We start from the raw sequence: 113487 nt of genomic DNA on the forward strand, positions 1-113487 counted from the left end.
TAGCGGCAACCTGACCAATGGAAACGGGGCTGAGTAGCACAGTGGCCAGCTTGGCACCCGTGAAGTTGCGGCCGGTACCGAAGCTGAGCGACGTGCAGCAGCGCATCCAGGCGGCCCGGCTCGGGCAGGCGGTGCCGAGTCTGGCCGCGGCGTACTCGCAGGCGTTGGCACGGTGGATGGGTGACCCGGTGCTGCGGCTAGCCGGGGTGCCGATTCTGACGGATTGCTACCGGTCGCCGGAGCGGCAGAACGAGCTGTTTGCGCAGGGCCGGAGCAAACCGGGGCCGGTGGTGACGTACAAGCGCGGGGGCAAGTCGAAACATAACCTGTTGCCGGCGCGGGCCTTGGACGTGGCGTTTCTGCTGGCCGATGGCGAGGTATCGTGGTCGGGACTGCTGCTGAGCAAGTTTGCGCGACTAATGAAGGCGGCCGATGCGCGGGTGCATTGGGGCGGCGACTTCCCCGGTGACTTCAAGGACCGGCCACATTTTGAGGTGTAGTGCGGAAACGAGCGGGCCAGATGGTCCGCTCGTTTTGGTTTGGGGCATATCCTAATGGTACTGCGGGGACTACAAACTAAATTTTAGTATTCATTCCACCAATGTGTTAAACAATTTTACGACAACTTTATTAGCATTATCAAAACTAATTTCGTTAGCATTGTCGTATAATTGCGACTGCTAAGCAACTAAAATACATTAGCAGTCTACAATATTAACAGTCATAACCCACTCCCATATGGACCACGTCATTCTTTTAGGGAAAGCATATCCCCTACTATCCCCTCACCCGCTGCCCATGATGAATCTGTTGCTGTCGTGTGGGTTTCCCTCGCCAGCCGCCGACTACGAATCGGAGCTGGTGGATTTGAACCGGTTGATGCTGCGGCACCCGGACGCTTCGTTTCTGGCGCGGGCCCACGGCGAAAGCATGCGGGGCGCGGGCATCCACGATGGCGACGTGCTGGCGGTGGACCGCAGCATGCTAGCGCAGGACGGCGATATTGTGGTGGCCTGCGTCGAGGGGGAGTACACGGTGAAACGGTTGTCGAAGCGAGTCGACTCTGTAGCGCTGGTGGCGGAGAATCCGGCTTATCCGCCGATTGTGGTGCGGAATGCGGACAACTTGAGAATTTTCGGGGTGGTGGTGTTGGTGTTGCATCCTCTCGTGACGGAGGGAAGACGGGGGTTGAGCTACGTGCGGCCCCAATAGTTTCTTAGGCTCTACAGAGCTCCTGGCTTCAAGGCAAAGAGCAACTCAACTTTTGGGATTTACCCTGGCCCCTTCCGAATGAAGCGAGCCCACTACCCTACTGCCTTATGTTTGGCCTGGTCGATTGCAACAATTTTTACGCTTCGTGTGAGCGGGTATTCCGGCCAGAGCTGGAAGGTAGGCCGGTGGTGGTGCTCTCAAATAATGATGGTTGCGTCGTGGCCCGGTCGCAGGAAGCGAAGGCGTTGGGGCTGAAAATGGGCGTGCCGTATTTTCAGGTTAAGGCAGAGTTTGAGCAGCGCGGCGGGGTGGCTTGCTCCTCGAATTACGAGCTGTACGGGGACATGAGTCGGCGCGTGATGTGGTACCTGCAGCAGCGGGCGCCAGCGGTGGAAATATACTCGGTGGACGAAGCCTTTCTGGATTTGCACGGCATGCAGCAGCATTTTGACCTGGCAGGCTGGGCCGGTGACGTGCGCGGGGCAGTGCGGCAGCGCACGGGCATTCCAGTATGCGTGGGCGTGGCCCCAACCAAGACGCTGGCGAAGGTGGCCAACCGGCTGGCCAAGAAAGACGCCCTGGCGGGTATGGGTGCTGGGGTGCTGGTGCTCGACGACGAGGCGCAGCGGCGCGAAGCCTTAAGCCGCGTGCCAGTGCAAGACGTGTGGGGCGTGGGGCACAAAAACGCTGGCAAGCTCTACGCGGTGGGGGTGCGCACGGCGGCGCAGCTGGCGGGCGTGGGCGATGCCTGGGCCCGGAAGAACCTAGGCGGTGTGGTGGGCGCACGGCTGTTGCACGAGCTGCGGGGGTTTTCGTGCTCGGGCGTGGTGGTGGAACCGGATGTGCGCAAGTCGGTGTGCAAGTCGCGCTCGTTTGGGCAGGTGCTCTCGGAGATGGAGCAGGTGGCCGGAGCGGTGGCCACGCACGCGGCGCGGGCCGGGGAAATCCTGCGCCACGACGGCCTGGCGGCGCGGCTGCTGACGGTGACCGTAGAAACCAGCCGCTTCGCCAACATGCCCCCGCCCTACTCCAGCTCGGCGCAGCTAACCTTGCCGGTGGCCACCGACGACACTCTGACGTTAACAAAGTGGGCGCAGCGGGGATTGGAGCGCATCTGGCGACCGGGCCTGCGCTACGTGAAGGCGGGGGTGGTCCTAGATGGTTTGGAGCGGGCCGGGGTCAACCAACAGGCCTCGCTGTTCGGGGACGTGGCCACGTCGCCGGCGCGGGCCAAGCTGATGAGGGCGCTGGATGCGCTGAACGGGCGTTTCGGGACCGGCGCGGTGAAGGTGGCCGCCGCGGTGCCGGCACCCGGTACGCGCGAGCCCTGGGGCATGCGGCGAAACGCGAAAAGCCCGGCGTTTACGACGAAGTGGGGCGAGCTGTGGCAGGTAAAGTGCTAGGGTGCTGTGCTGCGCGCTAGCCATCAATTACTTTATCCGATAACGAGAATAGACAATGGGTAATTTGATAATTTTGATTGAGGCCCGGGTAGAAAGCCTGCCGGGGCAAGCGCGGGAGTTCATTATTGCCCGGCCGGGGGTGCCGAGCCAGTGGCGGGCGGTACTGCCGGTGCTGCTGGACCAGCGGCCGGCTACCTCTATTCTGGTGGAATATGTAGTGCGGCTGTTTCAGCGGCAGCGCCCGAGTTTGGCAGCGACGGTGGGGCTACTGGGTTTGACGGTACTGGTGCGTATGACCTTGGCGCGGGCGAATAGGCCCGATGAAGCAGCTGAGGATTGGGAATGGGCACAGGAAGTGGCGTGAATTGATAAACCCGTTTCCGAAAGCTGTTATTTTCCACAACTTTTGGAAATGAGTTGCAACGTGTATTTGGCCGCGGTTTGGCCGCAGTTTGGCCGTGCTTTGGCCGCGACGGAGCGGACTGCATTATGGCTACTGTTGGCTATCATAAAAACACTGCGTAATTGCAGTGAAAACTGTCTCTAAACTGTCATGCGAGGCCCCTACCCGGTTTGTGATGTATTGGTGGTGCTGGCAAAAGAGCCAAGTGACTTCTATATCGCGCAGACGCAGCAGTGGTACCGGATTCCGACCAGCAGCCGGATACCGGCCGCGCTGCGTCAGGGAACGGTGCGGTTTCTGGCGTTTTACTTTCCGCAGGTCTTCAAAGAGCAGCGGTATAGCGTGCGGTACTATGCGGCCATAACGAAAGTGGAAGTAGTGACACGGGCGGAGCTATTTCCGGAAGAAACCAACAGCAGCCGCTCCGGCCAGACGTATCACAAAATATCGTTTGGGCCGTTGCGAGAGCTGGCTCAGCCGATAGTGAGCTATCGGGGCCGGCGGCTGTTATTTGTGCCGACGACCTGGGCAAAGTTTTCGCAGGCAACGGAGGTTAACGACCTGTTCCACGAAAGCCCGCTGGAGGACGTGTTCTGGCAGGAGCTGCGACGGCAGAACCTGCCAGCAGAACGGCAAGTGCTGCTGCGCACCAATGGAAAGAGTTGGGTCTGCGACTTTGTGTTTTACTGCGCCAAGGGCAACGTGGACGTGGAATGCGACGGAGACACGTACCACATGAGTCCCGAGGCAGTGATTTATGATAAAGCGCGCAATAACGAAATTGCGGCCGCGGCCGATTGGGATGTACTGCGCTTCACCACCAAGCATATTGAGCAGGAAATGCCATGGGCCATTGGGCTGGTGAAGCAGAAGATTGACCGGCTAGGGGGGCTACACTATGCAAAGGAAAACGTGGTGCGGTACGTAAGTAACCGAAATAATCAACTAGACTTATTTGGGGCAGGGAGTTAAATCGAATTACCCATTGGTTTCATAAATGGGTTCTTCGGCCATAATAGGCCTGATGTGCTGGCTATGCAAGGTGGTGCATGAAGCGAAAAAACCACCGCACATATCCTTAACTGAACATTGTTCGCAGGTTGGCAGGTAGACGTTTTTCCAGTCTGAGATGGAACGGCGAGCGAAGGACCACAACGTTTCAGGCAGTAGGCACAGCTGATGATTGTAAATGGACACATTCATGCGGTTCATAGCTAGAAACTCGACTGCTTCCGTTAGGTGCGGAATATAATCGGCAGGGTCAATCCAGAGCTTGTTAATGTTGTGCGGAGTGTAGCCGGTGTTTTCCAAGCCCATGAGCACCACGTGCTCGACAAAAGGGAAATTGCGGTAAATAAATTTAACCAGTTTAACCAATCGTGGAATAGACAGTTGATGTAGCACTATTCTGATTTCAATCCGCTGATTGAACAGAGCCAAGTTGTGCAAGCCCTGCACCGTTTGGTTGAAAGCGCCCGGGGCCTGCACGATGTAATCGTGTAGGGAATAGTGGTCGGCGTACAGCGGAATTCCCAACATAAGCTGCGGTAGCTCCAGTTGGCCTAAGCGCTCAGCAAAGCTGCGCCAGGCAAATGTGCGGCCGTTGGTGAGGCAATGGAGCTCTGTAGTTGGCAAGTGGGTTTTGCACAGCTGCAATAGCTCGAAGAAAGCATCGCCCAAGAGCGTCGGCTCGCCGCCAGTGATACCAAGCTCGGGACATGACACTGGGATGAGCGGAATCACCTGACGATACAACTCCATGAGGTAGGGCACGTCATCCCGGTCTTTGGGCGGCTGGGAACACATCAGGCAATTGCTGTTGCAACGCTCGGTAGCTAACAGGAAGTTCTGATATGAGTCGGCTCGGTACTGACGATTAATGAGTCCGTTGGGGTCAATAGATAGCACGTCGCCATCAGCCAACTGTTCAAGGGCCAACACATTAGTTACCCAAGGGCCACCGTCGCTGGACATTTCAAGTACTGCATCGGTCACGACGGCCGCGAAGCCCTGGGGCACACTACCTTCCAACTGTGCGGCCGGTATCACTAATATCCGCTGCGCACTTGCTGCGGTGGGGTCATACGTAACCGTACCGACTAGCGGTGCTAGCAGGTGGTGCGCGGTTCCTCTAATTCTAAGCATAGCTAACTAAAATTGGATACCCAGCCTCGAAAGATGCGCTCGATGCGTGCGTCGCGGTCCATCAGTTCGAACAAATAGCGAATGATTTCCATGTTTTTCTGACAGAACACGCTGGTGGGGCGGTGGCCATACATATCACCCTGCGTGGCGTGGTGTAGCACCGGGTCGGCTCCACAGTAGGACTGAAAGGCACATTCGGAACAACCCGCCAAGGCCTCATTGGCCCATACAGCCGCTATTTGCTGTGCCTTAGCGCCATAAAACAGTTCTTGATAGGTGTGCGTATCGAGGTGGCCCAGGCGGAATTCTAGGTCATTCATTTCGGCCAACATGCGGGCTTCATCTGAGGCATACACGGCTCCATCATAGTTGAATACTACAACGCTATTGATGAGGCCAGCGGGCGACTGCAAATCGACGTACCCGATAGGAAAAGGCGTCAGCATCTTGCGCAGGATGATAGTGGTATAATCCTCGCGGAATTGAATGCCGCTAAAATTTAAGTCCAGAATGTGTGCGAGGGCCGTTTTGTAAAAAGCCAAAAAGGCATCGGTGGCGTACTTGTTCTTTTTATCGCTGCGCAGGGCAAAGCCATAAGGCGAGATGGGGCGCAGGAAAATGCTATTAAAACCCTGTGCCACGTATTCGTCGACAATGGCCAGCGGGTGCTCTAGCGACAAGTTGGAGGTGGTCATTAGGGCAGATACCCGGTCCGGGCCGACGGCGGCCCTTGCCAGCCCGATGCCGTTAATTGTCAGCTCGTAGCTGTTGCGCTTGGGGCGATGCCGGTTGGCATTGTGAATGAACTCGGGGCCATCGAGAGAAGTCGAAATCAGGATGGAATGCTCATGGCAGTAGGCCAGCATTTCGGGCGTAACGATGGCCAGATTGGTGCAGGCCACGAATGTGATGTGCTTGCCGTGTTGCGCCGCTAGCCGCTCGGCACGTTCAACTGCATACTGCAGGGTATCGAAAGCCAGAAAAGCTTCGCCGCCCTGAAACTCCATGGTGACGTGTGGATTGGGTGACTGCATCATTAGGTCGATACCCTTGTCGAGGTGGGCATACGACATGTTGAAAGCATTCTTGTCGGCCGTGACGCGGGAAACTTGGCAGTAGTGACAAGTATGCTCGCAGCGTAGCGTAAGCACGAAGATGTGCAGCGCAGTGAAGTTGTCGAGAAAGGCCTTTTTGGTGCGGTAGCGGGTGGCCAGCACATCGAGTAAGGGTAAGGTAGGCTCGTCCGAAATGAAAAAGCCTGCCAGCAGGTCGGCGTATAACTCGGACTCGGCTTCCCGGTCGATTTCGCGGTGCACCAGTCGGTCGACGGTACCGCGGTCAACCAGCAGGAAGTCGCCCACTTCATTTACCAGCACTTCCCGCTCGTCGTTGATGACGTGAAATCGGAATGGCAACAGCTGGTATTCTGAGGTGAGGGAGTACTCGGAAGGGTCGCGAAACTTACGGGTTTTGCGGTCGGGGGCAGCAGCTATCACGGCAGAATACGGTGCTCGGGGTGGAAGCCAACCGGGTCGGATATGTCTGATTCTAATACGTCCTGCGTGTCGTAGTTGGCAAAGGCTTTGGCCACAAGCAATTCGCGGATGGTCCGGGTTTCTTCGGCTACTATCTCGCGGAGAGAAAAGTCAAGCAGGTCGTTGTTGATACGGGCTGGCAGTTGTTCCCATGGCTGCTTGGCCTCCAGCTCTTTGGCCGTGAGCATGATGCGCCATTGTGCTGATGCAGTATAAGTGATTTCGACATTGAAATCGCGGGTGTACCAGTAAAAGCACTTATGAATAACAGTACGACTGTACTGTGCTGCATCAATTAGGACTTCTGCTGCTGGCGGGGTAATGGTTATGTACATAAATGGTAGAAGCCGCTGGGAAGCAGTAAGAAAAGTTTTATGTTGATGGGGGCCATTGGCTATTCAAAGCCAAGTTGCAACATGCGACACCCAGTAGCTGGGATTTAATAGCCGCGCAATGCGGCTATCGTTTGGGCGCCCACTATCCCATCGGCGGTAAGGCCCTGTCCCCTTTGAAAGGCCTTTACAGCCGCATTAGTACCCAAGCCGAAGGTACCATCAGCGTCAATGTTGTACCCTTTGCCTAGTAGCAACATTTGCAATTCCTGCACATCACTGCCCCGGTCACCAAGCTGAAGCACCCGGTCGCCCAGCGTGAGCACGGAATAATAGGAATTGCTGTAGGTCGGGGTACTCGAGTAGGAACGAGAACGAGAGCTACGCCGACGAGTAGACGAGCGTGGGGTGTAGCTGGGTGAATAACTAGGCGTATAGCTCGGAGATATGCTAGGTGTGTAGCTTGGAGATATACTGGGTGTGTAGGAGTTGGAAGAGGAACTTCCACTCCCACCGCTGTAGCTGGATGACGAGTAGTGAGAGCTATGTGACATGTGCGAGCTGTGTCCGCCACTGCTGGACGAATAGTGCGAGCTGTGCGAACTATGCGACCGGTGGGAAGTATGCATCATGGCTTTGCTTGCGGCCAAGTTGGCCAAGTTCAGCTTTAAAACAAGTTGCGGACGACGCTTCAGATTGGCGAAGCGAGCGGCAAAATCTTCATCTGGCATGTTGCTTACCGCTACCGCATGAGCTTCGGCACGTGTGCTGGTGAGGGCCAGCAGACTGGCATAAAGCACTAGGAGCGTCTTCGTGAATAGGGAAGCTGTCCCGTCTTCCGGAGTGTTGAGTTCTTCTTTCATAACCAGGGTAGTGGTGAACTGATGACCGATTTACAACATTATTTTTGATAAAGCCAAACTTTTTATCTGGCAATGCTTGCTTTCGACGCATACAAGGAATGCAGTTGTCAATAATGCTATTCGGAAACCTACCTAGCTGTTTAGATAGCTCAACGAATCCATAGATGTTTTGGCAAGCTTGCTCATCGGATTGGGTAAATCATTAAGGAGCACAAGCATCATAAAAACCTGAATTATAGCACAAAAAGCGTATAGAAATCAGCCAGTGTGGTGGCTGCGAAGCATCCAATTGACCAATTTGCCGTGTTCCACTACTTTTGAAGGGTTACTCGCCTGGCCTTGCTACCAATTCATGAACAACCTTGATTATTACTTGGCCCGACTCAACAAGCTACGAGTAGACGGTGAGAGGGTAGACGGAGTAAGAATTGAGTCGCCGTACAAGCCGGCGCTGCTGCTTGCCGTGATTGAAGGCATTGAAGAGCAATTAATTCAGGATAACCGCATCGAGATTACACCAGAGTTGATTGCAGGCTTCAAGGCCTACTGTCAGTTGCTTAGTCCAGGGCCGGAATACAGAGCGTGTCCTTTTCAATTACCGTTCTTCCATTTGCGCAGCAGTGGCTTCTGGCACCTGCACGCACGCCCCGGGCTGGAATTGCTCGTGACTGCATCAAAGTCGGTTCGCAGCTTCGGACACTTGCGCGACGTTATTGCCTACGTTTCGTTGGATGTGCCGCTGTGGGAATTGCTGTTGCAACCGCTGGCGCGTGAAGAAATAAGGCAGGCGCTGCTGGTACGCTACTTCCCGTTGACGCGGCACTATTTCCGGCCGCGGGCTGGGGAGGAAAAATTGGATGAGTTGGGCCGGCAGATGCTAGAAGAGCCCGCCGCGGTATATAACCGTGTAGTAGATGTGGCCGACGAAACAGAGTTACTGGTGCGAAGCGCTGTATTTAGTCGGGAAGTTCTGCGGGCCTACGAGTCGACCTGTGCGGTTTCGGGCCTGCAGCTAGTTAGCACCACTGGGGCAGCTCCCCTCCTCGATGCCTGCCATATTGTGCCTTGGTCGGTGACGCATGACAATAGCATTGGCAATGGGCTAGCGCTATGTCCCAACCTACACCGGGCTTTTGACCGTCATTTATTCTGGGTGGATGAAGATTATCGGGTGCGCGTGGCCGAAGGGTTTGGTGAGTTGAGCGGGCACGACTACGGTGTGCAGCGTTTCAATGGGCAGCAGCTGCGGCTGCCCAAGGTGCAGGCCTGGTGGCCTAAAGTGGAGAACTTGGCGGCGCAGAGGAGGTGACTAAGCAGTCAGCGCTGTCAGAAATTGTAGAGGGTAGCACTAGCAGCTAAGCTTATCAAGCTGACGACTTAGATACTAACCTCAATCTGGAACCACTCAGAAACGCACTCATTAGAACTCCTGCTGTTTTGCAAATCAAAAGCCTGTCAAATAGCCAATAGACTGATAACAAGGCTTCGAACAGTGTGACAGTGGAATCAACTCATCCATCTGTCAAATGCGTGTCAAGACCCTATCCATAGATGAAATAAGCTCTGCTAGCTAGAATAGGTCTTTTAGAACGGCTGAGAAGACAGTCAATCAAATGCCCGTCAAGAGGGTCTTGGCAAAGGAGGAGCGGCCCACCAGGGCACGTACTTCATGAGTGAGAAGGGCGCAGTAGAATCGAAGGGAGCAATGGCACCGGCATCAAGGGCAGTGCGGATGAGGCGGGAGGCCGTAGCACTATTGCGAGGCTCAATACCGAATCGTTCGCGCAGAGAGGTATTGGTCATGAACTCCCGGTTGACATACTTCAGGCAGGCATGCAGGTAGCAGGCACGGATGCGGTCAGCCTGGTCCATGTCGCGCAGTGAGCGGTGAGCAAAGAGGGCGACACGGGTTGCTTCTGGCGGGGCTTCAAACAGAGGAGCGGGAAGCTGGTAGATTTCCGTCTGGGCCACAACTTTGTCAACGCCGCTACCGCGCTCCTCGCAAATGCCGAGGCGACGCATGAGCGAAGCCAACCCTTCGTTGCGGGACTTGGGTGGGGTATCGAGGAATCGTTGGGTGTCGACGAGCGGTGGGCCAGGATTGGTAATTTCAATGCGGTCGATAAAAATCTCAACCATGGGGCCGGCACCGGAGACAAAAAGGTCTTGATGAATGAGGGCATTGGCCACCAACTCACGCACTGCCAACTCGGGATACATGGGCACGGTTTCGCGCAATGCCTGTCGAATCACCTCATTAGTAGGCAGCAGGTTATTTATGAACTCAATCAGGCCCTCGAAGCCATTGGCGTAGCCGCGGCCTCCCTCCTGCTCACGGATGGTATATAAGCGGCTGTTGTCGCGGTACTGGATAACGCGAATAGCTTTGCGGCGCAGCTTAGCGAAGTCCTTGAGGCGTTTAGCAAAAAGAATAGCGCCAAGATTAGTGATGTGCCACGAGCCCGTAGCAGAAAGCATTATCAGGTCATCCTCCTGCAAGCTGCTTAGGATGCCATTCTTATCAGAGGGCAGCGGCAGCTTTAGTAAATCGAAGTAGGCCGGATAATCGAGCAAACGCAGCACCTCATCCGGTGAAAGGTCTTCGGCAGCTAGACCCTCCTCGAAAGGTGTCTGGTCGAAAATGCGCCACAGTTCCCGCTCCTTCTGAGGAAAGTCTTTAAGCTTTTTCTTGTAAGAGCCCACCCGAATGAATTCTTCGCTCTGGAAGCGCACCGGATGACGAAAGGCCCGTTCGATTTCGAGGACAACCACCGCATGCCCCTCCAACTGCACCTCGTAAAAGGTGAAATGAATTTTGGGCGTGAGCATACGCAGAAGCCAGCTCTCCAACTCCTCGCCACCGATTTTACGCTGGTGGGGTTGGAATGAGGTACCTACTATACCGTGGGTTACATCGTCAATGCCCCAAATCAAATAGCCGGTGGCTTTACCAGCCAAAGCAGCTGAATTTGAGAGTGCTGATAGGTACTCGCCAATTTCCGCCGGCTCGGAATTGTTCGTCTTAAACTCCAACCACTCCGTTTCACGGGGCTGCTTGCATAACTCGGTGACGAGACTAGCCAGATATTCAGGGGAGCGGTCGGCGGGCATTAAGAGAGTTTAGTGTACTTCACAACCTGATATTCAACGCTATTTCCACATAGCTCTTTGCGTTGTCATCATCGTCAACGAGCGTTTGTAGAACATTAGCAAAGTTCGCCAACTCTCGCGACTTCAGGTACTGCTTATTGTCGTCTTTACCGATAAACGATGAATCAAGGCAGAGGTCGATGGATTTGACGATGGTGGTGAGGGTAGTTGGCACATCGAAAAGCTGCACTTCGACCTTAGCAGAAAGGTCCTGTTCAGGCGGGTCGATGCGAAAGTGGAAGGGGTACCCGCGCTTTTGAGAGTTGGCCATTTCGGTGGCAGCAGCCTGAAGGTTGTGGTGGCGATTGTAGCGGGCCACAAAGTCATTCACGCCATTGCTGCTCAGGTCCGCAGGCAGGAGTACATTCAGTTTAAAGCTGCGGACGTGTATGGGCTGGCTTTGATTTTGGAGGTATACTCGCCCATCTTGATGGAGGTATTTGCAAAGGGGCCGCACGAAGTTATGATAGTACCCCACTGCCAAGGCGGTAGAAGGCAAAAAGCCTAACTCGCTCTGACTCGACAGCTTTTTGATAAGCTGGCTAATTTGTTTGCAGACAGTGGGCAGTGAGTTGTGCTTGCCCAACTCCAATGTGTAAAAGCTCACATTGATGCCATTAAGGTCAGAGGGCAAGGCCGTGCCGGTTTCGGCCAGTAGAAAGACGCGGTTAGGGCTAACTGCTCCGAGAAACAGGCCAAACTCAAAAATAACGTTGTCGCGTGGGGTACGCTGAGTGGTACCCCGGCTTTCGCGCAGGTCATCTTGGGTAGCAATGAGAATACCAAAATCGCACACCCTGGCCTCCTTCAACAAGGACGCCAGGCCGCTCTTATTCTGTTCGAAAATGCCGGGCCAAGCCCGGCAACTGGCCACATCAGCCAATTCCCCCGCAACCAAATCAAGTGTGGTGAGTGCCTCAGACGACGAGCCTATGAACAACCGGGGCTTCGTGGGTTGGCTATCCATAGATGACACTGGCTTTACTGAGGGCTAAAAATGCTTCGCTGGGGTTACTGAAGGTCTTTTGATAGTAGGAAGTGCTTTCTACTTCTTCCGCCAAGTCCATTAGAATATCGTCCAGTTCTTGGCGCAGCTTACGAAGCTCCGTTACCAATGTCGCGTCGTTTTCATCAAACAGCTTCTCTGAGTTGTCAGGGCTGCTCAGGCCCCGGCGGTAGGCCTGATTGGTTACAACCTTATCTAAGTGGTTGCGGGTGTTAACCAGCATGCTCATGCGGCGGGCAGCTGCAACTGAGTAGTTGGTTTGGGAATATTCTGCATCAGCCATATGGTACATCACGCTGGTGATGAGAAAGCTGGACAGCTTAATCTGAGGGGCCGCATCCGAACGCAGGGTTTTGAGCAGACGGATAATGCGCTTGTAGCCGCCCCCTACCCGTGTATCCTTCAGGTTAACCTGGTGCATATGGCTGAAAGGGTTGTCGAATTCACCGAATTTGCACTTGTTATGGAGCCAGATTTCCCGGTGCTGCTTTAGACCTGACTGCTGATAGGCATAGTTATCGTACCAACTGCACATGATGATGTCGAAGCTACGACTGAGGGAGCCGCCGCTAATGTTGAGGCATTTGCAGCCTGAAGCGTCAACGGTTGCGGTTGGGTATGCGCTTCGCAACTTAGCTTCAATATTGGTCCGGGCGTCCTTGAGTAGGTTGATAGTGGATGTTAACTGGTCGGCAGTGAACCCGCTCTTTAGATTAGCAATTGTGCGGACTACCAGAATATCAAGGTCGCTGTGCAGCTTGATATGGGTGTTGAGGGGAACTGAACCCTGATAGTCAAACTGGAACGCTATCGGCAATGTGTCAATCTGCGCCTGTACGCGCTTGGCCTCATCGTATGACTTGTTGGTATAGCTCGCGCCAATAGGCTCCATGGCCTCGTAGACGTACTTAACGCTGGCGCGAGCCTCCTTACTGAACGACTCAGTGACAACTGCCCGGCTAAGCGCTACATCGTATCGTCGGCTGCGAAGGTTCTGGAGACGGACTTGGTAATCTTTGCGCTTAGCCATACTAACAGTGGGTTTAAGTGTCCTCAAACTTACCATTAATATTAGCAAATAGCAAAGAATTTTTGCTAAAAAAATGCACAAGGCAACTTGACACCCTTCTTAATCTGCAAGAAAGAAGGGCACCTGTACTTGCATGATAAAGACCAGTAGCAAGCTTCTAGCGTGAGCACCAAAATCACAAAACAGCGGCTCACCTACTCGTTTCCTTGTATGTCAATAACAACAGCTTTCTTAATGACTAGGATGGCGTGCTGTAAGTCTGAAATAGCCCATTGCTGACTTTCACAGAGCCCTTCTAAAATAGATGGACTAATCTATTTTAGAAGGGCCCTACCTTGTCTAAATGCCTTCTATAGACTCTACAAACTTCATTAGAGCAGAAATATTTCTAAAAATCAAAAAGCTTTCCTCCCGATTAAGAGTTTTATTGTCATGAGCTAAGCTTTGATTATTTCTCACATAATTGAATTTTGACAAAAGGCTAATTGAAGATTTCAAAATAAGTTCGGACATATCTGATTTGATTAAGGAAGCTGCCTGCAAAGCTTTGACATACTTACCAAATACGCTATTCAATGGCTCATCCCTGTCAGCAGCAATGCCACGCTTTTCGCACAGGTGGCGAAAGTATTTCATCAGATAGGTATGCAGTCGGTCAAGTCCCGCTTCTGGCTGGCCATTTTCAATGTTGTCCTTGATTTGGCTGGCTAGCAACTGGAAGTTCTCGTCTTTGGCAATTACTTGAGCAGTTTCAATGTGTTCTACATCCGTCCTGCCTTTTAGACGCTCACTTATTTGACAAGCCTCTTCGTAAGCTTTTTGCTCGACTTCTGATATTTCAGCCCCAGCATCATCCTTACGATACTTCCAATAGCCGAGCATGTCGTGAGTAAGCTTGCCTACTACCTGGTCAGATTCCTTGGCCCAGAACGAACGAAGTCTATTTGCTTTGGAACCGGAGTTTAGATTATATTTTTCGTCTTGAATATCAAGCTTAACGCTATCCAATGCGAAGGCTTGAAAGGATTTATCCGAGAAGTCTAATACAAAGCCATTAGCCATGTTAAAGGCTTTTTCCAGCTTGTGTTTATCCAGAGGAGTTAATGACGACATTGTTAAAGGCCTTGTGTTTAATGCATAAGACTAAGCATCGCGAATCACTAAATCGGTCTAAGCCAATGCAGCATCGAGAGTGACATTGCTTAGGCTGAAGTCTTTCCGGCGCAGGGCTTTGATTTTTTCCTGTTGGTGCAAGAGCAGCTGCTGGAAGTTGGGGTTGCCGTCGCTTAAGGAGATGGAGCGGGCGGCACCGGCTTTCCAGTCGGCTCGGAACAGGTCTTCGGGAAGTACTTGCTCGCCGCTGGGCAGGGCGACAAATGCGCAGACGGGGTACTGCTCCGTGCGCTCTTGGGAGCCAGTGGCCAGAATAGTGGATACTTGGGCGGTGACGAGGGCAAGGACCTGCGCATTCTTTCCAGCGAGAGTCATGGGCAGCGGAGCGGCAAAACCCGTTTGGCCGCCGAACTGAGCCTTGCGGCAGAGCTCCACCAACTCATTGAAGAATGTATTGCCGAAGCCGAAGTATTCGAACTTCTCACCGAGTTTAGCATCGGCGACCCTGCCCTGTTCGAACGTAAAGGCGCGGTCTTGGTAGAGGCTGGCGCTTATTCCGAAGTCACGGCTAACGGATTCAGGCAGTGTGAAGGTGTGAACGTTCTGGTTATGGTCGTGGTGCATGCTGCCTCCTAATGCTTCGGCCATGGTGATAGCAAAAAGCTGCAGATACTGCACCTCGGGTGAGGCGTAGAACCCGGCCATGTCTTTTACCAGGTCGCGCACTTCGGTGCCCACGCTGCGTGCCAAGTAGTCGTTTTCGGCGGTGACCATCTTGATGGCCTCGTTGATGCGGCCCAGGGCCTGCTCTACCCGCTTTTCTCTCAGGCTGTCGTTCAGCTCGCTGATGATGTTTTCGAACTCCCCACCCTTTTCTTCTTGAACGGCGCCGAGGACGCGCATTTTTAAGTCGTACACCAGGGCGTCGCGGAGCTGCTCGGGGACGTGCTGGAAGGTGACGGTGAGCAAATAATTGCGGACCATCTCATCCACACGCTCGTCGAGGCGCTGCATCACGCGCTGGTCGGAAATGGCGTTCATGACGTAAAAATTGATAACCGTCACGTCTTTCTCTTGCCCGTAGCGCCATACCCGACCAATGCGCTGCTGCAGGCGCGAGGGGTTCCAGGGCATGTCGAAGTTGATGATTTTGTGGGCGAACTGTAAGTTGATGCCTTCACCACCGGCTTCGGTGGAAATCATGAAACGCACCTTGTTTTTGAACTTGCTGACCTCGCGCTGCCGGTCTTCGATGGAGATGGCGCCTTGAATTTCGGCAGTGTGCTCCCGACCGCCTAAGGCCTCACGCAGCACCTCCAGCGTTTTGACGAACTGGGTGAAGATGATGAATTTGCTGTCTTGGTGCTCGGGTTCGTTTACCAGCTCCTTGAGGCGGTCGACCTTAGTATCAATCTTCTGCTTCTCCAGACCAGCGCCTACAGCGACAATCGCGCGCAGGCTTTCGGCTTCTCCTTTGAAATACTCATCGGAGCTCATTTGCTTGATGAGCTTCTGGATGTCGCGTTCTTCGCGCTCGTCCTTGAGCGTTTCATCGTCTTTGTCGTCGTAGAAGGCGTCGATGGGGGGAATTTCTCCGGAGTCTTCGGCAGCTTGCATCATGCGGTACTGCAGGCGTGCGCGCATGGAACGCAGTACGTTTTTCCAGCTTGAAGCAAGCATTTTCCGGTAGATACCGGATACGAAGCCAATTTGCACGGCTAGCTTGCCTTGGGCCCGTTGCTGGGCCTGGTGCAGGCGCTCGATGTAGGCCACTACCAGCTCGCAGAATTCTAGTTCGGGGGCAGACAGCTCGACTTTTTCGGCTTTGGCCATTACGTCGCGGAACAAGGGAGTGCCTTTGAAGTCGGTGACGCTAAGCTTGTCGTTGCGGTAAACGAACTCCTGCAATATTTCGGGCTGGCTGATGCGCTCGTGCGCCAGGGGGCGGTCATTGGTAGGGAAGCGGGCTTGGTCGAGCAGGTGCAGCAAGTTGATGAACTTGTTGCGGTCGCCGCTGTGGGGCGTGGCGGAGAGCAGAAGCAGTTTGTTGATTTTTTCAGCTTTGCGCATGTCGCGCAACAGCTTCCACAACTGAACAGCATCGTTGGAGGCACGGTGGCACTCGTCGACAATAACCAAATCGTAGGGCGCCATGTGGCGCATGATGGCATCTTCCATGTCGCCTACCACGGCGGCGAAGTAAGAGGCAATAAGGAGGTTGCAGCCCTGGGAACCATTGCTGAAAGCCTCGGCGCCGGGGATGGTATCATGCTTCCAAACGCGGAAGTTGAGGCCAAACTTCTCTCGCAATTCCAGCAGCCACTGTGCTTTCAAGCTGGCGGGTACGAGGATGAGAACCCGGGCCTTGTCGCCCAAGCGGCGCACCACGTCTTTGATGATGAGGCCGGCTTCGATGGTTTTGCCTAGTCCCACGTCATCGGCTAGGAGCAGGTTGCCGTCGCTCTCCGCGCTGATGAATTTTTTGAGTGCCAGCAGCTGGTGGGGCACCGGACGAATACGGTAATCTTCGAACTCCCCGGTGAGGCAGTTCTGGGCGTAGAGGTAGTTGCCAAGAAAGCGGGCTTTCACTTTAGCCAGCGCGGCACCTTGGCCCGAAGCCAAAAGAGTGAGCGGGTCGACAACTCGGGTCAGGTCGGCGAGCTTAACCACGACGATGGCGTCGTTGAAGATGACGCGGGCATTTTCACCGTCAATCTTAAAGATTTCGCCGCGGCCTTGGTCGGGGTGGTTTACGGCATCACCGGGTTGTAGATTTTCCATATTCTGAAAGGTTTGGGCTTTCTGCCAGCTGTTTTCAGCAGCGTTGACCATGAGGGCAAGGTGGGGGTCGTCGGTGGTGCCGGTTTGAATGACTAGGGGTGACTCGGTGTTGCGATGCAGCCAGGCGTTGGCGGTGAAGTTGGCGCTGCCGGAGAAGACAACGGTGTTGCCGTTGGTGAGGTAGAACACATATAGCTTGGTATGCATGATGCCCTCGCCTTCGGGGCCCGAGCTGGTACGGAACTGCCCCACGGCCTCAATCTTGCCCCGGATGCGGCCGCGGGTGTAGACGTTGCTGTTAAAGCTGTAGTCGGAAACGACACGAACCCCGAAGCCATAGGTACGACTGAGCTGATTCAGCTCTTCGCTCATGTACTCGTCGACGTAGGCCACACTGAGCAAGACCTCCCGGCTTTGGCTGGCGTATTTTTTAAATAGCGCCAAGCTGGGGGCCGGCTCGTTGACGGTTTGCATTTTGTAACTGCGGTTGGTGGCGGCGGTAGGAGAATTGTCTAGCTCAAAGATGAGCATATCGGTCTTGGCCAGGGTGCTCCACTCCCACCCGTCGGTGTGCTGGCGGGTGCGCACTTGGATGCCCCGGGCAAACAGCAGCTCGTCGAATTGGGACATAAAAGCCGTGGTGCGATTGCTGCGTCCGAAGCGAGACAGCAGGGTATTTAGCTGCATGCGGACCCCTTGGGTGGGTGCGGCAAGAAGTTGACTGTGCAGCTCGTCAACAAATGTTTCGGGGGCGGCCATGGAGCATAAAAGTGTTAAAGTGGAGCGTAGAATTAGCAGACCTTACGGGCGGCTTCGGCAGCAGGAATTTGGGTGCCGTCGGGAAGCTGCAGAAGCCACTGGCCGGTGATGGGATGGTGGAAGGCGTAGGCTCCTGGGCGGCATTTTTGGGTGCGGTGCTGCAGGGCTTGGATTCCGGCCATCAGACCATGCCGGCGGGTGCGGAGGTAGACGTGCCGGGAACAGCTGACGCGAAACAGACACTGGCGCCGATGAGCAGACGGCCACACCCACCAGTAGAGCTTGATTAACCAGAGGAGCGGCAAACCAGGTAGAATTAAGCAGGCTGGCTTTGGAAGACGACCATGGAGACGGACGTGTTGGTGGCGGGAGTCGCGCCGAGGCCAAAGCAGCCGTTGGTGCCGGCTCGGGTGGTGTAGACGCGCTCGATGCGAACGTAGTACCAGCCACTGGCGGCGTATTGGGTGACGAGTTGCTCTAGCTGGGCAGCGGCGTGCTCGGCCGTTTCGCTATTGCCGATAGAAGCGGTGAAGGGGACGACTTTGTATTGCATGTAGCTTTTAAATCAAATAGGCGGAGAGATGGCGAAGAATTGATTAGCGGGAAGCCAGAATGGGGTTGCGCTTGCTGGTGCGGCCGTTGGTGGGGTTGCCGGTGAGGTGGCAGTAGCGCTCGGGGTAGTCTTCGTTGCCGAACTCAGCCCACTTTTTGTATGCGGAATAACTGAATGGACGGTCGGGGTTGAAAGCAATGGTGGCTCCGGTGCGGATGCAATACCCTTGTTCCGGCTTGGAAGAGGCCGGTTCGCGGTGGAAATTGGATGGCGCGGTGGGGCGAGCTACCGGAGCCTGATAGGTTTCGCGCCGCTGGTAGGGCTGGCTTACAGAGGGCGCTGGCGCCGTGGGGGGTGCGAATGGCGCCGGCGCCGGCTCGGCAACGAATGCAGGCTGGGGCGCTAGGCGGGCTTCGACTTCTTGGCGGCTGGGGCGCACCTGGGCCAACGTTTGGCTAAACTCAACCTCTTTGGGTAGGCTGGAGAGGCGGCAGCTTTTGTATGGGCGGTTGTGGAGCACCTCCTCGATGGCGTCGAAGACGATGGTGGGCTCCAGGTGGTCTTTGCCGCCCACTATCTTGGACATGAAGCCGGTGCGCATTTTGAAGACGGGGCGCTTGGCGAAGATGACATCGTGGGAATTGGCCACAAGCATGGCCTGCTCAAAAGCTTGGTCTTCGAGGCTTTTGCGGTTGATGGTTTCGAGCAGCTTCTCCATGATAGGGGCATTCTCGCTGTAGACCCCGAACTCAATGTTGTTGCGGAAAGAGTAGTCGTAGAGGTTGATGGAGGTGACCACGCCTTTTACCTCGTTGCCGTAGTACTTGGCGTGAAGGTTGGGAGCATAGATGACCGTGACGTTGGGGAATTTGGTGAAGTAATCTAGGTCGGTGCGGCTGACGCTGCGGGTGATGTTGCCCTCGTTTTTGCCGAATACCACGATGAGCTCCAGCTCGGGATTGTGGGCGTGGCGGTCGAGTATTTCGCGGAAGTAATTATCCAGCTTGATGTAGGGGGAGACCAGTAATAGCTGGCGCTTGGCTTCGAACAGGATGTCGTAAACGACTTCTTCGAGTTCTTTGCCGGTAACGAACTTGGACATTGGGATTTGGTGAAAAAATGGGTAGATAGCACTACTTGGCAGCAAGCTGCCGGTATTTGACTCGGGGTAGCCAATGAGTAGTAGGCAAAAAGGGAAGCTACTCCTCAGTTTCGGTGACAGCTTCGTCGCGGCGGCGCTGCTCTTCTTCGCGTTGCTGGGCTTGACGCTGTTCCTCCTCTTCTTCCTCCTGGCGTACTTGCCGGCGGTGGTCCTCGTCCTCCTGCTGCACGCGGGCTTCTTCGGTGGCATTGGCTTGGAGTTGGTCTTCGTGCTCCTGCACCACATCGGCTTCGCCGGTGGCGTCGGAATCGGTGGAGCAGGAACCTTCCTCGCCTTGGATGCGCACAGTGTAGTCGGCGCCTACGTCGCTAGTGAAACTGGCGTCGCCGTCCTCGATGTCGGGGCCGTTGTAGTGGGTTTCATCGAGCCAGCCGCCGTTGGGCCAGTGGATTTTGACCAGGTGGTTGTCTTCGACGTCGACGAGGAGGGTGTAGGTGGAATTGGTGCCGGTGGGCGAATAGTAGTAGGTGACCTCGGCACAGTAGGTACCATCGGCGTAGCCGCTTGATGGGGAGGAGTCTTCCGCTTCAGCGCTTTCGTCGGAATCGGCGGAGGCGTTGGAGCAACTGCTAAAAGATAGAGAAGCAGCTAAGGCAAACCCTAGCGCGGGCAGGTAGAGGTGGCGCATGAGCATGGTAATGAAAGCATGAGGTGGCTTCCTCCGCGTATTTACAGAGTCAGGACAACTAAGGCTATTTGAGGGCTGCAACAGCTTTAGGCCCGGAAGCAGGCGCGTTCATCATGTCCAGCACTGCTTTCTCAATGATACCAGGAGGCACGTTGTTGAGCAGCAACTTATAGTGTTCGGCGGGGATGCCCATCTCCTGAAACCACTTGTTCCAATACCGAAGAATTAACTGCTCGTGCGTGGCGTCGTTGCCGTGAGGGGCTAATTCTAACACAACTACCCGCAAATCGGGGTATTTCTGGCTGGCCATCATCCCGTAGTTTTCCCTGTCGAACGTACCGATGGGGTCGGGCTTGTGAGAGAGCGTATTGACCTGGCCGTAGGAGGTGCGGTTGCCACTAAAAGGCCGTTTTTTGAGAATATCGACGGAGAAGTCGTTGTACCCGTCGGTAACAATAACCAGCGTTTGCACCACACTGTCCAGCGGGGCTTTCTTGCCCGTGAGCAGGTACATTGGCAGCTCGGTTTCGAAGAAGCTCCAGATGTCAGCACCAGTATAGCCTTGCTGGGCCGCCTGGGCCTGGGTTTGAGAATAGAGCTGTACCGTTTGTTGCAAGAGCGAATCGGTGAGGCTTTCTACGCGCTTTTGCTGCTTGTTATTGAGGGGCAAGGCGGCCATATCCACCATGAAATCGGCCTGGTGGTTGGATTGCGCATCGGACGTACTGCCTCGTTGGCGGGACACCAGTACCGAAAGCTGGTCGCGAGAGTTAACGTAGAAGTTGTGCTTGACCTGCTGCTTGAATACTTCTGTCACTGCTTTAATATCCTGCAGGTCGCGCACGGCCTGAGGGCCGCGGCCCAACTTTGGGTCGATACGGTTGGACAAGTCGAGCAGGACCGTGATGTGATGCTGGGCTACGGCCTTGGGAGGGGGCGGCGGCGGGGTAGTGTAAACAAGGGCCATGACCGCACCAATGAATACCACTACCGCCAGCGTCATGAGTAAAATAAACTTCTTATTCATACAGCTATGCTCTTAGAGGGCACTCGGCTTGAGTTGCTTTTGGACTTGTTGTAAATATTCTTTGACAAGGTCCGTAGCCTCGTCCTGCCGTTCCTTAACACGCATTTGCGTGCCGCTAATGAACTCCAGCCAGCCTTTGGTGAATTGGGCTATTTCGCCTTCAAACTCGGACCACATGATGGTTTTTTGGCTGAGACTGGATTCCAGCTTTTTGATAAGGGCAAGGTTGGCGTCAAGCTTGGTGCGCAACTCTTCGAGCTTTTCGCGCCACTGCTGAATCTCGGCGGTGAGTTGGTCAATCTTGCGCTTGCGGCGGCGGATGGCTGCTTGAATGGGCTGGGAGTTCTTGGCCTGCTCGGCTACAGAATTAACCATGAGGCCCCAGAGGATGTACACCAGAAAGCCCGCTGCCAATACTATCCAAAAGTCGATGTCGCTGAGGAGCTGGGAGGTGTGCCAAGGCTCGGTGGCAACGCCCGTTTTGAGTTTTAGGTCGTAGAGGTTGTAAGTGATTTTGCCGGCGAGGAGGGCATCGAAGCCGAAGGCGCCTAAGGTGAGGGCCGTCGCCATCAGCATGTTTTTGCGCTGAAATGCCTTGTGAATCATGTAGCCAAGGCTTAGAAACACAAAGGGAATGAGCAGCACCAAGGGCAGCGTTAGGCCGCCTTGCTCGCGGGCATGCAAAAAGGCTTTGGGGTCGAAAACGTTACTGAACAGCACCGACATATCGCCGTTTTGCTGCAGGGCTTGCAAGTCCTGCGCAGCATTGCGGAAGAAGGCGGAATAGCTGGTTGAAACGTAAAAAACAATCAGGTAAAGAGTGAGGAAAATCAGAAACAGTGAGCTGATGGCAAACTCAAACTGGCTAAATTCGTCGTTCTCTAGCTCGTACTTTTTTGGGTTGCCAGGAATTTCATCAATCTCGTCTTTGAGTTGCTGAATCTGCTCTTGGCGAGACTGTATTTCTTCGTTTTCGATAAGGGCGACCTGGCGTATTAGGGGCTCGTTGGCTTCGGTGAGCTCCGCAATTTTGCCGCGGTACTCCGCTGCCCGGGTGCCGAGGCGGCTGACGTGCTCTTGGTGGAGCATGGTCAGGTTAACGGTAAGGGCTTGGGGCGCGGCATCAGACTTGCCGGCGGCTTGGAAGCCACGGTTGCGCAATGCGGCTTCGTCGGTGCCAAGCTTGGAATCGGTGGCGGCGAGCAATTCGTCCAGATTGTCGGGGGAGTCGACGCCGGGTGCTTTGCCTTTGGAGGAAGTAAAAATATCCATGCAGTAACAGGTAATGAGTGAGAGAAAATCTGATTGAAGAGCAATGAAGTGCTTGCCGGAAGTAATTCCGACCGGCACATCGTTGCCGGAGCTAGGCGCTAGAGGCCAAGCCCGTTTTTGTAGTTTTCCATCTCCTTTTTCAGGGCGTTGAGCTTCCTGGTGAAGGTTTTTTGGATGGAGTTTTTCTCCTTCTCCAATTTGGAGGCGGGGTCGAGGCTTTCCTTCCGGTAAAACACGGTGACGGCGTTGCGGGAGGCGTTGCCTTTGTGCTGGAGGAAGTGGACGTAGGTTTTGTTGTAGAGGTCGTTGAGGGAGGCACCGAACACGGGCTCGAACACGCTGAGTGAGCGGTTGGTATTTTCCGTCAACTCACAGGCGCAGTCGTAGAGGTAGAGGTCGGTTTCGTCCTTCCAGTGACTGCAGTTGTAGAGGTACAGGTCTTCGAGCAGCTGGGCGGCAAAGACGTGCTTCTTGTTTTGGAGACCGAAGTAGAGGATGGTGCCGGCTTTGGCTAGCAGCCACTCTTTGCGGAAGTGGTGTTGATGCTTCACTTCAGCCAGCATTTCCTCGCTGCTGCGGTAGTGCTCGGGCTTGAGGCCGATGGGGCGCAGCTGGCGAAAGCCCCCTTCCTGGGCAACCAGGCACACCTGCGTGCCCTCGTGCAGCTCGATGCGTTGGTTGTCGCGGGTGTCGTAGAAATGGCCTTGCCGGAATACAGCATTACGGGTTTCGAACATGGTTGCAGAAGAAAGGAGGATGGGAGGACGAAGCAGCTAGGGGATACTACTCGTCAAATTGGATAGCATCGAACAGGTCGGGCGGCGCGTTTTCTAGGGTGAATGCAGGTCGGCGCGGGCGGCCCCGCTTGGCCTTGGGCGGGGCTGAAGTTTCAGCTTCGGCCAGCTCCAGTTCGGCTTCTTCGGCGGGCTCGGTGCCGACAGGCGGGGCCAGGGCCTCGCGCAGGGCGGTTTGGAGCAGTTGCTCGGCCAGCCGGCGGCTCTCGCGGATGCGCTGCTCCAATGCGTCGCAGTGCTGCATAAGCTGCTCTAGTTTTGATACGATGCGGCGCTGCTCAGCTAGTGGAGGCAGGGGTATCAGAAGCTTATTTAGAATTCGGTGGTTCAGGTTGTTCATTGTTGAACCGACCGAAGCGCTTAGTAAGTAATTTTTAGAATATTCAGACCTAAACACTCTTACAAAATACTCGTTGTCAATGAGTTTATTGAGTTTCATGAAAAAGGAGCCGGTTCCACATAACCAGCCATCTTCTTTATCAGTAACGATAGCGCAGCGGCCCATTTCGCCTCTTCTTGCTGCTACAATATCTCCTGCATCCAGTATATAGCTAGTCAATCTTTTCTTGGTATCTGGAGTAACCGTCATCTTCTCTGAAGGGACAATTTTGCCCTCCACGATATTCATTGGATTAACCAATGGTATCCCGCCAAAAACGTAATCATGCTTATGTAGCATGGAGCCAAATGGGCCTGTTGAAGCAGAAACCATAAGTTCCTTAAGCTCACACCATGCCCAATTCGCGGGGATTTCAAACGGTCCTTCCACCGCTTCTACCTCTTCCTCAAACAAGGCACCAGCCTTGCCCTTTTTCCCCGTTGCTGCCTTAGCCGCTTGCAGCTTCTTCAGCAGCAGGGCGGCGGGTTCGTCGGTGGGGTCTTGGGGGAGTAGTTGGCCTTGCATGGCCTCGCGTAGCAGGGCTTGGCGGAGCTGGGTGAGGTGGACGATTTGCTGGTCGTGTTCTTCATCAATGCCTTTTAGATTTTGGCACAGTTGATAGGCATTGAAAAGCACTTGACTTTCAAGCAGGTTTTCTCCTTTTACTAAGGCTTCGAAATCTTCTACCAGTTGTTGCTGCTCAAGCAGAGTGGATGGCAATGGAACCTCGATGCTCAAAAAGCCTTTGGTGTCAAGGTTACGTAGTCCGGTTGTTGTTTTCTGCGTGTCAAACTTCCAAGCAAGAGCTTGTGGCGACTTTAAAAACAAGTCCAAATACGCCGGCCAAATACGCTTCTGGTCCGGACGCAACACCAATAAGAAATTGGAGGCAATGACGTAAGGAAAGGAGGAATCTGATTTGAAAACTTGGCTTTTACCAACCAAATCAAGACTGCCATTTGATTTTATGACAACAACGTCGTTGTCCATCAAATTGAAGTTGTCAATCTCCTTTTGCGTGAAGCAACGCTCCTCCGCTTTCTCAAAATCGATAAACCCAAATCTGATATCAGGGCTTCTCAACACTTTTGCATTAATGCCTCCGTCAAAATAGTCGCTCCCCCAAGAACCACCTTTCGATTCGGTAAGGAGATTTCGAAGCGGTTTAGCTGGGTATTTCCGACGTAATTCGTCGAAAAACATCGTCTTCAAGAATGGAATGGTATTGCCTTCACGCTTGCGTAAAGCGTCAAACGCTCTTGTAACAGCTATACGATTCATACCAACTCCCCTTTCAACGCATTCAACAACGCCTCACTCTTCGAAAAGCTCTGGCCCAACAACTCAATCAGCTCGGCGCTGGTGTATTCGTGCGCTTCCTCGACCTGGTGCGGATTCTTAATATCTAGGTCGTAGTTGCGGTCAATAATTGTTTGAATAGGTACGCGCCAGGCCACTTCGCTCTCCTCGCGGTTTTTCCACCACGCCTCAAGGGGCTGAAACTCGTCTCGGCGAATGGTTTTGGTTTTGGAGTAGGACTTCTGGCCCTCGGGCAGGCGGTGCTGGTAGTACCAGATTTCCTTGGTGGGCGTGCCCTTGGTGAAGAACAGCAGGTTGGTGGCCACCGTGGCGTATGGCTGGAACACGGAGTTGGGCAGGCGCACGATGGTGTGCAGGTTGCAGTCTTCGAGCAGCTTTTGGCGCACCCGCTGCTTCACGCCCTCGCCGGTGAGGGAGCCATCGGGCAGCACTACGCCGGCGCGGCCGCCGTCCTTGAGCAGGTGCATGATGAGGACAAGGAAGAGGTCGGCCGATTCCTTGGTGCGGAAGTTGGCGGGGAAGTTGGCTTCGTTGCCGTTGGCCACCACGCCGCCGAAGGGCGGGTTGGCGAGCACCACGTCGACCCGGTCTTTCTGGGAGTAGGCGCTCAGGGACTGGTCGAGCACGTCGCGGAAGGTAATGTTGGGCACCTCCACGTCGTGCAGAATGAGGTTGGTGGTGGCCAGTAGGAACGGCAGGGGCTTGTACTCCCACCCTTTCACCTTCTGGAGCTCCTGCTGGTCGGCCACGGAGGTAGCCTGGCTTTTGAGGGTTTCGACAGCGGAGGTGAGGAAGCCACCGGTGCCGCAGGCGGGGTCGAGGATGGTTTCGCCGAGCTTGGGAGCCAGGATGTCGCAGATGAAGTTCGTGACAGCACGGGGCGTGTAGAACTCGCCGCTTTTGCCGGCGCTTTGCAGGCCCTTGAGGATGCTCTCGTAGATGTCGCCAAAGGCGTGGCGGTCTTTAGCGCGGTTGAAGTCAATTTCGTTGAGCTTGTTGAGCACCTTGCGCAGGTTGCCGCCCGACTTCATGTAGTTGTTGTTGCCCGAGAATACTTCGCGCACGATGAGGGCACGGCGGTTGCCGGTGCTTACGTCGAGACCGCGCAGGGCGGGAAACAGGTCGCGGTCGATGAATTCGAGTAGGGCGTCGCCGGTCATGCCTTCGTCGTCGGCAGCCCAGGCGTCCCAACGGTACTCGGCGGGAATGGGCGACTGGTATGCGTCGTCCATGAGCTCGAGCTCCTGGTCTTTGTCGGAGAAAATCTTGAAAAACAGCATCCAGGCGAACTGCTCGATGCGCTGGGCGTCACCGTTGAGGCCGGTGTCCTGCCACATGATTTTCTCGATGGATTTATAGAGCGATGAAAGGTTAGACATTCAGGGGAAAGTGTAAATAATTCTTAAAATGGTGCGAATAAGCAGAACAGGCTGCCAATGTATGCAGCTCGCGCTTTACATGCACTATGGTGCAAAAAAATCAGACGGGTGTGAGGATTTTAGGCGGAGCGGTATAGCTCTTGCTCCAGCTCTTGGATGGCTTGCTGGTACTTGGTTTTGCCGCCGAAGCCTTTCACAATCTCAACGGGCGAACCAAGCTGGGTGAGCGGGTACACTTTCAGTACCTCCATGCTTTCAAGCTCCTCCAGGCCCTTGTCGGCGTACTTCTCGGACAGGGCTTCGAGAACCTTGCGGGCCTGGTCGCCATACTTGGTGAAGTAGTTGCGCTTCTTCACGTTGTTGAGCCGCTCTTTACGGGTGAGCGGGGGCTGGTCGTAGGCGACGTGGCAAATGAGGTCGAACAGGTCGACGTCGTGACTGACCGAGGCCTGCAGCTTTTCGACGGGGACGCCCTGCTCCTCCAGCTCCTGCAGGATGGCAGCTTTGCGGTCGGTGGCCTGCCAAGTGGTGAGGAACTCCTCGAGCGTAGGGAACTGCTCTTTTATCTGCTGGCGGGCGTAGTCGGTGAGCTTTACTGTAATGGGCTTGCCGTGTTGGTCGAAGTGCATCTCGCGCTCCATGAGCACGGACACGTCCACGTTGTTGACGTAGATTTTGTAGGCGGGCGGCGGAGGCGGATTGGGGCCGCCTCCACCGGGCTGGCGGATTCTGGGGCCATCGGGGCCAAGCTGGTCGTCCTCTTCTTCCTCGTCCTCCACTTCCGGGAAATCAACTACCTCACCGGTTTCGATATCAATTACGGGCTGGTCATCATCTTCCTCCCCTCCTTCTCCAGCACCTTCGGGTTCGAGGTCGTCATCTTCGTCAACTTCCTTGATGCGGATGGGGTCGCCGTCGAAATCAGGGTCGGCGAAGAGGTTGGTGGCCTGGCGGAAATCGAGGATGGTGAAGAACATCTTACCGTACTCCTCGTTGATGCGGGTGCCCCGGCCGATGATTTGCTTGAACTTGGTCATCGAGTTGATGTTGCTGTCGAGCACAATCAACTGGCAGGTTTGCGCGTCGACGCCGGTGGTCATCAGCTCGGAAGTGGTGACGATGACGGGGTATTTCTGCTCGGGGTCGATGAAGTTGTCGAGCTCCTTTTTGCCGATTTCGTTGTCGCCCGTGATGCGCATGACGTAGCGGTGGTCGGCTTTTACCAGGTCGGGGTTCTCGTTGACGAGGGCCTTGCGCATGCGCTCGGCGTGGTCGATGTCGACGCAGAACACAATGGTTTTGGCTAGACGATTAAAGCCCTTGAGAAACTCGGACACCTTGCGGGCCACCAGCTGGGTGCGTTCCTCGATAACAAGCTTACGGTCGAAGTCCTTGAGGTTGTAGATTTGGTCTACCACCTCCTGGCCGTGGACGTCGGTTTTGCCGGCTTCGGGACGCCAGCCGTCGAAGTCGACGTTCATGCCGATGCGCACCACTTTATAGGGAGCTAGGAAGCCGTCGTCGATGCCCTGCTTAAGGGAGTAAGTGTAGAGCGGGTCGCCGAAGTACTCGATGTTGCTGACTTCGGTGGTTTCGCGTGGGGTGGCGGTGAGGCCGATTTGGGATGCCTTCTTGAAGTAGCGCAGAATCTCGCGCCAGTTGCTGTCTTCGCGGGCGCTACCGCGGTGGCACTCGTCGACGATGATGAGGTCGAAGAAGTCCTCGCTGAACTGCTTGTAGATGTTGCTGGCTTCTTCGGAGCCGGACAGGCCCTGGTAGAGGGCCAGGTAGATTTCGTAGCTTTTGTCGACCTGGTGGTTCTGGACCACGGTCATCTTGTCTTTGAAGTGCTTGAAGTCGCCGCGCCGGGTTTGGTCGATGAGGGCGTTGCGGTCAGCCAGGAACAGGATGCGCTTTTTGGCACCCGATTTCCAGAGGCGGTGCACGATTTGAAAGGCTGTGTAGGTCTTGCCAGTGCCGGTGGCCATTACCAGCAGAATGCGGTCCTGGCCTTTGGCAATGGCCTCAATGGTGCGGTTGATGGCAATTTGCTGGTAGTAGCGCGGGCGTCGGCCGCTGCCGTCGGAGTAGTACGCCTGTTCGGCCATTTTGGCGGCCAGTGGGGACTCCAGGCCCTTGTACTTCTTGTATTTAGCCCACAGCACTTCGGGCGAGGGAAATTCATCGAGAGCCAAAGAGGTTTCGAGGGGGCCTTCGGTGACAGTTTTATCGTGGAATGCAAAGCCGTCGCCATTGGAGCTGAACACGAAGGGCAAGTCGAGGATGGCCGCGTAGTCCATGGCCTGCTGCATGCCCGAGCTGACGGAGTGCTTGTTGTCCTTGGCCTCCACCACCGCCATGGGGATGTTGGGCTTGTAGTAGAGGATGTAGTCGGCGCGCTTGGCTTTGCCACGGGCAGTGAGCTTGCCTTTGACGTAGATTTTGCCGTCAGTGAAAGAGACTTCCTCCAGGAACTGGCTGAGCTTATTCCAGCCAGCCTGTTCGAGCGCGGGGGTAATGAACTTGGTGCAGATGTCGCGCTCGGACATCTCTTTCTTGGCTAGCATAAAACTTATCGGGTAGAAAAAGTCTGCTAATGTAGCTGGGATTATTAACACTACAATAGACCCTTCTAGAGGTCAATTTTTTCTAATCCGTTGGTAATCGGTTTCAACTTCATGGCTAAGGTGAAGCATAATGTTTTTCAATAGACTGACTGCTATGTAATCAGTTATTGCAGAACCCACATATCAGCTTCATTTTATGGCCGTGAAAGTGCCACCATTGACCAAAACCGTAGGCTGCTCTTTGCGACATTGCCACTGCTAATTGCCAGAAATGGTACGGCTGCAAAAGCCAATCACTCAAGGGAGCTACTTGGGAGCTTAGGATTATAAATACCTGAGGGCTAGATTTGGAACCTACCTAATCCGAGTCATCCAATGCCAGTTGAGCGAATACTGATTTGGGGCAAAACCTACCCTGAGCTAAGCAAGAAACACGGCGAGGTCGTTTGCACTGCTGGCTGCCGAGAGGATGGCACCCCCATACGACTCTACCCGGTGCCGCTACGCTACTTGCCAGCGTTCGGCAAATACAGCTTGTACAACTGGATAGAAGTCAACGTGGAGCGCAACTACACGGATGCGCGCCCGGAAAGCCATAAAGTGGTGGGCATGCCTCGGGTGGTTGGGGAGCTCAAAACCGAAAACAACTGGGCCGAGAGGCGGGAATTACTATTTAAGAACCCGGCCTGGCATTACGGCTGCATCAATGACTTAAAAACAGCTCAGCGGGCGGCGAAGGCCTCGCTTGGCGTGGTCAAGGTTGGCCAGGTTGAACGCGTTTGGATTGTAGAACGGCCGGCCGACGAGTTGCGGGAGCATCGGAACCTGATGCGGGCATTGAAGAGCCGGCTCAAGCTATTTGACGAGCCACAAATGCGTGACTTGGACCCACAGGAATTTAAAGTGCACATGCAGTGGCGGTGTGCCCATCCGGACTGCCCAGGTGGGCACACCGCCGGCATCATGGATTGGGGCCTGGCTCAGCTGGGGCGAAAGAAGGGCAAGGACGCGGCGCTTAAGCGGATGCAGGAACTGGCCGACCTTACGAAACACGATTTGCACCTGCTATTGGGAAATTTTGCCAAGCACCAAGGCAACTTTGGTATCATCGGTATATGGTATCCGCAAACAGCAGAGCACCTGGCTAGTAAAGCCAAGCCTACGCGCAAACCAGGGCCTGCACTGCAGCTAAGTCTTGGGTTGTGAACCTGGGTGCGCCGTCGGGGTCCAGGTGTACTATTAGCGCATCGTGACCGGTCTGAGCCTGCCAGCGGTACAGCAAAATGGCGCGGTGACAGTCGGCCGGATGACGTTCGTAGCAGAGCAAGCAGACGCTTTGGCCCCGGGCCAGCCGAGGTTGTAACCAGGCATCAAATTGGGCTACGATGTCGGGTTGCTGCTCTAAGTGGTCAGCATATAACTCCAGGCAGTGCTGATGCGAATCTGCTATCCGACGGAGCGGCTTGGGGTTGCCGGCATATCGGGCGTGCTCATAGTCGATACCAGCAGCTTGTAAGGCTTCACGTAGTGGCTTTGCAGAAAAGCCAGGCCGGTAACTCCAAGGGGTTTCCCTGACATCCAGCACTACGGTCACATTGGCCTTTAGCAGCTGGGCCAGAAAGTCGGGCAACGTGCGCAGCTGATAACCGCAGGAATAAATAACACCGGGAGCAATAGTTTCCATTTAGGTCAAAGTAAGCGAGTAAAATGCAGGCAGCCGTTAAATGTGCGCTGGGGCCATATTGGGCGTGAGGTCGGAGAAAGTGCCGCGGCGCATTGAGCAAGCCGCCACCACCTCATCAGTGGCGCCATTGCGGTGCTTGGCGATGTCGAACAGAACCGTGTCTGCGGTGGCGGTACCATCCTCGTACTCGGCGATGTCGTAATACTCGCCGCGCCAGAGGAAGACGATGCAGTCGGCATCTTGCTCCAAGCTGCCGGACTCGCGCAGGTCGCTGAGCAGGGGGCGCTTCTCTCCTCCCCTTTTCTCCACGTCGCGGGAAAGCTGGCTGAGGGCGATGACCGGGGCATTAAGCTCTTTTGCCAACTCTTTGAGGCCGCGGCTGATGCTACCTACTTCCTGCTCGCGGTTGCCCTTCTGGTCGCCGCGCATGAGTTGGATGTAGTCGACCAAGACCAGGCCCAAGAGGTGTTGAGCATGCAGACGGGCGCACTTGGCGCGCAGCTGCTGGATGCTCAGGCCGGGTGTATCGTCAACGTGCAGGGTATGGCCGTTCGTGTGCAGGCGCTGGGCCTGTTGGCGGATATGGGCCACTTGCTCGAGGCCACCGGGCAGGTTGCCGCGGCGTAGGTCGGAATTGCTGTAGCCGGGGACTTCGCTGGCCACCATGCGCTGCATGAGTTGCAGGGTGGGCATTTCGAGGCTGAAAATGGCGGTGTGGTAGCCGTGGTCGAGGGCGGCGGTGCGGGCGAAATGCAGCAGAGCAGCGGTTTTGCCCATTGCGGGGCGGGCGGCGAGTAGTACTAGGTCGCCGGGCTGCCAGCCGCCGGTGAGGCCGTCGAGGGCGGTGAGACCGGTGGGGATGCCGGTGAGTCCGCGCTGTTGGACGGCCTGGGCCAGGCGGTCGAAGGTGGCGTCGAAAGCGTCGGCGGCGGTTTGGCCGGGGCGAGTTTCGAGGGTGCGGTGAAGCGCGGTTAGATGGGTCTGGGCGTCTGCCAGCAGCTCCAGGGGGTCGCGGGTCTGGTCGTAGCCGTGGGCGGTTAGCTCGGTGCCCGCGGTGATGACGACGCGGCGGGCGTGCTGCTCCTGCAAGATGCGGCAGTGGGTTTCGAAGTGGGCGGCCGAGTTGATTTTCATGGTCAGCTGGGCCACGAAGTGCGGTCCACCGGTGCGCTCCAGCGTGCCGCGGTGGCGCAGCTGCTGCACGACGGTCAGTTGGTCGGCGTGCTCGCCGCGCTGCACCAGGTCGCGGATGGCCAAGTAAATCTGCTGGTGGGCGGTAGAGTAGAATACCTGCTCGTCGGGCAGTGTGGCCAGCAGGGTGCGCTGGGCTTCGGCTTCGAGCAGGGCCGCGCCGAGCACGGCGGCTTCGAGGTCGAGGGCTTGGGGTGGCAGTTGGCCGCTGGTGGGCGCGGAAACGGCGCGGCGGGCGGAATAAACTTGGGGACGGTCTTCGGACATGAGGCAATGAGTTAGCTCCAACGGGTGGGGTCGAGCGGTTTGGGTGAGGTGCGGGCCCGGACGGGGGCCGGCGGGCCGCTGCCGTGGGAGCCAGCGGCCTGGAATTGGGGGCGGCGACGCATCCAGTTGCGGAAAGCAGCGCGCCAGTTGACCATGGGGGTTTTGCCGCTCACGCGCCAGCCGTTGCTTTCGTAGTGGTCGCAGAAGGCGGCGGCCTCGGCCTGCGCCTCGGCGCTGGTGGCGTACTGCTCGCCGGCAAAGGCCTGGACCTCGGCCAGCGTGGGCGGCGCGGCACTCTGCTTCCGGGCGTCAGCTGTTTTTTTGGCTGACTTCTCCTTCACAACTTTTTCAACGGGGAGAGCGGGCGCGGTGGCGTCAGCCACCTCTCTCTCTTTTATTGAAGTTGTAATTGAAGATGAAAATGAAGGGGTTGGAATTTGCTTATCCCCGGTGGTTGGCGTTTGGTTGGCGGTTTGGTTAAGCAAACGTGGATTTCCGCCCTTTTTGCCGGCGGCCGTGCGTACTTGACGCAGGTTTTCATCTTTGACCATGCGGCGGCAGAACAGCGCGCCGTCGGTGTCGCGGCGGCTGGCTACGCCATAGGTTAGCAGGGTGGTTAGAATTTGGTTGGCAGTTTGGTTATCCAAACCGAGGCGGCGGGCAATGACGGCATCGGGCATAGGCTGGCCGTTGACGAGCAGCACGCCGCGCTCGTCGCTGTCGTGCATCATCAACAGCAGCTCGAACCAGGCCCCGCGCTGCAGCAGGTCGAGGGCCTGGACGCCCTGGTCCTTGTGCCAGTCGCCGGGGTAGAATTGGATAGCCGGGAGCTTCATGCCTCGGGGCGTGTGGAAACCAGAAGTGTGCTGGCGCTGCCGGGCTGCTCAAAAAGGTCGAGCTGGCGGTACTCGGTGCATTTGCCGCGCAAGGCGGCTTCAACCTCGGTAAGGGCCTCGGCTAACTCGGTTTCGAGCAGGGGCGCATACGGGTAGGCCGCATCGGTTTCGTCGGTAAAGCTGACGTAGGGGCTGGTCAGATTCAGCACCTTGTTGCCGGTGAGGGCGCGTTGGCCGATGAGCGTAACGCCGCCCTGACCTTTGCCCATCGAGAAGCCAGTGACGGTGAAGGCTTCGAAACGGGCGGGTAGCTCCTCGGCCACGTCGGGCCAGAAGTCGGGCGTTTCGGTCAGCTGCTCGGTGAGCAGGCAGAGGTGCGGCACCAGGCGGCTCAGGGCGTGGGGCAGGTCAGGATGCACTTGCTCGGCGCAAGTGAGGGCAAAGGCGCGTGGCGGGGCATCCTGGGTGCGTTGCTCGGTGAATTCGCATGTCAGGTGCTGGTCTTTGAGCTTGACCTTTTGGATGGTGATGATGGAGGCCGTGGCCGGCGGGCTGCCGGCGTCGGTCCCGGCGGGGCCGACAAGGGGAAGTAGCTGGGACATGATGACAAGGGATTAGGCAGCCTTAGCCATGAGTGGGCGGCTTTGCGGCACCGCAGGCATGGGCGGCAGCTGGCGGCGGTTGTAGCGGTTGAGGTAGCGGATGAGCTCCGATTCGTAGAAGCCCCACTCCTTCTCGTTGAGTTTGAGTCCTGCCAGGCGCCCGGCGCGGCGGGCGCGGCGCAGGCCGGCGGGCGTAATGTTGAGATAGTCGGCGGCCTGGCGGACATTGAGCAGCCGGTCGGGCGGAGCTGGCCGGGTCTTAGGAGCGGCGGCTTCAAATTCCTTTAGGCGCTGCACGTCGGCCAGCAGCTGCTGCCACTCCTGTTCGGGCACTAAGAGAGCAACTTGCATGACTAGGCGGCGGTGGCTTTAGTGGCCCGGGCCTGCAGGGCGTTCACCCGCTCCTTTTCGGTTTCGACCACACTGATGAAAGCTTCGGCCACGTCGGTATTGTGGTAGCGGCCATTGAGAATGTTGTAGACCTGCTGCTTGGAGTAGGTCTTGCCTTTTGAGGCCAGTAAGTCGACTGTGCGCTTGGCAAAGTCGTTGCGCTTGGGCAGCGTGGCCCGCAGCTCAGAAATAATCTTTGCGAACTGTTCCATTTTGTTTGCTATTACGTATCTTTGTTTAGACTTCTAAGCCCAAATGTGGCTACTAAAGTTGGTAACAGCAAAAAAAGTTTACCCACTAACAGCAATAAAAGTGGACTCAAGAGCAACCGTTGGCACCCGCATAAACGACGTAATGAGCCATTTTGGCTTGTCCGCCTATCAGTTAGCTAAGAATCTAGGCTACGAAGGTCCCCAAAAGTTGTATAAGCTGGTTCAGAATAAATCGAAGCCAGGTTATGAAACTCTAATGGACATTCTCGACCATTACCCGCAATTGAGTTCGGAATGGTTGATGCGCGGCGAGGGGCCTATGTTGCACTCGGATGCGCCCGTGACACGCGCTTCGGCTCCAGTAGCAGAAGTGCCAGTTGAGAAGACTAACCCTGCCCCCTCGTACACCGGTTTTCCGAAAGCAGTGACGGTAAACGAAAACGGCGAGGAACAAACCAGCGTCGTGACGGGGAAAGTGGAAGCAGGTTACCTGCTCGCCCGCAACCCGGAAGAGATGATGGCAGAGCTGGAAACCATCAGCGTGCCGGGGCTACGGGGTAAGTCATACCGGGCGTTCGAGGTATCGGGCAACAGCATGCAGCCGACGCTGAGCCCGGGTGACCTGGTCATTGCCTCATACACCGAGCGGCTAGACCTGATTCAACCCAAGCATGTGTACGTGGTGGTGGCTAACGACCGGCTCATGGTAAAGCGCCTGCGCGGGCCGGTGAAGCGCAACGAGCCACTGGAATTGCTATCGGACAACCGGTTTTACGACCCGTTCATCCTGCCGCAGGAAGACCTGCGCGAGTTGTGGCAGGTGCGGGGCGTGTTCACGCGTAGCGTGCCGGCCAATGCCAATGAGGCCTTTGACCGCATGCTGGTGCTGCTGGAAATGCTGGCCCACGACTCGCAGCAGCTGCGCAGTATGCTGCTCGATGTAGCCGCCCGATTTGATGTAAAACTGTTGCCAGAAATCCACTAGGGAGCCCTAGCTCCCATTTACGCTCCACAAGGAATTTCATCTAACCCATTTTTTCACGCAAGCGGCTGTAAAAAAGAGAGTTAATTTAGTCATTTAGGGGTTCGTTTGGGTTCCGTCCAGACCGCTACCGTTTGCTAAAAAGGCCCTTCACTTGTCGTGAAGGGCCTTTTTTATTTGCTTATGTTTAGCCACAGTAGCCAAGTTGACACATCAGCTTATTATTACTATTGAAAAACGAACTGCTGAGCATTGAGAAAAACGGCGACATCCCGTTTGTCTTATAACTAAACTGCCCCAATAAGGCGAATCTTTAGGTTTGCTATTGACAGTTATTAAGTAGTTCCCGTATATAGGAGCTTCACATTCATTACTCCTATCCCATGCGCTACTCCCCTATCCTGCCGCTGGCTTTTTTGCTGGGCTGCGCCACCGCCGACCAGCCCGCCACCGAAGCGCCGGCCACTACGCCGGCTGCCCCCACCATCAGCCGGGCCTTTGATGTGCCCGCGCTACTGGGCCTGAGCGCCAGCGAAATCGCTCGGCCGCTAGCCGGCCAGGGCATCCGGCCCGACCCCAATGCCATGTCTCAGAACGGTGCTTCGGGCACCACCGAAACCGTAACCACCTACTGGCACGACTCCACCGGCCTCGACGTGAGCTACGACCCGGCCACGCTGCGGGTGAACAGCTTTTTCGTAAAGCCCCGGTCTGGCCATACCGCTAACTATGAGACGCTATTGAAGCTGGCCAACGTGAGCCGCTACGACAAACGCCTGACTATTGAGCCCATGGCGTCGGTCGACAACCCACAGTTGTACACGGGAGTGAAAATAACCCCGCAAGCGCCCACCGCGGCAGCGCAGTGAATTCCACAAAAAAGCCCGCTTCGGTTGAAGCGGGCTTTTTTGTGGAATTCAGCCAATGCCTAGGCGGCAACGTGCAGCCAGTCTTTCTTTTCGAGCAGGCGCTCGCGGGTTTCGCGCATGTCGGGGTCGTCCACGCAGCAGTCTACGGGGCACACGGCGGCGCACTGGGGCTCTTCGTGGAAGCCCACGCACTCGGTGCACTTGTCCGACACGATGTAGTAGTACTCATCCGACACCGGCGTTTGGGGGGCCGTGCCCGACACCGTGGCGCCGTCGCCGGTGGTTACTTCTTTCAGGGTGGTGCCATCGGCCCAGCGCCACTGGGCGCCGCCTTCGTAAATCGCGTTGTTGGGGCATTCCGGCTCGCAGGCACCACAGTTGATGCACTCGTCGGTTATCATGATGGCCATGGGGCGTCAGGAAATCAGGGGTGAAGGGAAACCAAAGCGTTACGGGCAGGCTTTACGTAAAACGGACGGCCCGCGCCGGTCTTTGGCCGAACAAAATTAACCAACGACGGCGGGGTTTGCACGGTTTCGCCCAATTTTGCGGCCCATTCCCGCCATTCGACTTCTGAGCCGCCGGCAGGCCGCTATTTCCTTTGCATGAATCATTCTGAACGTCTGGCCGCTTTCGTGGCCCTGGGCCACCGCCTCGCCTCCCTCTCTCCCGACGAGCTTACCCCGCTGGCGGCCCGCGCCCGCAACCAAAACGCCTGGTTCGACCGGCCCAGCGTGGCGGCGGCCGTGGCCGGCATCGCGCACCTGCTGGCCGAGGAGCCCCTGCGCCACTGGGCCGCCCGCTACCCGGCCGAGCCCACCACCGTGCACAAAATCGGGGTGGTGATGGCCGGCAATATTCCCATGGTCGGCTTTCACGACGTGCTGTGCGTGCTGCTCAGCGGCCACGTGCTGCTAGCTAAGCTCAGCGCCGACGATACCGTGCTGATGCTGTGGCTGCTGGAAGAACTGACGCAGCTGGAGCCGCGCTTCCGGGCGTCTATCCAGGTGCTGCCGCGCCTGAACGCGGCCGATGCCTTCATTGCCACCGGCTCTGATAACACGGCCCGCTACTTCGAGTATTATTTCGGCAAAAAGCCCCACCTCATCCGGCGCAACCGCACCAGCGTGGCCGTGCTCACGGGCCAGGAAACCGCTGAGGAACTGGCCAAGCTGGGGCCCGATATTTTCCAGTATTACGGCTTGGGCTGCCGCAACGTGAGCAAGCTATTTGTGCCCGTGGGCTACGACTTCGTGCCGCTGATGGACGCCCTGCAGCCGTTCGAAAACGTGCTGCATCATCACAAATACAATAACAACTACGACTACAACAAGAGCATTCTATTGGTGAACCGGGAACCGCACTTCGACAACGGCTTCTTCCTCATTCGGCCTAGCCAGGGCCTGGTGTCGCCCATTTCGATGGTGTTTTACGCTGAGTACAGCAGCGAAATCGACCTAGTGGACCAACTCACAGACATTGCGGCCCAAATGCAGTGCGTGGTGTCGGCCGGGGCCCGGTTTGCGGGCAGCCTGCCGTTCGGGCAAGCCCAGCAACCCGCCGTGAGCGAATACGCCGACCGAATCGACACCATGGAGTTTCTGGCGGAATTGCCGTAGTACGCGCAGGAAATACCGGCCACAAAAAAACGTCCTGCTGAGCAATTCCCAGCAGGACGTTTTACATATTGCATTCTCTTGCCTACAGCCGCTGCAAGGTCTGCTCAATCATGGCATCGACCACGGCGGCGGCGTTTTCGGCGAATTCTCCGGTGGCGCGATTGGCCACGATGGCGTTCAGCGACAGCACCTCGTGGCCCAGCAGGCGGCCCAGCGAGTAGTAGCCGGCGGTTTCCATCTCGAAGTTGCTGAGGCGAAACTCGCCCTCGGCGCTTTGGTGACGGAAGTTTTGCAGGCGCGAGATGTAGTCGGGCGTGCGCAGGTCGAGGCGCAGGCTGCGGCCCTGCGGGCCGTAGAAGCCAGGGCAGGTGAGCGTGTTGCCCATCACCATGTTGGTGCCCAACTGCTCGCGCAGCAGGTCGGACCCGCGCACCACGTAGGGCGCAAAGGGCAGGCCCAGCGTGCGCTGCAGCTCGGTGGCCACTTCGGTTTCGAGGCCGGTTTCCATCAGCGGGTAAAACTGCATCAGGCTGTCGAGGCCCACGGCGTGCTCGGTGGCCAGCATGGCGCCAATGGGCACGTCGGCCTGCAGGCTGCCGCTGGTGCCCAGCCGGATGATGCGCAGGCTCATGCGCTCCTCGGCGGGCCGCACGGTGCGGGCCATGAAGTCGATGTTCACCAGCGCATCAAGCTCGTTCATCACGATGTCGATGTTGTCGGTGCCCATGCCGGTGCTCAGCACCGTGAGGCGCTTGCCGCGGTAGTAGCCCACGTGCGTCACAAACTCACGGTGCGTGGTTTCAAACTCCACCGAGTCGAAATGCCGGCTCACCTGGGCCACCCGGCCGGGGTCGCCCACGGTGAGGATGGTGTCGGAAATGTGGTCGGGCAGCAGGTTGAGGTGATAAATGCTGCCGTCGGGGTTCAAGATGAGCTCGGAGTTGGGAATCATTTTGCGAATAGTTTTGAGTTTTGAGGGTTGAATGTTGAGTAAAAAAATTATTTCACTCAACATTCAACCCTCAACATTTAACGCTCCCGTAGGACGCCAGGCCCTGCGCGGGGTTGTAGTGGTTGCTGAGCTTGGGGTAGGCGCCGGTGCCGTCGTAGACGCGCTTGTCGGGGTGGGCGGCGCAGGCTTCGGAGCAGGCGCCCTGCAGCTGCTCGCCGCAGGCCTCGCACAGCGGCAGGTGGGCGTTGCAGTGCGGGTTGGCGCAGTTGATGAGGCGGTTGCTGGGCTGCTGGCAGTGCTGGCAGCGCGAAATCACGGTGGGGTTCACGCGGTTCACGTCCACGGCCACACGGTTGTCGAACACGTAGCACTGGCCGTCGAAGTCCTCGCCGCCGGTTTCGATGCCGTACTTGATGATGCCGCCGTGCAGCTGGTACACATTTTCAAAGCCCTGCTCCAGCAGGAAGGCGCTGGCTTTCTCGCACTTCACGCCGCCGGTGCAGTAAGTCAGGATTTTCTTGTCCTTGAATTCCTTGAGCCGCTCCACGCGGTCGGGGAAGTCACGGAAGTTCTCAATGTCGAGCGTCACAGCGTTCTTGAAGCGGCCGAGGTTGTACTCGTAGTCCGAGCGCACGTCTACAACCACCACGTCGTCGCGGTCCTTTAATTCCTTGAATTCCTGAGGCGAGAGGTGCTGGCCGGTTTTCTCGTGGGGCCGCACGTGGTGCAGGCTGCTGTGCACAATTTCGGGCTTCACGCGCACGTGCAGCTTCTGAAAAGTGTGCGCCGCCACGTCGTCTACCTTAAACTCCAGCGCTTCGAACCGCGGGTCGGCCTTCACGGCAGCCATGTAGGCGACGCAATTCTCCACGGTGCCCGACACCGTACCGTTCAGCCCCTCGGCAGCTACAATAATGCGGCCGCGCAAGTCCAGCTCCAGGCACAGGCGGTGGTGCTCGTCGCGGAATTGCTCGGGGTTTTCGAGCGGGGTATAGCAATAATAAAGAAGAACCTGATACATTCTAAAGTTTTGAGTTTTGAGTTTTGAGTACTATCCCGGCATATCAGGCTCGGGATGGTGCACCAACTCAACATTCAACATTTAACCCTTCTTAAACTTTCACCGCTGGGTTGCCGAACACCGTTTGGCCGTTGGGCACATCGGCCACCACCACCGAGCCCGCGCCCACGCGGGCCTTATCGCCGATTTTGACACCGGCCACTACCACGGCACCAGCTCCTACGAAGGCCTGCTCCCCTACTTGCACATCGGCCCCGATGAGAGCGCCACTGCCCAATTGGGCGAAACTGCCCACGTGGGCGCGGGCTTCCACCACGGCGTTGGCGCCCACCAGGCAGCCGTCGCCCACGGTGGCCGTGGCGGCCACCACGGCGTTGGGGCCGATGTAGTTGCCGTGGCCCAGCGTGGCGTGGTTCGAAACGCTGGCGCGCTGGTGAATGGCGTTCACGGGCACGGCTTCGTACTCGTTGCGCAGCATGGTAGTGAGGCTGCGGCGGCTGGCGGTGTCCTCGGTAGCCACAAATACTTCGCACTTTTTACCCAGCAGCTTCAGCAGTTCGCCGTCGTCGGTGTTGCCCATCACGGGCACATCGAGCAGTTCGGTGCCTTGCAGCTTTTTATCGTCGTCGAGCAGGCAGTACACCACCACGTCGTTGGAGAGGAAGGCATCGAGGGCGGCGGTGCCCACAGCCTGGGCACCAAGAATGATAACGGGGTTTTCCATGAAGGAGAGGCAAGTAAAGAGAACGGCCGGCCTGCAGCGGGCAGAAAGCCCGCGCGGCCGGGAGCACAAAGGTACGCACCTTGTTGCATGAGGCGTTTTGGGCGCCTGGCGCGGCCTGGGTGCCCAAACAAAGGTTTCTAGCCGTTTCTTTTTAACCAGCGCAGGCCCCGCGCCGCGTAGTCGTTTTGCAGCAGCAGCAGCAGCAGAAACGGCAATAGCTCGCACCGGTAGCGGTTGAGTGAGCCCAGGTTGGGGGTAGTAAGTCCCATGAGAATGGCCAGGATAAGGCAGAAAACGGCCAGCCCCAGCCCCAATCCGAAAGGCAGATGCCCCCCTTTTTTCCGCCACGCGGCCCAGGCCGCCACGGCCAGCAGGGCCAGCACCGCGGTGTTTTCGAGGGCCGCAGCCACGTACAGGGGCCGCCACGACTCGCCCAGCCACGGCCGCGTGATGACGTTGACGGCGGCCAGCGGAGCATGGGCGGCAAAACTTTCGAGGGTGGGCCGCAGGTCGGCGTACTCGAAGTGGGGCCGCCCGATGGCATGCGCCAACTCGAAAGTGTAAACCGTGATGACCTGGTTGGTAAACTTATTGATGCTAAAGGCCACGCTCAGCTGCGGGGCCAGCCACGCGCCCGTGCCCAGCACCAGGGCCATGGCCAGGGCCTGCCCCCAGCGGCCGCGAACCGGTGTGTACAGCTCCAGCCACCGCCCCAGGGCCACGCCGGCCAGCACCCCAAGCAGCGGCACGGCGAAGAAATACCGCATGCTGAAGTGCATGAGTGCCAGCCCGAGCGCACCCAGCCACCACCGCACGTGGGGGCCCCACGGCTGGGCGTTGGCCGCCGGGGGAGCGTAGCAGTAGGCCACCACTTTGGCCGTAAGCCAAGCGCCACTTCCCAGGAGCACCGACTCTTTGCTAATGCCCGTGGCCCAGAAGCACGTGGTGGGCCAAAATAGAAATCCAACCGCAGCAGCGCCCGCCGGTGCATCCGGAAACGCTTCGGCAAACACCCGGACCAGCTGCCAGCATCCCACGAAGACGAATAAGCTCAAGTACAGCGCATTTATCCAGTCCGACTGCAAGGAGGCCAAGTTCAGCACACCCAGGATTTTCATCAGAATCCACGTGTTCGAGGTGTTCTGGAAGACAAAGTCATAAGCGGCTTTGTCTTTGGGGAACACCGTGACGGCCCGGGTCAGAATGTCCCACGTTCTGTCCGGATGGCGCCATATCCGGCGGGCCACCGTGTGCCCCACGAAGCTCATGAACCGGGCATCGCCCTGCAGGTGCCAGCAGCGTATGAGCCCCAGGCCGACGCGCAACGCCAGGCCCGCGCCAAACACCAACTGCCACCTTCCACTGCCTGCCCAGCGCCATTGGCGGCGCAGCCACGGCAGCAAAACCGCCAGCAAAGCGGCGTTCAGTAAAACAGCAAACAGTATTTTCATCGGGGAAGGCGGGGTTGTTGCACCAGACGGCTGCCGATGGCGCAGTGCAGGCAGCGGCGGGGGGCGCAGTAAGTTTTGTGCAGCGCCAACAGGCCTTGCGAATCGGCGGCGGTGCGGTGCGTAAAGCCCAGGGCATCGTACACGTCGGTGAACTGGTTGTGCTCGGCGGGCAGCTCGCTTAGCAGGGCCACGCTGCTTTCCACCACTTCGGGCTTGCCGACGTAGCGGGCGTAAGCCACCCGCAGCGGCACCACCACGTTGGTGATGAGCAGGTCGATGCTGGCTTTGCCGAGGCCCGGCACTTTGCCCGGCCGGCCGGGCCGAAAGTGCGTGCGCCAGTACGCGGGCGCCGGCGCCTGGAAAAACTCAGCCAGCGCTGCCACGCTTTGCGCCGTGAGCAGGGCATCGAACAACGCCGGCCGCACGTGCAACAAGCCCACCAGCTGCCCCAGCCGCACCGGCGGAAAATTGGCGGGCCGCAGCCGCAGGTAATTCCACTCGTGTACGGCCAGCGCGGCTGCCCCCATGTTGTACTTGTGGCGCAGAAACTCGTGTTCTTGCCTCAAGTCCTGGATGTATTCATCGGCCTTGGTTTCCTCATTTTCAACCAGAAACCCGGCCTGCCCAAACAACAAGGCTTCGAGCTGGCGCCGGTCGTGCCGGTGCCGGCGGAGCACAGCCAGCGGCAGGGCTTTGGCCAGGCGGGCCAGCGGCTCGTTGTTCTTCTGGAAGCCAAAGGCGGCCATCAGGGCGTGGTAGGCGGTGGCCTCCCAGTCCTGCCCCAGGGTTTGGTGCAGCTCCATGATGGCATCGGCCTTGCGCTCCACGCGCTCCAGCAGGGCGCGCTCGGTCATCATGGTTTTCGTGATTTCGGGCACCAAGTGCAGGAGCGGCGCGCAGGGCAATGGGGCCGCCGCCGGGGCCTCCACCAAGGAGGTGTAGCGGGCCAGCAGTTCAGGCGCCAGCCGCGTTTGCAGGGCCAAAGCGGGAATCAGGCTGCCGTTCGTTCGGGCCACATCGGCATCGTGCGCGCCCACCACGTGCAAAATCACCTGGTCGTACTTGGGGTCGATTTGATGATGGTGGCGGTTCCAGTCGGAGGCGCGGAGGTGGATTTCCACCGCGCCGTTCCATTCTACTTCGCCAATGCGCAGGCGGGCGTTCAGAAAATCCGGGCCGGCGTCGGCGTTACGCTGGCCGGGGCGCAGCACCTGAATTTCCTCGCCTCCGGCCGTGCGCAGGTCAGCTTTGTCAAAATACTGGTGCTGCCACACGTAATGGAGGAAATCTTCTTTCATGGCCGGCAAAATACTACCCCGCTTGTCATCCTGCGCAAAGCGAAAGACCTTACCCTGCTCGAACGATACGTTCTAACCGGATAAGGTCCTTCGCTTTGCGCAGGATGACAAGGGTTTACTACCGCAGGTCCACCACTTTCACGCCTTTGTACTTGGCCTTGTCGAAGGCAAAGGTGCCGGCATCGACGGGTGGGTTGGGCTTGAAGTTTTTGATGAGGAAGGTGTACTGGTTGCCGTTCTTTTTAAACATCTGCCAGCTTTTCACCGAAGCGTCCTTTTTGCGCACCTTCAGGCGCACTTTAAACACGTCATTCTGGCGGTTTTCCGGCGCCAGCTCAATCACATCGAGGGGCTCGCCGCCTTCAGTCACCTGCTGCACGTAGGTGTACTTGTAGCCCTTTTTGTACATCGTATAAATCTGGGAAGGCGACATATCCTGCGAATCCGGGTCCGAATCGGAAATGTTTACCTCGTTTTCGTTCTTTAGGTAAGTCCAGGTGGTTTTGCCGTCGTTGATGACTTCCTGGCCGCTGATTTTGAGGCGGAACTTCTGGCCGCTCACCACAATGTCGCCGTTGAGGTTCTGCTTCACTTTGGCGCTGGGGTTTTCCAGCGTCTGGCTGAAAGTGGCCTGAAATGCTTTTAAGGCCTGGTATTTGGCGCTCATCTGGTCGAGGATTTTACCAGCTTTGGGGTCTTGCTGCGCGGCGGCAGGCAGAGCCAGCGAAACGGCGAGCAGCAAGAAGGAAATTGATTTTTTCATTAGAAAAGAGAGGTTCAAAAGCGCTAGTGCGGGACTTGGACAGCCTATACGGATTTGGTATTACAAACGTCCGGCCAAAATGCCACGCAAGTAAGAATGAAGCCAAAAAAGCTGTCAGAACGTGTACCCCGAAGCTCCGGCTTCGGCCCGTTGAACGGATGTTCGGGCGGGCCGAAGCCGGAGCTTCGGGGTACACGTTCTACTTCATTGAATTGAGCAGCTGCTCCAGTTGGTACTCGTCGGGAATGAGCACGTCGCGGGCCTTGCTGCCCTCGAACGGCCCCACAATGCCGGCGTGCTGAAGCTGGTCGATGAGGCGGCCGGCGCGGTTGTAGCCCAGTTTCAGCTTGCGCTGCAGCAGCGAGGTGCTGCCCTGCTGGTGCAATACGATGCAGCGGGCGGCTTCCTCGAACATGGTGTCGCGCTCGGAGGGGTCCATTTCCTCGTTGCCACCGCCGTCGCCGTCGGCGCCGGCCACTTCGGGCAGCAGGTAGGCGTCATTATAGCCCTGCTGCTCACCGATGTAGTCGCAGACGCGGTCCACCTCGGGCGTGTCGATGAAAGCGCATTGCACCCGGATGAGGTCGGAACCGGCCGAGAACAGCATATCGCCCTGGCCAATGAGCTGGTCGGCCCCGCCGGTGTCGAGGATGGTGCGCGAGTCGATTTTGCTGGTCACCTTGAAAGAGATGCGGCAGGGGAAGTTGGCCTTGATGATGCCGGTAATCACGTTCACCGAGGGGCGCTGGGTGGCCACGATGAGGTGAATGCCGATGGCGCGGGCCAGCTGGGCGAGGCGCGCAATGGGCGTTTCCACTTCCTTGCCGGCCGTCATCATCAGGTCGGCCAGCTCGTCGATTACCAGCACGATGAAGGGCAGGAAGCGGTGGCCCTTCTTGGGGTTGAGGCGGCGCTCGATGAACTTGGCGTTGTACTCCTTCAGGTTGCGGCAGCCGGCTTCCTTCAGGAGGTCGTAGCGCCGGTCCATCTCCATGCACAGCGAGTTGAGCGTGTTCACCACCTTCTTCGTATCGGTGATGATGGCCTCTTCCGTGTCGGGCAGCTTGGCCAGGAAGTGGCGCTCAATCTTGTTGAAGATGCTCAATTCCACCTTCTTGGGGTCGACGAGCACAAACTTGAGCTGGGCGGGGTGGCGCTTGTAAAGTAGCGAGGCCAGAATCACGTTCAAACCCACCGACTTGCCCTGGCCCGTGGCGCCGGCCATGAGCAAGTGGGGCATCTTGGCCAAGTCGGCCACGAACACCTCGTTGGTGATGGTGCGCCCAAAGGCCACCGGCAGGTCCATTTCCGAGCGCGCAAACTTCTCCGAGCCCAGCACCGAACGGATGCTCACCATCTCCTTCTTGGTGTTCGGCACTTCGATGCCGATGGTGCCCTTGCCCGGGATAGGCGCGATGATGCGGATACCCAACGCCGCCAGGCTCAGCGCGATATCGTCTTCGAGGCTCTTGATTTTGCTGATGCGCACACCTACCTCGGGCACAATCTCATAGAGCGTGACCGTGGGCCCGATGGTGGCCTTGATGCTGGCGATGCCGATGCCGTAGTGGCCCAGCGTTTCCACGATGCGGTCCTTATTGGCTTCCAACTCTTCCTTGGTTACCTGGGCCTTGGCCACGCCGTAGTCGTTGAGCAGTTCCAGCGTGGGGTATTGGTAGCGCGAGAGGTCCAGCGTGGGGTCGTAGTTGACGTGGGGCATGGCGTCGGCGTCTTCGTCCTCATCAGCCACGGCCGCAATGTCGGCACCGGCGTTGGGGTCGAGGTCGTCGCGACCCGGCACGGTGATTTCCAGGGGCCGGGGGGCCGGGGGGCTCGGGGCCTTGGCTTCGGGCAGGGGCGTGTTGGCATCGGCCAAATCAGCCAGCGAGAGCGGCGTAGGCACGGTGGCTACCGGCGCGGCGGGGGCCACGACGGGCTCCGGCTCAGCCAAGGGCATTTCGATGGAGAAGGCCGGGCCACTCACAGCCAGCGGCAGGGCGGCGCTGGCGGCGGTTGCGGCCGTGGTGGCAGCGGCAGTTGCTGCCGAAACGGCTGGCGCCACCACGGCACTGGCCACGCTTAGCGGTACGCCCGCGCCTATCCGCGGCGCGGGTTCGAACTCCTGCGCGGCGGGGGCTTCTTCCGGCTCCTCGTTATTGAGCTGCAGGGCCGGGCCCGCGGCCTGAGCGCCACCAGCCGACACCGTGGCGGCCGTGGCAGCTACGGCTTCCGCTGGGGCAGGGCGGGTTTTCAGGGTCATTTGCGGCACGGGCGGCGCGGCCACGGGGGCGGCTGCGGCGGCTTGCTCGGCGGCTATTTCGGCTTCCAGCTCGGCGTCTTCCTCGGGGTCGTCTTCGGTGCTGAGGCTGCGGAAGCGGCCCAGGTTGAGGCTGGTGACGTTGAAGAAGAACACCACGAACGAAATCAGCGCAAAAGCCAGCAGCAGCACCGTGCCCCAGCCAATGAGGCTGTCGAGCCAGGAGGCGGCTTCAAAGCCCACGCCGCCGCACAGGAAATCGAGGCGGTGGGCCAGCACTGGGTCGGCCCCGGGCGTGGCCAGCGTGACCACCACGTAGCCCAGCAGCACGCTCAGCCAGGCCATGGTGAAGAAGCCCAGCGCCATCACGTAGCTCACCGACACCCGGGCGGTGCGGAACACAATCTTCGCTCCCAGGAAAAACACGATGGGAATGAGGGCATACGCCGCCACGCCAAACAGCTTGTAAATGAACAGCTGTGCGGCCCAGGCCCCGAGCAAGCCCAGCCAGTTGCCCGATTCCTGCCCGGCCTCCTTCGTGGGGATGGTGCCCATGGCGGCCACCACGCTTTGGTCGGCGTGGCCGGTGAACAGGAAGGAGGTGAAGGCAATGGTCAGGTACAGGCTGGCCAGCAGCAAGCCGAACCCGATGAACAGGTGGAAGCGGCGGTCGCGCAGGATTTCCAGCAGGCCGCCTACGCCGGGCAGCGGGCCGCGCGGCTCGCGGGGCGGCCGGGCGGGCTTGGGCGCCGGCGCTTGGCGGGCGGCTTTGGGCACATTGGCTGCGGCGGGCCGGGGCTCGGCGGGGCGGGCTGGCGCGGGCTCGGGAGCCGGGCCGTTGGTGCGCGGCTCGTTGCGCCGGTTGGGCCGGGGCTCAGCGGCGCGGTTGGCGGACGGGCCGGCGGGAAGATTTTTATAGCGGTTATCGGCCATTCTCAGGAGGCATAAAGGCCAAATTTACGCACGGCGGGCGGGAGTTAGGGTATGAGGGCAGGAGGGTATGAGGGTCAGAAGTATGGGAGGCGCCTCCCCATACCTTCTTCATGCCCTACCTCCTCCCCTGCCTAGCTGCGCGGATGAAACTCGGTAATCACCTGCCGCAGGAAGTCACGGTCCAAATGCGTATAAATCTCCGTGGTGGTGATGCTGGCGTGACCCAGCATTTCCTGCACGGCGCGCAGGTCGGCGCCGCCTTCTATCAGGTGGGTGGCGAAGGAATGGCGCAACGTGTGCGGGCTGATGGTTTTGCGCAGGCCCGCCTGCTCGGCCAGCTTCTTGAGGGTGGTGAAGACGGTGATGCGCGAGAGCGGCCGGCCGCGCTGGCTCAGAAATACGAAGTCTTCGGCCCCGGGCTTGAGGTCGAGGTGGCCGCGCACGCCGCTGAGGTAGAAGTTGAGGTGCTTGAGGGCTTCGCGGCCGACGGGCACGAGGCGCTCCTTGTTGCCCTTGCCCACCACTTTCATAAAGCCCTCGTCAGCATACACGTTGCTCAGGCGCAGGTCGCACAGTTCGCTCACGCGCAGGCCCGAGGAGTACAGCACCTCCAGCAGGGCGCGGGCACGCAGGCCCTCGTCGGTGCTTAAGTCGATAGCGGCGAGCAACTGCTCCACTTCGGGGTAGCTGAGGGTGTCGGGCAGGTGGCGGCCGGTTTTGGGGGCTTCCAGGGTATCGGTGGGGTCGAGCTTCAGCAGGTCTTCCATGATGAGGAAGCTGAAGAAGGCCTTGAGGCCCGATAGCGTGCGGGCCTGCGAGGTGGCGCCCAGGCCCAGCCCTTGCAGCGTGGCCAGAAACTCGCGCAGCACCTCGGTGCTGACTTGCAGTGGGCCGATGGGCAGCTTCTGCATTGCGAGAAACTGCTGCAGCTTGGCGGCATCGCGCACGTAGGCCTCCACGGAGTTGGGCGAGAGGGATTTTTCGAGGCGCAGGTAGCCGTCGAACTGTTTCAGGGCTTGAGGCCAGGTCATGGGGCAAAAGTAGGCGGTGCCGCTGCGGCAGCCGGGAGCGAACCAAAAAGTTGGGGCAAATTTGCAGGTTGCCCGGCCAACCTTCTGGCGAGGTTAGACATCATCTGCCCGTCGTTTCCTCATCTTTTTTCTGCATCAGTGCTTATGCTACCAATTTTCCGCGCTGCCTTCCCCCACCGCTTCCTGCTTTGCGCGGCCCTAGTGGCCGGCGGCGCCCCCTTAGCGGCTCAACCTACTTTCCCTGTTCCGGCCACCGCAACTTCGCCCGAGGCCGCCCGGGCCGTGGAATATGTGCGTGCCCACGCCCACGACCTGGGTCTGAGTGCCGCCGACCTCGCCGACCTGGCCGTGACCGGCGCCTACGCCGACGCGCACAACGGCCTCAGCCACGCGTTTCTGGTCCAGCGCATTGGCGGGCACGACGTGCTGGGCACCGAAGTTGGCCTGCACTTTCGTCCTAACCAAGTCTTGCTGAGCCGCACGGGCTTTTTTGTGAAAGACCTGCGGGCGGCCATTGCCAAGTTGCCCCAGCCGGCGGTGGTCGCCGAAGCAGCCCGTAACGCGGCCCTGCAGCACCTGCGCCAGCCGGCGGCAGGCGCCCCTCTACCCGCCGAGCTGGTGTACCGCCGCCTGCCTAATGGCACGCTGGCGCAGTCCTGGCAGGTGCGGGTGCGCCCCGCCCAGGGCCCCGACGCCTGGACGGTATTGGTGGATGCCGCCACTGGCCGGGTGCTTAAGGCCCGCAACCAAGTCATTCGGGAGCCGAAAGGACGTGCGGCCTCTTTCCGGCCGGCTACTACCGCCCCCGTGGCGCCGCAGTGGCAGCCTGCCGTAGCCAACGGCTACCGGGTATACGCCTCGCCGCTGGAAAGCCCGCTGCATGGGGTCTCCACGCTGGCCGTGAGCCCGGCCGATGCGGTGGCCTCGCCTTTTGGCTGGCACGACACCAACGGCGCGGCCGGCGCGGAATACACCACGGCCCGCGGCAACAACACCCACGTGTACACACCAGTTGGGACGCACGTGGTCACGCCGGGCTTCTCACCCGATGGCGGCGCTAACCTGGAGTTCGACTTCCCGCATAATGCGGCGCTGTCGGCCCAGGCCAATCAGCCGGCGGCCCTCACCAACCTGTTTTACTGGACCAACCTGATGCACGACCTGAGCCAGCGCTATGGCTTCACGGAGGCCAGCGGGAATTTTCAGGCCACCAACTACTCCGGCTTGGGCGTGGGCGGCGACTACATCCACGCCGAGCTTGGGGAAGTTTACAGCGAAGGTTATTTCAATACCACGCCCGACGGGGCCGTGACGTCTAACTCCTACCCCGCCATCGTGCTGGGCATCTGGCAGCAGGCGCTGCCCAACGCCCTCACGGTGGCAGGCACGGGCCCGGCGGCGGGCAGCTACGCGGCCATGCCGCTCACCAACGGGCGGGCCCTGCCGCGCACCACCCCCATAACGGGCGCGCTGGTGCTGGCCGATGACGGCTCCCTCAACCCCACCGGCGGCTGTGAGCCGGCGTGGGTGAATGCGGCGCAGGTGCGCGGCAACATCGCCGTGGCCGATTTTGACTACGACTGCGACTTCATCGAGAAGCTGCGCGGCGCCCAGCTGGCCGGCGCCCGGGCCTTGGTGCTCGTGCACAGCCTCGATTTTCTCTCGCACATCGAAATCGACCCTGCCGACACGGTGGGCCTGCGCGTGCCGCTGGTGATGGTGACCCGCACCGACGGGCAGCGCCTGAAAGCAGCCATGAGCGCGGGCACGCCCGTGACCGCCTCGCTGCTAGGCACCACCGCGCCGCCCGACCGCAACGGCGGCTTCGACAACGGCATAATTGCCCACGAGTACGCCCACGGCATCACCACGCGCCTGACCGGCGGACCGGCCGGCGCCACCGCCTGCCTCGACAACGAGGAACAGATGGGCGAGGGCTGGAGTGACTTTTTTGAGCTGTGGATGACAACCCGCCCCGGCGACGTAGGCACCACGGCCCGCGGCATCGGCACCTACGTGCTGGGCCAGCCCACCACCGGCCCCGGCATCCGCCCGGTCCCCTACTCTACCGACATGGCGGTGAACGCCACGACTTATGCTTACATCGGCCACACCGTGAACGACGTGAACTACGGTTATGACGACTTTAACTACCCCTACGATTCGCACTACATTGGCCTGGTGTGGTGCTCGGTGCTGTGGGACCTGAACTGGGCCATGATTCAGCGCTACGGCTACGACGCCAACCTGAGCACGGGCTCCGGCGGCAACAACAAAACCATGCAGCTGGTGATGGATGGCTTGAAGCTGCAGCCCTGCAGCCCCGGCTTCCTGGACGCCCGCGATGCCATTTTGGCCGCCGACCGCGCCACCTTCGGCGGGGCCAACCAAGCGCTGATTTGGCAGGTGTTTGCCCGCCGCGGCATGGGCTCGAACGCCGTGCAGGGCAGCAGCGACAACCTGCTCGACAACACGGCCGGCTTTCTGGCGCCTTCCGGTCTGGCCACCGCCGAGGCCCAGGCCGACGGTGCGGGCCTGACCCTCTACCCCAACCCCACCCGCGCACAGCTCACCCTGCGCCTGGCGGCAGGGGCCGGCACTGCGCCGGTGCAGATAGCTGTGCAGTCGGTACTGGGCCAAGTGATGCAGACGCGCACCTTGACGGCCGCAGCTGCCACCGCCGGCGCCACGCTCGACCTCCACGGCCTCACGCCCGGCCTCTACCTGGTGCGCGTGACTTCCGGGGCCAGCAGCTACACGCGCCGGGTGGTGGTGCAGCCCTGATTTTTCTCATTGTAAAACTTCGCTCCTGCCCGCAGCGGCTCCACATGGACATTCTAATAATAAACGGCCCCAACCTCAACCTGCTCGGCCGCCGGGAGCCCGGCATTTACGGCACCCGCTCGTTCGAAGACTTTTTTCCGGAGCTGGAAGAAGCCTTCCCCGACCATACGCTCACGCAGTTTCAGAGCAACCACGAGGGCGCGCTCATCGACAAGCTGCACGAAGTGGGGTTCACGCACCACGGCATCGTGCTCAACGCCGGCGGCTACACCCACACCAGCGTGGCGCTGGCCGATGCCGTGGCCGCCATTGCCACGCCCGTGGTGGAAGTGCACCTGAGCAACCTGCACGCCCGCGAGGAATTCCGCCAGAAAAGCCTGCTGGGGCGGCACTGCGCGGGCAGCATCAGCGGCTTCGGGCTCGAAAGCTACCGGCTGGCGGTGCAGTGGTTTGTGAACCAGCAGCCCAAGCGCGTGGGGTTCCGGGTGTGAGGAGGCAGTAGCAGCGCGGGTTTGTTGTTCGGCACGAAGGTTTGTGCTTCGGCAGGAAGGTTTGTGGTTCGGCAGGAAGGTTTGTGGTTCGGCGCGAAGGTTTGTTGTTCGGCAGCAAGGTTTGTGATTCGGAAGCGCCGGGCGGCGCTTCGGCGTGCAGGTTTGTGGTTCGGAAGCGGTTGGCGAACCTTCGGCGAGCAAGGTTTGTGGTTCGGAAGCCGTTGGCGGGCGTTCGGAAGCAAAGGTTTGTGGTTCGGAACCGGCGGGCGGGCGTTCGGAAGCCCCTGGCGGTGCTTCGGAAGCCCGGGCACGTGCTTCGGCACGGGCTGGCGGGGCTCCAAACGGCCGGGGCGTCGAACCGGAGCAATGAAACCGGCTGGCAGGGCGTTGAAGAAGCTGCTCAATGGGCCCGAAATCCTTCTTTCGGCGGTTCGCGTAGCCGCTACCTTTGCGGCGGCGGCGCCCCCTCACTCCTTCGACTTCCCTCCCCATGTATACCTTCAACCCCGGGCCTTCGGCCGTTTATCCGGCCGTGCGCCAGTACCTCACCGATGCCTTTGACCAGGACTGGCTCTCGGCCGGGCACCGCTCCGAAAAAGTCATTGGCCTGGTGCGCCAGACCGTGAACGACCTCAAGGCCAAGCTCAACGTGCCGCAGGACTACACCGTCCTGTTCACTTCGTCGGCCACCGAATGCTGGGAAATCCTGGCCCAGAGCCTGACGCCGCGCCGCTCGTTTCACCTCTACAACGGCGACTTCGGCGAGAAGTGGTACAAGTACGCCAAGGCCCTGCGGCCGTCCAGCACCGGCCAGCGCTTCGGCCTCGACGAAGTGCCCGACGTGGCCTCGCTGCCGTTTGGGCCCGACGACACCGACCTAGTGTGCATCACCCAGAACGAAACCAGCACCGCCACCCAGCTACGCGAAGGCTTCATTCTGAACCTCTACAACCGCCTCGGCGGCGCCCTGCTGGCCGTGGACGCTACCAGTTCGCTGGCCGGCCTGAACCTGAAATACATCAAGGCCGACATCTGGTTTGGCTCGGTGCAGAAGTGCTTCGGGCTGCCAGCGGGCCTGGGTGTGATGCTGCTCTCGCCACGCGCCGTGGCCCAGGCCAAGCTCGTGAACGACCGGGCCCACTACAACGCCCTGCCCGCCCTGCTCAGCCAGATGCTGAACTACCAAACCAACTACACGCCCAACGTGCTCGGCATCTACCTCATGAGCCGCGTGCTGGCCGACCGCGAGCCCATCAAAACCGTGCACCAGCACCTCGTGGACCGCGCCGAGAAGCTCTACGCCTTCTTCGACCAGGCCACCCCGCTCAAGCCCTTCGTTGCGAACCCCGAAACGCGCTCCACCACCGTCATCGGCCTGCAGGGCGACGCTGCGCTCATCGAAGAAATCAAGGCCAAAGCCAAGGAAGCCGGCCTGCAGCTCGGCAGCGGCTACGGCCCCCTGAAAAACACCACCATCCGCATCGCCAACTTCCCCGCCGTGCCCGACGCGGCCATGGAGGCGCTGGTGCAGTTTTTCGCGAAGGAATACCCGGGGTAATGAGAATTTATGTTGCACAACATCTGTCATCCTGAGCGCAGCGAAGGACCTTATCACCGATGAACGTTTGCAGTAAAATCTAGCACACGTGATAAGGTCCTTCGCTGCGCTCAGGATGACAATAACTTCATATTTCGCCGTGTTCAACCTCCAGCAAATCCTGTCCGTCACGCTCACGCTGTTTGCCGTGATTGACATCGTCGGCTCCATCCCGATTATCATCCAGATTCGGCAGCGCGAGGGCGAAATCAAGGCCGAGCTGGCCACTTTTGTGGCGGGCTGCCTCATGGTCACGTTTTTGTTTGTGGGCCAGAGCCTGCTCGGGCTGCTGGGCGTCGACAACCAGAGCTTTGCCCTGGCCGGCGCGGTGGTCATCTTCCTCATTGGGCTCGAAATGATACTCGGCATCGAGCTGTTCAAGTCCGATATGTCGGGCAGCACGGGTTCCATTGTGCCGCTGGCGTTTCCGCTCATCGTGGGCGCCGGCACCATGACCACGCTGCTGTCGCTGCGCGCCGCCTACTCGCTGCCCAACGTGCTGGTGGGCATTGTGCTCAACCTGATTTTTGTGTACGTGGTGCTCAAAACCAGCCCCTGGATAGAGCGCAAGCTCGGCAAAGGCGGCGAAGACATTTTGCGCCGCGTGTTTGGCGTGATTCTGCTGGCCATCGCCATCAAGCTGTTTAAAACCAATTTTTAGTGCTTGGTGCTGAGTGCCTAGTGCCTGGCTTGTTCTAGTGAACTTGCCTGCACCAAGCACCAAGCACCAAGCACCAAGCACCAAATATGATTCACCTGTTCACCGACGGCTCGGCGCGCGGCAACCCCGGGCCCGGCGGCTACGGCGCCATTCTGCGCTACGGCCCCCACGAAAAAGAGCTCACCCAGGGCTACCGCCTCACCACCAACAACCGCATGGAGCTGCTGGCCGTCATCGTGGGCCTCGAAGCCGTGACGCGGCCCGAGCTGCCCATCCGGGTGGTGTCCGATTCCAAGTACGTGGTCGACGCCGTGGAAAAAAAGTGGGTTTTCGGCTGGGCCACCAAGGCCGACTTCGGCAAGAAGGCCAACGAGGACCTATGGCGCCGCTTCCTGCGCGTGTACAAGCAGCGCAAGGTCACCTTCCACTGGATAAAGGGCCACGCCGGCCACCCCGAAAACGAGCGCTGCGACGTGCTGGCCGTGCAAAGTGCCACCGGCAAAGGGCTGCTGGTGGACGAGGGCTACGAGGCGAAGCTGGATTCGGTCAACGGCCTGAATTAATTCCGCCACGGCATCGGCCACCAAGCCTTCGTTTTCATGACCAAGTTTTTAGGTTCTGCGGCCGAGTTTCGGCAAGCCATTGACGCCCTGGGCTTGCGGGGCGCCTGGGAGGATTTTGCGCAAGGCCTGCGCTACCGCACCACCGACGGCGGCACGGTGCAGTGGTACGCCTCCACCAAAACCGTCCAGATTCAGGGCAACCGGGCGGCGGCCGAAAAGCTGCGGACGGCCACCGCGGCCATGCATGCCCGGCCAACACCGGCGGTACCTGCTTCTGTGCCCCCGCAGTCCCGAAACCAGATATTCGTGGTGCACGGCCACGACCATCCTGCGCGCGAACAGTTGGAGTTGATTCTGCACAAGCTGGGGCTGGAGCCGTTTGTGCTGGCCAACACCAGCGGCGGCGGGCTCACCATCATCGAGGCGTTGGAGGCCCGCATCGGCCAAGGCGGCCAACATGCCTGCGGCATCGTGCTGCTCACGCCCGACGACCTGGGCTACGCGCAGGCGGAAGGCGCCGAAGCCCTGCGGCCCCGCGCCCGGCAGAACGTGGTGCTGGAAATGGGCATGCTGATGGCCGCCGTTGGCCGGCGCCACACCATTATTCTGAAAAAAGGCAACCTGGAAGTGCCCTCCGACGCGGGCGGCCTGCTCTACCTCAGCTTTCAGCACCACGTGAAGGAAGTGGCCACCCGCCTGGCCGACCGTCTCAGGGACGCCGGCTTCGACATCGACGCCCGCCGGATTATCAGCGCCGCCTCCTGAGGTGTGCCCGACGAATTGACCGCATGCCCAACGACTACTTCCAGTTTCAGCGGTTTCGCATCGAGCAAAGCCAGTGCGCCATGAAGGTGAGCACCGATGCTTGCCTGCTGGGCGCAGCGGCCGACCTCACCGGTGCCACCCGCCTGCTCGACATTGGCACCGGCACCGGACTGCTAGCCCTGATGGCCGCCCAGCGCCACGCTGCAGCCGAGATTGAAGCGGTAGAAATTGACGCCGCGGCTGCCACCCAGGCAGCGGCCAATGCGGCAGTCAGTCCTTGGGCGAAGCGCCTTAAGATTTATGGCATGAGCCTGGCTCAATACGCCGCCACGCAGCCGCAGCCATTCAGCCACATCCTTTGCAACCCACCTTTCTTCCGGCAGTCGTTGCGCTCGCCCAATGCGGCCCGCACCACCGCCCGGCACGAAGCCGCCGATACGCTTTCCTTCGAAGCGCTGGCCGCATTTGCAGCACAGTTTCTTCAGGCAGAAGGCTTGCTGACGGTGCTGTTGCCGCCGCTTGAGATGCAGGATTTTGAGGGCGAGGCAGCGAAACTGGGCTTACACCCGACCTCACGGCTGGTGGTTCGGCACCGGCCCGGCAGCCGGCCGTTGCGACACATCACCGGCTTTCGGAAGAGGGTGCAAGCGGTGGTTGAAACGGAGCTGTTCATCCGCACCACCGGTAGCGAGACGGATTACTCGCCGGAGTTTCAGGCTTTGCTGGCCGGGTTCTATCTGGCGCTGTAGCGCGGACTTTTAGTCCGCGCATCGTCCGGTCGCCTTCCGCGTATGGGCAGACGCGCAGCGTCCACACTACCGGTTGCTACACCAGGCCGTCGAGCAATGCGAGCTTCTCGCGGTGCAGGCTGTCGAGCAGGTCGCGCTCCAGGGTAGCAAATTCGGCGGCCGCGTAGTGCCGTTGAATACGCCCGCCCACCAATACGGATATTTCATCGGCCGTCTCGGTGAGGGCGCCCAGAATGTGGGAAGTGAGCAGGATGCCTGTGCCCCGGTCGCGCAGGCGCTTGAGGATTTCCTTGAGCAACAGGTTGGCTTCCAGGTCGAGGCCGTTGAAGGGCTCGTCGAGAATGAGGTAGTCAAAATTCTGCACCAGCAGGGCCAGCAGCGCCAGTTTCTTGCGCATGCCGGCCGAGTACTCGTCGGCAAACTGGTCGAGCGGCAGTTCCAATAGCCGGTTCCAGCCCGCGAAATCGGCAATGGGCCGGCCGCGCGCCTGCAGGCAAAACTCCAGGTACTCGCGTCCGGTGAGGCGCGGATAGAAATAGGGCTCGTAGGGCAGCAGGCCGGTGTGCTCGCGCACCGGGTAGCCGGCCGTGTTGCGGATGGTCCCCGTGAAATCCTTTTCCAGCCCGTAGAGGCAGTTGATAAGCGTCGTTTTGCCCGCACCGTTGGCTCCCACCAGGCCGTGAATGGTGCCCGGACGCAGGGCCAGGTTCACTTCGTGCAACACGACGTGGTTGCCAAAAGCTTTGCGCAGGTTCAGGATTTCGAGCATGAAAGGAGGCTTAGCCTAGAATCTTGTGCAACCGCCGCTGGCTTTGCCAAATGAGGCCCCCCACGGCCACGAGCAGCAGCACCGGATACACCGGGTTGCCGGGCAAGAGCAGCGCCACGCCCACCACCAGCGCCTGCGTGGTGCGAATATGGGTGGCGTTGGGGTAAAACGCGTATTTGGTCAGAATCAGCAGGCCCACCATTCCCAGCCACGCCACACTCACGGCCGCTGCCCCGCCCCCACCTGCCGGACCAACCGCCAGCAGCCAGAAAAAAGGGGCCGCCGAGAGCCCCGCGTAGCCCATCCCCAGCAGCAGGCGCCGCCGCAGAAACTGCCGGGGTGTGCGGCCCGCCAGCACCAGCATGGTGATGGGCTCGGGCGCGCCATAGCAGCCCAGCAGCACCAGCAGCCACAGCACCAGCGCCACCACCGGCCCCAGCGGCGACGAATGCTGCCACACGGCCCCGGCCAGCAGCACCGGCCAGGCCCATAGTCCACCCGCCCGCATTCCGCTCACCCATTCAAACGCCTCGCTTCGAAACAGGCTGCGGGCGCGGCGGATGGTACTCCGCGACTCCCGGGCCGGCGGCAGAACGGCCCCGGCCGGAGCTAGGGCCAGGGTGAGCAGTGCGGCGCCCCAGTCGCCAAAAGCAGCCAGCACCAGGGCTGCTGGCACGGCCGCCAGCCCATACTCCACCGCCAGCCAGCGGCGAAATCCCGGCGCACTCGTGGCCAGAAAGCGCAAGTCGGCCCGCTGCCGGTGAGCCGAGGCCAGCGTCAGCGCCACCAGCGGCGGCACGGCCCACTGTCCCACCGGATGGCTGGCCGCCAGCAGCAAGCCCCGCCCCAACACGATAGCCAGCACCGGCCCTAGCAGCGCCAGCCGTAGCCCGCCCACTTCGCGAAGCAGGCGGCCCAGCAGGCGTAGGCGCAAAGTCAGGTAAGCCCGAAGGGATGACATCGCCTTAGTAACGGTTACGGCAGGGGTGGAATTGCGCGCAATCCTAGCCTACACTGGTTTTTGGGCCATTTCCTTGCACACGGCGCTGGGCGGGTAGCCGAAGTGGCGCGAGAAGGCCGTGCTGAAGTGGGCCGGGTTGGCATAACCCACTTGGTAGGCTACCTCGGCCACGGTGGCCACGCGGCCCTGCAGCAAAGCCAGCGCCCGCAACAGGCGGGTTTGGCGCAGGTACTCGGCGGGGGCTTGGCCCGTCAGGGCCTTCAGCTTGCGGTAGAGTTGGGTACGGCTCAGATTCAACTCGGCCCCGAGCTGGTCCATGCTGTAGTGCTCATCGCCCAGGTGGGCCAAAATCGCCGCCTCGAACGCGCGCAAAAACGCTTGGTCGCGCGAGGGCAAGGCGGCCACGGCAGCCTGGTGCGCCACCAGCGGGTCGGCGGGGGGCGGAACCGGGGGCATCGAGTAAGGTAGTACCTCCGCCGCTTCCGCCGTGACATGGCCAGTCACAGTCCCGGCAAAACGGGCCTGGGTTTGCTCACGCAGGTGCAGCAGGCTCCGCACCTGGGCCTGCAGCTCGCGGGGCCGGAAAGGCTTGGGCAGGTAGGCCTGGGCTCCGGTTTCGAGGCCCTGCAGCCGGTCGTCGGCGGTGGTGCGGGCCGTGAGCAGCACCACCGGGATGTGGCTGGTGGCTGCATCGGCTTTGAGGGCTGCGCACACCTCGTAGCCGCTCAGGCCAGGCATCATCACGTCGCTCACGATGAGGTCGGGCACTTCGGCCCGGGCCAGGTCCAGGCCCGCCGCGCCATCGGGAGCGAGCAGCAGGCGGTAGCCGGCCAATGTTTCTGCCACGAAGGCCCGCACTTCTTCGCTGTCTTCAATGATGAGCACCTGGGCCGGCTCGGCAGGCTCTGCGTAGGCCGCCGCGTTGGTTGCCGCAGTAGCGGGAGTGGCTGCGGCAGCCCCGGCTAAGTGCATTTCGGCGGCCGGCATCTCCTCCTCCGTCCGCATTGGTTCAGCTGCTGGCGCCGTGCCGCCATATGGTGCACCAGTGCCGGTTGGCAGCAGCACGCGGGGCAGGCGCACCACGAAGCAGGCGCCTTCGCCGGGCAGGCTGCTCACCGTCACCGTGCCGCCATGCAACGCTACCAGCTCGCGCACCAACGCCAGGCCAATGCCTGTGCCTTGCCGGGTGGCTACCGGCGTTGGCTCTTGGCTGCGGGCCTGATAGAATCGGTCGAATACGTTGGGCAGGTCCTCAGCCGCAATGCCGGGGCCGGTGTCCTGCACGGCCAGTTCCACTGTGCCGGCCGGCGCGGCGGCTGTGGGCGGCTGCTCCGCTACGCGCAGCCACACCTGCCCGCCTTCGGGGGTGAAACGAAGGGCATTGGCCAGTAGGTTGGTCAGTACTTCATCGAGTTTGGCGGCGTCGAATACCAGGAGCACGGGGCTGTCCGGCGCCTCCAGGTGCAAGCCAATGCCCCGCCGCTCGGCTAGGCCAGCGAAGCCGGTCACCAACTGGCGGGCCAGCCGGGCCACATCGCCAGCTGTGGGGTGCAGGCGCAGGGCCCCGGCATCCAGCTTGCTCAGGTCCAGCAGTTGATTGATAAGCTGCAGGAGCTTGCGGGCCTGCCCCAGCACCAGTCCTGCCTGTCGGCGGCTGGCCGGGTCGGGCACGGTTTCGGCCAGCACCTCGGCCGGGCCCAGAATGAGCGTGAGCGGGGTGCGCAGCTCGTGGCTGACGTTGGTAAAAAAATCGGTTTTGACGCGGTCCAGCTCCTGCAGGTAGCGCAGGGTTTGGCGCTCCAGTGCCCGCTCGGCGCGTTCGCGCTCCTGGGCACGGGTGCGCCGCCGCACCCCGGCCAGCGCCAGCCCAAAAGCCGCCGCATACAGCCCAAAGGCCCACCAGCGCCGCCACCAGGGCGCCGCGATGTCGAAGCTGAGCCGGGCCGGCTGCGGGCTCCAGCCGCCCTCGTCGGTGCTGGCCCGCACTTCGAACGCGTAGTGGCCGGGCGGCAGGCTGGCGTAGGTGGCCGAGGTGCTGGTCACGGGCCCCACCCATTCGTCGCGGTAGCCGCGCAGGCGGTACTGGTAGCGCACGCTTCCGGGCCGGGCCAGGCTCACCCCAATGTAGTCGAAGCTGACGCTGTTGAGGCGGTATGGCAGCTCCAGCGGCGCGGCAATGGTGGTATCGTGCAGCCCCACCCGCAGGCCGGTCAGGTAGGCCGAGGGCCCCACGCAGGGCCGGGCCGGCCGGCGCGGGTCATACACCATCAGGCCGCCGACGGTGCCCATCCAGAGGCGGCCGTCGGGGCCGCGCAACACGGCATTCTCGTTGGTTTCGCCCCCACCGTAGCCATTGGTCCGGTCGAAGGAGCGCGCCTTGCCGGTGCGCATATTCAGCACGTCTACCCCCAGGTGCGTGCCTACCCACACCTGCCCGGCCCCGTCGCATTGCACAAAGTAAGGATTGATGGACTGCAGGCCGCTGTGGTCGTACCGGAGTAGCCGGCGGGTGGCCGGCTCGTAACGCAGCAGCGCAATGCCCACCGGGCCCAGCCAGAAGTCGCCGTGCTCGTCCTCGCTAATGGAGCTGATGCAGAGCCGCCCCGACTGCCCGTCTACCCGTTCAAAGGTGTCGTGGTCGGTGTCTACCCGCACCAGCCCCGCATCGTCGGAGCCCAGCCAGAGCCAGCCCCGGTGGTCGCGAAATACCTGCCAGAAGTTGTCGCTGGGCAGGCCCTGCTCGCCCTTCCGGAACGTGCGGTAGGTGTCGGTGGCGGGGTCGTATACCGTGACGCCCATGCGGTGCGTCGTTAGCCACAGCCGCCCCCGCGCATCCTCCCCGATGCTCGATACGGTGACGCCCGCCAGCGCCGGTGCCCGGTTGTTCAGATTCTCCCAGCGACCGGTGCGCATGTCGTAGCGCCGCAGGCCATCGCGAAAGGTACCTACCCACATCCGGCCCTGGCGGTCGGCCAGTAGGCTGGCCGGGTTGGCACCGGCGGTCCCCTTGGCCGCGGGCACCAGCAGGTGGCGGGTCGGCGTCCGAATGCCCGTAGCCGTTAGCGGCAGGGCCGTCAGGTGGCGCTCCATGGCCAGCCAAAGCTCATCGGGCCGAGGCTGGGCCAGCGCGCACACGTAGCTGCCGCGCAGCCCGTCGGCGGGGCCGTACTGTGTAAACCGGACGTTGGTCAGGTATTGGGTTACGCCTTGGCCGTCGGCCGCCCATATGTTGCCCTCCCGGTCCAGCAGCACGTCGTGGCCATGGTCGGAAGCGGAATTGGGGCGCGTGCCGAGGACCCGGAAGTGCAATTGCCCGGTGGAGGGGTCGGCCGTACCCAGGTTCAGGCCGTTGTAGGCGTTGGCCCACACCCGCCCCTGCCAATCCACGGCCACCCGCAGTACCAGGTTGCTACTCAGTCCTTCGGCGGCCGTGTAGTGGCGCAGGCGCCAGGGCCGCCCGCCAGCGGGCGCGCTCACGCGCAGCAGCCCGGCCCGGGTGCCCACCCAGGCCACCGAGTCGCTCACCCGGCAAAAGCCGTAGGTGCGCTGACGCAAAGCGGGCGGCAGCGCGGCCTGCGCGGCGGGCAGCGGCTGGCCGCTGCGCCCGTCAAACACCAGCAGCCCATGCGGCGAGCTCGCCCATAGCTGCCCGCGCAAGCCTGGCCCCAGATACTCCACCGAGTCGGCGGCATGCCCCCCTACGGCGCTCCAGTGCTGCACCAGCGTATCGGCCCGGCTGGCCCCGAAGCGCAGCCGCCACACGCCCTGTTTCTGCGTGCCCATCCACAGTTCGCCAGGGCCCGCCCATAGGCTCAGGATGTTGCCTGGGGCTTGCAGTCCCGGCACCCGCACCTGCCTGATGCGCTGGTCGTTGCCCAGCACGGCCAGGCTGGCGTATTGCATACCCACCCACATGCCGGTGCCGCCCACCACAGGAGCCACGGCGCGCACGTGGCTGTCGGGCAGTCCCTGCGAGCCTCCGTAAACCTTAAATTCCTGGCCGTTATAAACGCTTGCTCCAGCTTGGGAGCCCACCCAGAGGCGGCCCCAGGCGTCTTGCCCCAGGCAATAAACCATCGACTGCAGCAGGCCGTTGTCGGGGGTGAATGTGCGCGTGGTCAGTGTCTGGGCCTGCAATTTCGGCAGCAGACCCAATAGCAGGCCGGCTGGCCCGAGGGCTCGGAGAAGCAAGGCGGGCAGTGAGCACAGCAGGGGCCGCATAAATTGCTGGTTTGCTACGCGAGCATAGCAGTGGCTGCCCGAAAGGTAACGTGTTTTTTTAATTCGCCTGAGAATTGGCTATTTACTAATCCCAGCTATTATATCTGAGCCGTAAGCCTCCCTAAGTTGGACTAGCCCAATGTCCCGACCAAGCCAGGCAGCTCCGCTCCCACCAGCCAATTGGAAGGACATTCAAACTAGTGCTCCTCTTCGCTGAATCGAATGCCGTACTCTGCCGCCAGCTCATCCAGAATGGGCTCATACAAGTCGGCCTGCACCGGAATCAGGACGCCGCGCTCAGCCACCTCGCCGCGCACCAGCCGCCGCACGGCCATGCCCAGCGGCAGGCCCACGGTTTTGGCCATGCCGGTGTGCGTGGCGTCGTCGCCCTCCACGGTCAGCGAGGACGTGAGGCGGTGGGTGGTGCCGTTTAGCTCGTACTCGAAGAGGTGCTGCATCACAATCAGGTCGTGGTCGTGGGGCTGCAGTTGCCACTTTTCGGCCAGCAGGCGCTCCAGCAACTGAGCGGGCGTGGCGCGGGCGTGGCCCACCGGCCGGTCCGAAAACAAGCCCAGCCAGTGCAGCCGGCCCATTTCTTCGCCTGTGGGGTTGAGGCCCAGATACGCCGCTACCCGGGCCGATAGGTCGAGGTGCGGGATGAATGACGTGGGCAAATACGCTTCGACCAGCTCGGCCCAGGTCATGGTTTCGGGGTTGTCGAGGTTCACGCTGTCGTCGGTGAGGCCCAGGCGCACCAGCGCGTGCCAGGCGGCGCAGTAGCCCGGGCGCCGCAGGGTGCCCCGCAAAATGGTCGGGATGTCGTCCAGGCCATACGGCGCGCGGTAGCTCAGCGAGTCGCGGTTGGCGTAGCCCTCAAACTCGCCGTATTCAGGCAACACCAAGGTTTCGGTGCGGGCAAACAGCTGCTGGTAGGGAATGAAGCGCGGGTGGCCGTTTTCCAGGAACTTGGCCGTGCTCTGGCCGGCCAGCACCACGTTGCGCGGGTTCCAGGTGAACTTGTATTTCCAGGGGTTGTCGCCCTCGGCCGCGGGCGCTAGCAGCCCGCCGCAGTAGCTCTTGAAGCTGGTGATGCGCCCGCCCCGGGCCCGGATGTGCGCAATGGCCCGCATGGCCGACATATGGTCCAGGCCCGGGTCCAGCCCGCATTCCATCAGCAAAGTGATGCCCGCGGCCTGCGCCTCCTCGTGCAGCTCTCGGATTTCCGGGCTCACGTAGCTGGCCGTGGCCAGGTGCCGGCCGTGGCGCAGGCAAGCGCGGGCCACCACCGGGTGCAGCAGGGCCGGCAGCATCGAAATCACCACGTCGGCCTGCGTCACCAATTCTTCCAGCAACGCCTCGTTTTCCATCGAAAAAGGCACAGCGCGCGCGTACTCGCTATGGGCTGCCAGCACCGGCACCAGGTGCGCGGGGTTGGCGTCGGCCACGGTCAGAAACCAGTTTTCGGTGGGCGCGTGGCGCAACAGGTATTGAATGAGGGACGAGGCCGAGCGGCCAGCCCCGAGGAGCAGAAGGCGAGTTCTCATGCGGCAAAGATGGGGCATAAGAAAAAAGGACAAGGAAACGGGCTTTGCGTTCTAGGCTTCGATTCAACAGGCGGCCGGTTTTCTCGTCGCCTGTATCCCGGCCTCATATCCCTTCTTCCCTATTACCTTCGCCGCCCCCTAATCCCGCCCGCATGGCCCGCCATTCCCGCCAGCAGCTTCTGACCTACGAAGAGCTGGACTCCGCCACCGACCTCTCCCCTGCCGAGCAAGCCACCTGGCAAGCTGCCCGCGACGCCACCGCCCACGCCTACGCTCCCTATTCGGGCTTCCACGTTGGGGCCGCACTGCTACTGGCCGACGGCACCCTTTTTCGGGGCACCAACCAGGAAAACGCCGCTTACCCTTCAGGCCTCTGCGCCGAGCGCACCGCCTTGTTTGGCCTAGCGGCCAACCACCCCGGCCATCCGCCCATCGTAGGCATGGCCGTAGCAGCCCGGCCTGGTCACGGCGAGTTTGGACCCGCCCTGCCCTGCGGCGCCTGCCGCCAGGTGATGTTGGAATACGAAAGCCGCCAGGGCCAGGCCATCTCGCTGCTGCTGCCCAGCCGCGCGGGCACCATCCTGCGTTTCAGCACCCTGGCTGCGCTGATGCCTTTCAACTTCTCGCCCGACGACCTTCCCCCGGCCTAGCCCGCATGGAACGCCACCTCACCGTTGCCCGCACCGCGCGCTACCAGCAGCTGGGCGAATTATCCGCCGAAACCAAGCATGTCTGGTTTGTCTGCCACGGCTATGGCCAATTAGCGGCCTACTTCATCCGTCATTTCGCCTTCCTCGCCGAGGCCGACCCACACACCGTCGTCATTGCGCCCGAGGGCCTCTCCCGCTTCTACCTGAGCGGCAGCAGCGGCCGCGTGGGCGCCAGCTGGATGACGCGCGACGACCGCCTGCACGAAATCCAAGACCACATCGGGTTCCTCAATCAGCTGGCCGAAAAAGTCCTGGCCGAATGTTCGACCAGCGTCGAACTCACCGTGCTGGGGTTTTCGCAGGGTACGGCCACCGTGAGCCGCTGGCTGGTGCAGGCCGCCTTTCGGCCTGCGCATCTCATCCTGTGGGCGGGCAGCTTCCCGCCCGATATTGCTCCGGAATCAGCCCAGGCGCTGTTGCGTGGCCTTCGGCTCTCCTTAACTATTGGCACCGATGATGAATACATCACCGTCGCGCAGGCCGAAGAGCAGCAAACGGAGTTGCTGCAACTTGGCGGTGCGCCCCAATTGTTCGTCTTCGCGGGCAAGCACACGCTCGACCGCCCCGTTCTGGCGCAATTAGCTGGTCTCGGCTAAAGTTACTTCCGCGCAATCGTCGTAGCTGCGCCCTGCGCCCCGGCCAGCACCAGCACCTCGGCAATGGTAACGTGCGGCGGCCGCGTCACCATGAACACGATAACATCGGCCACGTCCTCGGCCCGCAGCGGCTCAAAGCCCTCATACACCTTGGCTGCCCGCGCCTCGTCACCCTTGAAGCGCACCTGCGAAAACTCCGTTTCCACCGCGCCGGGGTTCACTTCGGCCACGCGCACGCCGGTGGGCAGCAGGTCGAGCCGCATGGTTTTCGTCAGCATCTGCACGGCCGCTTTGCTGGCGCAATACACGTTGCCGTTGGCGTAGGCCTCCTGCCCGGCAATGGAGCCCACGTTCACGATAAAGCCGGTTTGGCGGGCCGTCATGCCGGGGAGCAGGGTGTGCGTCACGTTCAACAGGCCGCGCACGTTGGCGTCCAGCATCTGGTCCCAATCGCGGGGGTCGCCGGCCTGAATGGGGTTGAGCCCGTGAGCACCGCCGGCGTTGTTTATCAGCACATCGGGGGCCCGCAGTTCTTCGGGCAGCGTCGCCACGGCTGCTTCCACGGCGGCCCGGTCGCGCACGTCAAACGCCAGCACGTGCACCGGCACCGGCGCTAGCTGGGCCGCCAGCTCTTCGAGCCGCTCCCGCCGCCGGCCGGTCACCACCACTTGAAAGCCCGCCCCGGCCAGGGCCACCGCCGTTGCCCGGCCAATGCCCGAGGAGGCGCCGGTAATGAATGCAGTCTTCATAAATGATTTGGGAGAAAGGGAAATGGGGAGGTGGGAAGGTTGACGTTTTTACTGCGCCATCAGCGCAAGCAGAACATCAACCTTCCCACCTCCCTATTTCATCACCTCATTTAGTTCTGAATATTAATGTACAGCGTCACCGAATTGGTGCTCAGGCTTTGCAGGCTGTTGCTGTAAAAGTCGTTGTGCGGCGTCAGCAGGTTTTTCAGCCCGTGCGAGAAGCGCAGCTCCGGCGCCAGCTTGAACAACGGGTAGAACAAATCCAGGCCCACGCCATATTCCAGGGTCAGGTCGCTGCTAACGGCCCGCAGTTGGTTGCGCAACGGGTCGCTGCGGCGGCTGCTGGCTGTCACGCTGGGGCTGATGCCCGCAATCATGTACATGCGGGCGTTGCGTCGCCGGTCCGACTGGTACTTGAGCAGCAGCGGAAATTGCACCACCGTTGCCGTCACTTCCTGCGTGTAAACCGTATCGGTTTGGTAGCCGCGCGGCTTGAATTCGACCTTGCGCGTGAGAAAGCTCACCCCCGGCGCAAACCGAAAAATGAACGGGGAGTGCGGCCCCCCAATGCGCGCATCGCCAATAAAGCCCACCCCCAGGCTGGGGCTGTTGATGGCGTTGGCCGACACGTTTTGCCGGGCCACGTACTGCGCCGACTGCTCCACGTTGAAGCGCGAATTGGTCAGCGCCACAAACATGCCCGGGTGAAACCACCGCTCGTCGTATGAGGGCAGGTTCTGCACCGTGATGGATTTAAGGGTGCCGTTTTTGCCGCGGTTGGCCCGCGATTTTGCCTTGCGCTGCGCCATTGCCAGCGAAGGCAACAGCAGCAGCAACGTACCCACCAACGCGAGACGTTTTACTTGTGCGCCGTGTAGATGGAGCTGATGCCGAAAGTGAGAGGTTGCCATGCAGGTTCTTTGAAGCCGACTTTGGCCAGAATGGCCAGGAAGTCGGTGCCGTCGGGGAAGGCCTGCACCGAAGCAGGCAGGTAGGTATAAGCCGACTGGTCTTTGGAAATAAGCTTGCCAAAAACCGGCAGCACCCGACGGAAGTAAAAATTATAAGCTTGCTTGAGCGGAAACGCCGTGGGCTTGCTGAATTCGAGTATCACGAGCTTGCCGCCCGGCCGTAGCACGCGCTGCATCTCGGCCAGGCCCTTTTCAAGGTGCGCGAAGTTGCGCACGCCAAAAGAGGCCGTCACGGCATCAAACTCGCCGTCGCCAAACGGCAGGTTTTCGGAGTCGCCCAGTTCCAGCTGAATGCGATTGCCGAGGCCTTTGGCGGCCAGCTTGCGGCGGCCCACCTCCAGCATGCCTTCCGAAATATCCACGCCCGTCACCTGCGCGTCGGGCGCGGCGGTGCGCAGCGTTTCGATGGCGAAATCGGCCGTGCCGGTGGCAATGTCCAGGATGCGCGCCGGCCGCAACGCCTTGAGTTCGTCCACCGCTTTGCGCCGCCAATAGATGTCGGTGCCCACGCTGAGAAAGTGGTTGAGGAAATCGTACTTGCCCGCGATGCTGTTAAACATCTGGGCAACCTGCGATTTCTTGTCGGCGGAATTGTCTTTGTAGGGTACGACGGTCATGAGCGGGCGCAAAGAACGGTATGAGAGCGGGAAAATTGCTTCTCCCCAACGCCCAATCGGACGCATTTGTTAGTAAAGACAGCCATTATTTAGCAAAACTGCTACCAGAATGACAAAAAAAGCGGGCCGGACAAACTGCCCGGCCCGCTTCCCAAATTTCAATCTAAGCCCAGATTAATTCTTGGCCTTGATTTTCGTTTTTTCGCCATTGGCATCCTTGGCTTTGCCTTCCAGCTCACCGTTTTTGGTGGTGGTTTTGGTGTCGCCGGCGGGGCCTTTGGTTTTCACTTTCACTTTGTCCGAATCTTCGTCCACCTTGGTTTTCACCTTGGTGCCGTCGGCCATCTTCACCTTGCTCTTGCCCGGGGACAGTGGCGCCGTAGTGGTGGTCGTGGTGGTCGAAGAGCCCATGCCAGTGGTTGAAGTGCCGGTGCCCGTAGCGCCGCTGCCGCCATTGTTCATCGCGCCGCTGCCCATCGAGCCGCCCACTACTTTGAACTCGTCGCGACGGTTAAGCTGCATGTTCTCCGGCGAATCGTTCGGCGCGGCCGGACGACGCTCGCCGTAGCTCACGGTGCTCATGCGGGTTTCGGCGATGCCCTGCTTTTTCAGGTAGTTGAAAGCGGCCTGCGCACGGTTCTGGCCAAGTACCATGTTGTACTCGTCGGTGTTGCGCGAGTCGCAGTGGCCTTCAATCGAGATGATAACGCCGGGGTTAGCCATCAGCTTCTGGGCGGTGTTGTTCAGTTCCGTAATCGACTCCGGACGCAGCTTGTACTTGTCGGTATCGAAGTAGATGTTCCGGAACATGCCGTTGGCCAGGCCGGTCGTATCCACGTAGTTCACGTAGAAATTCTTGACGATGGTCGTCGAGTCGTTCGTCGACACTGGCACCGGGAATTCCTGCGTTTCAATTGGCTTGCCGTCTTTGCTCACCGCCACCTGGTAGGTGCGGCCCGACAGCACTGCCACTTGGTACGAACCATCGGCCTTGGAGATGTCGCGGAAGCTGAGCGCCGTTTTGTCGGCCTGCTGGCCACTAAACACCAGCTCCACGCCCGGAATCACGGTCGTGCTGTCCTTAGCCGAGAACACCTTGCCTTTGATGTTGGCGTTTTTGATGTAGTTGATGGTGTAGATGTCCTTCTCGCCGTAGCCGCCGATGCGGTACGAGCTGAGGTAGGCATACGAGCCATCGGGGCTCAGGCGGTAGTAGGAGTCATCGTCCGGCGTGTTCACGGGGTAGCCCATATTCTGGGCGGCGCCCCACTTGCGGCCCACGCTGTCCCAATCCGACTTGAAGATGTCGTAGCCGCCCATCGTGTTGTGGCCGCGCGACGAGAAGTACAGCGTCTTGCCGTCCTTGCTCAGGTAGGGGCTGTCGTCGTCGTACTTGGTGTTGATGTTGGCGCCGAGCGACTTGGCCGGGCCGAAGTCGCCGCCATCGGAACGGGTGCTGTAGTAGAGGTCCAGCGTGCCGTCCTCCGAGTACTTGCCCGTGGAGAAGTAGATGGTTTTGCCGTCGGGCGTGATGAATGCGTCCGACTCGAACGATTTCGAGTTGATGTTGCCGTTGAGGGCTTTGGGAGCCGACCAGTCGCCGCCAGATGCTCTGTCCGAAATAAAGATGTCGCCGTTGTTGTCGTTGCGGTACATCAGCAGCTTGGTGTCGTTGTCGAACAGCTGAATCGAGGCGTCGTGGCCTTTGCCGTTCAGCGCCGTGCTCAACGAGCGGGGCTTCTGCCAGTTCTCGTCGTCGACGCGGGTAGTTTCGAAAACGTCTTCGTAGTACTCACCATCGGCGGCAATGGCTTTGTTTTTCTTGTCGCTGGGCTTGCCCGAGGCACCCGTCACGTTCTCGCCGCGCGAGGTGAAGATGAGCAGCTTGTCATCCGACGAAATCACCGGGCTGTGCTCCGAATACGGCGTGTTCACCGTCGGGCCCAGGTTTTTCACGAAGATGTCCTTCGGCGAGTTGAACTGCACCTTGGCGTTCTGGCTGTGCTTAATCAGCTGGGCGATTTCTTCCTTGCGCTGGTCGTTCTTCTTCAGCGTGGCGTTGTAAGCCTGGAAGTGGGCCACGGCCTCGTCGAAGTTGTAGTTGAGGTGGTCAACCCGGCCGAGCCAGTACTCCACGTCCTTCGACACCTTCGGCTTCAGCTTTTGGGCCTTGTAGATGTAGTCGCTGGCCTTCTCTTTGTCGAACGACATATAGGAAATACCAGCGTTGAACAGCGCTTTGGCGTTGTTCGGGTCTTTGGCCAGCACCTTCTCGTAGTACGGGATGGCGGCGCGGTAATTTTCCTGCTCGAAGAACTTGTTGCCGGTCTTGAGGTCCTTACGCGTGCTTTGCGCCTCGGCCGGAGCGGCGATGGCAGCGGTGAGGGCAACGGCGCACGACGCTTGCAGTAACCTTCTGGATAAGTTGTCCATTGTAGGAGAGATTTAGAAAAAAGAGATTTCTGAAGGGGTTCTAAGTAGGTATGCGCCGCGAAAAGGCCGATGCAAGGAACTTATTTGGGGCTTATACTGATTTTCCAAGCCAGGGTTAGGCTTTAATGCCGAATTGCCCAGAAGGTAACCGTAGGAAAGCGTTTTGTACCCCGCGCTGGTCTTGTTGCAAAGGCAACGGAGGGCGGGCAAAGGTAGGCGATGGGCCTGCGAAAAGCGCTTTCTGGCGAATGGTCGGCCATTTAAAGGTGGTCGAATGCGGCGGCAAGGGCCCGACGAAATGGGAAGCAGGCCGCGCAAATATAGAGGGGCTGCCGATATACCCATCCATTCTCTTGTTTTTATTCGGCGGGTAATCCCTGGTATTCAGGCGTAATTTTGGGCTTTCATTCCGAGCCCGCTATTTGCCGCTGCCCCATGATTATTAACGACGCTAGATTCCTGACCAGTAATTCGCGGGCCGACCTTTGCCCGGCTCCGACGATGCCCGAATACGCCTTTATCGGCCGTTCCAACGTCGGAAAATCGTCCTTAATCAATATGCTCACCGGCCGCAACGGGCTGGCCAAAACCTCTTCCTCGCCGGGTAAGACGCAATTAATTAACCATTTCGTCATCAACGACAAATGGTTTCTGGTCGACTTGCCGGGCTACGGCTACGCCAAAGTGAGCAAGGTGTCGCGCGCCGAGTGGGCCCGCATGATTAATTATTACCTGCGGCACCGCCCCAATCTGATGTGCGTGTTCGTGCTCATCGATTCGCGCCACTCGCCGCAGGCCGTTGATTTGGAATTCATGGAAAAGCTGGGCGAAGAAGGCATCCCGTTCGTGATGGTCTTCACGAAGGCCGACAAGCAATCGACGTCCCAAACCAAAGCGCTGTTGGCCGATTATCTGAAAAAAATGGGCGAAAGCTGGGACGAATTGCCGCGTCATTTCTTAACATCGGCCGAAACAGGACTAGGGCGCGACGAGGTGCTCAATTTTATTGCGGATGTGAACCAGCAATGGACGGAGGATGCCGCCAGCAATGCGTAGATTGGCCCCTAAATTGCCAATGGCGGCCAAGCCCGCGGTGGCCCATTTCCCTTCTTAGTTAATTTCCCCGCCCCTACTTTTTTATCATGACGAAAATGCGTTCCGTTTCGCAGCTGGCCCTGGGCCTGCTGCTGGCCGCCGCCGCGCCGGCGCTGGCCCAAACCACCCCCAACACCACGCCCGCGGCTCCGGCCCAGGGCGAAAAAGGCACTGGCATCGGCAACGTTGGCAAGAGCATTGCCGTGGCCGAATACTACGAAGGCGGCCAGGCCGCGATGTACGATTTCATTGCCAAGGAGCTGAAGTACCCGGTAATGGCTAAGCGTAATCGCATTCAGGGCCAATGCATCATCAGCTTTCAGCTGAATGCCGACGGCACGATGCAGGACATGCGCATTGTGAAGCAGTTGGGCGGCGGCACCGGCGAAGAAGCCCTGCGCGTGGTGCGCCTGCTGAAATTCAAGCAGCCCGAGTTGCCGATACGCGCCAGCTTGCCCATCGTATTCAAGCTGGGCCAGACGGCTTCGAACGCGCTGCCGGGACAATAAGGCGGCGTGTCGTAGTTTTGCCCTTGTTGAATGAAAAATGAGGAACGGGGAATGAAGAATTGCCAACCGGCTTTTTCATCCTCGTTCCTCATTCTTCATTCCTCATTTTTCATTCTTCATTTTAGTTACAATGCCCTACGAATTGCAAGAGTTGGCCGCCATCAGCGGCATGCCCGGCCTGTACCGCCTGGTGCGCGCCGCCCGACACGGCGTGCTGGTCGAAAGCCTCGACGAGAAAGCCACCCGGACGCTGGCCCCGGCTCGCAACAAAGTGTCGCTGCTGTCGGAAATTTCCATTTACACCCAGGACCCCGACCAAACCGTGCCGCTGACGGAGGTATTTGAGCGCATTTACCAGAAGCACGGCGCGGCCTCGCCCGTGACGGCCAAGTCGAGCGAAGGCGAGCTGACCGATTTTCTGGCTGGTGTGATTCCAGACTACGACCGCGACCGGGTGTACCTGTCCGACATCAAGAAGCTGGCCAACTGGTACGGCATTGTAAGCAAGCACCGCCCTTACCAGGCCGCCGAAACCGCGGCATCGGAAGCTTCGGCCACGGAAGCCCCCGCCTCGGAGGCAGCAGCCGAAACGCCGGCCGCTGAGGCTGCGCCCGCTGCTTCCAAAGCTAAGCGCAAGGGCGCCAAAGCCAGCGAAGAGCCCGCCGCTAACGAGCCCCTGAGCACCGGCGGAGTAATTGGCGAAACCGACGCGGCCCCGACGGCCGAAGGCAACCCCGAAGCCACCGCACCCGCGAAGAAAAGCCGCAAGAAGGCAGAGTAATCCTCTTTGTACCGCACTAAAAAAGGCCGTCCTTAATGCAGGGACGGCCTTTTTTGTTATTGCGCAGGCGCCTTATTTGGCGGCCACTGCTTTCTTGGGCGTAGGCTCGGGCGCGAGCTTGTGGTCGCAGGCTTCGGTGTCGGTGGCGATGAAGCTTTCGGCCTTTTCGACCAGCTCTTTGCTGCCGATGAAGAAGGGGCAGCGCTCGTGCGGAATTTTGGGCTCGATTTCCATGGTGCGGCGCGTGCCGTTGGAGCTTTTGCCGCCGGCTTGTTCCACAATAAAGGCCAGCGGGTTGCACTCGTACATAAGGCGAAGCTTGCCGCTCTTGTTTTTGGCGGTGGCGGGGTACACGTAGATGCCGCCCTTGAGCAGGTTGCGGTGGAAATCGGCCACTAAGGAGCCGATGTAGCGGGCCGAGAACTGCTGGTCTTTGCAGTGCTGCACGAAGGCGGCCACACCGGGCGAGAAGGAGTCGGAACTGCCTTCGTTGATGGAGTAGATGTTGCCGGTTTTGGGGGTGATGATGTCGGGGTGCGAAAGGAAGAATTCGCCCAGCGAGTGCTCGTAGGTGAAGCCGTTGACGCCGTTGCCGGTCGTGTACACCAGCATGGTGCTGGAGCCGTAGATGACGTAGCCGGCAGCCACCTGGTGGGTGCCGGGCTGCAGGCAGTCGGCGGCGGTGCCCTCGCGGCCGGTGGGCGACACGCGGCGGTAGATGCTGAAAATGGTGCCGATGCTCACGTTCACGTCGATGTTCGACGAGCCGTCCAAGGGGTCGATGGCCACCACGTACTTGCCCTGGTTGTTGCCGGTCTGAATCATCTCGTCGTCTTCCTCCGAGATGATGGTGCAGACCTCGCCGCCGTTGCGCAGGGCGCGGATGAAGCGGATGTTGGCGATGACGTCGAGCTTCTGCTGGTCTTCGCCCTGCACGTTCTGGCTGCCGTAGGCGCCGGCGATGTCGATGAGGCCAGAGCGGTTGATTTCGCGGTTGACGATTTTGGCGGCCAGGGCGATGTCGCGCAGCAGCTGCGAAAGCTCCCCCGTAGCGTAGGGAAAGTCCTCCTGCTTGCGCATGATAAAGCGGTCGAGGGTGGTGCCAACAGGCAGCGCCAGCTTGTTGTGGTCCATAAGAATAACGGGATGAAATGGCGGGAACGGGCAACAAAGCTACTCCCGCAGGGCCGTAGTTTATTGTAGCAAGTTGCCCTGTTTTGTGCGCATACGTTTGCCCAAAAGGCTTGACGCGGGCCACTTATTGGTTTTTTGAAGGTGCCCAAAGCTTTCGTTTAAGCCTACTGCCGCGCCTACCTTTGCCGCCCATGGAAAAGTTGCAGGTCTACAAATTCGGGGGCGCTTCGGTGAAGGACGCGGCAGCCATTCTCAACCTCTGCCGCATCGTGCGCGACTTTGGGCCGCAGGGGCCGCTGGTGGTGGTGGTATCGGCGATGGGCAAGACAACGAATGCGCTGGAGGAGATTTATGACTTGGCGTACCGGGGTGGGGATTATTCGTCGCAGTTAGCGGCGCTGGAAGGCTACCATGAGCAAGCTTGTCTAGCCCTAGCCGACGCAATACCACCAATAAATCTTTCGCAGCTACAGTTTCAATTGCAGCAGCTTACTACTTCACTTTCCGAAGAGCTGCAGTTTATGCACCAGGTACATATGCCTGAATCCTACGACCAAGGTTACGACCAAATAGTGTCTTACGGGGAACGGCTTTCAGCTCTTTTAACTAGCACTGCACTTACGCAATTCCTGTCTATCACAGCACGCTACGTCCCGGCACAATTGCTGGTCCAAACCGACGAAGTCTGGCGCGAAGGCAAAGTGAACTGGTCAGCAACGACAGCCCAGACAGTTGAATTCCTCAACAAGGCATTATCTGACGCTAAAATCATTGTAACTGAAGGTTTCCTCGGCGGCACAGCCGATGGCCGCACCACCACCCTCGGCCGCGAGGGCTCCGACTACACGGCCGCCATCCTGGCCTACTGCCTGCGGGCCGAGGCGGTAACCATCTGGAAAGACGTGGCGGGCCTGCTCAATGCCGACCCCAAAATCTTCTCCGACACGGTGCGCTACCCCGAAATCAGCTACCGCGAAACAATTGAAATGGCGTACTATGGCGCCTCGGTTATTCACCCCAAAACGCTGAAGCCGCTGGCCGACCGCAACATTCCGTTGCGCGTGAAGTCGTTTCTGGACCCGGCCGCGGCGGGCACACTCATCCACGACTGCCAGCACCCGGCGCTGGCGCCCGCCTTCATCCGCAAAACCGACCAGTGCCTGCTCTCCTTTGCCAGCAAGGACTTTTCCTTTATCTCGGAGGAAAATCTGGCCGTGATTTTTGCCGCGCTGGCGCAGGCCAAGCTCAAGATTAACGTGATGCAGAACTCGGCCATCAGCTTTTCGGTGTGCACTGATTTTTCGGAGCGGCGCGTGCACCAGCTGCTCGATTTGCTGCGCGAACAGTTCACGCTGCACTACAACACCGGGCTGCAGCTTTTCACCATCAAAAACTACGACGCGGCCAGCATTGCGCAACTCACGGCGGGCAAGCGCCTGCTGCTGGAGCAGCGCACGCGCAGCACGTTTCAGTTTGTGTGCCAGGCGTTGTAGCGGTGGTAGCGCGAACTTTGCAGTTCGCCCGTTCCACGCCCTTTCAACGAATCGTTCCGCCACGCGAACTACAGAGTTCGCGCTACATCTAACCTATGGATTTCCTTCTCATTACGCCCCAGGCGCGCCCCGGCGTGGCCCTCATCCAACTCAACCGCCCCAAAGAGCTCAATGCCCTGAACGGGCAGTTGGTGCGCGAAATCCGCGACGCGCTGCAGGCGCTCGATGCCGATGAGGCGGTGCGCGTGGTTATCATCACGGGCAATGAGCGGGCCTTTGCGGCGGGGGCCGACATTAAGGAAATGGCGGACAAAACGGCCGTGGATATGTTTCTGGACGACCGGTTTGCCACGCTGGAACAGATTCGGCGGTTTCGCAAGCCGCTGATTGGGGCGGTGTCGGGCTTTGCGCTGGGCGGCGGCTGCGAGCTGGCCATGACCTGCGACATGCTGGTAGCTTCGGAGACAGCGCAGTTTGGGCAGCCCGAAATCCGCCTCGGCACCATGCCCGGTGCAGGCGGCACCCAGCGCCTGGCCCGCGCCGTGGGCAAGGCCAAGGCCATGGAAATGGTACTCACCGGCGAGTTCATCTCGGCCCACGAAGCCCACCGCGTGGGCCTCGTCAACCGCGTGGTACCCGTGGGCCAGTACCTGGAGGAGGCCTTCCGCCTGGCCGCGCGCATCGCGGCCATGAGCCCGGTGGCGGCCCGCCTGGCCAAGGAATCCATCAACCGCGTGTTTGAAACGCACCTAGAAGAAGGCCTGCACTTCGAGCGCAAGAACTTCTACCTCACCTTCGCCTCCGAAGACAAGAAGGAAGGCATGGCCGCCTTTGTAGAGAAGCGTAAGCCGGAGTTTAAGGGACGTTGAAAAATGCTTGGGACGTCATGCCGAGCGCAGCCGAGGCAGCTCGCTTGCTTCTTCAACAAGGGTGATTAGTGACGGCACGCGCGATGCCTCGGCTGCGCTCGGCATGACGTTCTTCCAATTCATGCGTACAAGCTCCCATCATCCCCATAAATTTTACTAAATGGCAGTTCTCGTGGGCAAGCGTGCCCCTTCCTTTAAAGCCACGGCCGTGATTGACGGCACCTTCGACGAAGAGTTTTCGCTGGACCGCTACCTGGGCAAAAAGCACGTGCTGTTTTACTTCTACCCCGCTGATTTTAGCCGGGTGTGCCCCACTGAAATCCTGGCTTTTCAGGACCGTCTGGCCGAGTTTGAAAAGCGCAACGTGGCCGTGGTGGGCTGCTCTACCGACACGCAGTACGCCCATCTGGCCTGGCAGCTGATGCCGCGCGAGAAAGGCGGCATTTTCGGCGTGAAGTACCCGCTGGTGGCCGACTCCACCAAAACCATTTCGGCCAACTACGACGTGCTGGGCGGCCACTACGACTACACCGAGCAGGGTGAAATGACCTACGTGGGCTCTCCCCTCGCCTACCGCGGCCTTTTCCTCATCGACCGCGACGGCATTGTGCGCCACCAGCTTATCAACGACCGGCCCCTGGGCCGCAGCCTCACCGAGGCCCTGCGCATGATTGATGCGCTGCAACACTTCGAAAAAAACGGCGAGGCCTGCCCAGCCGATTGGGAAGAAACCCAGCCGGTATAAAACCAGCCGGCGGCGGACCTTATACATCGTTTCGTAATTTTGGGGCTTGCTATTCCTGTATAACATCGGCCTGGGCCTATACGGCCTGCTGCTGCGTCTGCTGGCGCCGTTTGTGCCCAAAGCGGCGGCGTGGGTGGCAGGCCGCCGCGGCCTGCTGACGCATATTCGCCACACGCTGAGTTCCGAAACGGCGCCGCGGGTGTGGTTTCACTGCGCCTCATTAGGCGAGTTTGAGCAGGGCCGCCCCCTGCTCGAAGCCTACCGTAAGGCCCATCCCAGCACCAAGCTGGTGCTGACGTTTTTCTCACCTTCGGGCTACGAAATCCGCAAAAACTGGCCGGGCGCCGACTACATCTTCTACCTGCCGCTGGACACGCGCGGGAATGCCCGGGCTTTTCTCGATGCGGTGCAGCCGCAACTAGCGGTGTTTGTAAAGTATGAGTTCTGGTACCACTTCCTTAACGAATCGCACCGGCGTGGCATTCCGGCTGTGGTAGTGTCGGCCATTTTCCGGCCCGACCAGGTATTTTTCAAGCCCTGGGGCGGCTTTTTTCGGGGCATTCTCGCGCGCTTCGCCCACATCTTCACCCAGAATGAAAGCTCGGCCGCGCTGCTGCGCCAGCACGGCATTCAGCAAGTGAGCGTGGCCGGCGACACCCGATTCGATACCGTGGTGGCCACAGCCGCTTCCGCCCCACGCGAGTTGCCCGTAGTCGATGCTTTTGTAGCCGACGGCGCGCCGGTGCTGGTGGTAGGCAGCAGCTGGCCCGAAGACCTGCCGGCCCTCACGCCTTTACTGCAAAAATATCAGCACCAGTTGCGCGTGCTGGTGGCGCCGCACGAAATCACCGAAACCAACCTGCGCTTGGTAGAGGCCGCCCTGCCGGGCCAGGTGCTACGCTACTCCCAGGCCACGGCCGCCAACGCCGCCCAGGCCCGCGTGCTGCTTTTCGATAACGTGGGACTACTGAGCCAGCTCTACCGCTTTGGCAAGTTTGCCTACATCGGTGGGGCCTTTGGCAAAGGCCTGCACAACACTTTAGAAGCCGCCGCGTTTGGCCTGCCGCTGTTTTTCGGGCCGACGTACGGTAAGTTTCAGGAAGCCGTGGCACTGGTGCAGTTGAAGTGCGCCTTTCCGGTGCACGATGCGGCGGAGCTGGAAGCGGCCTTCGCCCCGCTGTGGACCAACGAGGACCGGCGCCTACGACTACAAGACGCTTTGCTCGATTACGTGCACGGGCAGGCGGGCGCCACCCACACCATCATGGCGGCTCTGCCCCGTCTTGCCCCTGCCCTATGACGCCAGAATTTTCTCATTCCGCCAGCCCGCTCCAGCACGGCACCGTCGTTAAGTCGACAGGCTCGTGGTACGTGGTGCGCGCGGCTTCCGGCCAGCTGTACCGCTGCCGCCTGCGGGGCAAATTCAAGATAAAGGGCCTAAAAGCCAGCAACCCCCTGGCCGTGGGCGACCACGTCGAATTTGCCGTGGAAGCACAGGCCGAGGGCGCGGGCGTCATTTCGCACATTGCACCCCGCCGCAACTACATCGTGCGCCGCTCGGTGCACAAAACCGGCCACGTGCACGTGGTAGCGGCCAATCTGGACCAGGCGTTGCTCGTGGTCACGCTGGTGTCGCCGGCCACGTCGTTCGGCTTTATTGACCGGTTTCTGGTCACGGCCGAGGCCTACCACATTCCCGTCACGTTGCTGTTCAACAAAACCGACTTGTACGACGAGGAAGGCTTTGCTTATCAGGCTGAAATTGCGGGCATGTACGCCAGTCTGGGCTATCCCAGCCGCACCTGCGCCGCCAGCCTGGGCGAGGGCGTGGCCGAAATCGACCAATTACTGGATGGCAAAGTGAGCCTGCTGGCCGGCCATTCTGGCGTGGGCAAGAGCACGCTCATCAATGCCCTCGTGCCCGACCTGGACCTGAAAACCGCCGAAATCAGCGACTTTTCCGACAAGGGCGTGCACACCACCACCTTCGCCGAAATGCTGGAAGTGCGCCCTGGCACCTTCATCATCGACACGCCCGGCATTAAGGAACTGGGCCTTGTGGACCTGCCGCCTGCCGAGCTGGCCGGCTACTTCCCCGAATTCCGGGCCCTGCTGGGCCAGTGCCGCTACCACAACTGCCAGCACACCCACGAGCCCGGCTGCGCCGTGCGCGAAGCCGTGGACCAGGGCCGCATCGCCCTCCCCCGCTACGACAGCTACCTCAGCATGCTCGCCGGCGAGGACAATCGGCATTAGGACCTGCGGCGTTTGTCATTGCGAGGGCGCAGTCCGCGGCAATCCGTCCTGACAAAACCAGACCCTTTCCTATACCAAAAAGCCCCGGCACCATTGCAGTGTCGGGGCTTTGTTATAATAGAAGGCTGGTCGCTGAGAACAAGACGGATTGCTTCGCTGCGCGCGCAATGACAGACGTTAATTATTTCGCCAGCGGCAGTACTACGCCGTCGATAACGTGCGTCACGCCGTTGCTGGAAATCACGTCGGCGATTTGCACAGTGGCGGGGGCATCTTTGCCGTTGCTCACCATCACCTTGCCGTCTTTCACGGCGATGTGCAGCTTTTCGCCATTCACGGTGGTTAGTTCCTGGCCGTCGCGCAGGTCGGCGGCTACTAGGCGGCCGGGGATGACGTGGTAAGTGAGCACGCCCTTCAGATTGGCCTTGCTGGCGTTGTCCATCAGGCCAGCCAGCGCCCCTTTGGGCAGCTTGTCGAAAGCCGCGTTGGTGGGTGCGAATACGGTGAATGGACCGGCTCCGCTCAGCGTTTCGACCAAGTCTGCCTGTTTCACGGCCGCAACCAGTGTACTCACGCTTTTGGCGGCGGAGGCATTTTCAACGATGTTTTTGTCGGCCGTCATGGCCACGCCGTCCACCATCACGCCACCGGGCTTGGCCATCCGGGCCGAATCGCCGGCCAGGGCCGCGAGCGAGTCGGCGGGGTTAACGGTGCTGGCGGCCGTTTCGGTGGCAGCAGGTTTGTCGTTGCCGCAGCTGGCCATCAGGAGCGAAGTAGCCAGTGCGGCCAGTAACGGAGCGAAATGTCGTTTCATGAAAAAAACGTGTGAAATAAGAGTAGGTATAGGCCAATTGTGGCGCTTGGGCTTACGGACAAACCGCCGTGCATGGTTGCTTCCAAACTGGGCAGTTTCCTTACCTTCGCGGCCTCCAAAGAACGGCGCTTGCCGTATCAGTTGTAAAACTCAGTAAACCCCACCCCATGAAAACCGCAGAAATCCACACCAAAAAAGGCGTGATGAAGGTTGAGTTCTACGAGCAGGATGCTCCGAACACCGTGAAAAACTTCACCGACCTGGCCCAGAAAGGCTACTACGACGGCCTGAAGTTTCACCGCGTCATCCCGAATTTCGTGATTCAGGGCGGCTGCCCCAACACCCGCGAAGGCGCCAAAGGCATGCCCGGCACCGGCGGCCCCGGCTACAAAATCGACTGCGAAACCAAGGGCGGCAACCAATACCACGAGCGCGGCGCCCTGAGCATGGCTCACGCCGGCAAAAACACCGGCGGCTCGCAGTTCTTCATCGTGCACGACCGCCAAAACACCGCCCACCTCGACCGCGTGCACACCGTGTTCGGCAAAGTAGTGGAAGGCCTCGACGTAATTGATAAGATTCAAGCCAACGACGAGATTGAGAAGATTGTGGTGAAGGAGGAATAGTCTCAGCCTGTCATCCTGAACGCAGTGAAGGACCTTCTCACGCCAGAAAATTTCAGCGTGAGAAGGTCCTTCACTGCGTTCAGGATGACAGGTTTTATTGTTTTCCCGCTGGCGCCGGGTTCTCAATCTCCTGCACCAGTTGCCCGTACCATTCCTCGCCGTACTTGCGGATGAGCGGGTCTTTCAGAAACTGGTAGATGCGCACGCCTAGCGAACTGCCGAACGAGCAGGCCGGGTTACAGATGTTCCACCGGTCGTAGTTCAGCGCGTCGAAGCCGTCGTACTTGGTGATGCGAATGGGATACAGGTGGCAACTGATAGGCTTTTTAAACGTGGTGGCGCCGGCCAGGTAGGCCTGCTCGATGCCGCACTTCAGAATGCCGCGCTCGTCGTAGAGGGCGTAGGCGCACTCTTTGTCGTCGATGGTGGTTGTGCTGTAGTCGCCTTCCCAATCTTTGATGTATAGGCCCTGCGCCTCGATGGCGGCCTGGCCGGCCTCGGTGAGGAAGGGCTTGATGTTGGCGTATTCCTGCTCCAGAATCTTCAATTCCGGTTCTTCGAGGGGCGCGCCGAGGTCGCCCTCCACGCAGCAGGCGCCTTTGCAGGCCTCAAGGTTGCAGACAAAAAAATGGTCGGCGATGTCGTCGGAAATGACCGTTTCCTGGATAATAATCATTCACAAAGATAACCCCGGCGTGGGGGCCGGAAATTCCTTTCGCCCCCCGCCCGGCGGTCCGTACCTTTGTTAACCCGCTCAAAAGGCGGCTTATTTCGCTGATGGCACTAGATTATCTTTCCCTCCTGAATGGCTCGCAGGCCGCCGCGGTGCTGCAAACCGAAGGCCCCTGCATGATTATCGCGGGCGCCGGCTCGGGCAAAACCCGGGTGCTCACCTACCGCATTGCTCACCTGCTCGAACAGGGCGTCGACCCGTTCAACATCCTCGCTCTCACCTTCACCAACAAGGCCGCCAAGGAGATGCGCGCCCGCGTGGAAAAGGTCGTTGGCCCCGCTGCCCGGAGCCTCTGGATGGGCACCTTCCACTCCGTCTTCGCCAAAATTCTGCGCTCTGAAGCCGACAAAATCGGCTTCCCGCGCAGCTTCACCATCTACGACACGCAGGACTCGAAAACTCTGGTGGGCCAGATTGTGAAAGAGCTGGAACTGGACGACAAGCTTTATAAGCCAAGCCTGGTGCTGGGTCGGATTTCGGCCGCCAAAAACAAGCTGATTTCGCATAATCAATACCTGAGCGACCCGGCCATCAAGGCCGACGATGAGGCGGCCCTGCGCCCCAAGATTGGCGTGATTTACCAGCAGTACCAGCAGCGCTGCTTCAAGGCCGGCGCCATGGACTTTGACGACCTGCTTTTTAACACCAACGTGCTGTTTCGCGACCACGCCGATGTGCTGAATAAATACCAGAATATGTTCCGGTTTGTGATGGTGGACGAGTACCAGGACACCAACTATTCACAGTATTTAATTACGCGTAAGCTGGCGGCTAAAGAGCGAAATATCTGCGTGGTGGGTGACGACGCGCAAAGTATTTACGCCTTCCGTGGCGCTGATATTTCGAATATTCTCAATTTCGAGAAGGACTATCCAGAATTGAAGGTATTTAAGCTGGAGCAGAATTACCGCTCCACGAAAAATATTGTGTGGGCCGCTAATTCGGTTATTAAAAACAACCAGGCGCAGTTGCGCAAGGACGTTTTTTCCGAAAACGAGGACGGCCACCTTATTGAAGTTATTAAAGCTGCTTCCGACAACGAGGAAGGCAAATTGGTGGCGAATTCCATCTTTGAGGACAAGATGAATGGCCATTTGTCGTACGACGATTTTGCCATTCTCTACCGCACCAACGCGCAAAGCCGCGCGATGGAAGAATCGTTGCGGAAATTAAATATTAAATACAAGATTGTTGGCGGCCTAAGCTTTTATCAGCGCAAGGAAATCAAGGACTTGGTGGCGTATTTGCGCCTGACCGTCAACCAGAACGACGAGCAGGCTATACGCCGGGTAATTAATTACCCCAAGCGTGGCATTGGCGACACCACCATTAGCAAGCTCATTACCACGGCCGAAGAAGCCAACCACACGCTGTGGGAAGTGGTGGCCAACGCCGACCAATTTATGCCGGCGCGCGTGAGCAACCCGGTGGTGGGCTTTGCCGAAAAAATCAAAAGCTACATCGTGGTGGCGGGCAAGGAAGACGCTTTCGAGGCGGCCAAGTTCATCGCCAAAAACTCCGGCATGCTGGAGGAATTGTACGCCGACAAAAGCATCGAGGGCTTGTCGCGCTACGAGAACATTCAGGAATTGCTGAACGGCATCAAGGAGTACGTGGACGACCCCGAGCGCGAAGACAAGAGCCTCGGCGCCTTCCTGCAGGACATCGCCCTCGTGACGGATTCTGACCTGAAGGACGCCGCACAGGATGGCGAAGCCGTGACGCTGATGACCATTCACTCGGCCAAAGGCCTGGAATTCCGCAACGTATACATCGTGGGCCTTGAGGAAAATCTCTTCCCGAGCCAGATGATGATTACCTCGCGGGCCGATTTGGAGGAAGAGCGGCGCTTGTTTTACGTGGCCATCACGCGGGCCGAGAAGAAGCTGACGCTCAGCTATGCCACCTCGCGCTACCAGTGGGGCAACCTGCGCAGCTGCGAGAAAAGCCGTTTCCTGGACGAAATCGACCCGCAGTACCTCAACGTGAAGTTCTCAGCCGGGCCGGGCGCGGGCGAAGGCTCGCCGTTTCAGCACGTTTTTGAGCGCCGCTCGAACCTGATTCCCACGCCGCCCCGTAAAGTGCAGGCCACGAAGTACGTGGCCCCGGCCGATTTTGCGCCCTCCGATACCTCCAAGCTGCAAACCGGCCAGCGCGTGGAGCACGCCAAGTTTGGCTTCGGCGTGGTGAACGCGCTGGAAGTGCAGCAGGGCACCACCAAAGCCACCATCCTCTTCGAGGAAGTGGGCGAGAAAGTGCTGCTGCTGAGTTTCGCCAAGCTGCGGGTGCACTAGGGCACGCCTCCTGTCATCCTGAGCGCAGCGAAGGACCTTTTCACGTCACAACGAACTGTTCAGGCGTGAAAAGGTCCTTCGCTGCGCTCAGGATGACAGGCGATTTGTTTCGCTACGCTGGCATTGCGCCATTCTCTGCCTCAACACTAGGCCGTATCTTTGGCCGGAGCGCCGCCCTGGCGGCCTCCCCTATTGTTTCTTATGACCGACCTCACCAACCTGCCCTTCCACCTGCAACTGCTGGTGCGCGAATACGGGCAAAGCACCTACTTGCTCATTCAGGGCCTCAAAGACGTGGAGGACCTGACCGAGCGCACCAAGCGCGCTGGGCAGATTGTGCAGCTCATGCTGCGCCTGCAGCCCGCGTTGCGCGACTTGCCGGAGGTGCAAACCCGCCTCTGGAATCACCTGCACGCCATGGCCGGCGAGGAAGTAACCCTCGAAGCCCCCGTGCCCTTGCGCAGCCTCACGGTGCGCACCGAAAAGCCGGCCCGCGTGCCCTACCCGCGCACCGCGCCCCGGCTGCGAGCTTATGGCGCCGGCATCGAATCCCTGATTGCCAAGGCGTTGACCTTGGAAGATGCTGCCGAGCGCGAGCAGGCCACGGTGCAGATTGGCCGCACCATGAAGTTTCTCTACCGCCAGCACAACAAGGAAAATGCCAAGGACGTGACCATCCTGCGGCATCTGAGCGAGCTATCGGGCGGGCAGCTTCGGCTCGACCCGGCCGTGGTGGATGCCGAGGGCTTGTTTGAAATGGCGCCCGGCCGCACGCCAGCCTTCATTGTGCCGCAGCCCTCGCAGCAGCGCGAAGGCCGCGACCGGCGCGAGGGCCGCGACAACCGGGGCAATGGCTTCGGGGGCAAAAACGGCAAAAAGCGCAAGAAGGGCCGCGGCCAGGAGCCGCAGCAGCCGCCCCAATAATTTACTTTTTTTACTGTCATCCTGAGCGTAGCGAAGGACCTTATCAAACCAGAACAACCGGTAACGTTTTACTGCAAGCCGTTCTAGTTTGATAAGGTCCTTCGCTACGCTCAGGATGATATACTTTTAACATTCCACAAATGGCAGCATTTGAAGTACGCGGCGGCAAGCAGCTGCGCGGCGAAATCACGCCCCAGGGCGCCAAAAACGAAGCCCTCCAAATTCTATGCGCGGTATTGCTCACGCCCGAGCCCGTCACCATCAGCAACATCCCCGACATCCGCGACGTCAACAAGCTCATTGAGCTGCTGCGCGACATGGGCGTGAAAGTGGGCAAGCTGGCTTCGGACACTTACATTTTCCAGGCCGAAGGTGTGAACCTGGACTACATGGATTCGCCGGAATTTGTGGCCCAGGCCGGTGCCTTGCGCGGCTCGGTGATGATACTCGGGCCCATGCTGGGGCGCTACGGCCGCTGCCAGCTGCCCAAGCCGGGCGGCGACAAAATCGGCCGCCGTCCCATGGACACGCACTTCCTGGGCCTCGAAAAGCTGGGCGGCAAGCTCACGCTGGAAGGCACCGACTTCTACCGCATCAAGGTAGAAGGCAAGCTGACCGGCACCCACATGCTGCTGGACGAAGCCTCCGTGACGGGCACGGCCAACATCCTGATGGCCGCCGTGCTGGCGGAAGGCACCACCACCATCTACAACGCCGCCTGCGAGCCCTACTTGCAGCAGCTGTGCCGCATGCTGGTGCGCATGGGTGCCAACATTCAGGGCATTGGCTCCAATCTGCTCACTATCCAAGGCGTCGACCGCCTGGGCGGCACCGAGCACCGCATGCTGCCCGACATGATTGAAATTGGCTCCTTCATCGGCCTAGCGGCCATGACGGGTTCCGAAATCACCATCAAAGATTGCCAGATTCCGGAGTTGGGCCTTATTCCCGACACCTTCCGTAAGCTGGGCATTCAAATGGAATTCCGGGGCGATGACATTTACATTCCGGCCCAGAAGCACTACGAAATTGCTACCTACCTCGACGGCTCCATTCTGACGGTGTCGGACCACACCTGGCCGGGCTTCACACCTGATTTGCTGAGCATTGTGCTGGTGGTGGCCTGCCAGGCCAAGGGCACGGTGCTGATTCACCAGAAGATGTTTGAGTCGCGCCTGTTTTTTGTGGACAAGCTCATCGACATGGGCGCCCAAATCATCCTCTGCGACCCGCACCGCGCCACCGTCATCGGCCTCGACCAGCAGAAGCAGCTGCACGGCATCACCATGACCTCGCCCGACATCCGGGCCGGTGTGGCCCTGCTCATTGCCGCACTGAGTGCCGAAGGCAAGAGCACCATCCTCAACGTGGAGCAGATTGACCGCGGCTACCAATTTATCGACCAGCGTTTGAACGCGCTGGGAGCAGATATTAAGCGCCTGTAAAACAGCACTTAGCAAAATCAAGTTGAGCAGCCCGGCCCTTACAGGTCGGGCTGTTTCTTTTATCGGTGGGTTACCCCGCTGCGAAAGCTGGATAAAGTAACAGCCGCGCAGCTGTTCGTTTTCACTTTCAGCTTTCCCCAAAATCTTCCGATGAAAAATCTGATTTTCCCGGTCCTGCTTGGATTCGGCCTGGTAGGTTGCGCCCAATCGGCAAAAGACGAGCAGGCCGCAACCGGCCCGCAAACCGTCGCTTCCCACACCCAACATGAGCCGACGGCTGGCTCTACTCCAGAGCAAGGTGCTGCCAGCACACCCGCTCCTTCCCCCGGCGCCGCGCCCCTGCCAAGCCCGCCAGCACCGCCCCGCACGGTGGTGTACGAGGGCAAGATGGAACTGGCCGTTCGCAATTTCGAACGCGCCAGCACCGGCATCGATAGCCTGCTCAACGCGCACGGTGCCTACCTGAACGATGCCCACGAAACCCGGAGTGATGACCGGCCGCACCAGCAAATGACCATCAAGGTGCCGCCCGCTCACTTTGTGCCGCTGGTGGCAGCGCTGAGCAAGCTGGGGCGCGTCGAAAATAAGGACGTCGCTTCGGCCGATGTTACGGCCGACATCCTGGCTTCCAGCGCCAGCCTGGCCGACCAACAGACGGCCCAAACCAAGTACCAGCAATTACTCGCGAAAACCACCGACGCCAAAGAGGTACAGCATCTGCTGGAGCAAGCTCGCCTGGCCCAAGCCAATGCCGCCGCGGCGCAGGCCCGCCTGCAGGCGTACGGGGCGCAACGCGCCTGGGCCACGCTGAAGCTGCACTACTATCAGGTGTTGCCCTCGCCCGAGCCGAACGAGCCCCTACCGGCCTTCGCGCCGCAGTTTTTAGAATCGTTTAACCGGGGTTGGTCGGTGGTGCTGAGCGTACTGGTGTGGCTCACCAACCTGTGGCCGTTGGTGCTGCTGGCGGGCGGTGCAGTGGCCGGGCTGCGCTGGTGGCACCGGCGTTCGCTGCCGGCTTAGTCGGGGGCGATGAGCGCGGCCTTTCGTGGCTCATCCTTCACAGTAGATATATCAGCTTTCACTAATGAAGCGTTAGTGGCAAACCTGCGCCGGTCTCATTTCCTGTTTCACTTTCAAGTCCAGCCATTATGAAGTGTCATTGCGGAATTCTTTTTGGGCTTGCAGCCCTGCTGGGTAGCTGTAGCCAAGCACAAAAGCAAAAAGAAACCGCCGCTCTCACGGCCCCAATGGACGTGGCCATGTCGGCGCCTCCCCCGGTAGGTTCGCCGGATATGAATGCCGAAGCAGGGCCTACGGCCGACTTAACGCCTGTTGCCGGTACCAAGGCAACGCCGCAGCCGGCACCGGGCAGTGCTGCAGTTCCGGCCCGGCTGCTCATCTACCACGCCGATTTGCGCCTGAAAGTGCCCAGCGTCCGGCGAGCCAGCGGCAGCCTCGACAGCCTGGTGCGCCGCAACGGCGGCTACCTGAGTGCCGCCACCGAGGTGCGGGAAGAGGGCGAATGGCGCCAAGCCATAACCATACGCGTGGTCCCCAGCCGCTTCCAGCCCCTCCTGGCGGCTCTGAGCGGCCTGGGCACCGTGGAGGAAAAGAAGCTGACCACCGACGACGTCACGGCGCAGCATGCCGACGTAGCCGCCCGCCTAGCCACGAAGCACGCGGTCGAAAAACGGTACGTTGACCTGCTGGCCCGCGCCCGTAAAATCAGCGAAATCCTGGAAATTGAAGAGAAGATTGGCGAGGTGCGCGAGGAGATTGAGAGCACCGAAAGCCGTCTCAAAACCTTGAATGACGAAGTGGATTACTCCACTATTTCGCTGGTTTGCTACCAGCCCGTTGCCCAGCCCGTGCACGATGCGCCGGTAGTATCGTTTGCCAGCCGGCTGGTCGATTCGTTTTACGGAGGCTGGACCTTGCTGACCAGCCTGCTCATTGGGCTCGTCAGCATCTGGCCACTGCTGATTCTTGGGGCAGCCGCTTGGGTAGGCGTGCGGCGCTGGCGACGCAAATTGGCCTAGCGCTCTGCTTCGCCCATCACAAAAAACCGGTCCCGTTGGAGGACCTGACCTCACTTGGTCAGGTCCTCCAACGGGACCGGTTGTTATGCAGGCCGTTGCTGTTAGTCAATCACGAGGTCGACAACGGCATTCACAACCGACAGCGCCAAGCTAAACAGTAAGGCATTAAGCAAGCCGTGCACGTCGAAGCTGTCCATCAGGAAATCGGCCAGCTTCACGATAATGACGTTGATAACCAGCAGGAAAAGACCCAGTGTGAGTATTGTGATAGGAAAGCCCAGAATTTTAAGAATGGGCTTCACCACAGCATTGAGCAGGCCAAGCACCAGCACCAGAATCAGCGCGCTGCTGAAGCCGCCCAGGGCCACGCCCGGCATCACCATGCTCAGGCCGTACACCAGGCCCGCGGTGAGAACGAATTTGAGAATAAAGCCAAGCATGAAAACAAGGAGGTTGAAGTGAGAAAAGCTTACTCGGCCGCAACGCCACGCGCCGTCAGCCGTCCTTGCGATACGGCCATCCAGTTGCAAAGTTGGTAGAGCAGGCGTGCCCCCACGATGGCGTTCCATTCGGTGTCGCCGGGCGCCACTTCGTTGAGGTCGCAACCAATAATCTCGATGCCCTCGCGCACAATAGCACGCAGTAGATACGTGGCTTCCTCGTACTCGAGGCCGCCGGGCACGGGCGTGCCGGTGCCGGGGCACAGTTTGGGGTCGAGGCCGTCGATGTCGAAGCTGATGTACACCTTCTTGGGTAGCTGGGCGATGATTTTGCCGCAAATTTTCTTCCACGACTTCTTGCCATACTTCTCGTCGCTGATGAAGCGCTGGCCAAACAGCGCTACCCGCCCGTGGGAGGTGTCGATGAACTCCGCTTCCTGCTGGCAGTAATCACGAATGCCGACCTGCACCAGCTTCTTTACCTGCGGCAATTCCAGCGCATTGTACATGATGCTGGCGTGCGAGTACTTAAAACCCTCGTAAGCCGGACGCAGGTCGCAATGGGCATCAAACTGCAGAATGGCAAATTCCTCGTGGCGCTCGGCCAGGGCGTGCAGGTAGCCCAGCGGCGTGCTGTGGTCGCCGCCCAGCACCACCACGCCTTTGCCCGCATCGAGCAGGGCACCGGTTTTCTCCTTAAGCCACTGTAGCATCTTCTCCCCTTCGGCGGTGACCTGGGCGGGCACGCCGCTCATTTTCGGCTGGTCGGCTTCGGGTTGGCCATCTTCCAGCCAGCCGATGTAATCGGCAGCTTGAGGGCGCAGTTGGCGACTGGTTTCGGCAATGGTTTCGTCGGCTTCTTCCATGGCCAGGCCCAGCTTCCAGGCTTCGGGCAGGTCCGGGTCGTATAGGTCGACTTGCAGCGAGGCCTCGTGAATGGCGGCCGGGCCTTCGGCCGTGCCAGCCCGGTAGCTCACCGTCACTTCCCACGGCACGGGCACCACCACCACCCGGGCTTCTTCGGGCGTGAAAGGCAGGCCAAACAAGCCGCCAGCCGAGTCGCCGGGTGCATTGGGGTCGAAGGAAGCTATTTTCTTGGCTAGGGCCGCGTCGGTTTTAGACATGAGAAACTGTAGGTAAGAATGATAAGATGACAAAAACGTCATGCTGAGCGTAGTCGAAGCATCTCTACTGCGCAAGTAAATTGTTTACTACTGCACGCGAGATGCTTCGACTAGGCTCAGCATGACGTTTTTCAAATCGAATGTTGCAAAAAATTACGCCGACATCTGGCTGCCCAGGAAATCGTAGCTGCGAATGATTTCCAGAATTTTCGCGAAGGTGACCCGGTCGAAAAACAGCATGAGCGGCAATTCCACCATGTTGTCTTTATCGGAAAACTGCGTAATCACTGAGAAAATGAGTGGCTGCAGCTGCTGCTGCGGCAGCAAGGCCTGCATGGTTGAGGCGATGTCACCTTTGGGCGCCATGGGCGGCGCGCCATAAATATTGGCTTTCAAAATATTAGCCAATTGCGTCACCAAAGCGCCGGTGATGATATTGCTTATTTCCAGCAGCAGCGACTCCTGTAGCTCGTTCACTTCCAGGGTTTCCGGAATCTGCATGCGCAGGCACACCCGCGACAGGCGCTGAATGTGCTGGCCCGAGAAAAACATCAGCGTGGTACCGTTGAAGTCACCGCGAATATCGGACTGAATGGCCACGTGCTTCGACTGGTATTCACGAACTTTACGCATGATGTCGTCGCTCATCAGCAGGTCGATGTTCGGCACTTCCAAAAGCACCCGCTCCTGGGCAATGACGGCGAACGAGTCGGCCGCGCGAGCCAAGCCGATGTTCAAAATCTCGCGGATTATATCTCGCTCTAAATCGGTCATCGATAAATCCATAGCGGTGAAGTAAGGGGAATGCAGCTGCGAGGACTGGGTGAATGAAAGGAAAATCAGGGGCGTTTGTTTAGGAACAAGCGCGTCAGGGCGGGCACGTCGAGCACGAGGCACACTTGCCCACTGCCCAGCAGGGTGACGCCCCCGAAAAGGTCAATGGTATCCAAAGGTTTGCTCAGGGGCTTGATGACGATGTTTTGCTGCCGAATAAATCGGTCAACCACCAAGCCCAGGCGGCGGTTATTGTAGTTCACCACCAGCACCTGTTGCGGGCCGGTGATGTCGTCGCGGGTGGCCAGGGGCAGCGGCCCGTCGCCTTCGTCGTACAAAAGCTGGCGCAGCGGCACCAACGGCACCGACTGCTCCTGAAAGTAAGTAATAAATACCCCCCCCACTACCGAAATCTGCCCCGGATGCAGCGAAAGCACCGTATCGGTATGCAGCAAAGGCACGGCGTAGGGCCGCTCTTCTACTTCCACCAGCAGGGCGCCTTTCACGGCGATGGAAGTGGGCAGCACCAGGGTGAACGTAGTGCCCACGCCCAACTCGGACTCAACCCGCAACTGGCCACCCAGCGAGTCGAGGGCCAGCTTCACCACGTCGAGGCCCACGCCGCGGCCCGAAATGTCGGTCACCTGCTGGGCCATGGAAAAGCCCGGCTCGAATAAGTAAGCCCACACGGCTTGCTCGTTCAGGGTGGCGGCGGTGTTGGCGCTTACCAAGCCCCGGTCCACCGCTTTGCGGCGCACGGCTTCGGTATCAATTCCCCGGCCATCGTCGCGCACCTGGATGAGCACGTCGTCGCGCTCCGTCAGAGCCGAGAGGGTGAGCTGCCCCACGGCGGCCTTGCCAGCCTTGAGGCGTTGCTCGGTGGTTTCGAGGCCGTGGCTGACGGCGTTGCGCACCAAATGCAGCAGGGCATCGGTAATAATTTGCAGGATGTTGCGGTCAATCTGCACGTCCTGCCCGCTCATAGTCAGCTCTACTTCCTTGTGCTCAGCCGCGGCCACGTCGCGCACCACGCGCGGAAACTTGTTCAGGAGCACGCCCACGCCCACCAGCCGGGCGTCCATTACACTGTATTGCAAATCGTCGGAAATGCGGAACAGGTGCTGGGCCGTGGCCAGTAAGGCCGGGTTGTCCAGTTCCTGCGCCAGCGTCATGATTCGGTCACGGTCGATAACCAACTCACCGACGAGGTTCAGCAGGTTATCAAGCTTTTTCACCTGGATGTAAACCAGGTCCGAAAGCTCCATTTTTTTGCTGGACTCTTCTTCGGATTCGCCGGCATCTTCCGCTTCCAGAATAGGCTCCTCACCGCGCACCAAGCGGTCAAGGTTGTCGAGCAACGCCGTAGCATCGGGCAGAGGCTGGCCCGCGCCTACCGCCCGAATCATATTGCCCAGCGCATCCACACCACTGAACACCACCTTGATGAGCGAGCCGCTGAAGGTCCGCTCCTGGTCTCGAATAAGCCCGAAGAGTGTTTCGAGGTGGTGGGCCACCTCGCCCAAGTCATTGAACCCCATGGCCCGGGCATTGGCCTTGAGGTTGTGCATGAGCCGAAACAGCTCATTGAGGGCCGGGCCGGCGTCGGGGTTGCGCTCCAGCTCGCTCAGGTGCCGGCTCATGGAGTCGTAATACTCCAGCGCCTCGGCCATAAACAGCTCCCGGTATTCCTGGTCGCGCGTTTTCATTGGCCGGATAGAATGGTAGTGGATGGGCTACACTGCACCGCACGCAGACGCCACCGGCCGTTTCCGGCAGGCTGGCAAACAGCGACGAAGCGGGATAGCAACACCTTAGGCAGACTGTTCAGAGCCGTTGTTTTGCAGCGCGGTCCCGACGATTTCCAGTACTTTCTCTTCCGAGAAGGGCTTCACGATGTAAGCCAGCGCACCGTTTTCAATGGCCTCGTTCACAATAACTTCCTGACCGACGGCGCTGCACATCACCACTTTAGCAGATGGCTGAATCTGGCGCAGGTTTTTGAGGACGTCGAGACCAGTGTTATCGGGTAGAATCACGTCGAGGGTGATGAGGTCGGGCGTGGTCGAGGCGGCCATTTCCAAGGCCTGTGCCCCGTTTGCAGCTTCACCAACCACTTCGTAACCGGCGTCGGTGAGCATGTTTTTGAGCATCGTGCGCATATAGAACGAGTCGTCGACGATGAGAATGCGCTTATTCATGGAATTGGGTGACATGAGATTAATTCGGGAGAACCGCCGCGCTGGCATAGCCCGGCAGGCATAGTACGGGCCGGGGCTTACGAAGATGCCCCTTTGCCCGGCAGCCGCAGTACTTCGCTTGGCGTGAGCAGCTTACGCATGTCCAGTACAATGATGATGCCGCCCTCGGGCAGCTTAGCAATGCCTTCGAGGTATTTGTCGCGGGTGCCGGCGTCCTGCACAAACTCCGGCGCCGGCTCAATCTGGCTCAGCGGCAGGGTGAAGGGCCGGGGCACCTCGCGCACCATCAGCCCCAGCGTGTAGTCGGCCGCTTCCACGGCCACGGTGTAGCTACGCTCGGGCAGGGGCCGACCGGCCGGCCGAAGCCGAAACCGCTCCTCCAAATCCAAAATGGCGATGATGTCGCCGCGCAGGTTGGCGATGCCTTTGATGAAGGGCGGCGTTTTGGGCATGCGCGCCACTTCGGGCGTCACGGTCACCTCCTTCACCTGCTCAATGCGGATGCCGTAGTCCTCGTCGCCGAGGCGAAACACGATGAGCTGGACCAACTCAGCGGGTTTGGCGCGCTCGGTTTTGGGGGTAGTGGCTAGTTCAATCTCGGCCATGCGATAGTACCTAAAAAGCTATGCGGGTGGATTGAAAACTATTTCTTTGCCTTGGCCTTCGGGGCATTAGCTTTTGTGGCTTGTCCATTACCGCCAGCTTGGTCGGCACTGGGTTCGTCGGCAGCAGGTTTGGCGTTGGCTTTAGCCTGACGGCGAGGGGCCTGAGCGGGGCTAGGCGCCGGAGCGCTGGCTCGCGTTGGACGCGGCGCGCGGCGGCCGGGCGTTTCTTCCGCAACGGGTTCCGCCTCGGAGCGGGTTGCACGCCGGGCCAGGCCGTTTTGCCGGCCATTGCTTTCGGCCGGCGCTGCCGCAGTAGCTTGCTGCCCGCGGCGGGCAGCCGCGCCGTTTTGCGGGGCGGCATAAGCCGCCTCGCGAGTACGGTACGTGTCACGGGCCACTGGGCGGCGCACAGGCAGCGGCTCGGGCTCCGGCTCGTAGCTGTAGGAGCTGAGCTGGAAGGTTTCGAGGCCAGCCTGCAGGTCGTCGGCGATGTCAGTGAGGCGCTGCGAGCTGGTGGTCAGCTCCTGCATGGCCGTGGAGAGCTGCTTGGCAGTGCCGGCCACTTGCTGCGTGCCGGTAGCGGTTTGCTCAGCAATGGCCACTACTTCTTCCACGTACTTCACCACGTCGCCAATCGAGGTTTTCTGTACCTCGGTGGCCGTGAGAATGTCGCGTGAGGTGCGGAGCGTTTCGCCTGAACTGGTGGCAATGTTCTTAAAGGCCGAACTGGCTTCGAACGTGGCGTTCTTGCCTTTCAATACTCGGTTTTCCATGGTCGAAATAGCGGTGGCGGCCGAGGACGTATCTTTTTTCACGTCTTCTACCAGCGTGGCAATTTCGTTGGCTGATTTGCGGGAGCCTTCGGCCAGCTTGCGAATTTCTTCGGCTACCACGGCAAAACCACGGCCGGCTTCCCCGGCGCGGGCGGCTTCGATGGCAGCGTTCAGCGCCAGCAGGTTGGTTTGCGAAGCGATGTCGGTAATCACACCCAGCGACTTGCTGATTTCCCCCGAGCGGGTGCTCAGTACTTCGATGGTGCGGGACGTCTGCGAAGCGGCGCTGGATATTTCTTCCATGTTTTTCACCACCTCAGCCACCGTTTTCAGACCAAGCTGCGAGGTTTGTTCACCGAGGATAGCCGATTTGTTCACGACGTCGGCCTTGTTGGCCGTTTCCTTGGTGGCCTGCATGATTTCCTCAATCAGTTTGAAGGCCTGGTCGGTCTTCAAAGCCTGATTCTGAGCACCTTCGGCCATCTGTTGCATGGCCAGAGCCACATCGACGGTTACACGGCTCATTTCCTGGCCTTTGCCGGCCATTTCTTCCGAAGAAGTTCCTACTACCTGCGACGAATCGTTGATTTCGCCTAGCAGCTCGTTCAGGTTCTCCACGGCGAGGTTAAGCGCGTTGGCCATGGCGAGGATGTCGCCCGTGGTGGGCACTTCCACGCGCTGGGTCAGGTCGCCTTCCGAAATGGCACGCACCACGCGTGATACTTCAAGCACTGGCGAGGCAATGCTTTCGATGAGCTGGTTGAGGGTATCTACCAGTTCTTTCCAGGAGCCTGACACGCCACCTACCGTGGCGCGCTCGGTCAGTTTGCCTTCTACCCCGGCCACTTTCGCCACGCGGCTTACTTCCGAAGCGAGGCGGTTGAGGTCGTCCACCATGCTGTTGATGGTGTCGGCCAGGTCGGCCACTTCGCCTTTGGCTTGCAGCGTCAGCTTTTGGGTCAAGTCGCCTTTCGATACGGCGGTTACTACTTTCACCAGCCCTCGCACCTGCGTGGTGAGGTTGGAGGCCATGTAGTTTACGTTGTCGGTCAGGTCTTTCCACACACCGGCCACGCCGGGCACCGAAGCCTGGCCGCCGAGTTTGCCCTCGGTGCCCACTTCCTGCGCCACACGGGTTACCTCGCCGGCGAAGATGTTCAGCGAGTCCACCATTCGGTTCAGGTTGTCCTTCAGGTCGAGCAGCTCGCCGTTGACGTTTACCGATACCTTTTGGCTCAAGTCGCCGCGCGATACGGCGGTGGCTACGTTAGCAATGTCACGTACCTGCGAGGTCAGGTTGCTGGCCATCGTGTTTACGTTGTCCGTCAGGTCTTTCCAGGTACCGCGGACGTTGGGCACTTTGGCCTGGCCACCGAGCTTGCCTTCGGTACCCACTTCGCGGGCCACACGGGTTACTTCGTCGCCGAAGGTGTTCAGGGAGTCCACCATTTCGTTGAGGTTTTCCTTCAACTGGAGGAGCTCACCGCGCACGTTTACCGTGATTTTCTGGCTCAAGTCGCCTTTAGCAACCGCGGTTGCCACGTTGGCAATGTCGCGCATTTGCGAGGTCAGGTTCGAGGCCATCGTGTTCACGTTGTCCGTCAAATCCTTCCAGGTGCCGGATACCTTCGGCACGTTGGCTTGGCCGCCCAGAATACCCTCGGTACCCACCTCGCGCGCCACGCGGGTTACCTCGCCGGCGAAGATGTTGAGCGAGTCCACCATCTGGTTGAGGTTGTCCTTCAGGTCTAGGAGTTCGCCTTTTACGTCTACCGTAATCTTCTGCGAAAGGTCACCTTTCGATACGGCAGTTGCCACGTTGGCAATGTCACGTACCTGCGAGGTCAGGTTGCTGGCCATCGTGTTTACGTTGTCAGTCAGTTCCTTCCAGGTACCGCCTACGCGGGGCACCACGGCCTGGCCGCCGAGCTTGCCTTCGGTACCTACTTCGCGGGCCACGCGCGTTACTTCGTCGCCGAAGATGTTGAGGGAGTCCACCATCTGGTTGAGGATGTTCTTCAGCTCCAGGATTTCGCCCTTCACGTTCACCGTCATCTTCTGGCTCAAGTCGCCGCGGGCTACGGCCGTTGCCACGTTGGCAATGTCGCGTACCTGCGAGGTGAGAGCCGCGGCCATGTCGTTTACGTTGTCGGTCAGGGCTTTCCACACACCAGCCACGTTCGGCACGCTGGCCTGGCCACCGAGTTTACCCTCAGTGCCTACTTCCTGGGCCACACGGGTTACCTCGCCGGCAAACAGGTTCAGCGACGCCACCATCTGGTTCAGGTTCTGCTTCAGCTGCAGGAACTCGCCTTTTACATCGACGGTAACCGTCTGAGTCAGGTCACCTTTTGCTACGGCCGTGGCTACGTTGGCAATGTCACGTACCTGGCTGGTAAGGTTACTAGCCATGTAGTTTACGTTGTCGGTCAGGTCTTTCCACACTCCGGCCACGTTGGGCACCACGGCCTGGCCACCGAGGCGGCCTTCCGTGCCTACTTCCTGCGCCACGCGGGTTACTTCGCCGGCGAACAGGTTCAGTGAGTCCACCATTTGGTTCAGGTTCTGCTTCAACTGTAGCAGCTCGCCTTTCACGTCTACCGTTACCTTCTGCGACAAGTCACCTTTGGCTACGGCCGTTGCCACGTTGGCAATGTCCCGCACCTGCGAGGTCAGGTTGCCGGCCATGTTATTCACATTGTCGGTCAGGTCCTTCCACACACCGGCCACGTTCGGCACGCTGGCTTGGCCACCGAGTTTACCTTCCGTGCCTACTTCCTGCGCCACGCGGGTTACTTCGCCGGCAAACAGGTTCAGCGAGTCCACCATCTGGTTCAGGTTCTGCTTCAGCTGCAGGAACTCGCCCTTTACATCGACCGTGATTTTCTGCGAAAGGTCGCCTTTTGCTACCGCGGTTGCTACGTTGGCAATGTCCCGCACCTGCACGGTGAGGTTCGAGGCCATGTTGTTCACGTTGTCGGTCAGGTCCTTCCAGATACCACCTACGTTTGGCACCGAAGCCTGGCCGCCAAGTTTCCCTTCCGTACCCACTTCCTGGGCCACGCGGGTTACCTCGCCGGCGAAGATGTTTAGGTTGTCAATCGTCTTGTTGATGGTTTCGGCCATCAGCTTGAAGTCGCCCGACACCGGAATCTGGAAGCTTTCATCCAAGTTGCCGCGGCTGATGTTTTTCAACACCTTGCCTACTTCAAGTACCGGCACTGCGATGCTGTCCACGAGGCCGTTGATGTTATTCACCATGTCGCGCCAGAAGCCTGCAGCGCCTTCGGATGATGCGCGGGCTTTGAGGTTACCCTCTACGCCGGCCACTTTCGAGATGCGCGACACTTCGCCGCCCACCCCGGCAATCATGTCCACCATCGAGTTGTAGGCCTCGGCTATTTCGGCGAAGATATCGTCGTTTTGTTTGGTGAGGCGAACCGAAACGTCGCCTTTCTTAAAAGCGTCGAGGGCGTAGAGCACGCGGTTCAGCTGGTCGTTGACGTAGCCGGGGTCCTGGGTATCGACGGAGCCGCGCGAGCCGCCTTTTTTGCGGGTTAAATCATTATTAGTTCGCACCACGTCGAGCGAGGACACGGCGCCGGCGTCCGGCGTCCCGCCGGTGTCAACGTCCGGGGCTTCACCTTCGGGATTGCGGCGGGGCTTAGCTTGCGGAGACTTGGGGGAAGCCATATAGTATAGGTATCAATCGAAGGAAAGAATGGAAAGGGAGGGCGAAGGTACGTTGGCGCTTCGCCAATTAGCAAAGACAGATTTTGGCCTGGCAAGCAATGAACTCAGGAGCTTCGCACCGCTGTTAAACCAAGCCGAGCGCGGCCGGATTATTGCTGGGTGTGCATTGGCTAGGAATATTCCGGCATCTTTGCGGCCAATTTAACATTTTGCTGCAGCCGGTCGTTTCATTCCCATCACCCACTTCGGCCCGCCTTCCCTCCTCCCCGCCCACATGGTCAAGAATTTAGTAATCGTCGAGTCGCCGGCCAAGGCCAAAACCATAGAAGGCTACCTCGGCCAGGATTTCGTGGTGCGCTCCAGCTACGGCCACGTGCGCGACCTGCCCAAAGACAATAACGCCATCGATATCGCCAATGGTTTCAAGCCTACTTACGTTGTTTCGGCCGACAAGCGCGAGCTCATCGCGCAGCTAAAAAAGCTTTCCAAGGAGGCGGAAATGGTGTGGTTGGCGAGTGACGATGACCGCGAGGGCGAAGCCATTTCGTGGCACTTGGCCGAAACGCTGAACCTGACCGCGGCCAAAACTAAGCGCATCGTATTCCGCGAAATCACCAAAAACGCCATTCTGGGCGCCATCGCCAACCCGCGCGAGGTGAACCAGGACCTGGTGAATGCCCAGCAGGCCCGCCGTGTGCTCGACCGCCTAGTGGGCTTCGAGCTGAGCCCCGTGCTCTGGAAAAAGGTGAAGCCGGGCCTGAGCGCCGGCCGCGTGCAGAGCGTGGCCGTGCGGCTGGTGGTGGAGCGGGAGCGCGAAGTAGCCAGCTTTTTGAGCGCCAGCGCCTACCGCGTGGTGGCTCGCTTCGATGCCGGCCGCGGTGCGGTGCTGGAAGCCGAACTGCCTACGCGCTTCAAGACGCGAGAGGATGCCGAAGCATTCCTGGGCCGTTGCGTGGGCGCCACGTATCAGATTGAAAGCCTGGACAAGAAGCCGGGCAAACGCAGCCCCGCCGCGCCGTTCACCACGTCTACGCTGCAGCAGGAGGCCTCGCGCAAGCTGGGCTACTCGGTGGCTCAGACCATGAGCGTGGCTCAGAAGCTGTACGAAGCCGGCAAAATCAGCTACATGCGTACCGACTCGGTGAACCTGTCGCAGGAAGCCCAGGCGGGCGCGCAGGCGGCCATCACGGCGGCTTACGGCGCCGAGTACCATCAGCAGCGCAACTTTAAAACCAAGTCGGCCTCGGCTCAGGAGGCCCACGAAGCCATTCGCCCGACGGATTTTGGCGCGGTGAAAGCCGGCTCGGATGCTTCGGAGCAGCGGCTGTACGACCTCATTCGCAAGCGGGCCATGGCCTCGCAGATGGCGGAGGCCGTGATTGAGCGCACCACGGCGGTTATCGGCATCAGCACGCAGCCGGGCACCACGTTTACCGCATCGGGCGAGGTTATTACTTTCGAGGGCTTCCTGAAAGTGTATGCTGAAAGCAAGGACGACGAGGATGAGGAAGACGGCAAAGACGGCGAATCAAGCTTCTCGCGTGGCTTGCCGCCGCTGAATGTGGGGCAGGTGCTGCCGCTGCAGCGACTGAGCGCCACGGAGCGTTTCTCGTCACCCCCGCCCCGCTACACCGAGGCTTCATTGGTGAAAAAGCTGGAGGAAATGGGCATCGGCCGTCCTTCAACTTACGCGCCTACCATCAGCACGGTGCAGAAACGCGGCTACGTGGAAAAGGACACCCGCGAGGGCAAGGAGCGCAAGTTCAACGTGCTGACGCTGGAAGGCAACGAGGTGAAGACTGAGGTCAAAACCGAAAACTACGGCGCTGAGAAAGCCAAGCTCTTCCCGACGGACACGGCCATGGTGGTGAACGACTTTCTCGTGGCCCACTTCCCCACGGTGATTGACTACCAGTTCACGGCCAAGGTGGAAGATGAATTCGACCAGATTGCCAACGGCCACGAGAACTGGACGCAGATGCTGACCGGTTTCTACGACAAGTTCCACGCCACGGTGGAGGCCGGGCAGGACATCGAGCGCAGCACCGTGAGCGGTGCCCGTGAGCTGGGCGTGCACCCCGAAACGGGCGAGAAAATCTCGGCCCGCCTGGGCAAATACGGACCCTACGTGGCCCTGGGCGACACCACCGACCCCAATGTGAAGCCGGCCTACGCCAACCTGCGCAAAGGCCAGTTTATTGAAAGCATCACCTTGGAAGATGCGCTGGAGCTGTTCAAGCTGCCGCGCATTGTGGGCCAGTTCGAGGACAAGGACATGACGGCCAACCTCGGCCGTTTTGGGCCCTACGTGCGCCACGACGGTAAATTCTATTCGCTGACCAAGGAGCAGGACCCGCACACCATCAACGCCGAGGAAGCGGTGGCCTTGATTGAGGGCAAGCGCAAAGCCGACGCCGAGCGCCTCATCAAGAGCTTCCCCGAAAACCCCGACATTCAGGTGCTGAACGGCCGCTTCGGGCCGTACATCGTGGCGGGCAAGAAGAATGTGAAGATTCCGAAAGGCGAAGAGCCCACCGAACTCACCCTGGAGCGGTGCATCGAGCTGGCCGACGCCACGCCCGACAAGCCCGCGAAGGGCGGCCGTTTTGGCAAGAAGGCGGCGCCGGCCAAGGAGGAAAAGGACGCCGACGCGCCCGCTAAAAAGGCCGCTAAAGCCGCCACGGCCAAGAAGCCGGCTGCTAAAAAAGCCACTACCAAGGCGGCTGCCGCTAAGAAGCCAGCTACGAAAACCGCCGCCAAAAAGCCTGCGGCGAAGGCAAAATAAGTACTGACGTATAGCGTTATGGAAAAGCCCGTATTTTGCGGGCTTTTCTTTTTGCCCCATGCTATGCGCCGCTTTCTGCCCTTGCTTTGCCTAAGTGCTGCCCTTTGCAGCTTCGAAAATCCGGGCCCGGGGCCGAAACGGCCGGCAGGATTGGTTTACGCCTGGCAAACGCAGCCCGGACCATCCAGCCAAACGCTCGCCGCTCGGTTTGCGGTGCCAGCGGGGTGCCAGCGGCTACCGGTCGCGGCCGGCAGTTGGGGCGAGTGGCTGCGCTATCTGCCGCTTATGCCGGCGGGCACCAAAGCGCGCCTTTATAATGGGGGGCTGAAAAACCGGCAGGATGTGGTGGCCGCCGTGGCCGACATCGACGTGGGCGCAAAAGACCTGCAGCAGTGCGCCGACGCCGTGATTCGCCTACGGGCCGAGTACATGTTCAGCCACGACCCCAACAAGGTGCATTTCCACCTGACGACGGGCTACGATTTCTGGTTCTCGGATTTCGTAGCGGGCAAAACCTTTAAGGTAGTGAAGGAGGAAGTGCTGCCGGCCACCCGACCAGCCGAGGCGCCCACCCACGCAGCCTTGGGCCGCTACCTGCTGCCTACGTTCGGCTACGCGGGCACCAAGTCGCTGAGCCGCGAGCTGCGTCCGGTGCCCCTGCCGCAGGTGCAGCCCGGCGATGTACTCGTTCATGGCGGCGCGCCGGGCCACGCGGTACTGGTGGTGGATGTAGCCGAGCACCCCGTCACACACCAGAAGTACGTGCTGCTGGCCCAGAGCTACATGCCGGCCCAAAACATTCACGTGCTGCGCAATGTGGATGCGCCCGCGCTGGGCGCTTGGTTTGCATTGCCCGGGCTGATGGAAACCGAGTTTGACACGCCGGAATGGACGTTTGGCCGCGACGAAGTGAAGCGGTTTGAGTAAGAACGAGGACCCCGAAGCTCCGCTTCGGCCCGTTAGAACGTCGCTTATTTAACCGACCGAAGCGGAGCTTCGGGGGTACTCATGCTAAGCGGGTTTAATGGCTTGGATGCCGGCGGCATCCAATTCCCCAAAGTCCCGGATAAGGCGGTCGGCCTGCTGCAGGTCCTGGCCTTCGGAATGGGGGCTGACGTAGGCAATGCAGTAGATGCCGGCAGCTTTGGCGGCGGCCACGCCGTTGGCCGCGTCTTCGATGACGATGCACTTCATGACGGGTGTTTCGGCCAGTTCGGCGGCGCGCAGGAAGATGGCCGGGTGGGGCTTGGACTCAGCAAAGTCTTCGCCGCTGACGATGTGGGCGAAGTAGGGCCGCAACGCAAACCGGTCGAACACCCGCGCGATGGTGGCTTTGGAAGCTGAGGAGGCGACGATGAGTTGCACGTCGTGTTGGCGCAGGTCTTCGATGAGGGCGCGCACGCCGGGCAACAGGTCGAGGGCGGCGTCTTCGTCGAAGGCTTGGTTGAACAGCTCGCGCTTGCGGGCCACCATGGCTTCTACGTCTTGCGGGAGGCTGTATTTCTGCTTGAGCACCTGGAAGACGTTGCGCGTCGATTTGCCCAGGAAAGTGGCGTACTCGGCGGCCGATACCGGGATGCCCAACTCGGCAAACTCGGTGAAGAAAGCGTGGCGGTGGATGGGCTCGGTGTCGATAATGACGCCGTCCATGTCGAAGATAACCGTGCGAATCATGCGGGCAAAACGGGATAATGAGGTTGGGCAAAGGTACCGGCTGGCGGGCGGGCCCCCTGCAACCTCTACAAATAATGGGCGTGTGAAAACTTTTTCGTCGGTAATAATGTATCAACATTAAATGTATGTACATTTGTCATACAAACGCACTTTATAAACGCTCCCATCATGGCCCGCACCGTTCTGCACCCTGCCAACACCCGCGGCCACGCCAACCATGGCTGGCTCAATTCTTATCACACGTTCAGCTTCGCCGGCTACCAGGACCAAAGCCGCGTGCACTTCGGCGCCCTGCGCGTGCTCAACGATGACACCGTGGCCGGCGGCATGGGCTTCGGCAAGCACCCGCACGACAACATGGAAATCATCTCCATCCCGCTCTCGGGCGATTTGGAGCACCAGGATTCGATGGGCAACAAAACCGTCATCCGCCAGCACGACGTGCAGGTGATGAGTGCCGGCACCGGCGTGGCCCACTCCGAGAAAAACCACAACGCCAATCAGGAAGTGAAATTTCTGCAAATCTGGGTGTTTCCGAAATCGCGCGGTATCAAGCCCAACTACGGCCAGGAAACCTTCGCCCCGGAGGCCCGCCACAACCAGCTGCTGCAAGTAGTATCGCCGGAAGGCGACGGCACCAACCCGCACATCCACCAGGATGCGTGGTTCCACATCGGCAACCTCGACAAGGGCTTCACGACTGACTACGCCGTGAAAAAAGCCGGCAACGGCGTCTACGCCTTCGTGCTGGAAGGCGACGTGACCATCAACGGCCAGGTTCTGCACCGCCGCGACGGCTTCGGCATCTGGGAAACCGACAAGCTCGCAATCAGTGCCGACAGCAACGCCGAACTGCTGCTGATGGAAATACCGATGGAATTCTAATTTGACTGGGCGCCCGTCAGTACTCGTGGCTGACGGGCCCCGATTTTGCGCTTTTGTTATGTTCTCCCTCACCTTTCGCCCTGCTGCGGTGCGGCAACTGCTGCGCCGTATTTATCCGCACAAAGCCATGGGTTATGCCCGGACGCACCTGCGGCATCCGGCGCTTGGCCCCGTCACGCTGGCCGGGGCGGTGGAGCTGCTGGAAAGTTTCGCTTACTCCCTGATTCCTCGCGAAGCCCAGGGCCTTGTTCACTACATATCGGGCCTGAATACCGAGCTTTGCCAGGCCGGCCCCGTTGAGAAAAACGCTCCGGCTCCAGCTCATCAACATCCACACCTTCGGCAAAAAAGCCGCTCGGCGAAAGCTTAGCGTACTGTTTACCGGCAAGCCACATCCCCTTTCAGCTAAACAATGAAACCCGCCGCCACCCACTACCCCGTTCACGAGCTTATCCGCAACCGTTGGAGCCCCCGCTCCTTCTCGGCCCAGCCCGTGGAGCAGGACAAGCTGAACCAGGTGTTTGAAGCCGCCTCCTGGGCCTTCAGCGCCATGAACCTGCAGCCCTGGCAGTACATCTACGCCCACAAAGCCGACACCGCGGCTTTCCAGAAAATAGTAGATTGCCTGTTGCCCGGCAACCAGCCCTGGGCCAAAAACGCGCCCGTGCTCATCATCGCCCTGGCCCAAACCAGCAACGCCGACGGCCAGCCCAACGGCGCGGCCATGCACGACCTGGGCGCCGCCAACGCCAACCTCATCCTGGAAGCCACCGCGCTGGGCCTCTACGGCCACCTGATGGGCGGTTTCGACCGCGAGAAAACCCGCCGCGAGTTTAACCTGCCCGATAACCTGACGCCGGTGGTGGTGATGGCCCTCGGCTACCTCGGCGAGGCCGGGCAGCTCGAAGAGCCCTTCCTGAGCCGCGAGAAAGCCGCCCGCAGCCGCAAGCCGGTGGCGGAGTTTGCCTTCCAGAACGAGTTGCCCGCCGCCCAATGAAAACCCGCCTCACCCGCGCCGCCGAGCGCGGCCTCAAGGACATTGGCTGGCTGAAAAGCCACCTCTCGCTCAGCTTCGGCCCCTACTCCGACCCGGAGCGCAGCGGCTTCGGCCTGCTCCGCGTGTTCAACGACGACGTGGTGCAGCCTGGCGGCGGCTTCGGCATCCACGGCCACGCCAACATGGAAATCATCTCGGTGATGCTGGCTGGCAGCATGAACCACAAGGACACCCTGGGCTATACTGAAGTGGTGCACCAGGATTGGGTGCAAATCATGAGCGCCGGCTCGGGCCTGCGCCACGAGGAGCACAACGTGGGCGACACCGATGTAAACTTTCTGCAAATCTGGATTGAGCCCAAGCTCCAGAACATCGGCCCGCGCTACCAGCGCCGCCAGTTCCCCGAAGACAAGCGCCGGAACCAGCTCACCACCATCGTGAGCAACGAGGAAGGCCAGGCCCATTGCTGGATAAACCAGAACGCCAAGCTTTCCCTCGGCTACTACCCCGACGCCCAAACCGTCGACTATACTTTCAAGCCGCTGAACAAGCTGCTGTTTCTGTTCGTCATCAGCGGCTCGGTGACGGTGGCCGGCCAGCAGGTGCAGGAGCGCGACAGCCTCGGCATCTGGGAAACGGACAGTGTCAGCATCGAAGCCGCGGCCGGTGCACGGTTCCTGCTGATTGAGTGCCCGATTAACCACTAGTTAGCAACCGGTATTGCAAGAAGCGTCGCCCGCCATTTGGCACGAGGGCGGCGCTTTTTGTTTACTCCAATACCACCCGCTGCGAAGCCACCGAGCCATCGGCCTGCTGCACCCGGAGCACATACAAGCCGGCCGGCAAGGCCACCATAGGCAACGAAAATGCCGTTGCCAAAGGCTGGTGCACGAGGACCGCCCGACCCGTCGCATCGAGCAGGGCCACTTGCCGGGGCAGGGCACCGGTGGGCAATTGCACATTCAGGACCGAATGCGCGGGCATGGGCCATACTTGCACCGGCGCCGCATTAGCTGCCGCCCCACGGCCCGCCAGTGGGGCCGCGACCAGCAAGCGCGCCAGGCCGGAGTGCGGTACGGTTCCGGCCTGGGCAAAATTGCCGGCTACGAGCACCTTGCCGCTGGGCTCCACCAATAAGTCGTACACCCGGGCGCTATTGCCGTTGTAGGCCGGGCTGATGGGGCTCTGGTAGAAGGTATAAATGAAGTCAAAATCAAAAGTGCTGTCGTTTCCACCCGTCCGCAAGGTGCGGGCCATAGGAGCATCCCTGTTCGAGGCGTTTAAAATCGACCCCGCCACCAGGATGCGCCCATCGGGCTGCACCGCTACGGCGCTGATGGAGTTCCCAACTATGAAACCGAGGTAAAGAGTAAAGCAATTGACCGAAAGTGGAAAAGCTGTATCCCAAGCGCCGGTGGGCGTGAGGTGCGCCACCGCTTTGTCGGTAAAGATTCCGGCCAGGGCGTAACTGCCATCGGGGCAGCGAACCACTTTACTAATTTGCGGCGGCACTGTAGCCGGGGGTATGGTGCAAGAAAAAGTGGAGTCGACCCTTCCGGATGCCAGCAACCGCGTCACCGTAGGCACTGGGGTTCGAATATCGAAGGTGCTGCGGCTGTAAACCATCCGGCCGCTGGGCTCCAGGGCCACGCTTAGCACCGCGAAGTCGGCTGGCAAGGCAGGCGGATTGAAAACTGGGTCGACCTGGCCCGTGGGCAGCAGGCGCACCAGCCCGTTGTGCCCCAGCGAATCGGTGATGGCGCCGGCCAGCAGCAGCTTGCCATCGGGCTGCGCCACCAGCTGGCCGATGTTTTGCCCGCCCACGCGGCTGCGCAAAGCCGGCCGAAACGAGGCGTCGGGCTGGCCGGAGGGCAACACCCGCAGCAGGTTGCCCGGCGTGCGCAGCGAACCCAGCACCTTGCCGTCGGCCTGCACGGCCAAGGCCGTCCACCCGCCCTGCGCGGCCACCGATTGCGCGGGGCGGTAGGTGAAGGTGGTATCTACGTAGCCATCGGCTAGCAGCCGGGCCAAGCCGTCGGTCACGTGGCCATCCACCGCCTGAAAAAGGCCCGCCACCACGTAGCGGCCGTCGCTTTGCCGCACTACGTTCGTCACCCTTGGCGTGGTGTAGCCCGGCAGCGGCGCAAATACCGGCGGGTGAAAGGTGGGGTCGAGCTGCTGCGCCCAAAGCGTGGAGCGAAAACACACGGCCTGCCCCACGAGCAGGGCCGCCAACACGGAAACACGAGTAGCAATGGGCATAAGGCGAAGGGAAAGGTTTCTACCTTACGTTCAATAATTGTGCCTCTTAAGACCGTCTCCTCGCCGGTTTGCGCTTGCTGCCACTGCCTGCTTATCAAGCGCCCGATTAACCACTAGGCGATGTGCGTAGTAGCGCGAACTCTTAGTTCGCGTGCCCGCGCCGTTCGGATATTGTGCTGGTACGCTAACTACAAAGTCCGCGCAACTGAAAAAACTACGAACGAAAAAAGCTACCCCGTTGCCAGGGCAGCTTTTTTATTTAATACCAAAGTCAATGCCTTAGGCCCGAATGAAGGCCAGCAAGTCGGCGTTGATGGTGGCGGCTTCGGTGGCGGGCATGCCGTGGGGGAAGCCGGGGTAGGAAATCAGCTGGCCGTGTTGCAGCAGCTTGATGGACTTGGCGCCGCTGATGGCGAAAGGCACGATTTGGTCGTCTTCGCCGTGCAGCACCAGCACGGGCAGGTCCACGCTTTTCAGGTCTTCGGTGAAATCGGTCTCCGAGAAGGCCTTGATGCCGAGGTAGTGGGCGTTGGCGCCGCCCATCATGCCCTGCCGCCACCAGTTGTCGCGGATGCCCTGCTTCACCTGGGCGCCTTCGCGGTTGTAGCCGTAGAACGGGAGGGTGAAATCCTGGAAGTACTGCGCGCGGTTGGTGGCCGTGCCCTCGCGGATTTCGTCGAATACCGCCATGGGCACGCCGTCGGGGTTGGCGGGGGTTTGCAGCATGAGCGGCGTCACGGCGCTGATGAGCACCACCTTGGCCACGCGGCCCTTGGCGGCGCGGGCAGCCACGCGGATAGCCACGCCCCCGCCGGTGGAATGGCCGATGTGCACGGCATTCTGCAGGTCGAGGTGGTCGGCCAGCGCCAGGATGTCGGCCACGTAGGTGTCCATGTCGTGGCCGGTGCCGGTTTGGGCCGAGCGGCCGTGCCCGCGGCGGTCGGCCGCGATGACGCGGTAGCCCTTGTTCAGGAAAAACATCAGCTGGTTGTCCCAGTCGTCGCTGGAAAGCGGCCACCCGTGGTGAAACACCAGCGGCTGGCCGGTGCCCCAGTCCTTGTAATAGATTTCGGTGCCGTCTTTAACTGTGAAAGTTGCCATGTTTTCTGCAGTAGTGTGGGGTGAAAAGAGTTGGGGCCGCCGGGCAATAGGGTGGCGCCCGGTAGCCTGGCAAAGCTAATAAGCGGGGCCGTTATACATAATGGTTTTTCGATATTATGTATTTATGTTCTCCGGGCCTACTCCGCTTTTCCCAGCCTTTCGCTTCATGCAGCCGCTGCACCGGCCGGCGCGGCTACCACCTACGCATCATCGAAAACTGGCTGCTGCTTAGGTTACGGAAGCGCATTTAATAAACAACTGCCGCCCACCCCACGTACGCCAAGCTCCTCCTTTCCCCTCCCGCATCATGGCCGAAACCACCCTCAAAGCCGTCGCCGCCAAAATAGCGAAGCTCGACATCGCCCTGCTCACCACCCACACCAGCCGCAGCCAGCTCAGCACCCGCCCCATGAGCAACAACGGCGACGTGGAATACGACGGCAACTCCTACTACTTCACCTACGAGGGCTCGCGCACCGTGCGCGACATCGCCGAAAACCCGCACGTCAGCCTCGGTTTCCACGGCGAGGGCTACCTCTACGTGGCCGTATCGGGTAGCGCCACCCTCATCCGCCAGCGCGCCACCCTCGAAAAGCACTGGCTGCCCGAGCTCAAGCGCTGGTTCAAAGCCGGCCTCGACACGCCCGGCATCGTGCTGGTGCGCGTGCAGGCCAAGCGCATCAAGTACTGGCACGGCGAAGAGGAAGGCGAGCTGGTGCTGTAAGCGCTGAACGATGTGCGCCCCTTGGTGCGCGAAGTCTGGCACACTGTAGCGTGGACTCTGCGAGTCCGCGCAGGGGCGTTCCGAATGGTTCGTTCGGGCAGGCGCGGACTTGCAGAGTCCACGCTACAAGGCCCGCTGCCACGCAGCGGGCCTTCTGTGTTAAATCCAGGCGCAGGCCTGAGCTTTTTAACAAAGCAAGATTGAGCTTTTTAACAAAGTCGCCCCTGCTGCAGCGCCGGACCTTTGTCCTGAACTTTAACCCCAAGAACTCATGGACAAAGTCTGGTTTATCACCGGTAGCTCGCGCGGCCTGGGCCGCAGCCTCACCGAAGCCGTGTTGGCCCAGGGCGGCCGCGTAGCCGCCACCGCCCGCCGCCCCGAGCAGCTGGCCGACCTCGTGGCGCAGTATGGCCGGCAGGTGCTGCCCCTGGCCCTCGACGTCACCCACCCCACGCAAATCGCCGAAGCCGTGGCCGCCGCCGTGGCCCACTTCGGCCGCCTCGACGTGGTGGTGAACAACGCCGGCTTCGGCATCACCGGCGCCGCCGAGGCCTACACCGAAGAGCAGGTGCGCAGTCAGCTCGAAACCAATTTATATGCCCCCATTGCCGTCACGCGCGCCGTGCTGCCCCAGCTCCGGCAGCAGCGCAGCGGCCACATCCTGCAAATTAGCTCCATTGGCGGGCGCGTGGGCAATGCCGGCGTGAGCATCTACCAGGCGGCCAAGTTTGGGCTGAGCGGTTTCACCGAAGCACTGGCCAAGGAAGTGGCTTCGCTTGGCATCCGCGTCACGTCGGTCGAGCCCGGCGGCTTCCGCACCGACTGGGCCGGCGCTTCCATGACCTTCGCCCCCGCCATCGACGGCTACGACCTCGTGAACCAGCGCGCCGAGTACTTCGCCAGCGGCAACTTCGTGCCCCTGGGCGACCCCGCCAAAGCCGCTCAGGCGATGATAGACCTCGTGGAGCACCCCCACCCGCCCGTGCACCTGGTGCTGGGCAGCGAGGCCGCCGCCTTCCTCCGCCAAGCCGATGCCGACCGCAAAGCCGAGTTCGAGCAGTGGCTGCCCGTCACCCTCTCCACCGACCACGACGAGGCCGAAAATTTCTTCGACACCGAAGTAGGCAAGCTCTACCGCGTGCAGCCCCAGAACCGGCCCGCCGCAGAGTAAAGCAACGCTTGGCCGCCCCCCAGCCTGATGCCTGGTGCCGTCCGGTACCTCGCGTGCCGAAAGTTCCCCATCCCCCGGCCCCCTCTCCTTTGGGAGAGGGGGCCGGGGGATGAGGCCCCACGCCCGAACGATTGAACTATACGTTCAGGCACCGGGCAGTATCTTCCGTTATCCTCCGAAAGCCCCATGCCCGACCTGCCGCCCCGCCTGCCCATCTTCTACTCCTGCTACCACACCCGGAGCCGGGAAGGCGAGCAATTCATCCCCGAGCACGTGCTCAGCTACCAGCTGGCTGGCACGCTCACCACTTACGACGGCACCCGGGAGCAGGTATTCCGGCCCGGCGACCTGCGCCTGACCAAGCGCAACCACTTGCTCAAGTTCAACAAGCAGCCGCCCGAAAACGGCGAGTTCAAAACCCTGTCCATTGCCCTCGACCAGGACACGCTGCGCCACTTCAGCCTCGAACACGGCCACCAAGCCGCGCCGCACGCCTCCAGCCCGGAAACCGCCATCACCGAACTGGAAATGACGCCGCTGTTCCAAAGCTATTTCAACTCCCTGCAGCCTTACGAGCAGCTCGCCGAGCCCGGCAACGAGGCCCTGATAACCCTGAAAGTGCGCGAAGCCCTCCTGCTCCTGCTCAAAACCCGGCCCGAATTGCGAGACGTGCTGTTCGACTTCGCCGCCCCCGGCGAAATCGACCTCGAAGCCTTCATGAGCCGCAACTTCCATTTCAACGTGCAGCTCCGGCGCTTTGCCTACCTCACGGGCCGCAGCCTCGCCACTTTCAAGCGGGACTTTGAGAAGATATTCCACCTCTCGCCCAGCCGCTGGCTGCAGCAGCGCCGCTTGCAGGAAGCGCACTTTCTAATCAAGGAAAAAGGCAAAGCCCCCTCCGAGGCCTACCTCGAAGTCGGCTTTGAAGACCTGTCGCACTTCTCCTTTGCATTCAAAAAGATGTACGGCGTAGCGCCTTCCCGACTCTAGCGGGCACTCGGCTATCAATTCAACTGTATCAACAGCGTTGCTTCGCAACAGCAAAAAAGGCCTTTCCACCGCAGCGGAAAGGCCTTTTTCTATTCACCTGCGGTTGGCTACTCGCCCAGCTCGCGGTACTTGGGCATCTCCTGCTTCTCGGTGAGCAGACCGGTAGCCAGCAGCGTGGCCCCGATGGCCAGGAAGGTGTTGCGGGCCTTCTTATTCTTCGAGAAGCCCAGCAGCCACGGCGCGCTCAGGCTGGTGAGGGCCGTCACCACGTCGAGGGTGAGGTGGGTTTTGAAGGGCACGGATTTAACCAGGCCCCACTCGGCGCGGGTACTGGCCGTGAGGGCCAGGATGCCGCCGCCCAGCACGTAGCTCAGCAGGCTGGCGTTTTTGTTGTCGCTGAAGCCGATGAGGGCGGGCGCAGCAGCCACAAGGGGCGCGGCCGAGTAATCGAGGATGCCATGGACCTGGCGGGAAATGGGCTTGCTCATTAGAAGGGAAGGATGGAAATGTGGAAAGGAAAAGGAAGATGAATCGGTGACCGGCTAACGGCAGCCCGGCGGCAAAGGATATGGCCCAGCTTAGTCCGGAGCGACCTTTTAGGCCGATTAAAAGGCTTAAACCGTTTCCAAAAAAAGCTCAAAAACACCGATGTTTTCGGGGCGCTTCCCAGGTTGTGGGGTATCTTTGGATGCGGCCCTAGAGCCGCTTTTTCACCCTTTCCCTTCTGCTTTTTATGGCCGAAAAACACCTTGTCGTGCTCACCGGCGCCGGCGTTTCTGCTGAGTCCGGCATCCGCACCTTCCGCGACACCAACGGGCTCTGGGAAGAGCACCGCGTCGAGGACGTGGCCTCGCCCGAGGGCTTTGCCCGCAACCCGGCCCTGGTGCTCGAATTCTATAACCAGCGCCGCGCCCAGGCCCGCACCGTGCAGCCCAACGCCGCCCACCTGGCCCTGGCCGGCTTCGAGGAAGCCCCCGGCTGGCGCGTCAGCATCATCACCCAGAACGTGGACGACCTGCACGAGCGCGCCGGCTCCGGCCATGTGCTACACCTGCACGGCATGCTGAACGAGATGCGCTCCGTGGCCGACGAAGCCACCGTGTACTACTGCGACGGCGATATCCACGTGGGCGACTTAGCCCCCGACGGCTCCCAGCTGCGCCCCCACATCGTGTGGTTTGGCGAGATGGTGCCCGCCATCGAAGAAGCCGCCGAAATCGTGAGCGATGCCGATGCCTTGCTCATTGTAGGCACCAGCCTGCAAGTGTACCCCGCCGCCGGCCTGCTGCACTACGCCCCCGCCACCTGCCCTGTCACGGTCATCGACCCGCACCAGCCCGAAGCCGGCCGCCGCGGCGTGCGCTACGTGGCCGAGCCCGCCAGCACGGGCGTGCCCAAAGTGCTGCAGGAGCTGGCGGGATAATCGCCGGTCATTGCCAGGCGCAGCCGAAGCAATCCGTCCTGTAAAGACCAGACACTTTCTTCCACCAGAAAGCCTGTAATGTTCAAGGCGGCTTTACCACATTATCAGGCTGGTCGCGGTTGAGAGGACGGATTGCCACGTTCCACTGCGCTCCATTCGCAATGACAGACGAAGCCCTTTCCCGTCTCGCCACCCTCCTACACCAATCCTCCACCCGCATGAATCCTCCCCCCGGCCGCAGCTTCTGGCGCGAATTCTGGCCCAAAGCCCTCATCCTCGCGTTCATCGTGGCGGGCTTGTGGCTGCTCGAACACTTTGGCTACATTCGTCGCTGGTAGGCTTATTTTTTTGGTGTTGGGTTTTCGGTGTCGAGTGTTGGGAGTTCGGCGGTCATATCAAAAGATTGTTAACAGTCCGAAAACCCAACACCGAAAACCCAACACCTTCTTTCCATGGCTTCCGCCTTCGCCCACGCCGCCCTGGGTGCCACCCTCGGCAAACTCATCCTGCCCCAACGCCGCCACTGGCCCTATTGGGTGGCGGCTGGCATCTGCGCCGCTTTGCCTGACGTTGATTCCGTCGGCTACCGCCTGGGCGTGCCGTATGACAGCCTCTGGGGCCACCGCGGGCTCACGCACTCGCTACTGGCCGCAGTGGTAGTGGCGGCCGCGGGCGCGCTGCTGAGCCGGTTAGCACACGCGGACCGGCGCCCGGCAGCCGGGCGGCTGGCGCTGCTGCTGTTTCTGGCCACTGCCTCCCACGGCGTACTCGACGCCATGACGACCGGTGGGCTGGGCGTAGCCTTTTTCAGCCCCTGGCACCTAGAGCGGTATTTCTTTCCTTTCCGGCCAATTAAGGTTTCGCCGCTAAGCATCCGGGGTTTCTTCGGGACGAAGGGGCTGCGGGTGCTGGCCAGCGAAGCCATTTGGGTGGGGCTGCCGTGCCTGTTGCTGCTGGGCGCGCAGCGCCGGAACAGCCCGAAACCGCTGTCCCCGGCCGAAAAGAAGCTGCGCCGTTAGGTTACGCATACTTTACTCTGGGTTCTGCGTACTCCGGTGCATACTTATTCTTTATGCGCCTACAATTCCTCTCCGCGCTGGCCGCGTTCGGACTTTCTGCCGGTACGCTTTCGGCCCAATCTACGTCGCCGGCCCACACCGTTTTCCTGCTCGGCAACACCGCTCAGGCCGATATTCCGCCCGCCCGCCTGCAGCAGTTGCGCCGCGTGCTGGAGCAGCAAACCGGCCCTTTCACCGTGGTGCACCTCGGCGACATTGTAGGCAATACCGGCCTCGTGGCCAAAGGCGACACCGCCCTGGCTCAGGCCGAGCGCGACCGCGCGGACCAGCTTATTAGCCTGGTAAAAGGCCTGCCGCAGGGCAAAATCTACTTCCTGCCAGGTGATAAGGACTGGGCCAACTCCGGCCGCGACGGCCTGAAAGCCGTGCGCCGCTTGGAGAAGTACATCGAGAAGCAGCTGCCCGGCCAGAACGCTTTCATCCCCACCAACGGCTGCCCCGGCCCCGAGGTGGTGGACGTGGCCCCACTGGTGCGCCTCGTGGCCATCAACACCCCTTGGTTTACCCACCCATTCGACCGGCCCGAAGCGCCCGACACCGACTGCAAGACGCTGACCAAGGAGGAATTTCGCGAGCAGATTCAGGACCTGATTGACGATACCAAGAACAAGAACGTGCTGCTGCTGGGCCACCACCCCGTGGTGAGCAACGGCGTGTACGCTGGCCACGAGCCGCTGTCGCGCCACCTGAGCCCGCCCGTATTTGGCACCATCTACGCCGCTTATCGCCAGAACGTGGGCACCCCGCGCGACCTGGCCAGCCCCGGCTATCAGGAGCTGCGCAAGGAACTGCTTAACACGCTGCAAAGTAACCCCGGCGTCATCTACGCCGCCGCACATGACTACAGCCTGCAGCTCACCCCCTTCCAAGGCAATTACCACATGGTGAGTGGCAGCTTTGTAGAGAGTGAGCACGTGGGCGCCAAAGGCCAGTCGCTCTACAGCAAGAGTGAGGAAGGCTACACCACCCTCGAATACTTCGCCGACGGTACCGTGAAGACGCACATCGTCACCTTCGGCAGCGGCGACCAGGCCGTGAAGGACGCCTACACCGCTACCCTGTTCCGCTCGGCCTGTGAAGCCGCGGCCGACCAGAAAAGCCCCCAAAACCCGTTTATCACCGACTGCCCCGGTGTGGCCAAAACCGTGGCCGAAACAAAACCTGATGCACCTTTCCAGGCCACGACTACCGTGGTGCCTGGACCGGAGTACAGGCCCACGGTTAGTAAAAACTTCTTCATCGGCAAAATCTACCGCTCGTCGTGGCTGCAGCCCGTCACGGTGAAGACGCTGGACTTGGGCACCGAAAAGGGCGGCCTGCGCCCCACCGGCAAAGGCGGCGGGCGCCAGACCACCTCGCTTAAGCTCATTGCGGCTGACAGCTCGGAGTACGTTTTCCGCTCCGTCGATAAAGACGTGACCAAAATTCTGCCACCTGAGCTGCGCAATTCCATTGCCGCTGATGTGCTGCGCGACGTGACGGCCACCGCCAACCCGTACAGCAACCTGCCCATCAGCTACATGCTCGACCAGACGGACATTCTGCACGCCCGCCCGCGCCTGTTCCGCCTGCCCGACAACCAGCAGCTCGGCGCCTACCGCGAGCAATACGCCGGCCTGCTCGGCACCCTCGAAGACTCGCCCAAGGACCCCAAGCCCAACCTGCCCGGCTTCGGCAACTCCGATGAGGTGACGCGCAGCTTCGGCCTGTTCCGCAAGCTCTACAAAGACCACGACAACCACGTGGACGCCCCCGCCCTGGCCCGCGCCCGCGCCTTCGACATGCTGGTGGCCGACTTCGGCAAGCACGAAGACAACTGGAAATGGGCCGGTTACAAGCAGGCCAACGGCGGCACGCTTTACCGCCCCATACCGCGCGACCGGGACCAGAGCTTCACCCAGTGGAATGGATTGCTCACCTACCTCGCCAACCGCGAGTGGGCCGTGCCCAGCATCG

General features: G+C 60.0%; 102 protein-coding genes (2 of these 102 only partly in view). 46 read left to right on the top strand and 56 right to left on the bottom strand.

Annotation, left to right across the window (positions count from 1 at the left end; all coding sequences use genetic code 11):
- The 6 genes from MTP16_RS19425 to MTP16_RS19450 all read left to right on the top strand — a co-directional run.
- On the top strand, positions 1-37 hold the 3' portion of the coding sequence (locus MTP16_RS19425) for a hypothetical protein (RefSeq protein ID WP_243512969.1). The gene continues 242 nt to the left of window position 1, outside the view; only the last 37 of its 279 coding nucleotides appear in the window; the start codon falls outside the window, past its left edge; it ends in the stop codon at positions 35-37.
- Positions 18-500 carry a M15 family metallopeptidase gene (locus MTP16_RS19430; protein ID WP_243512971.1) on the top strand — a complete coding sequence of 161 codons (483 nt, stop codon included), beginning with the start codon at positions 18-20 and terminating at the stop codon, positions 498-500. The genes MTP16_RS19425 and MTP16_RS19430 overlap by 20 nt, the downstream gene beginning before the upstream one ends.
- Positions 501-798: 298 nt before the next feature.
- Positions 799-1212, top strand: a complete 414-nt coding sequence (locus tag MTP16_RS19435; RefSeq protein ID WP_243512973.1) for a LexA family protein — start codon at positions 799-801, stop codon at positions 1210-1212.
- A gap of 107 nt (positions 1213-1319) precedes the next feature.
- Entirely contained in the window at positions 1320-2615 is a 1296-nt protein-coding gene (locus MTP16_RS19440) for a Y-family DNA polymerase (RefSeq protein ID WP_243512974.1), read from the top strand.
- 55 nt (positions 2616-2670) lie between these two features.
- On the top strand, positions 2671-2979 hold the full coding sequence (locus tag MTP16_RS19445; protein WP_243512975.1) for a hypothetical protein: 309 nt from the start codon (positions 2671-2673) through the stop codon (positions 2977-2979).
- A 222-nt stretch (positions 2980-3201) separates the two neighbouring features.
- A complete protein-coding gene (locus MTP16_RS19450) occupies positions 3202-3990 on the top strand; it encodes an endonuclease domain-containing protein (protein WP_243512976.1) in 789 nt (262 codons plus the stop codon).
- A 6-nt stretch (positions 3991-3996) separates the two neighbouring features.
- Here MTP16_RS19450 and hxsC read toward each other — a convergent pair whose 3' ends face one another.
- The 4 genes from hxsC to MTP16_RS19470 all read right to left on the bottom strand — a co-directional run bounded on the left by hxsC (position 3997) and on the right by MTP16_RS19470 (position 7893).
- The gene (gene hxsC / locus MTP16_RS19455) at positions 3997-5163 is read right to left on the bottom strand and encodes a His-Xaa-Ser system radical SAM maturase HxsC (RefSeq protein WP_243512977.1); all 1167 of its coding nucleotides are present in this window, start codon (positions 5161-5163) and stop codon (positions 3997-3999) included.
- A 2-nt stretch (positions 5164-5165) separates the two neighbouring features.
- Positions 5166-6659 (bottom strand): His-Xaa-Ser system radical SAM maturase HxsB, encoded by a 1494-nt coding sequence (gene hxsB / locus MTP16_RS19460; protein ID WP_243512978.1) that lies wholly within the window; start codon positions 6657-6659, stop codon positions 5166-5168.
- The gene (hxsD, locus tag MTP16_RS19465) at positions 6656-7033 is read right to left on the bottom strand and encodes a His-Xaa-Ser system protein HxsD (RefSeq protein WP_243512979.1); all 378 of its coding nucleotides are present in this window, start codon (positions 7031-7033) and stop codon (positions 6656-6658) included. Before hxsD ends, hxsB begins: the two co-directional genes overlap by 4 nt.
- Before the next feature lie 104 nt (positions 7034-7137).
- Positions 7138-7893, bottom strand: coding sequence for a peptidoglycan-binding domain-containing protein (locus tag MTP16_RS19470; protein ID WP_243512980.1), 756 nt, complete (start codon positions 7891-7893; stop codon positions 7138-7140).
- A 352-nt stretch (positions 7894-8245) separates the two neighbouring features.
- On the opposite strand from MTP16_RS19470, the gene MTP16_RS19475 reads away from it, so the two are divergent.
- The gene (locus MTP16_RS19475; RefSeq protein ID WP_243512982.1) at positions 8246-9202 is read left to right on the top strand and encodes an HNH endonuclease; all 957 of its coding nucleotides are present in this window, start codon (positions 8246-8248) and stop codon (positions 9200-9202) included.
- 311 nt (positions 9203-9513) lie between these two features.
- On the opposite strand, the gene MTP16_RS19480 is transcribed toward MTP16_RS19475, so the two are convergent.
- The 15 genes from MTP16_RS19480 to hsdR form a co-directional block, all read right to left on the bottom strand.
- A complete protein-coding gene (locus tag MTP16_RS19480) occupies positions 9514-11004 on the bottom strand; it encodes an ATP-binding protein (RefSeq protein ID WP_243512983.1) in 1491 nt (496 codons plus the stop codon).
- A gap of 19 nt (positions 11005-11023) precedes the next feature.
- Positions 11024-12010 (bottom strand): STING domain-containing protein, encoded by a 987-nt coding sequence (locus MTP16_RS19485; protein ID WP_243512984.1) that lies wholly within the window; start codon positions 12008-12010, stop codon positions 11024-11026.
- Positions 12003-13079 (bottom strand): nucleotidyltransferase family protein, encoded by a 1077-nt coding sequence (locus MTP16_RS19490; RefSeq protein WP_243512985.1) that lies wholly within the window; start codon positions 13077-13079, stop codon positions 12003-12005. Before MTP16_RS19490 ends, MTP16_RS19485 begins: the two co-directional genes overlap by 8 nt.
- A gap of 339 nt (positions 13080-13418) precedes the next feature.
- Positions 13419-14192: an abortive infection family protein gene (locus MTP16_RS19495; protein WP_243512986.1), complete on the bottom strand. Its 774-nt coding sequence runs from the start codon at positions 14190-14192 to the stop codon at positions 13419-13421.
- 57 nt (positions 14193-14249) lie between these two features.
- Positions 14250-17603, bottom strand: a complete 3354-nt coding sequence (locus MTP16_RS19500; protein WP_243512987.1) for a helicase-related protein — start codon at positions 17601-17603, stop codon at positions 14250-14252.
- A gap of 161 nt (positions 17604-17764) precedes the next feature.
- On the bottom strand, positions 17765-18037 hold the full coding sequence (yidD, locus tag MTP16_RS26105; protein WP_380285866.1) for a membrane protein insertion efficiency factor YidD: 273 nt from the start codon (positions 18035-18037) through the stop codon (positions 17765-17767).
- Between the two features lie 11 nt (positions 18038-18048).
- Positions 18049-18285: a hypothetical protein gene (locus MTP16_RS19505; RefSeq protein WP_243512988.1), complete on the bottom strand. Its 237-nt coding sequence runs from the start codon at positions 18283-18285 to the stop codon at positions 18049-18051.
- Positions 18286-18328: 43 nt separating this feature from the next.
- Positions 18329-19387 carry a phospholipase D family protein gene (locus tag MTP16_RS19510; protein ID WP_243512989.1) on the bottom strand — a complete coding sequence of 353 codons (1059 nt, stop codon included), beginning with the start codon at positions 19385-19387 and terminating at the stop codon, positions 18329-18331.
- 97 nt (positions 19388-19484) lie between these two features.
- On the bottom strand, positions 19485-20075 hold the full coding sequence (locus MTP16_RS19515) for a hypothetical protein (protein ID WP_243512991.1): 591 nt from the start codon (positions 20073-20075) through the stop codon (positions 19485-19487).
- Between the two features lie 64 nt (positions 20076-20139).
- Positions 20140-21102: a hypothetical protein gene (locus tag MTP16_RS19520; RefSeq protein WP_243512993.1), complete on the bottom strand. Its 963-nt coding sequence runs from the start codon at positions 21100-21102 to the stop codon at positions 20140-20142.
- Positions 21103-21114: 12 nt separating this feature from the next.
- Entirely contained in the window at positions 21115-22374 is a 1260-nt protein-coding gene (locus MTP16_RS19525; protein WP_243512994.1) for a hypothetical protein, read from the bottom strand.
- A 98-nt stretch (positions 22375-22472) separates the two neighbouring features.
- Positions 22473-23111, bottom strand: coding sequence for a hypothetical protein (locus tag MTP16_RS19530; protein ID WP_243512995.1), 639 nt, complete (start codon positions 23109-23111; stop codon positions 22473-22475).
- Positions 23112-23157: 46 nt separating this feature from the next.
- The gene (locus tag MTP16_RS19535; RefSeq protein WP_243512996.1) at positions 23158-24750 is read right to left on the bottom strand and encodes a restriction endonuclease subunit S; all 1593 of its coding nucleotides are present in this window, start codon (positions 24748-24750) and stop codon (positions 23158-23160) included.
- Positions 24751-24824: 74 nt separating this feature from the next.
- A complete protein-coding gene (locus MTP16_RS19540; protein ID WP_243512997.1) occupies positions 24825-26246 on the bottom strand; it encodes a class I SAM-dependent DNA methyltransferase in 1422 nt (473 codons plus the stop codon).
- A gap of 119 nt (positions 26247-26365) precedes the next feature.
- Entirely contained in the window at positions 26366-28813 is a 2448-nt protein-coding gene (hsdR, locus tag MTP16_RS19545) for an EcoAI/FtnUII family type I restriction enzme subunit R (protein ID WP_243512998.1), read from the bottom strand.
- A gap of 495 nt (positions 28814-29308) precedes the next feature.
- Here hsdR and MTP16_RS19550 point away from each other — a divergent pair, with 495 nt between their 5' ends.
- Complete coding sequence (locus MTP16_RS19550; protein WP_243512999.1) at positions 29309-30019, top strand: hypothetical protein; 711 nt, start codon at positions 29309-29311, stop codon at positions 30017-30019.
- Here MTP16_RS19550 and MTP16_RS19555 read toward each other — a convergent pair.
- Genes MTP16_RS19555 through MTP16_RS19580 form a run of 6 tightly spaced genes read right to left on the bottom strand, consistent with a single transcriptional unit; the run spans position 29973 to position 33995 of the window.
- Positions 29973-30497 (bottom strand): DUF488 domain-containing protein, encoded by a 525-nt coding sequence (locus MTP16_RS19555; protein WP_243513000.1) that lies wholly within the window; start codon positions 30495-30497, stop codon positions 29973-29975. The genes MTP16_RS19550 and MTP16_RS19555 overlap by 47 nt on opposite strands.
- Positions 30498-30533: 36 nt before the next feature.
- On the bottom strand, positions 30534-31955 hold the full coding sequence (gene dnaB / locus MTP16_RS19560; protein WP_243513002.1) for a replicative DNA helicase: 1422 nt from the start codon (positions 31953-31955) through the stop codon (positions 30534-30536).
- Between the two features lie 11 nt (positions 31956-31966).
- The gene (locus MTP16_RS19565) at positions 31967-32791 is read right to left on the bottom strand and encodes a hypothetical protein (RefSeq protein WP_243513004.1); all 825 of its coding nucleotides are present in this window, start codon (positions 32789-32791) and stop codon (positions 31967-31969) included.
- Positions 32788-33393, bottom strand: coding sequence for a hypothetical protein (locus MTP16_RS19570; RefSeq protein ID WP_243513006.1), 606 nt, complete (start codon positions 33391-33393; stop codon positions 32788-32790). Before MTP16_RS19570 ends, MTP16_RS19565 begins: the two co-directional genes overlap by 4 nt.
- A 12-nt stretch (positions 33394-33405) precedes the next feature.
- Positions 33406-33744 (bottom strand): helix-turn-helix domain-containing protein, encoded by a 339-nt coding sequence (locus MTP16_RS19575; RefSeq protein WP_243513007.1) that lies wholly within the window; start codon positions 33742-33744, stop codon positions 33406-33408.
- A 2-nt stretch (positions 33745-33746) separates the two neighbouring features.
- Entirely contained in the window at positions 33747-33995 is a 249-nt protein-coding gene (locus tag MTP16_RS19580; protein ID WP_243513008.1) for a hypothetical protein, read from the bottom strand.
- Positions 33996-34419: 424 nt separating this feature from the next.
- On the opposite strand from MTP16_RS19580, the gene MTP16_RS19585 reads away from it, so the two are divergent.
- Both MTP16_RS19585 and MTP16_RS19590 read left to right on the top strand, forming a co-directional pair.
- The gene (locus MTP16_RS19585; protein WP_243513009.1) at positions 34420-34980 is read left to right on the top strand and encodes a S24 family peptidase; all 561 of its coding nucleotides are present in this window, start codon (positions 34420-34422) and stop codon (positions 34978-34980) included.
- A 380-nt stretch (positions 34981-35360) separates the two neighbouring features.
- A complete protein-coding gene (locus tag MTP16_RS19590; RefSeq protein WP_243513010.1) occupies positions 35361-35846 on the top strand; it encodes a hypothetical protein in 486 nt (161 codons plus the stop codon).
- A 59-nt stretch (positions 35847-35905) separates the two neighbouring features.
- Here the strand turns inward: MTP16_RS19590 and MTP16_RS19595 are convergent, their stop codons facing one another.
- Complete coding sequence (locus MTP16_RS19595; protein ID WP_243513011.1) at positions 35906-36256, bottom strand: 4Fe-4S dicluster domain-containing protein; 351 nt, start codon at positions 36254-36256, stop codon at positions 35906-35908.
- A 195-nt stretch (positions 36257-36451) separates the two neighbouring features.
- On the opposite strand from MTP16_RS19595, the gene MTP16_RS19600 reads away from it, so the two are divergent.
- Positions 36452-37465: an acyl-CoA reductase gene (locus MTP16_RS19600; RefSeq protein WP_243513012.1), complete on the top strand. Its 1014-nt coding sequence runs from the start codon at positions 36452-36454 to the stop codon at positions 37463-37465.
- A gap of 82 nt (positions 37466-37547) precedes the next feature.
- Here the strand turns inward: MTP16_RS19600 and MTP16_RS19605 are convergent, their stop codons facing one another.
- The 8 genes from MTP16_RS19605 to xerD form a co-directional block, all read right to left on the bottom strand.
- On the bottom strand, positions 37548-38417 hold the full coding sequence (locus tag MTP16_RS19605; RefSeq protein ID WP_243513013.1) for a nucleoside phosphorylase: 870 nt from the start codon (positions 38415-38417) through the stop codon (positions 37548-37550).
- Between the two features lie 70 nt (positions 38418-38487).
- Complete coding sequence (trhO, locus tag MTP16_RS19610) at positions 38488-39438, bottom strand: oxygen-dependent tRNA uridine(34) hydroxylase TrhO (RefSeq protein ID WP_243513015.1); 951 nt, start codon at positions 39436-39438, stop codon at positions 38488-38490.
- 91 nt (positions 39439-39529) lie between these two features.
- Positions 39530-40162: a NeuD/PglB/VioB family sugar acetyltransferase gene (locus MTP16_RS19615; protein WP_243513017.1), complete on the bottom strand. Its 633-nt coding sequence runs from the start codon at positions 40160-40162 to the stop codon at positions 39530-39532.
- 137 nt (positions 40163-40299) lie between these two features.
- Positions 40300-41613 carry a hypothetical protein gene (locus MTP16_RS19620; RefSeq protein ID WP_243513018.1) on the bottom strand — a complete coding sequence of 438 codons (1314 nt, stop codon included), beginning with the start codon at positions 41611-41613 and terminating at the stop codon, positions 40300-40302.
- Positions 41610-42911 (bottom strand): DUF2851 family protein, encoded by a 1302-nt coding sequence (locus MTP16_RS19625; protein WP_243513020.1) that lies wholly within the window; start codon positions 42909-42911, stop codon positions 41610-41612. The genes MTP16_RS19620 and MTP16_RS19625 overlap by 4 nt, the downstream gene beginning before the upstream one ends.
- Positions 42912-43029: 118 nt before the next feature.
- Positions 43030-43674: a LolA family protein gene (locus tag MTP16_RS19630; protein ID WP_243513022.1), complete on the bottom strand. Its 645-nt coding sequence runs from the start codon at positions 43672-43674 to the stop codon at positions 43030-43032.
- 199 nt (positions 43675-43873) lie between these two features.
- The gene (locus MTP16_RS19635) at positions 43874-46864 is read right to left on the bottom strand and encodes an FtsK/SpoIIIE family DNA translocase (protein ID WP_243513023.1); all 2991 of its coding nucleotides are present in this window, start codon (positions 46862-46864) and stop codon (positions 43874-43876) included.
- Between the two features lie 131 nt (positions 46865-46995).
- Positions 46996-47895, bottom strand: a complete 900-nt coding sequence (gene xerD, locus MTP16_RS19640) for a site-specific tyrosine recombinase XerD (RefSeq protein WP_243513024.1) — start codon at positions 47893-47895, stop codon at positions 46996-46998.
- A gap of 144 nt (positions 47896-48039) precedes the next feature.
- Here xerD and MTP16_RS19645 point away from each other — a divergent pair, with 144 nt between their 5' ends.
- The 7 genes from MTP16_RS19645 to MTP16_RS19675 all read left to right on the top strand — a co-directional run bounded on the left by MTP16_RS19645 (position 48040) and on the right by MTP16_RS19675 (position 55505).
- Positions 48040-50679 carry a M36 family metallopeptidase gene (locus tag MTP16_RS19645; RefSeq protein ID WP_243513025.1) on the top strand — a complete coding sequence of 880 codons (2640 nt, stop codon included), beginning with the start codon at positions 48040-48042 and terminating at the stop codon, positions 50677-50679.
- 44 nt (positions 50680-50723) lie between these two features.
- Positions 50724-51170 (top strand): type II 3-dehydroquinate dehydratase, encoded by a 447-nt coding sequence (gene aroQ / locus MTP16_RS19650; RefSeq protein WP_243513026.1) that lies wholly within the window; start codon positions 50724-50726, stop codon positions 51168-51170.
- A 490-nt stretch (positions 51171-51660) separates the two neighbouring features.
- A complete protein-coding gene (locus tag MTP16_RS19655) occupies positions 51661-52728 on the top strand; it encodes an aminotransferase class V-fold PLP-dependent enzyme (RefSeq protein WP_243513027.1) in 1068 nt (355 codons plus the stop codon).
- A 139-nt stretch (positions 52729-52867) separates the two neighbouring features.
- Positions 52868-53428 (top strand): MarC family protein, encoded by a 561-nt coding sequence (locus MTP16_RS19660; RefSeq protein ID WP_243520096.1) that lies wholly within the window; start codon positions 52868-52870, stop codon positions 53426-53428.
- 86 nt (positions 53429-53514) lie between these two features.
- Positions 53515-53991, top strand: coding sequence for a ribonuclease HI (rnhA, locus tag MTP16_RS19665; RefSeq protein WP_243513028.1), 477 nt, complete (start codon positions 53515-53517; stop codon positions 53989-53991).
- Between the two features lie 36 nt (positions 53992-54027).
- Complete coding sequence (locus MTP16_RS19670) at positions 54028-54756, top strand: TIR domain-containing protein (RefSeq protein ID WP_243513029.1); 729 nt, start codon at positions 54028-54030, stop codon at positions 54754-54756.
- Between the two features lie 23 nt (positions 54757-54779).
- Entirely contained in the window at positions 54780-55505 is a 726-nt protein-coding gene (locus MTP16_RS19675; RefSeq protein WP_243513031.1) for a tRNA1(Val) (adenine(37)-N6)-methyltransferase, read from the top strand.
- A gap of 76 nt (positions 55506-55581) precedes the next feature.
- Here the strand turns inward: MTP16_RS19675 and MTP16_RS19680 are convergent, their stop codons facing one another.
- From MTP16_RS19680 to MTP16_RS19695, 4 genes are all read right to left on the bottom strand, one after another.
- Entirely contained in the window at positions 55582-56274 is a 693-nt protein-coding gene (locus MTP16_RS19680) for an ATP-binding cassette domain-containing protein (protein WP_243513032.1), read from the bottom strand.
- Between the two features lie 10 nt (positions 56275-56284).
- Positions 56285-57235, bottom strand: coding sequence for a hypothetical protein (locus tag MTP16_RS19685; RefSeq protein WP_243513033.1), 951 nt, complete (start codon positions 57233-57235; stop codon positions 56285-56287).
- A gap of 48 nt (positions 57236-57283) precedes the next feature.
- Positions 57284-61426, bottom strand: coding sequence for an ATP-binding protein (locus MTP16_RS19690; RefSeq protein WP_243513034.1), 4143 nt, complete (start codon positions 61424-61426; stop codon positions 57284-57286).
- Positions 61427-61653: 227 nt separating this feature from the next.
- A complete protein-coding gene (locus MTP16_RS19695) occupies positions 61654-63000 on the bottom strand; it encodes a saccharopine dehydrogenase family protein (RefSeq protein ID WP_243513035.1) in 1347 nt (448 codons plus the stop codon).
- Positions 63001-63152: 152 nt separating this feature from the next.
- On the opposite strand from MTP16_RS19695, the gene MTP16_RS19700 reads away from it, so the two are divergent.
- Entirely contained in the window at positions 63153-63650 is a 498-nt protein-coding gene (locus MTP16_RS19700) for a cytidine deaminase (RefSeq protein ID WP_243513036.1), read from the top strand.
- A gap of 5 nt (positions 63651-63655) precedes the next feature.
- Positions 63656-64306 (top strand): alpha/beta hydrolase, encoded by a 651-nt coding sequence (locus MTP16_RS19705; RefSeq protein ID WP_243513037.1) that lies wholly within the window; start codon positions 63656-63658, stop codon positions 64304-64306.
- 2 nt (positions 64307-64308) lie between these two features.
- Here the strand turns inward: MTP16_RS19705 and MTP16_RS19710 are convergent, their stop codons facing one another.
- From MTP16_RS19710 to MTP16_RS19725, 4 genes are all read right to left on the bottom strand, one after another.
- Positions 64309-65055 (bottom strand): SDR family NAD(P)-dependent oxidoreductase, encoded by a 747-nt coding sequence (locus tag MTP16_RS19710; protein WP_243513038.1) that lies wholly within the window; start codon positions 65053-65055, stop codon positions 64309-64311.
- A 110-nt stretch (positions 65056-65165) separates the two neighbouring features.
- Positions 65166-65966, bottom strand: coding sequence for a type IX secretion/gliding motility protein PorT/SprT (porT, locus tag MTP16_RS19715; RefSeq protein ID WP_243513040.1), 801 nt, complete (start codon positions 65964-65966; stop codon positions 65166-65168).
- A complete protein-coding gene (gene ubiE, locus MTP16_RS19720) occupies positions 65915-66643 on the bottom strand; it encodes a bifunctional demethylmenaquinone methyltransferase/2-methoxy-6-polyprenyl-1,4-benzoquinol methylase UbiE (protein ID WP_243513041.1) in 729 nt (242 codons plus the stop codon). Before ubiE ends, porT begins: the two co-directional genes overlap by 52 nt.
- A gap of 174 nt (positions 66644-66817) precedes the next feature.
- Positions 66818-69076 (bottom strand): OmpA family protein, encoded by a 2259-nt coding sequence (locus MTP16_RS19725; protein ID WP_243513043.1) that lies wholly within the window; start codon positions 69074-69076, stop codon positions 66818-66820.
- A gap of 435 nt (positions 69077-69511) precedes the next feature.
- Here MTP16_RS19725 and yihA point away from each other — a divergent pair, with 435 nt between their 5' ends.
- From yihA to MTP16_RS19740, 3 genes are all read left to right on the top strand, one after another.
- The gene (yihA, locus tag MTP16_RS19730) at positions 69512-70132 is read left to right on the top strand and encodes a ribosome biogenesis GTP-binding protein YihA/YsxC (RefSeq protein ID WP_243513045.1); all 621 of its coding nucleotides are present in this window, start codon (positions 69512-69514) and stop codon (positions 70130-70132) included.
- Positions 70133-70218: 86 nt separating this feature from the next.
- A complete protein-coding gene (locus tag MTP16_RS19735; RefSeq protein ID WP_243513047.1) occupies positions 70219-70680 on the top strand; it encodes an energy transducer TonB in 462 nt (153 codons plus the stop codon).
- 130 nt (positions 70681-70810) lie between these two features.
- The gene (locus tag MTP16_RS19740) at positions 70811-71461 is read left to right on the top strand and encodes a DUF5606 family protein (RefSeq protein WP_243513048.1); all 651 of its coding nucleotides are present in this window, start codon (positions 70811-70813) and stop codon (positions 71459-71461) included.
- A 72-nt stretch (positions 71462-71533) separates the two neighbouring features.
- Here MTP16_RS19740 and fbp read toward each other — a convergent pair whose 3' ends face one another.
- Positions 71534-72595 carry a class 1 fructose-bisphosphatase gene (gene fbp / locus MTP16_RS19745; RefSeq protein ID WP_243513051.1) on the bottom strand — a complete coding sequence of 354 codons (1062 nt, stop codon included), beginning with the start codon at positions 72593-72595 and terminating at the stop codon, positions 71534-71536.
- A 191-nt stretch (positions 72596-72786) separates the two neighbouring features.
- Between fbp and MTP16_RS19750 the strand changes: the two genes are divergently transcribed.
- The 5 genes from MTP16_RS19750 to rsgA all read left to right on the top strand — a co-directional run bounded on the left by MTP16_RS19750 (position 72787) and on the right by rsgA (position 77958).
- Entirely contained in the window at positions 72787-74088 is a 1302-nt protein-coding gene (locus MTP16_RS19750; protein ID WP_243513052.1) for an aspartate kinase, read from the top strand.
- A 95-nt stretch (positions 74089-74183) separates the two neighbouring features.
- Positions 74184-74957: an enoyl-CoA hydratase-related protein gene (locus MTP16_RS19755; RefSeq protein ID WP_243513053.1), complete on the top strand. Its 774-nt coding sequence runs from the start codon at positions 74184-74186 to the stop codon at positions 74955-74957.
- A gap of 160 nt (positions 74958-75117) precedes the next feature.
- Positions 75118-75702 (top strand): peroxiredoxin, encoded by a 585-nt coding sequence (locus MTP16_RS19760; protein WP_243513054.1) that lies wholly within the window; start codon positions 75118-75120, stop codon positions 75700-75702.
- 46 nt (positions 75703-75748) lie between these two features.
- Complete coding sequence (locus MTP16_RS19765) at positions 75749-77002, top strand: 3-deoxy-D-manno-octulosonic acid transferase (RefSeq protein ID WP_243513055.1); 1254 nt, start codon at positions 75749-75751, stop codon at positions 77000-77002.
- Positions 76999-77958 carry a ribosome small subunit-dependent GTPase A gene (rsgA, locus tag MTP16_RS19770; RefSeq protein WP_243513056.1) on the top strand — a complete coding sequence of 320 codons (960 nt, stop codon included), beginning with the start codon at positions 76999-77001 and terminating at the stop codon, positions 77956-77958. Before MTP16_RS19765 ends, rsgA begins: the two co-directional genes overlap by 4 nt.
- 181 nt (positions 77959-78139) lie before the next feature.
- Here the strand turns inward: rsgA and MTP16_RS19775 are convergent, their stop codons facing one another.
- Positions 78140-78772 (bottom strand): fasciclin domain-containing protein, encoded by a 633-nt coding sequence (locus MTP16_RS19775; protein ID WP_243513057.1) that lies wholly within the window; start codon positions 78770-78772, stop codon positions 78140-78142.
- Positions 78773-78939: 167 nt separating this feature from the next.
- On the opposite strand from MTP16_RS19775, the gene MTP16_RS19780 reads away from it, so the two are divergent.
- Positions 78940-79398, top strand: a complete 459-nt coding sequence (locus MTP16_RS19780) for a peptidylprolyl isomerase (protein WP_243513058.1) — start codon at positions 78940-78942, stop codon at positions 79396-79398.
- Between the two features lie 94 nt (positions 79399-79492).
- On the opposite strand, the gene MTP16_RS19785 is transcribed toward MTP16_RS19780, so the two are convergent.
- Positions 79493-80074 carry a DUF3109 family protein gene (locus MTP16_RS19785; RefSeq protein ID WP_243513059.1) on the bottom strand — a complete coding sequence of 194 codons (582 nt, stop codon included), beginning with the start codon at positions 80072-80074 and terminating at the stop codon, positions 79493-79495.
- A 101-nt stretch (positions 80075-80175) separates the two neighbouring features.
- On the opposite strand from MTP16_RS19785, the gene MTP16_RS19790 reads away from it, so the two are divergent.
- From MTP16_RS19790 to MTP16_RS19810, 5 genes are all read left to right on the top strand, one after another.
- Complete coding sequence (locus MTP16_RS19790; protein ID WP_243513061.1) at positions 80176-82425, top strand: ATP-dependent helicase; 2250 nt, start codon at positions 80176-80178, stop codon at positions 82423-82425.
- A 201-nt stretch (positions 82426-82626) separates the two neighbouring features.
- Positions 82627-83349 (top strand): DUF4290 domain-containing protein, encoded by a 723-nt coding sequence (locus MTP16_RS19795; protein ID WP_243513062.1) that lies wholly within the window; start codon positions 82627-82629, stop codon positions 83347-83349.
- Positions 83350-83489: 140 nt separating this feature from the next.
- On the top strand, positions 83490-84794 hold the full coding sequence (murA, locus tag MTP16_RS19800) for a UDP-N-acetylglucosamine 1-carboxyvinyltransferase (protein ID WP_243513063.1): 1305 nt from the start codon (positions 83490-83492) through the stop codon (positions 84792-84794).
- Positions 84795-84944: 150 nt separating this feature from the next.
- Positions 84945-85814 carry a DUF4349 domain-containing protein gene (locus MTP16_RS19805; RefSeq protein ID WP_243513064.1) on the top strand — a complete coding sequence of 290 codons (870 nt, stop codon included), beginning with the start codon at positions 84945-84947 and terminating at the stop codon, positions 85812-85814.
- Positions 85815-86086: 272 nt separating this feature from the next.
- A complete protein-coding gene (locus MTP16_RS19810; RefSeq protein ID WP_243513065.1) occupies positions 86087-86833 on the top strand; it encodes a DUF4349 domain-containing protein in 747 nt (248 codons plus the stop codon).
- Between the two features lie 101 nt (positions 86834-86934).
- On the opposite strand, the gene MTP16_RS19815 is transcribed toward MTP16_RS19810, so the two are convergent.
- From MTP16_RS19815 to MTP16_RS19845, 7 genes are all read right to left on the bottom strand, one after another.
- The gene (locus tag MTP16_RS19815; protein WP_243513066.1) at positions 86935-87273 is read right to left on the bottom strand and encodes a phage holin family protein; all 339 of its coding nucleotides are present in this window, start codon (positions 87271-87273) and stop codon (positions 86935-86937) included.
- A 29-nt stretch (positions 87274-87302) separates the two neighbouring features.
- The gene (locus MTP16_RS19820; RefSeq protein ID WP_243513067.1) at positions 87303-88397 is read right to left on the bottom strand and encodes an agmatinase family protein; all 1095 of its coding nucleotides are present in this window, start codon (positions 88395-88397) and stop codon (positions 87303-87305) included.
- 153 nt (positions 88398-88550) lie between these two features.
- Complete coding sequence (locus MTP16_RS19825) at positions 88551-89183, bottom strand: chemotaxis protein CheC (RefSeq protein WP_243513068.1); 633 nt, start codon at positions 89181-89183, stop codon at positions 88551-88553.
- 53 nt (positions 89184-89236) lie between these two features.
- On the bottom strand, positions 89237-90877 hold the full coding sequence (locus MTP16_RS19830; protein WP_243513070.1) for a chemotaxis protein CheA: 1641 nt from the start codon (positions 90875-90877) through the stop codon (positions 89237-89239).
- A 105-nt stretch (positions 90878-90982) separates the two neighbouring features.
- On the bottom strand, positions 90983-91369 hold the full coding sequence (locus MTP16_RS19835) for a response regulator (RefSeq protein WP_243513072.1): 387 nt from the start codon (positions 91367-91369) through the stop codon (positions 90983-90985).
- 77 nt (positions 91370-91446) lie between these two features.
- Positions 91447-91974, bottom strand: coding sequence for a chemotaxis protein CheW (locus tag MTP16_RS19840; RefSeq protein ID WP_243513074.1), 528 nt, complete (start codon positions 91972-91974; stop codon positions 91447-91449).
- A 38-nt stretch (positions 91975-92012) separates the two neighbouring features.
- Positions 92013-96440: a methyl-accepting chemotaxis protein gene (locus MTP16_RS19845; RefSeq protein WP_243513076.1), complete on the bottom strand. Its 4428-nt coding sequence runs from the start codon at positions 96438-96440 to the stop codon at positions 92013-92015.
- Between the two features lie 274 nt (positions 96441-96714).
- Between MTP16_RS19845 and topA the strand changes: the two genes are divergently transcribed.
- Together topA and MTP16_RS19855 are read left to right on the top strand one after the other, a co-directional pair.
- Positions 96715-99225 (top strand): type I DNA topoisomerase, encoded by a 2511-nt coding sequence (gene topA, locus MTP16_RS19850; RefSeq protein ID WP_243513078.1) that lies wholly within the window; start codon positions 96715-96717, stop codon positions 99223-99225.
- Between the two features lie 63 nt (positions 99226-99288).
- Entirely contained in the window at positions 99289-100152 is an 864-nt protein-coding gene (locus tag MTP16_RS19855; protein ID WP_243513079.1) for a DUF4846 domain-containing protein, read from the top strand.
- An 84-nt stretch (positions 100153-100236) separates the two neighbouring features.
- On the opposite strand, the gene MTP16_RS19860 is transcribed toward MTP16_RS19855, so the two are convergent.
- A complete protein-coding gene (locus MTP16_RS19860; RefSeq protein ID WP_243513081.1) occupies positions 100237-100899 on the bottom strand; it encodes an HAD family hydrolase in 663 nt (220 codons plus the stop codon).
- A gap of 168 nt (positions 100900-101067) precedes the next feature.
- Between MTP16_RS19860 and MTP16_RS19865 the strand changes: the two genes are divergently transcribed.
- From MTP16_RS19865 to MTP16_RS19880, 4 genes are read left to right on the top strand one after another with little or no spacing between them, the layout of a single operon-like run.
- Complete coding sequence (locus MTP16_RS19865; RefSeq protein ID WP_243513083.1) at positions 101068-101784, top strand: pirin family protein; 717 nt, start codon at positions 101068-101070, stop codon at positions 101782-101784.
- Between the two features lie 58 nt (positions 101785-101842).
- Entirely contained in the window at positions 101843-102154 is a 312-nt protein-coding gene (locus MTP16_RS19870; protein WP_243513085.1) for a hypothetical protein, read from the top strand.
- A gap of 42 nt (positions 102155-102196) precedes the next feature.
- The gene (locus MTP16_RS19875; protein ID WP_243513086.1) at positions 102197-102781 is read left to right on the top strand and encodes a nitroreductase family protein; all 585 of its coding nucleotides are present in this window, start codon (positions 102197-102199) and stop codon (positions 102779-102781) included.
- Positions 102778-103488: a pirin family protein gene (locus tag MTP16_RS19880; protein ID WP_243513087.1), complete on the top strand. Its 711-nt coding sequence runs from the start codon at positions 102778-102780 to the stop codon at positions 103486-103488. Before MTP16_RS19875 ends, MTP16_RS19880 begins: the two co-directional genes overlap by 4 nt.
- A gap of 61 nt (positions 103489-103549) precedes the next feature.
- Here MTP16_RS19880 and MTP16_RS19885 read toward each other — a convergent pair whose 3' ends face one another.
- The gene (locus MTP16_RS19885; protein WP_243513088.1) at positions 103550-105043 is read right to left on the bottom strand and encodes a T9SS type A sorting domain-containing protein; all 1494 of its coding nucleotides are present in this window, start codon (positions 105041-105043) and stop codon (positions 103550-103552) included.
- Positions 105044-105322: 279 nt separating this feature from the next.
- Positions 105323-106144, bottom strand: a complete 822-nt coding sequence (locus MTP16_RS19890; protein WP_243513089.1) for an alpha/beta fold hydrolase — start codon at positions 106142-106144, stop codon at positions 105323-105325.
- Between the two features lie 307 nt (positions 106145-106451).
- Here MTP16_RS19890 and MTP16_RS19895 point away from each other — a divergent pair, with 307 nt between their 5' ends.
- The 3 genes from MTP16_RS19895 to MTP16_RS19905 all read left to right on the top strand — a co-directional run bounded on the left by MTP16_RS19895 (position 106452) and on the right by MTP16_RS19905 (position 109029).
- Positions 106452-106868 carry a pyridoxamine 5'-phosphate oxidase family protein gene (locus MTP16_RS19895; protein ID WP_243513090.1) on the top strand — a complete coding sequence of 139 codons (417 nt, stop codon included), beginning with the start codon at positions 106452-106454 and terminating at the stop codon, positions 106866-106868.
- Between the two features lie 271 nt (positions 106869-107139).
- Positions 107140-108039 (top strand): oxidoreductase, encoded by a 900-nt coding sequence (locus tag MTP16_RS19900; RefSeq protein WP_243513091.1) that lies wholly within the window; start codon positions 107140-107142, stop codon positions 108037-108039.
- A gap of 186 nt (positions 108040-108225) precedes the next feature.
- The gene (locus MTP16_RS19905; RefSeq protein ID WP_243513092.1) at positions 108226-109029 is read left to right on the top strand and encodes an AraC family transcriptional regulator; all 804 of its coding nucleotides are present in this window, start codon (positions 108226-108228) and stop codon (positions 109027-109029) included.
- Positions 109030-109136: 107 nt separating this feature from the next.
- Here MTP16_RS19905 and MTP16_RS19910 read toward each other — a convergent pair whose 3' ends face one another.
- Entirely contained in the window at positions 109137-109517 is a 381-nt protein-coding gene (locus MTP16_RS19910) for an SPW repeat domain-containing protein (protein WP_243513094.1), read from the bottom strand.
- Positions 109518-109762: 245 nt separating this feature from the next.
- On the opposite strand from MTP16_RS19910, the gene MTP16_RS19915 reads away from it, so the two are divergent.
- The 3 genes from MTP16_RS19915 to MTP16_RS19925 form a co-directional block, all read left to right on the top strand.
- Entirely contained in the window at positions 109763-110452 is a 690-nt protein-coding gene (locus MTP16_RS19915; protein WP_243513095.1) for an SIR2 family NAD-dependent protein deacylase, read from the top strand.
- Between the two features lie 452 nt (positions 110453-110904).
- Complete coding sequence (locus MTP16_RS19920; RefSeq protein ID WP_243513096.1) at positions 110905-111471, top strand: metal-dependent hydrolase; 567 nt, start codon at positions 110905-110907, stop codon at positions 111469-111471.
- 53 nt (positions 111472-111524) lie between these two features.
- Positions 111525-113487, top strand: partial view of a BamA/TamA family outer membrane protein gene (locus MTP16_RS19925; protein WP_243513097.1) — the 5' portion only. The gene runs 1763 nt beyond the window's last position; 1963 of the gene's 3726 nt are visible here — the first part of the coding sequence; the start codon lies at positions 111525-111527; the stop codon falls past the right edge of the window.

This window comes from Hymenobacter monticola (genome assembly GCF_022811645.1).
Lineage (GTDB): Bacteria > Bacteroidota > Bacteroidia > Cytophagales > Hymenobacteraceae > Hymenobacter > Hymenobacter monticola.

What these genes read in the sequence shown, in the direction of transcription:
- MTP16_RS19485 (WP_243512984.1), bottom strand. Translation starts at nt 12,010, where the DNA reads ATGGATAGCCAACCCACGAAGCCCCGGTTGTTCATAGGCTCGTCGTCT.
- MTP16_RS19870 (WP_243513085.1), top strand. Translation starts at nt 101,843, where the DNA reads ATGTTCTCCCTCACCTTTCGCCCTGCTGCGGTGCGGCAACTGCTGCGC.
- MTP16_RS19845 (WP_243513076.1), bottom strand. Translation starts at nt 96,440, where the DNA reads ATGGCTTCCCCCAAGTCTCCGCAAGCTAAGCCCCGCCGCAATCCCGAA.
- MTP16_RS19615 (WP_243513017.1), bottom strand. Translation starts at nt 40,162, where the DNA reads ATGGAAAACCCCGTTATCATTCTTGGTGCCCAGGCTGTGGGCACCGCC.
- MTP16_RS19495 (WP_243512986.1), bottom strand. Translation starts at nt 14,192, where the DNA reads ATGTCGTCATTAACTCCTCTGGATAAACACAAGCTGGAAAAAGCCTTT.
- rnhA (WP_243513028.1), top strand. Translation starts at nt 53,515, where the DNA reads ATGATTCACCTGTTCACCGACGGCTCGGCGCGCGGCAACCCCGGGCCC.
- MTP16_RS19680 (WP_243513032.1), bottom strand. Translation starts at nt 56,274, where the DNA reads ATGCTCGAAATCCTGAACCTGCGCAAAGCTTTTGGCAACCACGTCGTG.
- fbp (WP_243513051.1), bottom strand. Translation starts at nt 72,595, where the DNA reads ATGGACCACAACAAGCTGGCGCTGCCTGTTGGCACCACCCTCGACCGC.
- MTP16_RS19905 (WP_243513092.1), top strand. Translation starts at nt 108,226, where the DNA reads ATGCCCGACCTGCCGCCCCGCCTGCCCATCTTCTACTCCTGCTACCAC.
- MTP16_RS19655 (WP_243513027.1), top strand. Translation starts at nt 51,661, where the DNA reads ATGTATACCTTCAACCCCGGGCCTTCGGCCGTTTATCCGGCCGTGCGC.
- MTP16_RS19810 (WP_243513065.1), top strand. Translation starts at nt 86,087, where the DNA reads ATGAATGCCGAAGCAGGGCCTACGGCCGACTTAACGCCTGTTGCCGGT.
- MTP16_RS19830 (WP_243513070.1), bottom strand. Translation starts at nt 90,877, where the DNA reads ATGAAAACGCGCGACCAGGAATACCGGGAGCTGTTTATGGCCGAGGCG.
- topA (WP_243513078.1), top strand. Translation starts at nt 96,715, where the DNA reads ATGGTCAAGAATTTAGTAATCGTCGAGTCGCCGGCCAAGGCCAAAACC.
- MTP16_RS19820 (WP_243513067.1), bottom strand. Translation starts at nt 88,397, where the DNA reads ATGTCTAAAACCGACGCGGCCCTAGCCAAGAAAATAGCTTCCTTCGAC.
- MTP16_RS19600 (WP_243513012.1), top strand. Translation starts at nt 36,452, where the DNA reads ATGAATCATTCTGAACGTCTGGCCGCTTTCGTGGCCCTGGGCCACCGC.
- MTP16_RS19725 (WP_243513043.1), bottom strand. Translation starts at nt 69,076, where the DNA reads ATGGACAACTTATCCAGAAGGTTACTGCAAGCGTCGTGCGCCGTTGCC.
- MTP16_RS19880 (WP_243513087.1), top strand. Translation starts at nt 102,778, where the DNA reads ATGAAAACCCGCCTCACCCGCGCCGCCGAGCGCGGCCTCAAGGACATT.
- MTP16_RS19875 (WP_243513086.1), top strand. Translation starts at nt 102,197, where the DNA reads ATGAAACCCGCCGCCACCCACTACCCCGTTCACGAGCTTATCCGCAAC.
- MTP16_RS19480 (WP_243512983.1), bottom strand. Translation starts at nt 11,004, where the DNA reads ATGCCCGCCGACCGCTCCCCTGAATATCTGGCTAGTCTCGTCACCGAG.
- MTP16_RS19885 (WP_243513088.1), bottom strand. Translation starts at nt 105,043, where the DNA reads ATGCCCATTGCTACTCGTGTTTCCGTGTTGGCGGCCCTGCTCGTGGGG.
- MTP16_RS19815 (WP_243513066.1), bottom strand. Translation starts at nt 87,273, where the DNA reads ATGCTTGGCTTTATTCTCAAATTCGTTCTCACCGCGGGCCTGGTGTAC.
- MTP16_RS19840 (WP_243513074.1), bottom strand. Translation starts at nt 91,974, where the DNA reads ATGGCCGAGATTGAACTAGCCACTACCCCCAAAACCGAGCGCGCCAAA.
- MTP16_RS19695 (WP_243513035.1), bottom strand. Translation starts at nt 63,000, where the DNA reads ATGAGAACTCGCCTTCTGCTCCTCGGGGCTGGCCGCTCGGCCTCGTCC.
- rsgA (WP_243513056.1), top strand. Translation starts at nt 76,999, where the DNA reads ATGACGCCAGAATTTTCTCATTCCGCCAGCCCGCTCCAGCACGGCACC.
- MTP16_RS19575 (WP_243513007.1), bottom strand. Translation starts at nt 33,744, where the DNA reads ATGCAAGTTGCTCTCTTAGTGCCCGAACAGGAGTGGCAGCAGCTGCTG.
- MTP16_RS19475 (WP_243512982.1), top strand. Translation starts at nt 8,246, where the DNA reads ATGAACAACCTTGATTATTACTTGGCCCGACTCAACAAGCTACGAGTA.
- MTP16_RS19510 (WP_243512989.1), bottom strand. Translation starts at nt 19,387, where the DNA reads ATGTCCAAGTTCGTTACCGGCAAAGAACTCGAAGAAGTCGTTTACGAC.
- MTP16_RS19505 (WP_243512988.1), bottom strand. Translation starts at nt 18,285, where the DNA reads ATGCAATACAAAGTCGTCCCCTTCACCGCTTCTATCGGCAATAGCGAA.
- MTP16_RS19865 (WP_243513083.1), top strand. Translation starts at nt 101,068, where the DNA reads ATGGCCCGCACCGTTCTGCACCCTGCCAACACCCGCGGCCACGCCAAC.
- hxsC (WP_243512977.1), bottom strand. Translation starts at nt 5,163, where the DNA reads ATGCTTAGAATTAGAGGAACCGCGCACCACCTGCTAGCACCGCTAGTC.
- MTP16_RS19710 (WP_243513038.1), bottom strand. Translation starts at nt 65,055, where the DNA reads ATGAAGACTGCATTCATTACCGGCGCCTCCTCGGGCATTGGCCGGGCA.
- MTP16_RS19580 (WP_243513008.1), bottom strand. Translation starts at nt 33,995, where the DNA reads ATGGAACAGTTCGCAAAGATTATTTCTGAGCTGCGGGCCACGCTGCCC.
- MTP16_RS19630 (WP_243513022.1), bottom strand. Translation starts at nt 43,674, where the DNA reads ATGAAAAAATCAATTTCCTTCTTGCTGCTCGCCGTTTCGCTGGCTCTG.
- MTP16_RS19620 (WP_243513018.1), bottom strand. Translation starts at nt 41,613, where the DNA reads ATGAAAATACTGTTTGCTGTTTTACTGAACGCCGCTTTGCTGGCGGTT.
- MTP16_RS19900 (WP_243513091.1), top strand. Translation starts at nt 107,140, where the DNA reads ATGGACAAAGTCTGGTTTATCACCGGTAGCTCGCGCGGCCTGGGCCGC.
- MTP16_RS19700 (WP_243513036.1), top strand. Translation starts at nt 63,153, where the DNA reads ATGGCCCGCCATTCCCGCCAGCAGCTTCTGACCTACGAAGAGCTGGAC.
- MTP16_RS19895 (WP_243513090.1), top strand. Translation starts at nt 106,452, where the DNA reads ATGGCCGAAACCACCCTCAAAGCCGTCGCCGCCAAAATAGCGAAGCTC.
- MTP16_RS19855 (WP_243513079.1), top strand. Translation starts at nt 99,289, where the DNA reads ATGCGCCGCTTTCTGCCCTTGCTTTGCCTAAGTGCTGCCCTTTGCAGC.
- MTP16_RS19440 (WP_243512974.1), top strand. Translation starts at nt 1,320, where the DNA reads ATGTTTGGCCTGGTCGATTGCAACAATTTTTACGCTTCGTGTGAGCGG.
- trhO (WP_243513015.1), bottom strand. Translation starts at nt 39,438, where the DNA reads ATGTATCAGGTTCTTCTTTATTATTGCTATACCCCGCTCGAAAACCCC.
- MTP16_RS19570 (WP_243513006.1), bottom strand. Translation starts at nt 33,393, where the DNA reads ATGTCCCAGCTACTTCCCCTTGTCGGCCCCGCCGGGACCGACGCCGGC.
- hxsD (WP_243512979.1), bottom strand. Translation starts at nt 7,033, where the DNA reads ATGTACATAACCATTACCCCGCCAGCAGCAGAAGTCCTAATTGATGCA.
- MTP16_RS19530 (WP_243512995.1), bottom strand. Translation starts at nt 23,111, where the DNA reads ATGTTCGAAACCCGTAATGCTGTATTCCGGCAAGGCCATTTCTACGAC.
- MTP16_RS19805 (WP_243513064.1), top strand. Translation starts at nt 84,945, where the DNA reads ATGAAAAATCTGATTTTCCCGGTCCTGCTTGGATTCGGCCTGGTAGGT.
- porT (WP_243513040.1), bottom strand. Translation starts at nt 65,966, where the DNA reads ATGGCAACCTCTCACTTTCGGCATCAGCTCCATCTACACGGCGCACAA.
- MTP16_RS19775 (WP_243513057.1), bottom strand. Translation starts at nt 78,772, where the DNA reads ATGAAACGACATTTCGCTCCGTTACTGGCCGCACTGGCTACTTCGCTC.
- xerD (WP_243513024.1), bottom strand. Translation starts at nt 47,895, where the DNA reads ATGACCTGGCCTCAAGCCCTGAAACAGTTCGACGGCTACCTGCGCCTC.
- MTP16_RS19785 (WP_243513059.1), bottom strand. Translation starts at nt 80,074, where the DNA reads ATGATTATTATCCAGGAAACGGTCATTTCCGACGACATCGCCGACCAT.
- MTP16_RS19590 (WP_243513010.1), top strand. Translation starts at nt 35,361, where the DNA reads ATGCGCTACTCCCCTATCCTGCCGCTGGCTTTTTTGCTGGGCTGCGCC.
- MTP16_RS19825 (WP_243513068.1), bottom strand. Translation starts at nt 89,183, where the DNA reads ATGGATTTATCGATGACCGATTTAGAGCGAGATATAATCCGCGAGATT.
- hsdR (WP_243512998.1), bottom strand. Translation starts at nt 28,813, where the DNA reads ATGCTAGCCAAGAAAGAGATGTCCGAGCGCGACATCTGCACCAAGTTC.
- MTP16_RS19910 (WP_243513094.1), bottom strand. Translation starts at nt 109,517, where the DNA reads ATGAGCAAGCCCATTTCCCGCCAGGTCCATGGCATCCTCGATTACTCG.
- MTP16_RS19525 (WP_243512994.1), bottom strand. Translation starts at nt 22,374, where the DNA reads ATGGATATTTTTACTTCCTCCAAAGGCAAAGCACCCGGCGTCGACTCC.
- MTP16_RS19625 (WP_243513020.1), bottom strand. Translation starts at nt 42,911, where the DNA reads ATGAAAGAAGATTTCCTCCATTACGTGTGGCAGCACCAGTATTTTGAC.
- aroQ (WP_243513026.1), top strand. Translation starts at nt 50,724, where the DNA reads ATGGACATTCTAATAATAAACGGCCCCAACCTCAACCTGCTCGGCCGC.
- MTP16_RS19540 (WP_243512997.1), bottom strand. Translation starts at nt 26,246, where the DNA reads ATGTCTAACCTTTCATCGCTCTATAAATCCATCGAGAAAATCATGTGG.
- MTP16_RS19740 (WP_243513048.1), top strand. Translation starts at nt 70,811, where the DNA reads ATGCCCTACGAATTGCAAGAGTTGGCCGCCATCAGCGGCATGCCCGGC.
- dnaB (WP_243513002.1), bottom strand. Translation starts at nt 31,955, where the DNA reads ATGTCCGAAGACCGTCCCCAAGTTTATTCCGCCCGCCGCGCCGTTTCC.
- MTP16_RS19780 (WP_243513058.1), top strand. Translation starts at nt 78,940, where the DNA reads ATGAAAACCGCAGAAATCCACACCAAAAAAGGCGTGATGAAGGTTGAG.
- MTP16_RS19595 (WP_243513011.1), bottom strand. Translation starts at nt 36,256, where the DNA reads ATGGCCATCATGATAACCGACGAGTGCATCAACTGTGGTGCCTGCGAG.
- MTP16_RS19795 (WP_243513062.1), top strand. Translation starts at nt 82,627, where the DNA reads ATGACCGACCTCACCAACCTGCCCTTCCACCTGCAACTGCTGGTGCGC.
- MTP16_RS19645 (WP_243513025.1), top strand. Translation starts at nt 48,040, where the DNA reads ATGCTACCAATTTTCCGCGCTGCCTTCCCCCACCGCTTCCTGCTTTGC.
- MTP16_RS19555 (WP_243513000.1), bottom strand. Translation starts at nt 30,497, where the DNA reads ATGGAAACTATTGCTCCCGGTGTTATTTATTCCTGCGGTTATCAGCTG.
- MTP16_RS19605 (WP_243513013.1), bottom strand. Translation starts at nt 38,417, where the DNA reads ATGATTCCCAACTCCGAGCTCATCTTGAACCCCGACGGCAGCATTTAT.
- MTP16_RS19675 (WP_243513031.1), top strand. Translation starts at nt 54,780, where the DNA reads ATGCCCAACGACTACTTCCAGTTTCAGCGGTTTCGCATCGAGCAAAGC.
- ubiE (WP_243513041.1), bottom strand. Translation starts at nt 66,643, where the DNA reads ATGACCGTCGTACCCTACAAAGACAATTCCGCCGACAAGAAATCGCAG.
- MTP16_RS19685 (WP_243513033.1), bottom strand. Translation starts at nt 57,235, where the DNA reads ATGTCATCCCTTCGGGCTTACCTGACTTTGCGCCTACGCCTGCTGGGC.
- murA (WP_243513063.1), top strand. Translation starts at nt 83,490, where the DNA reads ATGGCAGCATTTGAAGTACGCGGCGGCAAGCAGCTGCGCGGCGAAATC.
- MTP16_RS19470 (WP_243512980.1), bottom strand. Translation starts at nt 7,893, where the DNA reads ATGAAAGAAGAACTCAACACTCCGGAAGACGGGACAGCTTCCCTATTC.
- MTP16_RS19915 (WP_243513095.1), top strand. Translation starts at nt 109,763, where the DNA reads ATGGCCGAAAAACACCTTGTCGTGCTCACCGGCGCCGGCGTTTCTGCT.
- MTP16_RS19435 (WP_243512973.1), top strand. Translation starts at nt 799, where the DNA reads ATGATGAATCTGTTGCTGTCGTGTGGGTTTCCCTCGCCAGCCGCCGAC.
- MTP16_RS19565 (WP_243513004.1), bottom strand. Translation starts at nt 32,791, where the DNA reads ATGAAGCTCCCGGCTATCCAATTCTACCCCGGCGACTGGCACAAGGAC.
- MTP16_RS19860 (WP_243513081.1), bottom strand. Translation starts at nt 100,899, where the DNA reads ATGATTCGCACGGTTATCTTCGACATGGACGGCGTCATTATCGACACC.
- MTP16_RS19430 (WP_243512971.1), top strand. Translation starts at nt 18, where the DNA reads ATGGAAACGGGGCTGAGTAGCACAGTGGCCAGCTTGGCACCCGTGAAG.
- MTP16_RS19515 (WP_243512991.1), bottom strand. Translation starts at nt 20,075, where the DNA reads ATGCGCCACCTCTACCTGCCCGCGCTAGGGTTTGCCTTAGCTGCTTCT.
- MTP16_RS19490 (WP_243512985.1), bottom strand. Translation starts at nt 13,079, where the DNA reads ATGGCTAAGCGCAAAGATTACCAAGTCCGTCTCCAGAACCTTCGCAGC.
- MTP16_RS19835 (WP_243513072.1), bottom strand. Translation starts at nt 91,369, where the DNA reads ATGAATAAGCGCATTCTCATCGTCGACGACTCGTTCTATATGCGCACG.
- MTP16_RS19920 (WP_243513096.1), top strand. Translation starts at nt 110,905, where the DNA reads ATGGCTTCCGCCTTCGCCCACGCCGCCCTGGGTGCCACCCTCGGCAAA.
- yihA (WP_243513045.1), top strand. Translation starts at nt 69,512, where the DNA reads ATGATTATTAACGACGCTAGATTCCTGACCAGTAATTCGCGGGCCGAC.
- MTP16_RS19750 (WP_243513052.1), top strand. Translation starts at nt 72,787, where the DNA reads ATGGAAAAGTTGCAGGTCTACAAATTCGGGGGCGCTTCGGTGAAGGAC.
- MTP16_RS19890 (WP_243513089.1), bottom strand. Translation starts at nt 106,144, where the DNA reads ATGGCAACTTTCACAGTTAAAGACGGCACCGAAATCTATTACAAGGAC.
- MTP16_RS19445 (WP_243512975.1), top strand. Translation starts at nt 2,671, where the DNA reads ATGGGTAATTTGATAATTTTGATTGAGGCCCGGGTAGAAAGCCTGCCG.
- MTP16_RS19760 (WP_243513054.1), top strand. Translation starts at nt 75,118, where the DNA reads ATGGCAGTTCTCGTGGGCAAGCGTGCCCCTTCCTTTAAAGCCACGGCC.
- MTP16_RS19500 (WP_243512987.1), bottom strand. Translation starts at nt 17,603, where the DNA reads ATGTCCCAATTCGACGAGCTGCTGTTTGCCCGGGGCATCCAAGTGCGC.
- MTP16_RS19535 (WP_243512996.1), bottom strand. Translation starts at nt 24,750, where the DNA reads ATGTTTTTCGACGAATTACGTCGGAAATACCCAGCTAAACCGCTTCGA.
- MTP16_RS19755 (WP_243513053.1), top strand. Translation starts at nt 74,184, where the DNA reads ATGGATTTCCTTCTCATTACGCCCCAGGCGCGCCCCGGCGTGGCCCTC.
- MTP16_RS19735 (WP_243513047.1), top strand. Translation starts at nt 70,219, where the DNA reads ATGACGAAAATGCGTTCCGTTTCGCAGCTGGCCCTGGGCCTGCTGCTG.
- MTP16_RS19670 (WP_243513029.1), top strand. Translation starts at nt 54,028, where the DNA reads ATGACCAAGTTTTTAGGTTCTGCGGCCGAGTTTCGGCAAGCCATTGAC.
- MTP16_RS19635 (WP_243513023.1), bottom strand. Translation starts at nt 46,864, where the DNA reads ATGGCCGATAACCGCTATAAAAATCTTCCCGCCGGCCCGTCCGCCAAC.
- MTP16_RS19790 (WP_243513061.1), top strand. Translation starts at nt 80,176, where the DNA reads ATGGCACTAGATTATCTTTCCCTCCTGAATGGCTCGCAGGCCGCCGCG.
- MTP16_RS19520 (WP_243512993.1), bottom strand. Translation starts at nt 21,102, where the DNA reads ATGAATAAGAAGTTTATTTTACTCATGACGCTGGCGGTAGTGGTATTC.
- MTP16_RS19705 (WP_243513037.1), top strand. Translation starts at nt 63,656, where the DNA reads ATGGAACGCCACCTCACCGTTGCCCGCACCGCGCGCTACCAGCAGCTG.